At 60.2% G+C, this 114,834-nt stretch carries 107 protein-coding genes (2 of these 107 running past the window's edge); 50 read left to right on the top strand and 57 right to left on the bottom strand.

The genetic code is table 11. The features are described 5' to 3' along the window. From glgC to AC13QE_RS23675, 5 genes are all read left to right on the top strand, one after another. Positions 1–63, top strand: partial view of a glucose-1-phosphate adenylyltransferase gene (gene glgC / locus AC13QE_RS23695; RefSeq protein WP_132717553.1) — the end only. Its footprint begins 1,200 nt before the window's first position; the window shows 63 of its 1,263 coding nt (coding positions 1,201–1,263); its start codon lies beyond the left edge, outside the window; it ends in the stop codon at positions 61–63. 3 nt (positions 64–66) lie between these two features. Further along, positions 67–1,509 (top strand): glycogen synthase GlgA, encoded by a 1,443-nt coding sequence (glgA, locus tag AC13QE_RS23690; protein WP_132717554.1) that lies wholly within the window; start codon positions 67–69, stop codon positions 1,507–1,509. Between the two features lie 4 nt (positions 1,510–1,513). Further along, complete coding sequence (locus tag AC13QE_RS23685) at positions 1,514–3,142, top strand: alpha-D-glucose phosphate-specific phosphoglucomutase (RefSeq protein ID WP_488485502.1); 1,629 nt, start codon at positions 1,514–1,516, stop codon at positions 3,140–3,142. 212 nt (positions 3,143–3,354) lie between these two features. After that, positions 3,355–5,325 carry a glycogen debranching protein GlgX gene (gene glgX / locus AC13QE_RS23680; RefSeq protein WP_488485501.1) on the top strand — a complete coding sequence of 657 codons (1,971 nt, stop codon included), beginning with the start codon at positions 3,355–3,357 and terminating at the stop codon, positions 5,323–5,325. Positions 5,326–5,392: 67 nt separating this feature from the next. Next, positions 5,393–5,881, top strand: coding sequence for a MaoC family dehydratase (locus AC13QE_RS23675; RefSeq protein WP_488485528.1), 489 nt, complete (start codon positions 5,393–5,395; stop codon positions 5,879–5,881). Here AC13QE_RS23675 and AC13QE_RS23670 read toward each other — a convergent pair. From AC13QE_RS23670 to AC13QE_RS23640, 7 genes are all read right to left on the bottom strand, one after another. Next, on the bottom strand, positions 5,878–6,426 hold the full coding sequence (locus AC13QE_RS23670) for a sarcosine oxidase subunit gamma (RefSeq protein ID WP_132717557.1): 549 nt from the start codon (positions 6,424–6,426) through the stop codon (positions 5,878–5,880). The genes AC13QE_RS23675 and AC13QE_RS23670 overlap by 4 nt on opposite strands. After that, the gene (locus AC13QE_RS23665; RefSeq protein WP_488485500.1) at positions 6,419–9,415 is read right to left on the bottom strand and encodes a sarcosine oxidase subunit alpha; all 2,997 of its coding nucleotides are present in this window, start codon (positions 9,413–9,415) and stop codon (positions 6,419–6,421) included. Before AC13QE_RS23665 ends, AC13QE_RS23670 begins: the two co-directional genes overlap by 8 nt. Then, positions 9,412–9,777, bottom strand: coding sequence for a sarcosine oxidase subunit delta (locus tag AC13QE_RS23660; RefSeq protein WP_488485499.1), 366 nt, complete (start codon positions 9,775–9,777; stop codon positions 9,412–9,414). Before AC13QE_RS23660 ends, AC13QE_RS23665 begins: the two co-directional genes overlap by 4 nt. A 15-nt stretch (positions 9,778–9,792) precedes the next feature. Beyond that, on the bottom strand, positions 9,793–10,212 hold the full coding sequence (locus tag AC13QE_RS23655; RefSeq protein ID WP_132717559.1) for a hypothetical protein: 420 nt from the start codon (positions 10,210–10,212) through the stop codon (positions 9,793–9,795). After that, entirely contained in the window at positions 10,212–11,465 is a 1,254-nt protein-coding gene (locus AC13QE_RS23650) for a sarcosine oxidase subunit beta family protein (RefSeq protein WP_113230790.1), read from the bottom strand. Before AC13QE_RS23650 ends, AC13QE_RS23655 begins: the two co-directional genes overlap by 1 nt. Before the next feature lie 177 nt (positions 11,466–11,642). Continuing rightward, complete coding sequence (locus AC13QE_RS23645; protein WP_488485498.1) at positions 11,643–12,059, bottom strand: hypothetical protein; 417 nt, start codon at positions 12,057–12,059, stop codon at positions 11,643–11,645. A 12-nt stretch (positions 12,060–12,071) separates the two neighbouring features. Then, positions 12,072–12,353: a hypothetical protein gene (locus AC13QE_RS23640; protein WP_132717562.1), complete on the bottom strand. Its 282-nt coding sequence runs from the start codon at positions 12,351–12,353 to the stop codon at positions 12,072–12,074. 332 nt (positions 12,354–12,685) lie between these two features. Here AC13QE_RS23640 and rpsU point away from each other — a divergent pair, with 332 nt between their 5' ends. The 4 genes from rpsU to AC13QE_RS23620 all read left to right on the top strand — a co-directional run bounded on the left by rpsU (position 12,686) and on the right by AC13QE_RS23620 (position 17,056). Further along, the gene (gene rpsU / locus AC13QE_RS23635; RefSeq protein ID WP_004117638.1) at positions 12,686–12,898 is read left to right on the top strand and encodes a 30S ribosomal protein S21; all 213 of its coding nucleotides are present in this window, start codon (positions 12,686–12,688) and stop codon (positions 12,896–12,898) included. Between the two features lie 144 nt (positions 12,899–13,042). Beyond that, on the top strand, positions 13,043–13,912 hold the full coding sequence (locus AC13QE_RS23630) for a tetratricopeptide repeat protein (RefSeq protein WP_488485497.1): 870 nt from the start codon (positions 13,043–13,045) through the stop codon (positions 13,910–13,912). Positions 13,913–14,078: 166 nt separating this feature from the next. After that, the gene (locus tag AC13QE_RS23625; RefSeq protein ID WP_488485496.1) at positions 14,079–15,149 is read left to right on the top strand and encodes an NAD(P)/FAD-dependent oxidoreductase; all 1,071 of its coding nucleotides are present in this window, start codon (positions 14,079–14,081) and stop codon (positions 15,147–15,149) included. Between the two features lie 251 nt (positions 15,150–15,400). Continuing rightward, complete coding sequence (locus AC13QE_RS23620) at positions 15,401–17,056, top strand: sensor histidine kinase (RefSeq protein WP_132717565.1); 1,656 nt, start codon at positions 15,401–15,403, stop codon at positions 17,054–17,056. Positions 17,057–17,193: 137 nt separating this feature from the next. Here the strand turns inward: AC13QE_RS23620 and AC13QE_RS23615 are convergent, their stop codons facing one another. From AC13QE_RS23615 to AC13QE_RS23590, 6 genes are all read right to left on the bottom strand, one after another. Then, positions 17,194–18,588, bottom strand: a complete 1,395-nt coding sequence (locus AC13QE_RS23615; RefSeq protein WP_488485527.1) for an NAD(P)(+) transhydrogenase (Re/Si-specific) subunit beta — start codon at positions 18,586–18,588, stop codon at positions 17,194–17,196. Between the two features lie 10 nt (positions 18,589–18,598). Then, positions 18,599–18,997, bottom strand: coding sequence for a proton-translocating transhydrogenase family protein (locus tag AC13QE_RS23610; RefSeq protein ID WP_112400689.1), 399 nt, complete (start codon positions 18,995–18,997; stop codon positions 18,599–18,601). A 1-nt stretch (position 18,998) separates the two neighbouring features. Beyond that, positions 18,999–20,162, bottom strand: a complete 1,164-nt coding sequence (locus tag AC13QE_RS23605) for a Re/Si-specific NAD(P)(+) transhydrogenase subunit alpha (protein ID WP_488485495.1) — start codon at positions 20,160–20,162, stop codon at positions 18,999–19,001. A gap of 110 nt (positions 20,163–20,272) precedes the next feature. Next, entirely contained in the window at positions 20,273–20,497 is a 225-nt protein-coding gene (locus AC13QE_RS23600) for an aa3-type cytochrome c oxidase subunit IV (protein WP_041677669.1), read from the bottom strand. 231 nt (positions 20,498–20,728) lie between these two features. Then, positions 20,729–23,044, bottom strand: a complete 2,316-nt coding sequence (locus AC13QE_RS23595; RefSeq protein WP_488485494.1) for a putative bifunctional diguanylate cyclase/phosphodiesterase — start codon at positions 23,042–23,044, stop codon at positions 20,729–20,731. Positions 23,045–23,273: 229 nt separating this feature from the next. Next, positions 23,274–24,377 carry a TRAP transporter substrate-binding protein gene (locus AC13QE_RS23590; RefSeq protein ID WP_488485493.1) on the bottom strand — a complete coding sequence of 368 codons (1,104 nt, stop codon included), beginning with the start codon at positions 24,375–24,377 and terminating at the stop codon, positions 23,274–23,276. Between the two features lie 295 nt (positions 24,378–24,672). Between AC13QE_RS23590 and AC13QE_RS23585 the strand changes: the two genes are divergently transcribed. Beyond that, positions 24,673–25,461 (top strand): gamma-glutamyl-gamma-aminobutyrate hydrolase family protein, encoded by a 789-nt coding sequence (locus AC13QE_RS23585; protein WP_488485492.1) that lies wholly within the window; start codon positions 24,673–24,675, stop codon positions 25,459–25,461. Here AC13QE_RS23585 and AC13QE_RS23580 read toward each other — a convergent pair whose 3' ends face one another. From AC13QE_RS23580 to AC13QE_RS23570, 3 genes are all read right to left on the bottom strand, one after another. Beyond that, a complete protein-coding gene (locus AC13QE_RS23580) occupies positions 25,462–26,430 on the bottom strand; it encodes a 2-hydroxyacid dehydrogenase (RefSeq protein ID WP_488485491.1) in 969 nt (322 codons plus the stop codon). Positions 26,431–26,471: 41 nt separating this feature from the next. Beyond that, positions 26,472–27,491 carry a LacI family DNA-binding transcriptional regulator gene (locus tag AC13QE_RS23575; RefSeq protein ID WP_112335169.1) on the bottom strand — a complete coding sequence of 340 codons (1,020 nt, stop codon included), beginning with the start codon at positions 27,489–27,491 and terminating at the stop codon, positions 26,472–26,474. A 118-nt stretch (positions 27,492–27,609) separates the two neighbouring features. Further along, positions 27,610–28,122, bottom strand: a complete 513-nt coding sequence (locus AC13QE_RS23570) for a MarR family winged helix-turn-helix transcriptional regulator (protein WP_132717572.1) — start codon at positions 28,120–28,122, stop codon at positions 27,610–27,612. Between the two features lie 86 nt (positions 28,123–28,208). On the opposite strand from AC13QE_RS23570, the gene AC13QE_RS23565 reads away from it, so the two are divergent. The 6 genes from AC13QE_RS23565 (at position 28,209) to AC13QE_RS23540 (ending at position 35,564) form a co-directional block, all read left to right on the top strand. Continuing rightward, the gene (locus AC13QE_RS23565) at positions 28,209–29,000 is read left to right on the top strand and encodes a creatininase family protein (protein WP_488485490.1); all 792 of its coding nucleotides are present in this window, start codon (positions 28,209–28,211) and stop codon (positions 28,998–29,000) included. Between the two features lie 140 nt (positions 29,001–29,140). Beyond that, the gene (locus AC13QE_RS23560; RefSeq protein WP_112335171.1) at positions 29,141–30,235 is read left to right on the top strand and encodes a CobW family GTP-binding protein; all 1,095 of its coding nucleotides are present in this window, start codon (positions 29,141–29,143) and stop codon (positions 30,233–30,235) included. Then, on the top strand, positions 30,235–31,224 hold the full coding sequence (locus AC13QE_RS23555; RefSeq protein ID WP_488485489.1) for a WD40 repeat domain-containing protein: 990 nt from the start codon (positions 30,235–30,237) through the stop codon (positions 31,222–31,224). The genes AC13QE_RS23560 and AC13QE_RS23555 overlap by 1 nt, the downstream gene beginning before the upstream one ends. Before the next feature lie 77 nt (positions 31,225–31,301). Then, the gene (cysE, locus tag AC13QE_RS23550) at positions 31,302–32,117 is read left to right on the top strand and encodes a serine O-acetyltransferase (protein ID WP_488485488.1); all 816 of its coding nucleotides are present in this window, start codon (positions 31,302–31,304) and stop codon (positions 32,115–32,117) included. Between the two features lie 425 nt (positions 32,118–32,542). After that, positions 32,543–34,168, top strand: a complete 1,626-nt coding sequence (locus AC13QE_RS23545) for a phospholipase C (protein ID WP_488485487.1) — start codon at positions 32,543–32,545, stop codon at positions 34,166–34,168. 19 nt (positions 34,169–34,187) lie between these two features. Further along, positions 34,188–35,564: a cytochrome-c peroxidase gene (locus tag AC13QE_RS23540; RefSeq protein ID WP_488485486.1), complete on the top strand. Its 1,377-nt coding sequence runs from the start codon at positions 34,188–34,190 to the stop codon at positions 35,562–35,564. Positions 35,565–35,621: 57 nt separating this feature from the next. Here the strand turns inward: AC13QE_RS23540 and AC13QE_RS23535 are convergent, their stop codons facing one another. Then, entirely contained in the window at positions 35,622–36,212 is a 591-nt protein-coding gene (locus AC13QE_RS23535; protein ID WP_488485485.1) for a GNAT family N-acetyltransferase, read from the bottom strand. A 112-nt stretch (positions 36,213–36,324) separates the two neighbouring features. Continuing rightward, entirely contained in the window at positions 36,325–37,458 is a 1,134-nt protein-coding gene (gene odc2, locus AC13QE_RS23530) for an ornithine/lysine decarboxylase (RefSeq protein ID WP_112335175.1), read from the bottom strand. Positions 37,459–37,986: 528 nt separating this feature from the next. Here odc2 and AC13QE_RS23525 point away from each other — a divergent pair. From AC13QE_RS23525 to AC13QE_RS23515, 3 genes are all read left to right on the top strand, one after another. Next, a complete protein-coding gene (locus tag AC13QE_RS23525) occupies positions 37,987–38,880 on the top strand; it encodes a LysR family transcriptional regulator (protein ID WP_132717580.1) in 894 nt (297 codons plus the stop codon). Between the two features lie 91 nt (positions 38,881–38,971). After that, positions 38,972–39,631 carry a DUF1007 family protein gene (locus AC13QE_RS23520; RefSeq protein WP_488485484.1) on the top strand — a complete coding sequence of 220 codons (660 nt, stop codon included), beginning with the start codon at positions 38,972–38,974 and terminating at the stop codon, positions 39,629–39,631. After that, a complete protein-coding gene (locus AC13QE_RS23515) occupies positions 39,625–40,737 on the top strand; it encodes a nickel/cobalt transporter (RefSeq protein ID WP_488485483.1) in 1,113 nt (370 codons plus the stop codon). Before AC13QE_RS23520 ends, AC13QE_RS23515 begins: the two co-directional genes overlap by 7 nt. Before the next feature lie 39 nt (positions 40,738–40,776). Here the strand turns inward: AC13QE_RS23515 and AC13QE_RS23510 are convergent, their stop codons facing one another. The 3 genes from AC13QE_RS23510 to AC13QE_RS23500 all read right to left on the bottom strand — a co-directional run bounded on the left by AC13QE_RS23510 (position 40,777) and on the right by AC13QE_RS23500 (position 42,558). After that, positions 40,777–40,992, bottom strand: coding sequence for a hypothetical protein (locus AC13QE_RS23510; RefSeq protein ID WP_488485482.1), 216 nt, complete (start codon positions 40,990–40,992; stop codon positions 40,777–40,779). An 80-nt stretch (positions 40,993–41,072) separates the two neighbouring features. Then, positions 41,073–41,786 carry a tellurite resistance TerB family protein gene (locus tag AC13QE_RS23505; RefSeq protein WP_488485481.1) on the bottom strand — a complete coding sequence of 238 codons (714 nt, stop codon included), beginning with the start codon at positions 41,784–41,786 and terminating at the stop codon, positions 41,073–41,075. Between the two features lie 133 nt (positions 41,787–41,919). Then, positions 41,920–42,558: a 2-dehydro-3-deoxy-phosphogluconate aldolase gene (locus AC13QE_RS23500; protein WP_015341154.1), complete on the bottom strand. Its 639-nt coding sequence runs from the start codon at positions 42,556–42,558 to the stop codon at positions 41,920–41,922. A 160-nt stretch (positions 42,559–42,718) separates the two neighbouring features. Between AC13QE_RS23500 and AC13QE_RS23495 the strand changes: the two genes are divergently transcribed. Together AC13QE_RS23495 and AC13QE_RS23490 are read left to right on the top strand one after the other, a co-directional pair. Beyond that, positions 42,719–43,204: a CYTH domain-containing protein gene (locus AC13QE_RS23495; RefSeq protein WP_015341155.1), complete on the top strand. Its 486-nt coding sequence runs from the start codon at positions 42,719–42,721 to the stop codon at positions 43,202–43,204. After that, on the top strand, positions 43,182–44,093 hold the full coding sequence (locus AC13QE_RS23490; protein ID WP_488485480.1) for a CHAD domain-containing protein: 912 nt from the start codon (positions 43,182–43,184) through the stop codon (positions 44,091–44,093). The genes AC13QE_RS23495 and AC13QE_RS23490 overlap by 23 nt, the downstream gene beginning before the upstream one ends. Positions 44,094–44,145: 52 nt before the next feature. On the opposite strand, the gene AC13QE_RS23485 is transcribed toward AC13QE_RS23490, so the two are convergent. Further along, positions 44,146–45,660 carry an FAD-dependent oxidoreductase gene (locus tag AC13QE_RS23485; RefSeq protein ID WP_488485479.1) on the bottom strand — a complete coding sequence of 505 codons (1,515 nt, stop codon included), beginning with the start codon at positions 45,658–45,660 and terminating at the stop codon, positions 44,146–44,148. Positions 45,661–45,709: 49 nt separating this feature from the next. On the opposite strand from AC13QE_RS23485, the gene AC13QE_RS23480 reads away from it, so the two are divergent. Further along, a complete protein-coding gene (locus tag AC13QE_RS23480) occupies positions 45,710–46,195 on the top strand; it encodes a MarR family winged helix-turn-helix transcriptional regulator (RefSeq protein WP_488485478.1) in 486 nt (161 codons plus the stop codon). Between the two features lie 122 nt (positions 46,196–46,317). Beyond that, a complete protein-coding gene (gene trhO / locus AC13QE_RS23475) occupies positions 46,318–47,259 on the top strand; it encodes an oxygen-dependent tRNA uridine(34) hydroxylase TrhO (RefSeq protein WP_488485477.1) in 942 nt (313 codons plus the stop codon). 54 nt (positions 47,260–47,313) lie between these two features. Here trhO and AC13QE_RS23470 read toward each other — a convergent pair whose 3' ends face one another. The 3 genes from AC13QE_RS23470 to AC13QE_RS23460 form a co-directional block, all read right to left on the bottom strand. Further along, positions 47,314–49,524 carry a putative bifunctional diguanylate cyclase/phosphodiesterase gene (locus tag AC13QE_RS23470; protein ID WP_488485476.1) on the bottom strand — a complete coding sequence of 737 codons (2,211 nt, stop codon included), beginning with the start codon at positions 49,522–49,524 and terminating at the stop codon, positions 47,314–47,316. A 110-nt stretch (positions 49,525–49,634) separates the two neighbouring features. Next, positions 49,635–50,183, bottom strand: a complete 549-nt coding sequence (locus tag AC13QE_RS23465) for an NADPH-dependent FMN reductase (RefSeq protein WP_488485475.1) — start codon at positions 50,181–50,183, stop codon at positions 49,635–49,637. 65 nt (positions 50,184–50,248) lie between these two features. Beyond that, on the bottom strand, positions 50,249–51,622 hold the full coding sequence (locus tag AC13QE_RS23460; protein ID WP_488485474.1) for a GH1 family beta-glucosidase: 1,374 nt from the start codon (positions 51,620–51,622) through the stop codon (positions 50,249–50,251). A gap of 257 nt (positions 51,623–51,879) precedes the next feature. On the opposite strand from AC13QE_RS23460, the gene AC13QE_RS23455 reads away from it, so the two are divergent. Next, positions 51,880–52,284, top strand: a complete 405-nt coding sequence (locus tag AC13QE_RS23455; RefSeq protein ID WP_132717592.1) for a DoxX family protein — start codon at positions 51,880–51,882, stop codon at positions 52,282–52,284. A 47-nt stretch (positions 52,285–52,331) separates the two neighbouring features. On the opposite strand, the gene AC13QE_RS23450 is transcribed toward AC13QE_RS23455, so the two are convergent. The 5 genes from AC13QE_RS23450 to AC13QE_RS23430 all read right to left on the bottom strand — a co-directional run bounded on the left by AC13QE_RS23450 (position 52,332) and on the right by AC13QE_RS23430 (position 58,673). Next, positions 52,332–53,519 (bottom strand): Gfo/Idh/MocA family protein, encoded by a 1,188-nt coding sequence (locus AC13QE_RS23450; protein ID WP_488485473.1) that lies wholly within the window; start codon positions 53,517–53,519, stop codon positions 52,332–52,334. A gap of 222 nt (positions 53,520–53,741) precedes the next feature. Continuing rightward, complete coding sequence (locus tag AC13QE_RS23445) at positions 53,742–54,794, bottom strand: sugar phosphate isomerase/epimerase family protein (protein WP_015341165.1); 1,053 nt, start codon at positions 54,792–54,794, stop codon at positions 53,742–53,744. Positions 54,795–55,061: 267 nt separating this feature from the next. Continuing rightward, positions 55,062–56,009 carry a substrate-binding domain-containing protein gene (locus AC13QE_RS23440; protein ID WP_488485472.1) on the bottom strand — a complete coding sequence of 316 codons (948 nt, stop codon included), beginning with the start codon at positions 56,007–56,009 and terminating at the stop codon, positions 55,062–55,064. 68 nt (positions 56,010–56,077) lie between these two features. Further along, the gene (locus tag AC13QE_RS23435; RefSeq protein ID WP_488485471.1) at positions 56,078–57,088 is read right to left on the bottom strand and encodes an ABC transporter permease; all 1,011 of its coding nucleotides are present in this window, start codon (positions 57,086–57,088) and stop codon (positions 56,078–56,080) included. Between the two features lie 61 nt (positions 57,089–57,149). Continuing rightward, entirely contained in the window at positions 57,150–58,673 is a 1,524-nt protein-coding gene (locus AC13QE_RS23430) for a sugar ABC transporter ATP-binding protein (RefSeq protein WP_488485470.1), read from the bottom strand. A 166-nt stretch (positions 58,674–58,839) separates the two neighbouring features. Here AC13QE_RS23430 and AC13QE_RS23425 point away from each other — a divergent pair, with 166 nt between their 5' ends. Next, complete coding sequence (locus tag AC13QE_RS23425; RefSeq protein WP_488485469.1) at positions 58,840–59,865, top strand: LacI family DNA-binding transcriptional regulator; 1,026 nt, start codon at positions 58,840–58,842, stop codon at positions 59,863–59,865. A gap of 15 nt (positions 59,866–59,880) precedes the next feature. Beyond that, on the top strand, positions 59,881–60,285 hold the full coding sequence (locus tag AC13QE_RS23420; RefSeq protein ID WP_488485468.1) for a VOC family protein: 405 nt from the start codon (positions 59,881–59,883) through the stop codon (positions 60,283–60,285). On the opposite strand, the gene xylA is transcribed toward AC13QE_RS23420, so the two are convergent. From xylA to AC13QE_RS23395, 5 genes are all read right to left on the bottom strand, one after another. After that, entirely contained in the window at positions 60,276–61,586 is a 1,311-nt protein-coding gene (xylA, locus tag AC13QE_RS23415; RefSeq protein WP_015341171.1) for a xylose isomerase, read from the bottom strand. The two genes, AC13QE_RS23420 and xylA, sit on opposite strands and share 10 nt — an antisense overlap. 235 nt (positions 61,587–61,821) lie before the next feature. Continuing rightward, positions 61,822–63,279 carry a xylulokinase gene (xylB, locus tag AC13QE_RS23410; protein WP_488485467.1) on the bottom strand — a complete coding sequence of 486 codons (1,458 nt, stop codon included), beginning with the start codon at positions 63,277–63,279 and terminating at the stop codon, positions 61,822–61,824. A gap of 37 nt (positions 63,280–63,316) precedes the next feature. Further along, a complete protein-coding gene (locus tag AC13QE_RS23405; RefSeq protein ID WP_488485466.1) occupies positions 63,317–64,342 on the bottom strand; it encodes a LacI family DNA-binding transcriptional regulator in 1,026 nt (341 codons plus the stop codon). A 148-nt stretch (positions 64,343–64,490) separates the two neighbouring features. Further along, a complete protein-coding gene (locus tag AC13QE_RS23400) occupies positions 64,491–66,095 on the bottom strand; it encodes a DHA2 family efflux MFS transporter permease subunit (protein ID WP_488485465.1) in 1,605 nt (534 codons plus the stop codon). Between the two features lie 26 nt (positions 66,096–66,121). Next, positions 66,122–67,342, bottom strand: a complete 1,221-nt coding sequence (locus tag AC13QE_RS23395) for an HlyD family secretion protein (protein ID WP_488485464.1) — start codon at positions 67,340–67,342, stop codon at positions 66,122–66,124. A gap of 180 nt (positions 67,343–67,522) precedes the next feature. On the opposite strand from AC13QE_RS23395, the gene AC13QE_RS23390 reads away from it, so the two are divergent. The 3 genes from AC13QE_RS23390 to AC13QE_RS23380 all read left to right on the top strand — a co-directional run bounded on the left by AC13QE_RS23390 (position 67,523) and on the right by AC13QE_RS23380 (position 70,033). Next, on the top strand, positions 67,523–68,203 hold the full coding sequence (locus tag AC13QE_RS23390; protein ID WP_459462366.1) for a TetR/AcrR family transcriptional regulator: 681 nt from the start codon (positions 67,523–67,525) through the stop codon (positions 68,201–68,203). A 116-nt stretch (positions 68,204–68,319) separates the two neighbouring features. After that, positions 68,320–69,159 (top strand): GyrI-like domain-containing protein, encoded by an 840-nt coding sequence (locus AC13QE_RS23385; RefSeq protein ID WP_488485463.1) that lies wholly within the window; start codon positions 68,320–68,322, stop codon positions 69,157–69,159. Between the two features lie 130 nt (positions 69,160–69,289). Then, positions 69,290–70,033 carry a TerC family protein gene (locus AC13QE_RS23380; RefSeq protein WP_488485462.1) on the top strand — a complete coding sequence of 248 codons (744 nt, stop codon included), beginning with the start codon at positions 69,290–69,292 and terminating at the stop codon, positions 70,031–70,033. 46 nt (positions 70,034–70,079) lie between these two features. On the opposite strand, the gene AC13QE_RS23375 is transcribed toward AC13QE_RS23380, so the two are convergent. Further along, positions 70,080–70,490 (bottom strand): hypothetical protein, encoded by a 411-nt coding sequence (locus tag AC13QE_RS23375; protein WP_488485461.1) that lies wholly within the window; start codon positions 70,488–70,490, stop codon positions 70,080–70,082. 360 nt (positions 70,491–70,850) lie between these two features. Between AC13QE_RS23375 and gltX the strand changes: the two genes are divergently transcribed. The 3 genes from gltX to AC13QE_RS23360 are packed head-to-tail and all read left to right on the top strand — an operon-like array spanning position 70,851 to position 74,140. Beyond that, positions 70,851–72,308 (top strand): glutamate--tRNA ligase, encoded by a 1,458-nt coding sequence (gene gltX, locus AC13QE_RS23370; protein ID WP_488485460.1) that lies wholly within the window; start codon positions 70,851–70,853, stop codon positions 72,306–72,308. A gap of 16 nt (positions 72,309–72,324) precedes the next feature. Beyond that, positions 72,325–73,821 (top strand): lysine--tRNA ligase, encoded by a 1,497-nt coding sequence (gene lysS, locus AC13QE_RS23365; RefSeq protein WP_112335205.1) that lies wholly within the window; start codon positions 72,325–72,327, stop codon positions 73,819–73,821. Positions 73,822–73,873: 52 nt separating this feature from the next. Further along, the gene (locus tag AC13QE_RS23360; protein WP_015341182.1) at positions 73,874–74,140 is read left to right on the top strand and encodes a hypothetical protein; all 267 of its coding nucleotides are present in this window, start codon (positions 73,874–73,876) and stop codon (positions 74,138–74,140) included. A 41-nt stretch (positions 74,141–74,181) separates the two neighbouring features. Here the strand turns inward: AC13QE_RS23360 and AC13QE_RS23355 are convergent, their stop codons facing one another. Beyond that, the gene (locus tag AC13QE_RS23355) at positions 74,182–75,018 is read right to left on the bottom strand and encodes a hypothetical protein (protein ID WP_488485459.1); all 837 of its coding nucleotides are present in this window, start codon (positions 75,016–75,018) and stop codon (positions 74,182–74,184) included. Between the two features lie 195 nt (positions 75,019–75,213). On the opposite strand from AC13QE_RS23355, the gene AC13QE_RS23350 reads away from it, so the two are divergent. Next, a complete protein-coding gene (locus AC13QE_RS23350) occupies positions 75,214–76,122 on the top strand; it encodes a LysR family transcriptional regulator (protein ID WP_488485458.1) in 909 nt (302 codons plus the stop codon). Between the two features lie 24 nt (positions 76,123–76,146). Here AC13QE_RS23350 and AC13QE_RS23345 read toward each other — a convergent pair whose 3' ends face one another. Together AC13QE_RS23345 and AC13QE_RS23340 are read right to left on the bottom strand one after the other, a co-directional pair. After that, a complete protein-coding gene (locus AC13QE_RS23345) occupies positions 76,147–76,788 on the bottom strand; it encodes a dihydrofolate reductase family protein (RefSeq protein ID WP_488485457.1) in 642 nt (213 codons plus the stop codon). Further along, entirely contained in the window at positions 76,785–77,174 is a 390-nt protein-coding gene (locus AC13QE_RS23340) for a hypothetical protein (protein ID WP_488485456.1), read from the bottom strand. Before AC13QE_RS23340 ends, AC13QE_RS23345 begins: the two co-directional genes overlap by 4 nt. Between AC13QE_RS23340 and AC13QE_RS23335 the strand changes: the two genes are divergently transcribed. From AC13QE_RS23335 to AC13QE_RS23310, 6 genes are all read left to right on the top strand, one after another. Beyond that, positions 77,149–78,309 carry an ABC transporter substrate-binding protein gene (locus tag AC13QE_RS23335; RefSeq protein WP_488485455.1) on the top strand — a complete coding sequence of 387 codons (1,161 nt, stop codon included), beginning with the start codon at positions 77,149–77,151 and terminating at the stop codon, positions 78,307–78,309. The two genes, AC13QE_RS23340 and AC13QE_RS23335, sit on opposite strands and share 26 nt — an antisense overlap. 140 nt (positions 78,310–78,449) lie before the next feature. Beyond that, positions 78,450–79,436: an ABC transporter ATP-binding protein gene (locus AC13QE_RS23330; RefSeq protein WP_488485454.1), complete on the top strand. Its 987-nt coding sequence runs from the start codon at positions 78,450–78,452 to the stop codon at positions 79,434–79,436. Then, a complete protein-coding gene (locus tag AC13QE_RS23325) occupies positions 79,433–80,407 on the top strand; it encodes an ABC transporter permease (RefSeq protein WP_488485453.1) in 975 nt (324 codons plus the stop codon). The genes AC13QE_RS23330 and AC13QE_RS23325 overlap by 4 nt, the downstream gene beginning before the upstream one ends. Further along, positions 80,397–81,212, top strand: coding sequence for an ABC transporter permease (locus AC13QE_RS23320; RefSeq protein WP_488485452.1), 816 nt, complete (start codon positions 80,397–80,399; stop codon positions 81,210–81,212). Before AC13QE_RS23325 ends, AC13QE_RS23320 begins: the two co-directional genes overlap by 11 nt. Before the next feature lie 13 nt (positions 81,213–81,225). Then, positions 81,226–82,653, top strand: coding sequence for a gamma-aminobutyraldehyde dehydrogenase (locus AC13QE_RS23315; protein WP_488485451.1), 1,428 nt, complete (start codon positions 81,226–81,228; stop codon positions 82,651–82,653). Between the two features lie 361 nt (positions 82,654–83,014). Further along, on the top strand, positions 83,015–83,188 hold the full coding sequence (locus tag AC13QE_RS23310) for a DUF1328 domain-containing protein (RefSeq protein ID WP_015341190.1): 174 nt from the start codon (positions 83,015–83,017) through the stop codon (positions 83,186–83,188). 31 nt (positions 83,189–83,219) lie between these two features. On the opposite strand, the gene AC13QE_RS23305 is transcribed toward AC13QE_RS23310, so the two are convergent. Next, on the bottom strand, positions 83,220–83,894 hold the full coding sequence (locus tag AC13QE_RS23305) for a DUF1345 domain-containing protein (protein WP_488485450.1): 675 nt from the start codon (positions 83,892–83,894) through the stop codon (positions 83,220–83,222). Between the two features lie 106 nt (positions 83,895–84,000). Beyond that, positions 84,001–84,732, bottom strand: coding sequence for an SDR family oxidoreductase (locus AC13QE_RS23300; protein ID WP_488485526.1), 732 nt, complete (start codon positions 84,730–84,732; stop codon positions 84,001–84,003). A 366-nt stretch (positions 84,733–85,098) separates the two neighbouring features. On the opposite strand from AC13QE_RS23300, the gene AC13QE_RS23295 reads away from it, so the two are divergent. Together AC13QE_RS23295 and AC13QE_RS23290 are read left to right on the top strand one after the other, a co-directional pair. Further along, a complete protein-coding gene (locus AC13QE_RS23295; protein WP_132717617.1) occupies positions 85,099–85,890 on the top strand; it encodes an IclR family transcriptional regulator in 792 nt (263 codons plus the stop codon). Between the two features lie 65 nt (positions 85,891–85,955). Next, entirely contained in the window at positions 85,956–86,792 is an 837-nt protein-coding gene (locus AC13QE_RS23290) for an amidohydrolase family protein (RefSeq protein ID WP_488485449.1), read from the top strand. A gap of 123 nt (positions 86,793–86,915) precedes the next feature. Here AC13QE_RS23290 and tal read toward each other — a convergent pair whose 3' ends face one another. Further along, positions 86,916–87,881 (bottom strand): transaldolase, encoded by a 966-nt coding sequence (gene tal / locus AC13QE_RS23285; protein ID WP_488485448.1) that lies wholly within the window; start codon positions 87,879–87,881, stop codon positions 86,916–86,918. Between the two features lie 499 nt (positions 87,882–88,380). Between tal and AC13QE_RS23280 the strand changes: the two genes are divergently transcribed. Next, positions 88,381–89,370, top strand: coding sequence for a sugar-binding transcriptional regulator (locus AC13QE_RS23280; protein WP_015341197.1), 990 nt, complete (start codon positions 88,381–88,383; stop codon positions 89,368–89,370). A gap of 118 nt (positions 89,371–89,488) precedes the next feature. Here AC13QE_RS23280 and AC13QE_RS23275 read toward each other — a convergent pair whose 3' ends face one another. After that, positions 89,489–90,361 (bottom strand): methylated-DNA--[protein]-cysteine S-methyltransferase, encoded by an 873-nt coding sequence (locus AC13QE_RS23275; RefSeq protein WP_112400729.1) that lies wholly within the window; start codon positions 90,359–90,361, stop codon positions 89,489–89,491. A gap of 111 nt (positions 90,362–90,472) precedes the next feature. Next, positions 90,473–90,976, bottom strand: a complete 504-nt coding sequence (locus AC13QE_RS23270; protein WP_488485447.1) for a DUF2244 domain-containing protein — start codon at positions 90,974–90,976, stop codon at positions 90,473–90,475. A gap of 22 nt (positions 90,977–90,998) precedes the next feature. Between AC13QE_RS23270 and nth the strand changes: the two genes are divergently transcribed. Next, positions 90,999–91,778, top strand: a complete 780-nt coding sequence (gene nth, locus AC13QE_RS23265) for an endonuclease III (protein WP_488485446.1) — start codon at positions 90,999–91,001, stop codon at positions 91,776–91,778. A gap of 2 nt (positions 91,779–91,780) precedes the next feature. Here nth and AC13QE_RS23260 read toward each other — a convergent pair whose 3' ends face one another. After that, positions 91,781–92,497, bottom strand: a complete 717-nt coding sequence (locus AC13QE_RS23260) for a sulfate transporter family protein (protein ID WP_488485445.1) — start codon at positions 92,495–92,497, stop codon at positions 91,781–91,783. A 253-nt stretch (positions 92,498–92,750) separates the two neighbouring features. On the opposite strand from AC13QE_RS23260, the gene AC13QE_RS23255 reads away from it, so the two are divergent. Continuing rightward, a complete protein-coding gene (locus AC13QE_RS23255; protein WP_488485444.1) occupies positions 92,751–93,602 on the top strand; it encodes a MurR/RpiR family transcriptional regulator in 852 nt (283 codons plus the stop codon). Between the two features lie 4 nt (positions 93,603–93,606). Here the strand turns inward: AC13QE_RS23255 and AC13QE_RS23250 are convergent, their stop codons facing one another. From AC13QE_RS23250 to AC13QE_RS23210, 9 genes are all read right to left on the bottom strand, one after another. Then, complete coding sequence (locus AC13QE_RS23250; RefSeq protein ID WP_488485443.1) at positions 93,607–95,190, bottom strand: FGGY-family carbohydrate kinase; 1,584 nt, start codon at positions 95,188–95,190, stop codon at positions 93,607–93,609. A 20-nt stretch (positions 95,191–95,210) separates the two neighbouring features. Further along, positions 95,211–95,885, bottom strand: coding sequence for an HAD family hydrolase (locus AC13QE_RS23245; protein ID WP_015341204.1), 675 nt, complete (start codon positions 95,883–95,885; stop codon positions 95,211–95,213). A 101-nt stretch (positions 95,886–95,986) separates the two neighbouring features. Further along, complete coding sequence (locus AC13QE_RS23240) at positions 95,987–97,468, bottom strand: mannitol dehydrogenase family protein (protein ID WP_132717623.1); 1,482 nt, start codon at positions 97,466–97,468, stop codon at positions 95,987–95,989. Between the two features lie 147 nt (positions 97,469–97,615). Continuing rightward, positions 97,616–98,620, bottom strand: coding sequence for an ABC transporter ATP-binding protein (locus tag AC13QE_RS23235; RefSeq protein WP_015341206.1), 1,005 nt, complete (start codon positions 98,618–98,620; stop codon positions 97,616–97,618). An 11-nt stretch (positions 98,621–98,631) separates the two neighbouring features. After that, a complete protein-coding gene (locus AC13QE_RS23230; RefSeq protein WP_075851745.1) occupies positions 98,632–99,474 on the bottom strand; it encodes a carbohydrate ABC transporter permease in 843 nt (280 codons plus the stop codon). Between the two features lies 1 nt (position 99,475). Next, positions 99,476–100,348, bottom strand: coding sequence for a carbohydrate ABC transporter permease (locus AC13QE_RS23225; protein WP_488485442.1), 873 nt, complete (start codon positions 100,346–100,348; stop codon positions 99,476–99,478). Between the two features lie 144 nt (positions 100,349–100,492). Further along, a complete protein-coding gene (locus tag AC13QE_RS23220) occupies positions 100,493–101,809 on the bottom strand; it encodes an ABC transporter substrate-binding protein (RefSeq protein WP_112335307.1) in 1,317 nt (438 codons plus the stop codon). Positions 101,810–101,955: 146 nt separating this feature from the next. Continuing rightward, on the bottom strand, positions 101,956–102,909 hold the full coding sequence (locus tag AC13QE_RS23215) for a sugar-binding transcriptional regulator (RefSeq protein ID WP_015341210.1): 954 nt from the start codon (positions 102,907–102,909) through the stop codon (positions 101,956–101,958). Between the two features lie 55 nt (positions 102,910–102,964). Further along, positions 102,965–103,420, bottom strand: a complete 456-nt coding sequence (locus tag AC13QE_RS23210) for an RbsD/FucU family protein (protein ID WP_113230873.1) — start codon at positions 103,418–103,420, stop codon at positions 102,965–102,967. A 216-nt stretch (positions 103,421–103,636) separates the two neighbouring features. Between AC13QE_RS23210 and AC13QE_RS23205 the strand changes: the two genes are divergently transcribed. The 6 genes from AC13QE_RS23205 (at position 103,637) to AC13QE_RS23180 (ending at position 110,146) form a co-directional block, all read left to right on the top strand. Further along, positions 103,637–104,296 carry a response regulator gene (locus AC13QE_RS23205; RefSeq protein ID WP_488485441.1) on the top strand — a complete coding sequence of 220 codons (660 nt, stop codon included), beginning with the start codon at positions 103,637–103,639 and terminating at the stop codon, positions 104,294–104,296. Then, positions 104,293–105,654 (top strand): ATP-binding protein, encoded by a 1,362-nt coding sequence (locus AC13QE_RS23200; protein WP_488485440.1) that lies wholly within the window; start codon positions 104,293–104,295, stop codon positions 105,652–105,654. The genes AC13QE_RS23205 and AC13QE_RS23200 overlap by 4 nt, the downstream gene beginning before the upstream one ends. Before the next feature lie 100 nt (positions 105,655–105,754). Then, positions 105,755–106,681 (top strand): ROK family protein, encoded by a 927-nt coding sequence (locus AC13QE_RS23195; RefSeq protein ID WP_488485439.1) that lies wholly within the window; start codon positions 105,755–105,757, stop codon positions 106,679–106,681. After that, a complete protein-coding gene (locus tag AC13QE_RS23190; RefSeq protein WP_488485438.1) occupies positions 106,671–107,381 on the top strand; it encodes a copper homeostasis protein CutC in 711 nt (236 codons plus the stop codon). Before AC13QE_RS23195 ends, AC13QE_RS23190 begins: the two co-directional genes overlap by 11 nt. A 229-nt stretch (positions 107,382–107,610) precedes the next feature. Next, positions 107,611–108,492: a DUF6030 family protein gene (locus AC13QE_RS23185; protein WP_488485437.1), complete on the top strand. Its 882-nt coding sequence runs from the start codon at positions 107,611–107,613 to the stop codon at positions 108,490–108,492. A gap of 208 nt (positions 108,493–108,700) precedes the next feature. Then, positions 108,701–110,146, top strand: coding sequence for a DHA2 family efflux MFS transporter permease subunit (locus AC13QE_RS23180; protein ID WP_488485525.1), 1,446 nt, complete (start codon positions 108,701–108,703; stop codon positions 110,144–110,146). Positions 110,147–110,163: 17 nt separating this feature from the next. Here the strand turns inward: AC13QE_RS23180 and AC13QE_RS23175 are convergent, their stop codons facing one another. The 3 genes in view from AC13QE_RS23175 to AC13QE_RS23165 are tightly spaced (at most 18 nt apart) and all read right to left on the bottom strand, a layout consistent with a single transcriptional unit that may run on beyond the window. Then, complete coding sequence (locus AC13QE_RS23175; RefSeq protein ID WP_488485436.1) at positions 110,164–111,714, bottom strand: SpoVR family protein; 1,551 nt, start codon at positions 111,712–111,714, stop codon at positions 110,164–110,166. Then, positions 111,714–112,985, bottom strand: a complete 1,272-nt coding sequence (locus tag AC13QE_RS23170; protein WP_015341219.1) for a YeaH/YhbH family protein — start codon at positions 112,983–112,985, stop codon at positions 111,714–111,716. Before AC13QE_RS23170 ends, AC13QE_RS23175 begins: the two co-directional genes overlap by 1 nt. 18 nt (positions 112,986–113,003) lie before the next feature. Further along, positions 113,004–114,834 carry the 3' portion of a PrkA family serine protein kinase gene (locus tag AC13QE_RS23165; RefSeq protein ID WP_015341220.1) on the bottom strand. The gene runs 116 nt beyond the window's last position, so only the last 1,831 of its 1,947 coding nucleotides appear in the window; the start codon falls outside the window, past its right edge; it ends in the stop codon at positions 113,004–113,006.

The raw sequence follows: 114,834 nt of genomic DNA, 5'->3' as shown, positions 1-114,834 counted from the left end.
CGCCGCACGGAAAGCGGCATCTGCCTCATTACCCAATCGATGATCGACAAGCTGGATCTGTAACCTATGAAGGTTCTCTCGGTTTCGTCCGAAGTCTTCCCCTTGATCAAGACAGGGGGTCTGGCCGATGTGGTCGGCGCCCTGCCTATTGCACTGAAGCCCTATGGCGTCGAAACCAAGACCCTCATCCCAGGCTATCCTGCGGTCATGAAAGCCATTCGCGATCCGGTTACCCGTCTGGAGCTTCCGGATCTTCTTGGCGAGGCAGCCACCATTCTAGAAGTCGAGCACGCGGGCATTTCCTTCCTCGTGCTCGACGCACCGGCCTATTATAGCCGCACCGGCGGCCCCTATGTCGATGCGACGGGCAAGGACTACCCAGATAATTGGCGGCGCTTCGCGGCGCTATCTCTCGCCGGTGCCGAGATTGCCGCCGGCCTCTTGCCCGGCTGGCGGCCGGATCTCGTTCATGCGCATGATTGGCAGTCGGCGCTGGTGCCGGTCTATATGCGCTATTATCCGACGCCGGAATTGCCGAGCGTTCTCACCATCCATAACATCGCATTCCAGGGCCAGTTCGGCGCCGATATCTTCCCCGGCCTTCGTCTGCCGGCACATGCTTTCTCGGTGGAAGGCATCGAATATTACGGCGATGTCGGCTTCCTGAAAGGCGGGCTGCAGACGGCACATGCCCTGACCACCGTCAGCCCTTCCTATGCCGAGGAAATCCTGACCCCGGAATTCGGCATGGGCCTCGAAGGTGTCATCGCCAGCAAGGCCTACAATCTCTACGGCATCGTCAACGGCATCGACGACGACATCTGGAATCCGGCGACCGATCCGATGATCGCGCAGACCTATAGCGCGGCGACGCTGAAGGATCGCGCCATCAACCGCCATCGGGTCGTCGAGCATTTCGGCCTCGACGAGGATGATGGTCCGATCTTCTGCGTCGTCAGCCGCCTCACCTGGCAGAAGGGCATGGATATTCTGGCAGAGGTTGCGAGCGAGATCGTCCACATGGGCGGCAAGCTCGCAATTCTCGGCGCAGGCGACGCGGCGCTGGAGGGGGCGCTCTTTGCCGCAGCCGGTCGTCATCGCGGCCGTGTCGGCGTTTCGGCCGGCTACAACGAGCCCATGTCGCATCTGATGCAGGCCGGCTGTGACGCGATTATCATCCCCTCGCGTTTCGAACCCTGTGGTCTCACGCAGCTTTATGGCTTACGCTATGGCTGCCTGCCGATCGTTGCGCGAACGGGCGGGCTGAACGATACGATTATCGACGCCAACCACGCCGCGCTGCAGGCAAAAGTCGCGACCGGCATTCAATTTTCACCCGTCACCGCGGAGGGGCTGTTGCAGGCCATGCGCCGCGCGATGCACCTCTTCCAGGATCGAAAGGTCTGGACGCAGATGCAAAAGCAGGGCATGAAATCCGACGTATCCTGGGGCAGGAGCGCAGAACGCTATGTCGCTCTCTACTCCAGTCTAGTCTCGAGAGGCGCTTAACCCGATGATTAAAACCGTACCGACCACCCCCTACACGGATCAGAAACCCGGCACTTCGGGCTTGCGAAAGAAGGTTCCCGTATTCCAGCAGCCGAACTACGCGGAAAACTTCATCCAGTCGATTTTCGATTCGCTCGAAGGCTATCAGGGCAAGTGCCTGGTCATCGGCGGCGACGGCCGCTACTACAATCGCGAAGTCATCCAGAAGGCCATCAAAATGGCCGCTGCGAACGGTTTCGGCAAGGTGATGGTCGGTAAAGGCGGCATCCTCTCGACGCCCGCAGCCTCCAATATCATCCGCAAATACAAAGCGTTCGGCGGCATTATCCTGTCGGCCAGCCACAATCCCGGTGGTCCGACCGAAGACTTCGGCATCAAATACAACATCAGCAATGGCGGCCCAGCGCCCGAAAAGATCACCGACGCCATCTATGAGCGCTCCAAGGTGATCGACAGCTACAAGATCGCCGACTTCCCGGACATCAACCTCGACCGCATTGCCCGCGAGGATGTCGGCGGCATGATCGTCTCGGTCATCGACCCCGTCGAAGACTATGCGACTCTCATGGAGGAGCTGTTTGATTTCGGCGCCATCCGCAACCTGATCAGCCTCGGCTTCCGCCTGAGCTTCGACGCGATGAGTGCCGTCACCGGCCCCTATGCCAAGGAAATCTTCGAGATCCGCCTCGGCGCCCCGGACGGATCGGTGCGCAACTTCCTGCCGCTGCCGGATTTCGGCGGTCATCACCCGGACCCGAACCTTGTCTACTGCAAGGAGCTCTACGACGACATGATGAGCGACGATGCGCCCGATTTCGGCGCAGCATCGGACGGCGACGGCGACCGCAATCTCATCATCGGCAAGGGCATCTACGTCACCCCGTCCGACAGCCTGGCGATCCTGGCGGCCAACGCCAACCTCGCTCCCGGCTATTCGCATGGCATTGCCGGCATCGCCCGTTCGATGCCAACAAGCGGCGCGGCCGATCGCGTTGCCGAAAAACGCGGCGTCGGCATCTACGAAACGCCGACCGGCTGGAAGTTCTTCGGCAATCTGCTCGACGCGGGCATGGCAACGATCTGTGGCGAGGAAAGCTCCGGCACCGGCTCGAACCACGTTCGCGAAAAGGATGGCCTCTGGGCCGTGCTGCTCTGGCTGAACATCCTGGCCGTACGCGGCGAGAGCGTCATCGATATCGTGACGCAGCATTGGGCCACCTATGGCCGCAACTATTATTCCCGCCACGACTATGAAGGCGTCGACACAGACGCTGCCAACGGCCTGATTGCAGCGCTGCGCGAAAAGCTGCCGACCCTACCGGGCACGAAAATCGGCGATCTCACCGTTTCCGCCGCCGACGACTTCGCGTACCACGACCCGGTCGACAAGTCGGTCAGCCAGCATCAGGGCATCCGCATCCTCTTCGAAGGCGGCTCCCGCGTGGTCTTCCGCCTCTCCGGCACCGGCACCACCGGCGCCACGCTGCGCGTCTATATCGAGCGCTACGAGCCCGATCCGACCCGTCACAATATCGAGACCCAGGAAGCGCTGGCCGATCTCATCACGGCTGCCCAGGAAATCGCCGACATCAAGGGCCGCACCGGCCGTGACGCGCCGACTGTGATCACTTGAGTTTTAGGTTTTAAGCTCCTTCTCCCCGCAATGCGGGGAGAAGGTGGCCAGGAGCAGCTGAACGAAGTGAAGCAGCGACTGGTCGGATGAGGGGCCTTCTCGAAATTCACCGCGACTGCATAATATGCCGAACGCTCTGCCCCTCACCCTAGCCTTCTCCCGGCAGGCGGGGAGAGGGAACAATCTCCAGCGATCCGGAAAGCCCGCGAGACATGTCAGAACCGACAACCCGCAGCCTTGGCGCGACCCTCACCGACTCGGGTGTTGAATTTGCCGTCTATTCCAGGCATGCCGAGCAAATAGACCTCTGTCTGTTCGACGGTGAGGGCCACAAGGAAATCGCGCGGCTTCCGCTCGCACGCGACGGCGACGAGCATCGACTCTTTGTTAGAGATGCCGGGGAAGGCACGCGCTACGGCCTGCGAGCCCATGGTTCATACGATCCCGACCAAGGCCTGTGGTTCGACCCCTCCAAACTGCTGGTTGACCCCTACGCCAAGGAAATAGACGGGCCGTTTCGTTATGATCCGCGCCTCGGTATCTTCGGTGCGAACACGCAGGATCTGATGCCCAAGGCGATCGTCTCGCGCGATATCGCGGTAAAGCGAGCCAAGCCTTTGTTTCAGCCGGGCGGCCTGATCTATGAAATCGCCGTGAAGCCCTTCACCATGCTGCATCCCGACGTGCCGGCGATGCAGCGCGGCACGCTCGGCGCCCTCGCCCATCCCTCCATCATCGCGCATCTCAAGCGCCTGCAGGTGAACGCCGTCGAGTTGATGCCGATCACCGCATGGATCGACGAACGACATCTGCCGCCGCTCGGCCTCACCAATGGCTGGGGTTACAATCCCGTCGCCTTCATGGCGCTCGACCCGCGTCTTGTGCCCGGCGGCATGAAGGAATTGCGTGAGACGGTCGCTGCCCTTCACGCCGAAGGCATCGCGGTCATCCTCGATCTCGTCTTCAATCATACCGGCGAGAGCGACCGCCAGGGCCCGACGCTATCCCTGCGCGGCATCGACAATCCCACTTATTTCCGCCATTTGCCGGACCAGCCCGGAACGCTGGTCAACGATACCGGCACGGGAAACACCGTCGCCTGCGATCAGCCGGCAACGCGCAACCTCATCATCGACAGCCTCAGCCATTTTGTGCGGAATGCCGGCATCGACGGCTTCCGCTTCGATCTCGCCACCGTGCTAGGACGCAACGGCAAGGGCTTCGATCCGGAAAGCATGACGCTCCGCACCATGCTGGCGGACGAAGTGCTGCAGGATCGCATCATGATCGCCGAACCCTGGGACATCGGCCCCGGGGGCTATCAGCTCGGGAATTTCCCAGCACCTTTCCTCGAATGGAACGACCGCGCCCGCGACGACCTGCGCCGCTTCTGGCGCGGCAATGCCGGCATCGGCGATCTGGCAACGATCCTTGCCGGCTCCTCCTCCATCTTCGGTCGCGACGGGCGCACGCAGACGCGCAGCGTCAACTTCCTCGCCGCCCATGACGGCTTCACGCTGATGGATCTCGTTTCCTACGAGAACAAGCACAATGAGGCCAATGGCGAAAACAATCGCGACGGCCACAACGAAAACTTCTCCTGGAACAACGGCGTCGAAGGAAAAACGGACGATCAGGCGATCCAATCCAAGCGCCGCGCCGATATCGAAGCCATGCTGTCGACACTCTTTGCCGCGCGTGGCACGATCATGCTGACCGCGGGCGATGAAGGCGGACGCAGCCAGCAGGGCAACAACAATGCCTATTGCCAGGACAATGCCATCACCTGGGTGGACTGGAAGCTGCTGGACGAGGAACTGATCGGCCATACCGCCTGGCTTGCCGGCCTCCGCCGCCGCTTCACGGCCTTTGGGGACATGAATTTCTTCCGCGGCGATGGCGACGTGCTTTGGTTCTCAAGCGCAGGGACGCCGATGACGGTACCGGATTGGGAGGCGCCGGGAGCGGCCGTGCTCGGCATGGCGCTACAGACAGCGGATCGTGCGACGGACCGCTCGACGCGGCTCGCCCTGGTCTTCAATCGCGCCGCAGACGAACGCGCCGTTACATTGCCGGTTTCCGAAAGCGGCGGCTGGTCCCAGCTGACGACGACAGGCGAAACCCTAGCCGGCGGGCAAATCACCATATCCGCCCGCTCCGTCGCATTCCTTCTGGAAAACTGATCGCGGTTGCACTTTCAGTCTCGATTCGCCAGAAAGAGTTTTGACGACACAGACTGACGAGGATGGCATGCCCGGCGAAATTTCGCTTGTTGAGATCATGAAGCTTGCGGGAACGGAGATCGGCGTCTCCGACTGGATTGCCGTCGACCAGACGATGATCGACACCTTTGCCGATGCGACGCTCGATCACCAATTCATCCACGTCGATCCCGAGCGCGCCAAGGCGGAAACGCCCTATGGCGGCACGATTGCCCACGGCTTCCTGACACTTTCGCTGCTCTCGGCAATGAACTACAGCGCTCTGCCAAAAATCCGCGAACAGATCATGGGCATCAACTACGGCTTCGAAAAGATCCGCTTCATGTCGCCGGTCAAGTGCGGAGCGCGGGTGCGCGGCCGTTTTACGCTCGCCGAAGCCCGGCTGCGCGGCGCCAATATGCTGATGCTGACCTATGACGTGACTGTCGAGATCGAAAACGAACGTAAGCCGGCGTTGACTGCGACATGGACGACCATATCGCAGTTTGACCCGAAGGATCGGCCCGAAGAGGGTTAAAGACCCGCATCCTCCGCACCTTCGGCGAGAAGGCCGAAAGCATAGTCGGAGAAGGAGCGCCAGACCTCGACGCGGAATGTCTCCTCGTCGAGCCGCAAGATCACCACTTCCGCCTTGCCGAGCAGCGTGCGCGAGCAAGCGCCGACGGGGAATGCGCTCAGCGAAACATCCTGCGGGCAGCCGGCGGCAAGCGTTGCTTCCGCGCCGGGACCGGAGATGATGACCGCGGTATTGCGATGTGAGACATCGGTCGCCGAATGCAGCACGCCGGACGATGCAGCCACGCCGACCAGCTCGGCACCGTTTTCATCGATAACGAGCCATTCGTCCGGACCGAGCCACAGGGCATGACGGCCATTGGCACTGGCCGAGGTCTTCGGGCGGATCGGCAGCTGAAGGCCGAGTGCCTGCGAAAGACCATGGACTGAATCCGCAGGCGCGCGCAGCGAAATACGGCTTGCAGGAGCGGCTGGCGTCAGCCGGACGGTCGAGGAACCGCCGTGGCGGCCGGCGAGCGGCAGTTTGCGGGTAGCGAGATCAGCCATTGATCCGGCCTCCTTCCTTGTCAAAGAACACCAGATCCGTCACCTCGACGGCAATCGTCTTGTCGGGCATCGGCACATAGAGCGTCTTGCCCATGCGCTCACGCCCGCCGGCGACCAGCGCGAAGGCGATGGAGCGGCCGAGATTTTCGGACCAATAGGAAGAGGTGACATGGCCGAGCATGGTCATCGGTTTCGGCTCATTCGGATCGGCAACGATCTGTGCGCCCTCCTCCAGCACCACCTTCGGATCGCGGGTGACGAGACCGACGAGCTGCTTGCGGCCTTCCTTGACCAGATCCTGCCGTTTCAGGCCGCGAATACCGACGAAATCGGTCTTCTTCTTGGAAACGGCCCAGGCAAGGCCGGCATCGTCAGGTGTCACCGTACCGTCGGTATCTTGGCCGACGATGATATAGCCCTTCTCGGCGCGCAGCACGTGCATGGTCTCTGTTCCGTAGGCGCAGGCGCCCAGCGGCTCAGCACGAGCCCAGACGGCTTCCCAAACCGACTGGCCGTAATCGGCCGGCACGTTGATTTCGTAGCCGACTTCACCGGTGAAGGAGACGCGGAACAGCCGGGCCGGCACGCCACAGACCTTGCACTCGGCCACGCTCATATGCGGGAAGGCCTCGTTGGAAAGATCCTGGCCCTCGACGAGTGGCTCGATGATCTCGCGTGCCTTCGGACCCTGCACGGCGATAACAGCCCATTGCTCGGTGGTCGAGGTCAGCCACACCTTCAGGTGCGGGAATTCGGTCTGCAGATAGTCTTCCATATGATGCAGCACGCGCGGCGCGCCGCCCGTCGTGGTCGTCACATGGAAGCGATCCTCGGCAAGGCGCCCGACGACGCCATCGTCATAGACGAAGCCGTCCTCGCGGGTCATGATGCCGTAGCGGCAGCGGCCGGGCTTCAGCGTATCCCAGGCGTTGGTGTAGAGGAGGTTTAGGAATTCCGCCGCATCCGGCCCGACCACTTCGATCTTGCCGAGGGTGGAGGCATCGAACACGCCGGCCACTTCGCGCGCCGTACGGCATTCGCGATTGACGGCCTGATGCATGGTCTCGCCGGCACGCGGATAGAACCAGGCGCGCTTCCAATTGCCGACATCCTCGAAGATCGCGCCATGCGCCTCTTCCCAGGCATGCATCGGCGTCTTGCGGGCGGGATCAAAGAGAGCCCCGCGCGAATGGCTGATCAGCGTGCCGTAGGTAACGGGCGTATAGGGCGCGCGGAAGGTGGTGAGACCGACCTGCGGAATATCCTTGCCGAGCATTTCGGCAGCGATCGCCAGGCCATGCATGTTGGATAGTTTGCCCTGGTCGGACGCCATGCCGTTGGTGGTGAAGCGCTTGATGTGCTCGATTGAATGCATGCCTTCGCGCACGGCAAGACGAATATCCTTGGCGCAGACATCGTGCTGGAAATCAACGAAAGCCTTGGCATTCGTATCCGGTCCCGCACCTTCGGCAGCACCGATCATGCCGCCTGTCCATTCGAAGGCCTGCTCGGCCTGGAGCTGAATCTTCTCACCACCATTGGTGCTGCCCGTGGCACGTGCCATCAGCTCACCGGCGGCAAGCGATTCCTCGATCGCGGCTTGCAGCCCATCCGTGCCGTTGCAGGCGCCGACCGAAAGGCAATCCTGAACATAGGTACCCGGCAGGAAGCGCTGCTTCTCGGTATCGAATTTCAGCTTGCCGCGCGATTGCGAAAAGAGATGAACGGAGGGCGTCCAGCCCGCCGAAACCAGCAACGCATCCACCGGGATCTTGCGGGTTGCGGAGCTGCCGTTGCGCGAGACGGTCATGGAGGCGACGCGCAGCTTGCCTGATGTATCGACGACGGCATAGTCGGTCAGCACCTCGATGCCGAGCCGCTTTGCTTCGGCGAGAACCGCCTCGCCGGGACGCGCACGGCTGTCGACGATGACAGCGATGGAAACGCCGGCGCGCTTCAGATCGAAGGCGGCCTCATAGGCCGAATCATGCGCCGTGTAGATGCCGATCTTCGCTCCGACGGCGACGCCATAGTGGTTGAGATAGGCACGCGCAGCCGAAGCGAGCATGATGCCCGGACGATCATTGTTCGGAAACACCATGTGCCGTTCGATCGCGCCTGTCGCCAGGATGGCGCGCTTGGCACGGACCTGCCATAGGCGCTCGCGCGGCAAGTCGCGGCCGGGTTTGGCCAGATGGTCGGTCACGCGTTCGGCAAGGCCGAAGAAATTATGGTTGTAATAGCCGAAGGCGGTCGTGCGGGTCAGCACCTGGACATTCGGCATCGCCTTGAGCTTGGCGACGGTAGCCTGCGCCCACTCGTACCCTTCGGCGCCATCGATCTTGATGCCGGTATCGAAGCGGAGCGCGCCGCCGACATCCGGCTGTTCGTCACAGAGGATGACCTTGGCGCCGGTTTCAGCCGCCGCGAGCGCCGCGGAAAGACCGGCGACACCGGCACCGACGACAAGAACGTCGCAATGGGCGTAACGGCCGGCATAGTGATCCGGATCCTCTTCCGTCGGCGCAACACCGAGACCGGCGGCACGGCGGATGAAGGGCTCGTAAATATGCTTCCAGGCCGACTTCGGCCACATGAAGGTCTTGTAGTAGAAGCCGGCGGCAAAGAAGGGCGACATCAGATTGTTGACGCCACCGATATCGAAGGCGAGCGACGGCCAGCGGTTCTGCGACTGAGCCTTCATGCCGTCGAAAACTTCCTGCACGCTGGCACGTACGTTCGGCTGTCGCCGCGCCGCATCGCGCGCGATATCGAGCAGTGCGTTCGGCTCTTCGGCTCCAGCCGAGAGGATACCGCGCGGGCGGTGATACTTGAAGGACCTGCCGACGAGATGAACGCCGTTGGCAAGCAGCGCCGAGGCGACGGTATCGCCCTCAAGCGCGGTATAGGTCTTGCCGTCAAAAGTGAAGCGAGCGGTTCTGGCCGGCGTCAAACGCCCCTTGCCCGCGATACGATTGGCGCCGCTCATTCAGCAAATCCCTCTGTTGGTGCCATCTTTTCTTGTTCGTTCTGTTGCTGCGTCACCGGTTCGGCCGCGCCGGGCTTGAGTGTCGCCGGATCCGGCTTCGGTTCACCGGCCTTGTAGGTTCGGTAGAAATGATCGCTCACCGTATCGCGCGCCGCATTGAAGAAGCGGCCGCAGCCATGGATGTGCCGCCAGCGCTCGAAGATCAGCCCCTTCGGGTTGTCGCGCAGGAAGAAATATTCCTCGAATTCTTCGTCCGAGATCCCGGCAATATTGGCCGGCCGCACGATATGCGCGTCGCCGGCGTTGCGGAATTCGAGTTCCGAACGCTCTTCCTCGCAATAGGGGCAGTAAATCAGCAGCATTGTTTTCTACCTGTGTTAAAGCTCGGAGCCTGTAAGGCTTGTGCCGGGAGGCTGCGCGCAAAGCTGCCGCCCCATGATGACGAAAGGTGTTATGCGCTTCAGCAGCGCCTCCAGCGATCCATAGGGCTTCAGCACATTGGTCATCCCCAGATTGACGAGGCTCATGCCCAGCAGATCGGTGTCGATCGCAAATGCCCTGGTGGCCTCGGGCGTCTGGTCTGGCACGAAATAAACCGCCGGCGTGTTCAAGACCTTGGCGCAGGCAATCACACCGCTTTCGGCCACGAAGGGCCAGTCGGCCTCATCCTTTGCCTTGTGGATCACCTGCATGCGAAAATCCTTGACCCCCGGAATAAGATCGCTGACTTCGGTCGCGACCGCTCCGACCGGCAGGGAAAGCCCTGCGGCAAGAACGATCCCGACCGCGGCCGACATCAGTGTGCCACGGCGGCTGCCGCCGCCTCATCGATCAGACGGCCAGTGCGGAAGCGATCCAGCGTCAGGCCGGCATTGAACTTATGCGGCTCGTCGCGGGCAATCAGATGGGCAAAAAGATTGGCCGAACCCGGTGTCGCCTTGAAACCACCGGTGCCCCAGCCGCAATTCACATAGAGCCCGGGTACCGGCGTCTTCGACTGGATTGCCGAACGATCCGGCGTATTGTCGACGATGCCGCCCCAGGAGCGCATCATCTTCACGCGACGGAACATCGGGAACAGTTCGCAAATCGCATCCAGCGTATGGGTGATGATCTGCAGGCCGCCGGTCTGGCTGTATGAATTATACTGATCCGTGCCGGCGCCGATGACGAGCTCGCCCTTGTCGGACTGCGAGATATAGGCATGCACCGTGTTCGACATGACGACGCAGGGGAAGATCGGCTTCAGCGGCTCGGAGACCAACGCCTGCAGCGGGCTCGATTGCAGCGGCACGCGCACGCCGGCCATCTGCATGACGACGGTGGTGTGGCCGGCTGCGGAAACGCCGACCTTCTTGGCACCGATGAAGCCCTTGCTCGTGTCGACGCCGGTGACGCGGCCATCAGGCCCGCGGCGAATGCCGGTCACTTCGCAATTCTGGATGATGTGCACGCCGCGATCGGAAGCGGCGCGCGCAAAGCCCCAAGCGACCGCATCGTGACGCGCCGTGCCGCCGCGACGCTGCAGGGCGGCACCGTTGATCGGATAGCGCGCCGTCTTCGAAATATCGAGCGGCGGGCAATATGCCTTGGCTTGCTCGGGCGTCAGCCATTCATTGTCGATGCCATACAGACGATTGGCATGGATATGCCGCTTGAAGGACTGCTGATCATGCACATTGTGCGACAGCATCATCACGCCGCGCGGCGAATACATGACATTGTAATTGAGATCCTGAGACAGCCCTTCCCAGAGCTTCATCGAATGCTCGTAGATGTGCATGCTCTCTTCATAGAGATAGTTCGAGCGGATGATGGTCGTGTTGCGGCCGGTATTGCCGCCGCCGAGCCAGCCCTTTTCGATCACCGCGACATTGGTGATGCCGTGCTCCTTGGCGAGATAGTAGGCCGCACCCAGGCCATGACCGCCGGCGCCGACGATGATGACGTCATACTCCTTGCGCGGCTCCGGCGAGGTCCATTGAGCCTCCCAGCCCTTGTGAGCCCGCATCGCTTCCCGTGCCACGGCAAAAACCGAGTATTTACGCATTCGCCCTCAACTCCTTCAGGCAAGACGCCCATCTTTATGGGGCATACAAATCGCAAATCCAAAACCGACACAACGGCTCTTTTGCGACGCATTCAGCACCGTCTTTCGACACGGTTAAAAAGAATGACCCAATGACAACGTCGAGCTTGTTAAACACCAGCGTATATGTGGCAAACTTCACGCTGGCTTAGACATAAACCACGGTGTTGCGTCACGCGTAAAAAGAAGACACGCGGCCAGTAGATAAAACGATGTCGATAGGATCAGAAAAACGAGTTCCAATGTTGTACCTTCGGGATTGCCTTTGAAGGCGATGAAGCCGAAGGAAAAACCGATTACAAACATCATGGCGAATTGCGCGGCAAGCGTCATCCAGCGTGCCCAGTTGGTGCGCTTGCGAACAACCAGCCAAACCCAAAAAATTTGAATGCAAAGGAACGCGATTTGCAAAAGGGTAAAGGCAAGCGGCGCTTCGGCAAAATGTTTGCTCGTCCTATCCCAATTCACCATCTGATTTATAAAAATGATCGCCATAGCGGCATATGTGAGCCGTTCGGAATATCGAACGCTGCTCGGCATTGTCTTATCACTCATGAACCCCCACCTCTACTTGCGCTGCAGGCGACAAATCTTCACCCGACCACCATGGCCGTCGCGGCGCCAGACGCATCCTTCCCTGCGCGGCTTCTGGTTGTAAAGATAGATTTTCGCACGGTGCTTGCGGTCGAAAGTCTGGTTCGAGAAATCGTTGCCACCGACCCGAACATTCTTGCCGAAGCGCACCTCACTGGCTCCGGCGGGCAAGAACGTTACAGCCAGAACGACAGCGACAAGCATTGCAGTGAGCACGGGCGCTACAAACCCTGCTGTGAGACTACGTGAATTCATAAAGTGCTCCCCTCTGCAATCGGCAACCATGGAATCATGGCTACCGCCTCTTTCGCAATGATCCACATCATGAAGTTCCACGCAGGCGGCGTCGCGTCAAAAATGCGCAGTTTCAAGCCCACATCCTGTAGCCGAAACGCCGTAACCAACTCAATTCAGCCCTCGACAACTAGCTTTTTCCTCTGCAAACTCACGATCTGGCTAGACTTTGACAAACCGATCTGCTATCCCGCCTCCCAATCGCAAGGCTGTGGCCGCGCGAACGTTATATTTTTGCCTCCTGGCGCTGCCGTCGCCGCTGGCATCAACCAAACCAAAGGAACGTGATTCTCGTGCAGGTACTTGTCCGCGATAACAATGTCGACCAGGCTCTCCGCGCTCTCAAGAAGAAGATGCAGCGCGAAGGTATTTTCCGCGAAATGAAGATGCGCGACTACTATGAAAAGCCGTCGCAGAAGCGTGCTCGCGAGAAGGCTGAAGCTGTTCGTCGCGTTCGCAAGCTTGCTCGCAAGCGCGCTCAGCGCGAAGGCCTTGTTGCCAAGTAATCGCCGTTTTTTCGACGTTTTCAGATGCATGTGTGGCGGGGGCGAGTCGTTCGCCGCCGCCTTTTTGATTTATTCTCTACGCAAATCGGATTAAATCAGAACAGCCTGATATGACGCATGGGGAAAGCGAACCCGATAATGGCAATGACGACTTCCGTAAAGTTCCGCACTTCGAACCTCTCTTTACCCGTTTCGAAGTGCGCCGCGGTGCTGCCTGCTTTGGCGATACTTGCCGCGATCAGCCTTTCCGGCTGCCAGACGGCTACGACCGATAATGTGATCCAGATCGACAAGGCGCAGGGTTCGTCCGAAAATATCGCCTCGCTGACATCTGTCATCAATGCCAATCCGCAGGATCCGGAAGGCTACAATGTGCGCGGCACAGCCTATGGCCGTGGCGGCGATTTCAATCGCGCTCTTGCCGACTTCAATCAGGCGATCCAGCTCAATCCGAAGTTCTACCAGGCCTATGCCAACCGCGCGCTCATCTATCGCAACATGGGCAAGCTGCCGGAAGCGGTCGCGGACTATAATGCGGCGCTGCAGATCAACTCGAACTACGACGTCGCCTATATCGGCCGCGGCAACCTCTACCGTCAGTCCGGCCGCGACAACGACGCCTTCAACGATTATTCGAAGGCCATCAGCCTCGGGACGACGGACGGCCGCGCCTATAACGGCCGTGGCGTGATCTACCAGAAGCGCAATCAGCAGGATAAGGCGATCGACGATTTCTCCAAGGCGATCTCGCTGTCGCCGAACTCGCCGGAGCCTTACAACAGCCGCGGCATCTCCTATCTTGCGCAGAACGACGACGACAACGCGTTTGCCGATTTCAACCATGCGATCGAGCTGAACAACAAACTCGCCGAATCCTGGGCAAACCAGGCATTCGTCTATGAGCGAAAAGGCGACAAGGCGAAGGCCCGCCGCTCCTATCAGCATGCGGTCAATCTCGATCCCAACTATCAGCCGGCCAGAGACGGTCTGGCACGTGTCGGCGCCGGCGCCTGACACGGGGCATATCGCAGTAAAGATATCCAGCCGCCGGCAATCCCTGCCCGGCGGCTTTTCTTTGCCCTGGTCTTCGATTTTGCGCATGTCGTTATCGCAAAACCGCTGCACACTTTTGCGCGACATGCTGTAGTCTCGGGCTCATCCGTTCAAGCGAGACAAAGACATGCCCTCCCCGCAGAAAATCATCGTCATCGGCGCCGGCATCATCGGGGCTTCCATCGCCTGGCATCTGAGCCGGAGGGACGCATCGGTAACGGTGGTCGCACAGAAGATCGGCGGCGTTGCCACCCCGAACTCCTTCGCCTGGATCAATGCCAGCTGGGGCAATCCGGAATTCTACTTCCGTGTCCGGCACCGTTCGATGGCCGAGTGGTCGAGACTGAAGGCAGATCTGCCTGACATCCCTCTATCCTGGTGCGGCGGCCTCAGCTGGGATCTTCCCGAGCCGGAGTTGGATGCCTATGCGGCGCAGCACCATGGCTGGGGCTATGGCATACAGCCGGTCAACCGGGCGACGAGTGCGATGCTCGAACCGAATCTGGCCAATCCGCCCGACTATGCTCTGCACGTCGCGGAAGAAGGCGCGGTCGAACCCGTTGCCGCCGCCAACCTGCTGCTGGAAGATGCCCGCCGTCGGGGAGCGATCCTATCATCCAGTGTCGAAGTCAAAGGTCTGCTGAGGCAGGGCGAGCGGATCGTCGGCATCGAAACAAGCGAAGGGCCGATGCACGCCGATCATGTCGTTCTGGCTGCCGGTGCAGGCACGGCAGCACTTGCCGCCTCGGCGGATATTCTCGTACCGCTTGAAACACCTCCGGGGCTCATCGTCCATTCTCGACCCGTAGGGAAAATGTTGAATGGTTTGGTGATGGCGCCGGAACTGCATCTGCGCCAAACGGCAGAAGGACGAATCATAGCCGGCGGCGACTTCGGCGGCACCGATCCCGGCGATAATCCTCAAGCGGCTGCCGACGCGCTCTTCGCCAAGGTCAGAGCAACATTGAAAGGCGGCGAGGCGCTGGAGCTCGATTTCCACACCGTCGGTTATCGCCCGACGCCGAAGGACGGCCTACCGATCCTCGGCAATATCGGTGGGGCACCCGGCCTCTACCTCGCAGTTCTGCATTCCGGCGTTACGCTCGCACCGCTCGTCGGCCTGCTCGCGGCGCAGGAAATCGTCGATGGCAGCGAAGCGCGCGAGCTTGCGCCGTTCCGGCTCTCTCGCTTTTCCTAGCTTGAGAATGAGGCGGTCAGCGCAACTGCAGGGATGCGTTGCCACAGTCGTAAATACCCGAGATCGCTTACGATTTCGCAATAATGACTTTTCAGATGTTGCAAGGAAAATTACCGAGCCCTAACATGGCGCTTCTGGAGCATGTCGCTCGGATCGGGGCACGGGGGCGCTTGGCATGATGACCAATACCATTCTATTTGCGTTTGCCGGCGCGTCGTATCCTCATCGAGGCACGATCGGTTGATCGCTTCATGAGAAAGCCGCATTTTCCGAAAGCGTCGATTGGTGCCTATCTGATCGCAATCGCTCTGGCGATTGCCTTGCCCATTCTCGCCTTCGTCGCGCTGCTTCTGGTTCAGCTCGAAAATAATGAGCGCGATGTGCTGAAGGGGGATACCGTTCAGGATGCGCAGGCGCTTTCGCGCGTCATCGATCGCCAATTGCAGGACATGGCGACGACATTGCGTCTCCTGTCTTCCTCGCCGGAACTCGAACGCAACGACATTGCCACCTTCTTCGCCCGCACGGAAACGGTCCTGCGCACCGATTCGCTCTTCGTGCTGCTCATGGAAAAGGATGGCCAGCTTCGGCTGAATACCCGCTGGCCGTTTGGAAAACCGCTCGGCAAGACCGGTAACATTGCAGCGCTGCAATCGGCGCTGAACTCCGGCCGCATCGAGGCATCCGACGTCTTCATGGGAACCAACGCCCGCCGCTGGGTCTATAACGTCACCCTGCCCCTCGAACATTCGCCAGCCGGCGCCGCTTTAGCTGTCACCCAGGATGCCGACGAGCTCGCCAAGCTCGTGACGACGCAAGCCCTGCCGCCCGGCTGGTCCGCAGCGGTTGTCGATAAATCCGGCCATGTCGTTGCCGCTGGCGGCCCGACGACCCTTGCTCCGGGAGACACGTTCAACAAGGATATTCTGCCGAAACTGATCGCATCCAGCGGTGTCTACCAGGATGAAAAGACCCTCCCGAATGCGGTGCTCGGCTATGCGCAAATCTCCGGCTGGTCCTGGAAGGCCGTCGTCTGGGGACCGATCGCGTCCGCGCAGCAGTCGCTGATGAGCACCTGGCGATTCCTGATCTATGGCGGGGTGACGCTGCTGCTGATCGCGCTGATCGCCGTCTATGCGCTGGCGCGCCAGGTGCGCACGACCATCCAGAGCATAGCCGACATGGCAGACCGCATGGGTCGAGGCGAAATCGTGTCGCCCGTTGACACCAGCGTTATCGAGGCAAACCAGGTGGCCATTGCGCTTTCCAACGCATCCTTCGACCGCAGCGTCACGGAGGATCGGCTGCATTTCGTCATGCACGAGCTTGTCCATCGCACCAAGAATCTGTTGGCACTCGCCCAGGCGATGACACGCCAGCTCGCACGGCAGACGGATAGCGTCGATACCTTCCAGCGAGCGGTCGCCGACCGCCTGGAAGGCCTGGCACGCTCGATCGAGGTCCTGACCAGCGAACAATGGTCCGGCGTGTCGCTGCGCCGCGTGATCGACATTCATCTAGCGACCTTCCTGCAGGGACCTCAGCAGCTCGACGTCCTCGGCAACGACTTCCTCTTGAAGCCGGAGGCGGTGCAGAATCTCGGCCTGATCCTGCACGAGCTTGCCACCAATTCGGTCAAATATGGCGCGCTTTCCGCACCGGACGGCAAGATCACCATCGAATGGACGAACGAAGTCGCTGAAACCGGCACCATGATCCGCTTCGCCTGGAGCGAAACCGGCGGTCCCAAAGTCAAACCGCCCAGCGTGACCGGCTTCGGCACCACCGTCACGAAAACGCATGCCGCGGCATCCTTCAGCGGCCATGTCGAGGTCGATTTCCGTCCGGCCGGACTTGTCTGGATACTGACTGCACCGCGCAACATGATGGAGCGTCAAAGGACCTAAGAGCAGTTCCAGCAAAAGTGCGAAGCGGTTTTGCGTCCGGAACTGCGTAAAAACAAGAAGATAGAGCGTTTTCGCGATTCGAAGAAAAGCAGAGTTGCTCTAAGAGCGGAAACCGCCCTTGCGGGTGCAGCGGCAGCCTACTCGTTCATTGCCTTGACGATGTCCTCGGTCACCTTCTTGGCGTCGCCCAGAAGCATCATCGTGCCATCCTTATAGAACAGCGTGTTGTCGATGCCGGCATAGCCGGAGCCCAGCGAACGCTTGACGAAAAGGCAGGTCTTCGCCTTGTCGACATCGAGGATCGGCATGCCGTAGATCGGCGAGGTCTTATCGTCGCGCGCCGCCGGATTGGTGACGTCGTTGGCGCCGATGACGTAGGCGACATCGGCCTGAGCGAATTCCGAATTGATGTCCTCGAGCTCGAAGACTTCATCATAGGGCACGTTGGCTTCGGCGAGCAGCACATTCATATGGCCCGGCATGCGGCCGGCAACGGGATGAATGGCATATTTGACCTCGACGCCATGTGCCTTCAGCCTGTCAGCCATTTCGCGCAGCGCATGCTGGGCCTGCGCCACCGCCATGCCGTAGCCGGGCACGATGATGACCTTGGAGGCATTCGCCATCAGATAGGCGGCATCCTCGGCCGAGCCGAGCTTCACGGTCTTGTCGGAATTATTAGCTTCGCCCGAGGCCGTCTCACCGCCGAAACCACCGAGAATGACAGAGATGAAGGAGCGGTTCATGCCCTTGCACATGATGTAGGACAGGATCGCACCCGAGGATCCGACAAGCGCGCCGGTGATGATGAGCGCGAGATTACCGAGCGTGAAGCCGATGCCGGCCGCGGCCCAGCCAGAATAGGAGTTCAGCATCGACACGACGACGGGCATATCGGCGCCGCCGATCGGCACGATCAAAAGTACGCCCAGCGCCAGCGACAGCAGCACGACAGCCCAGAAAGCGAAATGGCTCTCGCTCGCCGCCAGGCTGATGATGAAGAACACGATGAGTACGAGCAGAGCAGCATTGATGACATGCCGGTTCGGCAGCAGGATCGGCTTGCCGGACATGCGCCCGTCGAGTTTCAGGAAGGCGATGATCGAACCGGTGAAGGTGAGCGCGCCGATCGCTACACCGATCGCCATCTCGATGCGAGCCTCGGTGTGAATGTACCCGATCTCGCCGATACCGAAGGAGGATGGCGTATAGAGCGCCGAAGCGGCGACGAGGACAGCCGCAAGACCGACCAGCGAATGGAAACCTGCCACGAGCTGCGGCATCGAGGTCATCGGAATGACGCGCGCGATATAGGCACCCGCTCCGCCGCCGATGGCAAGGCCAAGGATGATCAGCACGAAGCCGCCGAAGGATGGCGTCGCCAGCACTAGCGTGGTGGCGATGGCAATGCCCATGCCGATCATGCCGTAGAGATTGCCGCGCCGGCTGGTGGCCGGATGCGACAGGCCGCGCAGCGCCAGGATGAAGAGCACACCGGAGACGAGATAGAGGAAAGCCGCGATATTGCTCAGCATGCCGCTCTCACTTGTCCTTCTTCTTGTACATCGCCAGCATGCGCTGGGTGACAAGGAAGCCGCCGACGATATTGACCGAAACGAGAACCAGCGCCACGAAACCGAAGCCGGTGGCGAGACCGCTCGCGGAGATGCCCACGGCCAGCAGCGCACCGACGACGATGACCGAGGAGATGGCGTTCGTCACCGCCATCAGCGGCGTATGCAGGGCCGGCGTCACCGACCATACGACATAGTAGCCGACGAAGATCGCCAGCACGAAAATCGCGAACTGGAAGACGAAGGGATCGATTGCCCCACCTGTTGCCGCGCTCACAGTCTCCGGGGCCTGCGCTGCAGCGGTCGTGACGGCGTTAACGGCATCATGCAGTTGCTGCAGTGCCTGGTCCATCGCTTGACTGGCCATCTCAGAGATCTCCCTTCTTGATCGTCGGCTGGTCGGGATCGACGAAGTTCGGGTTCACGACCTCGCCGCCATCGGTCAGCATCGTCGCCTTGATCAGTTCATCGGTCCGGTTGACGGCGAGGCTCTTCGTATCCTTGTCGACCATCGTCTCCAGAAAGGCCACGAGGTTCTTCGCATAGAGAGCCGATGCGCTGGCCGCGATCCGGCCGGCCATGTTGGGATAGCCGACCACCCGGACGCCTTCGACCTCGGCGACCTTGCCATACTCGGCGCCCTCGATATTGCCACCGCGCTCGACCGCGAGATCGACGGCAACCGCACCTGGGCGCATCGCCTTCAGCATGTCGCGGCTGATGAGGCGCGGCGCCGGCCGGCCGGGGATCAGCGCCGTGGTGATGATAATGTCCTGTTTGGCGATATGATCGGCAACGAGAGCAGCCTGCTTGGCTTGATACTCCTTCGACATTTCCTTGGCATAGCCGCCGGCGGTCTCCGCCGCCTTGAATTCCTCGTCCTCGACGGCAATGAATTTTGCTCCGAGCGAGGCGACCTGTTCCTTCGCAGCCGGACGAACATCGGTCGCCGAGACCTGTGCGCCGAGACGCCGCGCGGTCGCGATCGCCTGCAGGCCGGCAACCCCTGCCCCCATGACGAACACTTTCGCCGCCGGCACCGTCCCCGCCGCCGTCATCATCATCGGCAGCGCCCGATCATAGACGGCTGCGGCCTCGATGACGGCTTGATAGCCGGCGAGGTTTGCTTGCGACGACAGGACGTCCATCGACTGCGCACGGGTGATGCGCGGCATCAACTCCATGGCGAAACCCGTCAACCCCGCGCGCGCCATCGCGGCAAGCGCTGCCTCATTGCCATAGGGATCCATGATAGCGATAATGATCGCGCCGCTCTTGTAGCCGGCGATTTCTCTGGTCGTCGGCCGCCGGACCTTGAGCACGACATCCGCCGCCTTGGCATCCTTGACGGAGCCGATGCGGGCTCCGGCAGCTTCATATTCGGCATCCGGGACGCGCGACAAAACACCCGCACCAGCCTCGATCACGACATCGAAACCGAGGCTCCTCATCTTCTTTACCGTCTCGACGGACGCCGCAACACGCGTCTCCTCCGCCACGCTTTCCTTGGCCACGAAAACCAGATTGCTCAACGACGACACCTCGCATCAGACGGCGCCGCTCCTGCATGCGGCGGCGCTGTAGCCTGCAGAATCATGGGAAAGCGCGGGAGATCGGCCCGCCATCTGTCAGCGCTGTTATATCAGCGCAACAGGACGACGCTGGCGATGGTCAGAACGATGAATATCAGGACGCCGCCGAGAAAGCCGGCATGACCGAAGAAACCGGCCGCCATGGCGATCAATAGGGCCGCAACGATCGCAGACCCAACTTTGGCGCCCGAGATGAAAAGATTGTAGGTCTTCTCATGCTCCTTGTAGTCCATGGGAGCACCCACTTCAGCAGGTCCAGTGTGATGTTCGGCCATTCAGAAATCTCCCCTCAATCCTCTCCCCAGACAGACGATCTAGACTGCCGGCCGGAGTTCATCCTCAAAAGGTGCAATATCTTATAAGAGAGATACCGCAACCAATTTTCCTCTACCGAGGCGTTACACAAAGCGAGGAAAAATGCAATGCACGAGAAGGTCGCAGGTGGTGCGGGCCGATCGAATTGCCGGAGGATTCCAAATGCCAGGGGACTGCAGCGCCGCCGCCAACTATCGGACGGTCTCGGGCGAGAAGAGCCTGCCGGCTCCCAGCTGCCGTCTATCGAGGCTGGCGACCTTCTCGGCGACTTGCTCTGGGGCTATCGGAGGGGAAAATACATAGCCCTGGATGATATCCGCCAAGTTCCGCTCGACGACCAATGCCAGTTGCTCCAGCGTCTCGACACCTTCGATCACGACATGCAGGCTGAGGGCGCGGGAAAGATCGACGATGCCGCATAGCAGCTTGAAACGGCGGCTGTCCGTCGTGATGTCGCGAACGAAAGACCGGTCGATCTTCACGACATCCACCGGCAGCGTATCGAGGTAACTGAGGCTGGAAAATCCCGTTCCGAAATCGTCGATCGCAATCGTGATACCCCTAGCGCGGAAATCCGCGAGAATGGAGCGGACGGTTGCTACCTCGTCCATCAGGCAGCTTTCGGTAACTTCGAGATGCAGGCGGGAGGGCTCAAGTCCCGACGTCTCGAGCGCCGCGATCACGATTTTGACAATCTCGTCATTGCGCAGATCCTGCGCCGAGAGATTGACTGAAACGGCGAGTGGCGCAGGCCATGAAACGCAATCGCGGCAAGCACGATCGACCATGAAGCGGGTGATGCCGGCAACGATGCCCATCTCCTCGGCAAGCTGCACGAAGAGATCAGGCGGAATTGAGCCCTTTTCCGGGTGAATCCAGCGCGCGAGCGCCTCGCAGCATTCGATGCGCGAGCCATCCGGCGTGTACATCGGTTGGTAGACGGCTTGAAGCCTGCCGGCCTCCACCGCCTCGCGCAGGTCGTCCTTCAGCGTCTGCCGCTCGACATAGCGTGCGTCCATCTCCTGCTCGAAAGCGCTGCAGCCGCCCTTCATCCGTGATTTTGCCTCGAAGAGCGCGAGATCGACCTTGATCTGCCACTCCTCTGGGCGAAATTCCCGGCCTGGCATGGTCATATACCCGCCACTGACGGAAACCCGAAAGCTGCTGTCCTCCGCATCATAGGTGCCGGCCATTGCCGCATGCAGGGCGCGGATGCGGCCATCGATATCCGGAACATCGTCCTCATTCGGAAAGAATAGCACGAATTGATCGCCGACGAGACGAGCGACAAGCGCTGTCGTGCCGGCAAGCGCTTTCAAACGCTCGGCTACGGCAACCAGCAGACGGTCCCCGGCAACATGCCCCTTGATATCGTTGACGTGTTTGAAATCGTCGATATCCAGAACAAGGATGCCGATGCGGCTTTCCCGGTTGCGCGCAGCCAGCCTTTCCTTGATCTGGTCCACGAAATATTCACGGTTCGGTAGCCCGGTCAAAGGGTCGTACCGCACCATATGCAGGATCTTGCGTTCAGCGCGAATACGCACCGTCACGTCTTCAAAGATCAGAATGACGATCCCATCGGCACGCCGGCTCGCCGAAAATTCCAGAAACTGATCCTCATTGAATTGAATGAGAGTTCGGGAAAGCGTGCCGCTGACGAGTTGGGCCAACTGCCGCTGAATGAGCCCGGGAAGCGATCCGTCGATGAAGGCGTGACGGGCGCCATAACGTAGAACGACGTCGAATTCGCAGTCCTTGAGCCGCTGCGGATCAGCGAAATTTAGGAGCTCGCAGGCTTTGCGATTGACGACCAGAATCCGGTTTTGGGCGTCCAGCATGAACAGCCCGTGGGGCATGTTGTTGAGCGCGGTGTCGAACCTGTCGGCCATCAACGATATCTCGCGGGAGGCGACAATGTTCCTGTAGAGGAATTCGCGCATGCCATTTGCCATCGCACGCGTCGTCAGCCCGAACGGGATGAGCATGAGGGAGGCGATTCCCTTGTAGAGTTCCTGCGACAACAGGCAGGCGATGACAATCGGCACGCAGCAGGCCAGAATCTGAAGATCGACCGCACGAGGTGAGCCGTAGTTACGGCCGACGATCGACACCATGGACCCCATGGTGACGGCGACGCAGATGAATTCCGCCAGCGGATCGCGCAGGATGAGGATGGCATAGCCGCTTCCGATGCCAAGAATGGCGGCGGTGGCCGCGGCGCCGACAACATAGCGCGTTTCCCAGCTGGCTATATCGGCGCGCGTAAAGCCATTCTTGTCGGCTGCGTCGAACTGCCGGAAAAAATTGATCCGTAAGCCGAAGACGACGGCAAACGCCACGCAAAAGGCCAGATAGATGCCGGCATCTGTGCTCAGAAAAACGAGGACATATATGAGGATATGAACGAATACGCCTGTAACGAGCGTTTTCCGGTTTCCGAAAAGCGAACTGACAAACGACAGATAAATATCCGTCGGCACGGTGTCCGGGCTTGGAGGCTTCATTCAGACTTCCCCTGATGCGGCGGACACCGTAGTGGAAACCCTTTAAAATTTACTTGCCCGAACTGAGCCCGTCTGGAAAGATTTTTCACTCAAAGCGGCAGTTTAAATGGAAGCTCGACTGTGTCCAGCATCACGCTGGCATAATGATTCTCGGTACACGTTCACGTTGATATGATGTTAGACCACTAATAAAGGAAACGATATATCGCCGAAGACTTATGAAATACAATTACAGCTTGCCTGCCCGCTGTTGGATCATCATGAAGGTATCGAAGGTATACTCGGAAAGCTGCATCCACAGATAGGCATCCTTCTTGTAGGCGACCTGGTCCTCGTAAATGCGCTTGAAATAATCATTGGATTTCGAGAGATCGGCATAGAGCGCGCCGGCTGCCTGGAAACAGGCCTCCATGATCTCCTGGCTGAAGGGCCTGAGCGTCACGCCTTGTGTCACGATTTCCTTCAGCGCCTGCGGATTTTTGACGTCGTATTTCGCCAGCATGTTGGTGTTGGCGAAGGCGCATGCATCGCCGAGAATTGTCTGATAAGGCTTCGGCAGGGCATTCCATTTTTCCAGGTTGAAAAAGGCATGCACCACGGCGCCGCCCTCCCACCAGCCAGGATAATAATAATACTTCGCGATCTTTTGCAGCCCGAGCTTCAGGTCGTCATAGGGTCCGACCCATTCGGCCGCATCCACGGTGCCCTTGCTCAGCGCATCGTAGACGCCGTTGACCGCGATATCCTGCTGCGGCACGACTCCGATCTTCTCGATCACCTTGCCGGCCAGACCGGCAATGCGCATTTTCAGACCCTTGAGATCGTCGAGCGTATTGATTTCCTTGCGAAACCAGCCGCCCATCTGCGCGCCGGTGTTACCTGCGGGAAGCCCCAAGATGCCCTGTGTGGCATAGAATTCGTTCATCAGCTTGTTGCCGTTGCCCTGGTAGAACCAGGCATTGGTCAGCCGGGCATTGAGGCCGAAGGGCAGCGCCGTGCCGATGGCATAGGTCGGATCCTTTTGCCAGAAATAATAGGAGCAGGTGTGCGCGGCATCGACGGCGCCGGCGCTGACCGCATCGGCCGCCTGTGCGCCGGGAATGATCTCACCGGCCTCATAGGTCTGGATGAGGAAATTGCCGTTGGTCGCGTCTGAAACATGCGCGGCAATATCCTCCGCGCCGCCATAGATCGTGTCCAGGCTCTTGGGGAAGGAGGAGGTCATCTTCCAGGTGATCTTCGGATATTCCTGGGCAAGGGCCGGGGTCGCAAGCGCAGAAGCGGCACCTGCGCCAACGGCTCCTGCCCGCCTGATGAAGGAACGGCGATCCATCGAATTCTCCCATACGGACGGCATTGCAGAGGAGCGGCACGCTCCCCGTCACGGCGCAAGCGATGGAACTAACCACGCCGCCGCCAGTCTTTCAAGTTAGCTCTCTTGCACCGCATTATGGCGATTCCTGTACATCCGCATGACGAAGGGAAACAAAGCCTTATGGACGCCGCTGCACGTTGCTGCCTGCGCCGTCTTCGCGTAGATTCGTGACGTGGATAACAGCCTTTGGATTGACATCATGATCGTCCAGAGGTCCTACCATACAACCGTTTCGCCCTTGCCGGAGCCTCGAATGTCCAGACCGATCATCGCCATTCCCGCCGATATCCGCGAGTTCGATGGCACCAGCTGGCATGCGGTGCAGCTGCAATATGTCCGCGCGGCGGTCAAAGCGGCGGGATTGATGGCACTCATCGTTCCCGCACTTGAGGACGACAATGATGCCGACGCCATTCTCGACCGGGTGGACGGGCTGCTCGTTTCCGGTTCGGCGACCAACGTGCATCCATCCCTCTATGGAAAAGAGGCAAAGGATAGCGACGGTCCTTTCGACCCGGCGCGCGACGCGACATCGCTGCCACTCATCCGCCGCGCGATCGACCGCGCCATCCCGATGCTCGCCATCTGCCGCGGCATTCAGGAGCTGAATGTTGCGCTTGGCGGCACGCTTGCCAGCGAAATCCAGGACCAGCCGGGCATCTGGGATCACCGCAAGCCGCCGAATGTCGATCGCGATACGATGTATTCGATCCGCCAGAGCGTTTTCGTCAAGGAAGGCTCCTGCATCGCCCGTGTCGTTGGATCGGGTGAAGTGCGTGTCAATTCGCTGCATCGCCAGGCGATCGCCGATACGGCGCCGAAACTGCAGGTGGAGGCACTCGCGGAAGACGGCACGATCGAGGCCGTCTCCGTTATCGGCGCCAAGGCCTTTGCCGTCGGCGTGCAATGGCACCCGGAATATTGGGCGGAGACGGATTCCCCATCATTGAAGCTCTTCACCGCCTTCGGCGATGCGGTGCGCGATTACGCAGCTGGCAAAGAGCGACCTGCGGCCGCTCCGTATCAGCAAAAAGCCGTCTGATCAGCGTCGCGGTTTGACTGGCGTTTCCGGCACCGGCGTCACAGGCTCACCCTCAGCGAACCATGCGATGATGTTATCGGCAACGAGATCGGCCATGGCATCGCGCGTCGGCACCGAGGCCGAGGCCACATGTGGCAGCAGGGAAACATTCGGCAGCGAGAGATAGCCTGTGGGGACATTCGGTTCGTCGTAGAAGACGTCGAGACCGGCAGCTCCCAGCGTGCCGTTGCCGAGGGCTGTTATCAGCGCGTCGTCATCCACGGACCAGCCGCGGCCGACGTTGATGAACACGCCCTGCGGCCCGAGCGCCGACAGGATCTCGGCGTTGATGACTTTGTGCGTCTCGGGCGTCTTCGGCACGATGGAAATCAGCGTATCCACCGATTGCGCCATCTCCAGCAGCGTCGGATAGTAATCGTAAGGCAGCGAATCGCGCGGCGTGCGGGTGTGATAGCCGATCTTCACCTTGAACGGCTCCAGCCTTCTCGCGATCTCCAGGCCGATACGGCCGAGACCGTTGATGCCGATGCGGCGTCCCTTCATGGAAAAGGGCGAGAGCGGGAAGGCTCCCTCCTTTGCCCAGCGCCCCTCGCGCAGCCAGGTCTCCGCCTTCGGAAACTGCCGCAGCGTGTTCAAGAGCAAGGCGACCGCGGTATCGGCGACCTCGTCGTTCAGGACGTCAGGCGTATTGGTAACCACGATCCCCTTCGAGGCGGCATGCTTGACGTCGATCCCGTCATAGCCGACCCCGAAATTGGCGATGACTTCGAGATTAGGAAAGGCATCGATCCACGCGGCATCGAAGCTGCCTGCAACGGCAACGCCGCGGATGCGGGCTGCGGTTTCCGCATCAACCTTCGGACCACCATCGCGTTCGACGGAAACGATATCGAACTGTTTTCCGAGCCTTTCGAGGACACGCGGGTGTATCTTCCCCGGAACGAGGACGGCGATGCGACTATCGGACATGGATCTTTCCTCTTGAGAGACAGTTCGGCGCCGAACCGCTGCTAGCGAGCTTTATAAGGCGCCGTCGATTGGCGGATGCGCATTTCCGGCTTGATCAGATGAATACCGTCCGGTTCATGGCTTCCCGCCAGCCTATCCAAAAGCGCGCGCGCTGCAAGCCTTCCGACCTCGGCCTGACCGTTCCAGACGGTGGTCAGCGCCGGCGTTGCGATCGCCGCCTCCTCCAGATCGTCATAGCCGGTGACCGAAATGTCTCGCCCGGGAACGAGGCCGGCGCGCGAAATGCCGTTCATCAGCCCGATGGCGACCAGGTCATTCCAGCAGACGGCCGCCGTCGGCTTCTGCGGCAGCGACAGGAAATGCACCGCCGCCTCGAAGCCGCCCTGCTTGGAACGTGCGCCGGGAATGCGCAGATTGGGATCGACCTCGATAGCAGCCTTGCGCAGCGCATTCACATAGCCCTGATAGCGGTCGCGCCCCGTCGAAGTCTGATCGGTGCCGCCGATCATGGCAATGGAGCGGTGGCCAAGGCTGATCAGGTGATTGGTCGCAAGCGAGATCCCGTAGCTGTCGTCGCCGCGAAAGGTCGGCAGATCCAGCGCTTCGATCTGTCGCGCGACGAGAATGGCCGGCATGCCGTTTTCTTCCGCCAGCTCGAAATCTTCCGGCGGCGTCCCGATCGCCGGCGACATGATGACGCCGTCACCGCCGAGCTGCAGCAGCGTCTCGATGAAGGTCCGCTGCTTTTCGACGGAATCATAGTGATTGGAAAGGATGAAGGTGTGACGGCTGCGATCGAGTTCGCTTTCGATCGCCTTCAGGATTTCCCCATAGAAGGGGTTCATGATGTCATGTACGACGACACCGATGATGCCCGATCGGGATGTCCTCAGGCTCGCCGCGCGGCGATTGTAGATATAGCCCAGCGCGCGGGCCTGGTCTTTGATCTTCTCGCGGGTATTGACCGCAACCAATGGGCTGTCGCGTAAGGCCAGAGATACCGTTGCCGTTGAAATGCCCAGCGTTTCCGCAATTGTAGAAAGCTTTATCTTTTGCGCCACGCGCGCCCTCCCCGTGAAACGCAGCCGTAACATATTCCGATCGTTTTACGATTTCGGAATTTAAAATCTTTAATTAAAAGCTTTAATCACGCCGCGCAACACGAATTCTCAAGGATTCTCAGAATTCGTCTTCATCCTCATCGTCATCTCCGGCCTGGAGATTATGCTCGATCGTCTTGAGCAGGCGCACAAGCGAGCGGATGTCTTTTTCCGAGAAGCCGCGGGTCGCAAGCTCATCGCAGCTTGCCGCCGAACTTTCGATTTCGCTGACGCTGTTTCGCCCTGCTTCGGTCAGATAGACCTTGGTCAGGCGGGCATCGTCGGCATCCGGCCGCCGTTCGACAAAGCCTTGCGCCTCCATGCGGCCGATCGTGCGCGTCATCGTCGGCGCCTTGACGCCGAGCTTATGGGCCAGCGTACCGGCCGGAAGACCATCGCTTGCCGCGAGCGCAAGAATGACACCGTCCTGTCCGGCATAGAGGCCGCTCGCCGTCAGGCTGCGCGTCATCACCGTGCGCATGGACCGCGCCGCCTGCGTCAAGGCCGGCGACAGATCGGCAAGCGTGTAGTCCCGGTGATCCTTCTTCTTACCTGACTTACTTTTCTTCCCGACCTTGTTCTTTTTGCCCATCGTGATTCCGTTGACCTTTTCGCCGCTAAGTCATCACGCTATGACATTGCGCAGGTTACTGACATAAACAAGAGGTACACCCTCAGATGGCGCATCCTTTGCCATGTTTCGATGACAATGATGAAACATTGACGCCTGAAGAGCGAAGAAAATGGATCGCCGTACTGCCACTTGGCGCCTATGAGCAACACGGCCCACATTTGCCGTTCGAAACCGATGCGCTCATCGCGGAAGGAATCGTGTCGCGTCTCAAGGTTGCCTTGCCTGCAAACCTGCCGGTCACCTTTCTCGCCGTCGAGCCGGTTGGCTATTCCATCGAGCATATGGATGTCGTCGGTACGCGGACGCTGGCTTTTGACGAAGCTGTTCGGCGGTGGCTCGGCATTGCCGAGCAGATGAACAATCTCGGCATTCGCAAATTCGTCATGCTGAACGCCCATGGCGGCAACTCGCCGCTGATGACCATCGTGGCGACCGAAGCGCGCGTGCGCTTCGACATGCTGGCGGTCGCCACCAGCTGGACGCGTTTCGGCGTGCCGGAGGGGCTGATCTCGCCGGACGACAAAGCCATCGACATTCACGGCGGCGATATCGAGACATCGGTCATGCTCGCCCTGCATCCGGAGAAGGTGGACATGTCGAAGGCGGCGAATTTCCCATCGCGCCAATCCGAGTTTATCAAGGGCTTCAAACATCTGCGCGCCTACGGCCCTCACGCTTTCGGCTGGAAAATGTCCGATCTGAGCGCACAAGGCGTCGCCGGCAATGCCGGCGTCGCAACGGCGGAGAAGGGTGAACGGCTGATCTCGCACGCTGTCAAAGGTCTCGTCGAACTGCTTGAAGATGTCGACCGCTTCGATATGTCGACGCTGTCGTGACTATGCGGCCAAATCGCCTCTCCGCAATCCAATGTGATCTTATAACATACAAAAGCCTTTGAACTGACGTCTCCAACTCCTTATATGGAACCCGACCAATATCTGCTCCCCGGGGCAACCTTCCATATTTCGAGGCTCCCATGACCGAAACAGCCACGCAAAAGCCCGTTCCCGTCACCGTTCTCACCGGCTATCTCGGCGCCGGCAAGACGACGCTGTTGAACCGCATCCTCTCCGAAAACCACGGCAAGAAATACGCCGTGATCGTCAACGAGTTCGGCGAGATCGGCATCGACAACGACCTGATCGTCGAGTCGGACGAAGAAATCTACGAAATGAACAACGGCTGCGTCTGCTGCACCGTTCGCGGCGACCTGATCCGCGTCGTCGAAGGCCTGATGCGCCGTCCCGGCCGCTTTGACGGCATCATCGTCGAAACCACCGGCCTTGCCGATCCGGTTCCGGTCGCACAGACCTTCTTCATGGACGACGATGTTCGCGCCAAGACCGAACTCGACGCCGTCGTCGCGCTCGTCGACGCCAAGCACCTGCCGCTGCGACTGAAGGACAGCCGCGAAGCCGAAGACCAGATCGCCTTTGCCGACGTCGTCGTCATCAACAAGTCGGATCTCGTAACGCCGGAAGAGCTGGCCCAGATCGAGGATATCGTCCACGCGATCAACCCGGCCGCCCGCGTCTACAAGACGACCCGCTCCGGCGTCGATCTTGCCCGCGTGCTGAACCAGGGCGCCTTCAACCTGGAACGCGCGCTCGAGAACGACCCGCATTTCCTCGAGCACGGCCATGAGGATCATGTCTGCGGCCCGGATTGCGATCATGATCACCACCACCATCATGATCATGATCATGACCATCACCACCATGATCACGATCACGACCATCACCACCACCACGCGCCTTCGCCGATCCACGACGTCACCGTGCAGTCGGTTTCGTTGCGCGGCGGCGAGATGAATGCCGAACGCTTCTTCCCCTGGATCCAGAAGGTCACGCAGACGCAAGGCCCGAATATCCTCCGCCTCAAGGGCATCATCGCCTTCAAGGACGATCCGGAACGCTACGTCGTCCAGGGCGTGCACATGATCATCGAAGGCGATCATCAGCGCCCCTGGAAAGACGGCGAGAAGCATGAAAGCCGCCTGGTGTTCATCGGCCGCGAGCTCGACCGCGAAAAGCTGGAAGCCAGCTTCAAGGCGTGCGAGGCGTCTGCCTGATGCCGACTGTTGCTCCGCTTGATATCGACGGCCACGTTCTGGCCGTCGAATTTTTAGGTGATACCCCCTTCTTCGCCAGCGCCGCCGGCGCGATCCACCGCCTCGAAGGCGGGGAGAAGATCACCGAAGCTCATCATGGGATGCTGACCTGCATCCGCGACCCCCATGGCGAGAGCCTGATTTCGGGCGGTGAGGACGGCAAGGTTCTCCGGATTGCTGCGGACGGCAGCACGACGGTGCTGGCCGAAGCGCCGCGCAAATGGATCAGCCAGCTTGCAGCCGGCCCGCAGGGTGCCGTCGCCTATTCCTATGGCAAGAGCACTTTCGTACGGCTCTCCGACGGGACGACGAAAGAGTTCCCGGAAGAACGCACCGTCGAAGGCATCGCCTTCGCGCCCAAGGGCCTGCGGATCGCCGTCGCCCGCTACAACGGCGTGTCGCTGCACTGGGTGGGCATGAGCGCGCCGCCGGTCAATCTCGAATGGAAAGGCGCCCATACCAGCGTCACCTTCTCGCCGGATGGTCAGTTCATCGTCACCACCATGCAGGAAAATGCCCTGCACGGCTGGAAGATGGATGCGAAGCCGGGTGCCGAAGCCCGGCACATGCGCATGACCGGCTATCCCGCCAAGGTGAAGTCGCTCTCCTGGTCAAACAAGGGCAAGTGGCTCGCCTCGTCGGGCGCACCGGCCGCGATCGTCTGGCCCTTCCAGGGCAAGGATGGCCCGATGGGCAAGGCGCCGCTGGAGCTCGGCACGCGCGCCAACATCATGGCGACCTCGGTAAAGTTTCATCCCGTTGAGGATATTCTCGCCATCGGCTTCATCGACGGCATGATCTTGGCGGTCCGCATCGGCGACGCAAAGGAAGCGCTCTTGCGCCGGCCCGGCAAGGGTGCGATCACATCGATGAGTTGGAGCAAGTCCGGCAAGCTGCTCGCCTTCGCCTCCGAAGCCGGCGACTGCGGCGTTGTGGACATCTCCGGTTAAAGCAATTCCAGGAACAGTGTGCAGCGGTTTTCCGTCCGGAGTTGCGTGAAAACATTGAGATGCAGAAAGATAGGATCATGCCCCAGCCAGGAACGGCAATCGCCGAAAATTCTCCTGCCCTAGCCGAAAACGTCTGGGACGTGATCCGCTGCGAAGCCGCCGAGCTTGCTGCGCGCGAGCCGACGCTCGCTCCTCTGCTGCAGGCGCAATTGCTTGGCGGAATCTCTGATGCTGAAAGCCTTGCCAACGTACTGGCGGCACGCCTCTGCGTTGTCAGGATCGAGCATGGCGACATGCTTTCGCTGCTGTCCGACGTACTGAGGCGATATCCCGCCATCCTGCAGGCGACCGAAGCGGATCTCGTTGCCGTGCGGACCCGCGACCCCGCCTGCACCACCTATCTGCATGCGCTTCTGAACCTGAAGGGCTTCCATGCCCTGCAGACACACCGCATCGCCCATGCGCTCTGGACGGAGGGCCGCAAGGAAATCGCAAGCTGGCTCGCCAACCTCGTTTCGCTCGTCTTCGGCCCGGATATCCATCCGGCCGCGAAGATCGGCACCTCGATCATGCTCGACCACGGCTCCGGTATCGTCATCGGTGAGACCGCCGTCATCGAGGATGAGGTGTCGATCCTGCAAAACGTCACGCTTGGCGGCACCGGCAAAGAGAGCGGCGACCGTCACCCGAAAATCCGCCACGGCGTGATGATCGGCGCCGGCGCCAAGATCCTCGGCAACATCGAAGTCGGTGCCTTCAGCAAGGTTGCCGCGGGCAGCGTCGTGGTCAAACCCGTGCCGCCCCATTGCACTGTCGCCGGCGTCCCGGCGGTGGTCGTGCGCATCCATCGCGCCGACGAGATCCCTGCCGAGACGATGGATCAGAATATCTGATTTCACCTGAATGAAGGAGCGTGGCCACCTCGTGGTTCGAGGCATCGCCGTTTTCGCGGCGCTTAACGGCGCTGCACCTCACCATGCGGTGAAGCAGGCTCCATGGCGAGGCACGCAAGATCAGCCCTCATGCCGAGGAGGCCCCGAAGGGCCGTCTCGAAGCACGAGGGCGGGTGAGGAAACACCCCGCTGGCAGTCCGTGACATAAGGTAGCACCGTAAACGCTCCGCACAGGCGTCTGGTAGCGTTCTGCATCCAGTATAGCAGAATCAAGTGCTTACCGGAGATGCCATATCAGCGGCGGAATCGCTTGCCCGCACCCTTCATGGAATTGTCATCCTCCGTTGATAGCTCGGAAGGGTTCTCTATGCCCGGCGTGGCGCAAATTCGCCGGAGCAATGCCCCCACCCGAAGAGGATATGACGATGACCAGTCTTTCACGGCGCGCGCTTACAACCGGCAGCGCGCTTGGCCTTATTTTGCTCTGTTCCACCGCCGGTGCCGCTGACGTAAGCCCGGCACCGAATACCGCGACCCCCATCAAGCATCTTGTCGTGATCTTCCAGGAAAACGTCTCCTTCGACCATTATTTCGCGACCTACCCCAAGGCCGCGAATGTCGATGGCGAACCGGCGTTCAAGGCGGCCGACAACACGCCGACGGATATCAATACGCTCGCCAATGCCGGCCTTCTCGACAACAACCCGAACAAGACCAACACGGCAAACGGTGCCGATGCCGCAGCCCCTTTCCGGCTCGACCGCACGCAGGCGGCAACCCAGTCGCAGAACCATGGCTATACCGCCGAACAGGCCGCCTACAATAACTTCGCCATGGACCTTTTCCCGGCCAATACCGGCCGTGGCACCAAGGGGGCTGCCGGCGCATTCGGCACCAAGGGGCAGGTCATGGGCTATTATGACGGCAACACCGTCACCGCCCTTTGGAACTACGCCCAGCACTATGCGCTGAACGACAATTCCTTCTCCACCAATTTCGGCCCCTCGACCCCCGGCGCGCTGAACCTGATTTCCGGCCAAACCAACGGTGCCATTCTGCCACCCGGCTACACGCTGGAAAGCGATGGTACCTATTCCAAGGGCCGCATCGTGCCTGACGGCAACGGCGGCTGGACCGCGATCAGCGACTTCGATCCCACCGGCGATGTCTGCTCGGTCGGCCAGACGGCACTGATGTATGGCAAGAACATTGGCGACATGCTGAACGAGCACAAGATCACCTGGGGCTTCTTCGAAGGCGGCTTCGACCTTTCGCTAACCAACCCGGACGGCACGACGGGTTGCAAACGCGCGACCACGTCGACCGTCACCAAGGTCAATTACACCGACTACATTCCGCATCACCAGCCGTTCCAATATTATGCCTCGACTGCCAACCCGACGCATGCGCGCCCCTCTTCTGTGGCGGCGATCGGCACGACGGATGCAGCAAACCATCAGTACGACATGAACGACTTCTATGCGGCCCTGAAGAACGGCAATATGCCCACGATCAGCTTCCTGAAGGCGCCCGCCTATCAGGACGGCCATGCCGGATATTCCGACCCACTCGACGAACAGGAATTCGTAACTGAGGTGGTCAACACCGTTCAGAATTCGCCGGATTGGAAGGACACCGCCATCATTATCCTCTACGACGATTCCGATGGCTGGTATGACCATGCCCATGCTGTCGTCAATCCGTCGAAAATCCCCGTCAAGGGCTATGACGTGCTGAGCGGCGACGGCTGCTCCACCGGTACGCCGATGCCAGGCGTCGACGGCCAGCCGGCCCAGGGGCGCTGCGGCTATGGCACCCGCCAGCCGCTGCTCGTCATCTCGCCCTATGCCAAGGTCAACTTCGTGGATCACACGCTGACGGACCAGACCTCCGTCATGCGCTTCATCGAGGATAACTGGATGGCGGGTGCCCGCCTCGGTGGTGGCTCCTTCGATGTGCTCTCGGGCTCGCTGAACACCATGTTCGACTGGTCCAAGGGTGACGCGCAGAAGCTGATCCTCGATCCGAAGACCGGCAACCAGGCATCTTAAGACTATCAGGGAGACGGAAATGCCCTCGATCAACCGCCGTCTCCTGCCGCTCCTCGCACTTGCGGGCCTCTCGCTCGCGGGTGCGGCTGTCGGCATGGCAAGCGAACCGGCGGCCCGTGCTTCGGCAACCGACGACTATGACGATCAGGCACCGCTCAGCGCGGTGGCGCAGCTCGGCAAAAAGCTGTTCTTCGATCCCTCGCTCTCGGGCGGCGGCCAGATGTCTTGCGCCACGTGCCACGATCCGGCCAACCACTATGCGCCGGCCAACGGTCTTGCCGTGCAGCTCGGCGGCTTGCAGCTTGACCAGCCCGGCATCCGCGCCGTGCCCAGCCTCGCCTACAAGATCTCGACCCCATCCTTCTCGATCGGCGAGGAAAGTGCCACCGACGAGGCCGCGGAAGCCTCGCCGATGACCGAAGCATCGGGCGTGGCGCTAGCCAACGCCCCCGCCGTCACCAGTCCGCTGGCGGCACAGGCCGTCGTCAAAGCCGATGCAGCAGCGGCCAATCTCGTGCCGCAGGGTGGCATGTTCTGGGATGGGCGGGTCGATTCGCTGGAGGAACAGGCCCTGCAGCCGATGATCTCGCCCTTCGAAATGGCGAATGCCGATGCGGCCACCGTCTATACCAAGCTGAAGAAGGGATACGGCAAGGATATTTCGGCGCTCTTCGGCGACAATATCCTCAACGATCAGGACATGACGATCTCCGAGATCGGCTTCGCGCTTGCCCGCTACCAGATCGAGGATCGCTCCTTCCACCCCTATACCAGCAAGTATGACTACTATCTGCGCGGCAAGGCGGTGCTGACGGATGCTGAGGCGCGGGGTCTGAAGCTCTTCGACGACGCGAGCAAGGGCAACTGCGCCTCCTGCCATCTCGACAAGATGACCGGCGATGGGCAGATGCCCAACTTGACCGATTTCGAATTCGAGGCGCTCGGCGCACCGCGCAATCCGACGATTCCGGCCAATACCGATGCGCGCTACTACGACACCGGGATTTGCGGTCCGTTGCGCAACGACACCTATTCCGCCCAGCAACAGAATTGCGGGCTGTTCAAAACACCGACGCTGCGCAATGTCGCTGCCCGCCACGTTTTCTTCCACAATGGCGTCTACCGCACACTGGAGGATGTCACCCGCTTCTACGTCAAGCGCGATACCAATCCGGAGGAAATCTATCCGAAGGATGCAAGCGGCAAGGTGCTGAAATATGATGATCTGCCGGCGCGGTATCAGGCCAATATCGATGTCATCGACGCGCCGATGAACCGCAAGCTCGGCGATGCCCCTGCCCTGAACGATGCCGAGATCGCCGATGTCGTTGCCTTTCTGAAGACGCTGACGGATGGCTACGACCCGGCGAAGGATGGCATAAAGGCCGCCAATTAGGAACGCCTCCGCCCGGATGGGCGAAGACGTATGAAAACCTCAAAGCTGTTCGTGCGTTTACGCAGCCTTTGATATCGGCGGCTGTGCGAGTTTGCGGCCGCTGGCGACGATCATGCCCGCGGCACTATCGAGCCAGCCTTGCTTGAGCTCGAGAGCAAGGAAGCGCTCGCGCTGGAATGGGCCAGGCATGACGAGATGGCGGGTCTTTGCGGCAAAGAAGCCGAAACGCTCGTAGTAAGGCGCATCGCCGACGAGCAGGATCGCGCCGTGACCGCGCTTCTTGGCTTCCATGATGGCTGCGCGCATCAGCGCCGAGCCCATGCCCTTGCCTTCATAGGCAGGATCGACCGCCAGCGGGCCGAGCAGCAGCGCATCGACGGGACGGGTTTCGCGATCGACGCCGGCTTCGACGTTCCACAAGCGGACCGTGCCAACGACATGACCGGCACGATCGCGCGCGACCAGTGCCAGGCCCTCAGCCGGCACGCGGCCCTGGCGCAGCTTTTCCGACGACTTCTTGCGGCGGCCGGGACCCATGGCGCGATCCAGCAGGTTTTCGCGCGCAACGACATCGCCTGCATTTTCCAGGTCGAGAGTGAATGTGGACGGCGCAAAGAATGCGCGGACAGAATCAAGAACAGCGGCCATCTTGGCCTCCCGTGCCCAATACCGTTATCAGCGGCGGTGACAGACTATTGTAAGGGTGCCGCCCCGGCTGGCTACGGGGGCGGCTTTATCGAACTTTAGACCCTTAGGGACCTTAGATAATGTAGGCCTTCAGCGGATCGAAACCGTTGAACGCCACAGCCGAGTAGGTCGTGGTGTAGGCGCCGGTGCCTTCGATCAGGACCTCGTCGCCGATGGTGAGCGACACTGGTAGCGGATAGAGGTTCTTCTCATAGAGCACGTCGGCCGAATCGCAGGTCGGACCGGCAATGACGCAAGGCTCCATTTCGTCGCCGTCGCGCGTGGTGCGGATCGGGTAGCGGATCGCCTCGTCCATGGTTTCGGCGAGACCGCCGAACTTACCGATGTCGAGGAAAACCCAGCGAGCGGCATCGTTGTCCGACTTCTTCGAAATCAGGACGACTTCAGCCTTGATCACGCCGGCATTGCCGACCATGCCACGGCCCGGCTCGATGATCGTGTGCGGGATCTGGTTGCCGAAATGGGCGCGCAGAGACGCAAAGATCGCCTTGCCATAGGCTTCGGCCGACGGAACGTCGCGCAGGTACTTGGTCGGGAAACCACCGCCCATGTTGACCATCTGCAGGTGAATGCCCTGCTTGGCGAGCGAGACGAAAACGCGCTTGGCATCGGCCAGAGCATCGTCCCAGGCGTCGACCTTGGTCATCTGCGAGCCGACGTGGAAAGACACGCCATAGGATTCCAGACCCAGCTGATGGGCATAGACGAGAACGTCGACGGCCATCTGCGGAACGCAGCCGAACTTGCGCGACAGCGGCCATTCGGCACCTTCGCCATCGGTCAGGACGCGGCAGAACACGCGGGCGCCGGGCGCGGCACGGGAAATCTTCTCGACTTCCTCATGGCTGTCGACGGCAAAGAGGTTGATACCGAGCGCATGCGCACGGGCGATATCGCGCTCCTTCTTGATGGTGTTACCGAAGGAAATACGAGCCGCGGTCGCGCCGGCATCGAGCGCCATTTCGATTTCAGCGACGGACGCGCAATCGAAGTTGGAGCCGAGGCTTGCGAGCAGACGCAGCACTTCCGGAGCCGGGTTGGCCTTGACGGCATAATAGATGGCGCTGTCCGGCATGGCATGACGGAAGGCGTGAAAATTGTCGCGGACGACGTCGAGATCGACCACCAGGCAAGGACCGTCCGGACGTCGGGTAGCGAGGAAATCGCGAATACGTTGCGTGGTCATGTCAATTCCCTTTCAATTCCAAAGGCTCCGGGGAAAACCCAGAGGACAAAGGGCGACGCTCACTCGCTCAGGAACCAGCCGGTGGAGACCCCGGTACCGTGCAAATGCGCGAAGCGCGGATGATGAACGAGTGCCGCAAGCGGCGCTAATTCGCTTTGTCTGCCATGGATTGGAGGGAATATCCCAACCGCACTTCCGGCAATGAAGGTGTGCCTCTTCAGTATCCCCGGCTGATGGAAAGCCGGGAGAGAACAAAAAGGCCCGCACCGTCGTTGCTTCAGATGTCCTCGCATTTTTCGGTTGGCCGAAATAGCGACTGGAGGGGTTAGTTCCAGGTACCTTACCGATTTTCTCACCACATCGAGGATCGGCGGACACCCACGGGCACGTGCGACTTTGGGCTGATCGGGAAATAGGAACATTCGCGGTAATAATCAAGAATTTTTTTCAGCCATGCCCGAAAAAAATAATTGAACAAATCAAAGCATTTTGTTCAACATCCGGAAACAGTTAGCGGGAGGCTTCACCATGGACACTTTGACCCGGATTCGCGCCTTTATCGACGTGGTCGAAGCCGAAGGATTTTCGGCAGCTGCGCGGAAGACCGGCCGCTCCAAGGCGCTCTTGTCGAAATATGTTCGCGAACTGGAAGACGAGCTGGGCGCGCTGCTCTTGAACCGCACCACGCGTCAGTTCTCCATGACAGAGGCCGGTCATACCTATTATCGCACCGCCTCCGATATCCTGAAGGAGATCGACAATCTTGCCGATCTCGTGCGCGAGAATAACCAGCAGCTTAAAGGTCGGCTGCGTGTTTCCGTGCCGCGCACCTTCGTCGACGCCGATGTCGGGCAGTCGCTGATCGACTTTGCCAAGGAGAATCCCGATCTCTCGCTGGAAATCGCCGCCGACGACCGTTTCGTCGATCTCATCGAGGAAGGCTTCGATGTCGCCGTCCGCATCACCAAGCTCGAAGACTCCGGCATGATTGCCCGCAAGATTTCCGATTTCCGCGTCCATCTCTGCGCAACGCAAGCGTTCCTCGATCGCTATCCGACGCTCGAACATCCGACCGATCTTGCGCGCATTCCCTTCATCATCGATACCAACACCCGCTCGCAGGGCAACATCCGCTTCGTGGATGCCGACAGCACGACCTTCAACGTCGCGATCAACGGCACGCTCGAGGTCAACAGCCCGCATGCGACGCTGCGTGCGGCGCTCGCCGATCTCGGCGTCGCCATCGTCCCGGATTTCATCGGACGCAAGGCGATCGAAAGCGGAGAGTTGCTGACACTGTTCAACGATTACCTTCCGACCGATCGCGGCATTTATGCCGTCTATCCGCATCGCCGCTACCTCCCGGCAAAGGTGCGCATCTTTGTGGACTACCTGCACAATTGGTTCCGCAAGAACGGCTGAACGGGCCAAGGTTGCTTGGCCGGTCCCAATTCCGTCTCATTTCCTGACCAGAAAACGAAGTGAATCAATGCTCGCGAAATCTATCGGACGCATGAGAAAATCCACGACCGCCTACGCTGTTGCCCTCACCGGCGGCCTGTTGCTTGCGCCGGCCGCAGCGTCGGCGCATCCGCATATTTTCGTGGAAGCCCGTCTGGAAGTGCTCGCCGGCGCGGATGGCAATGTGCACGAACTGCGCAACGTCTGGCGGTTCGACGAAGTGTTCTCCTCCTCCGTCCTCATGGATTTCGACAAGAACACCAACCTGAAACTCGATCCCGACGAACTGAAAGAGGTTGGCAAGACGGTGCGCGAGTCTCTGGCGGACTACGATTATTATGCGAACCTGACGCTCAACGGCAAAGTGATCAAGGTGAACAAGCCCGATGTCATCAATGTCGACTTCCGCGACGGCCAGCTCCTGATGTTCTTCGCCGTCAAGCCGGCCGAGCCGATGCCGCTCACCAAGGGCAACACGCTGAGCTTCGGCATCTACGACCCGACGCTCTATACCTCGATCGATTTCCCGAGCGACAATGAATTGGTGACGGAGGGCGACGCCTTCAAAAGCTGCACGCATAAGGTCGTTCGGCCCAATCCGGATGAAGTCATCGCCGAGAACAAGTCCACCTTGACGGATGCCTTCTTCAACGATCCGACGGGAACGACCATGTCGAAGCTCTTCGCAACGCGGATAGATGTGCAATGCTGATTTCGACGTTAGGGAAGCTTGTGCCGGCCGCAGCTGTCGCCCTTCTGGCTGCAGCCAGTTTTGCCCATGCCGCTGGCTCGCCGCTCGGCATTGGCACGGCCGAGCCAAGTTTCCAGCCGATGGGCGGGCCGCTTGCGCCGATCTTCCTCTATGTGAACTACGAGCAGCAGGCTTTCTATCGTGCGCTCACCAAGTCCATCGAAGCCATGCGCCAGGACCCATGGCAGCTCTGGACGCTGATCGGCCTCTCCTTCGCCTATGGCATCTTCCATGCCGCCGGCCCCGGCCACGGCAAGGCGGTGATTTCCTCCTACATGGTCGCCAATGAGATCGAGCTGAAACGCGGCATCGGCATCTCCTTCGTCTCCGCGCTCATTCAGGGGCTCGTTGCCGTCCTCGTCGTCGGCGCCGCCTACTTCGTCCTGCGCGGTTCCGGCATCACTATGACGATGGCGACCAATGCTATGGAGATCACCAGCTTCATCATGGTCATCCTGTTCGGCAGCTGGCTCTTGTTCCGCAAGCTGCGGGCGATGATGCAGAGCCGGGCGCAGCGTCAGGAAATGCAGCTTGCGACATCGGCCGGCCCAATCAGCCTCTCACTGTTCGAGGGAGCCGCAACGGGCACGGATTCGGCAAGAGGTTTTGCGCGCAGCAGCGCCGCTATGCCCGCTGCCGGCGGCTATCAATGCTATGATCCCGCCCATACGACCGGCGACGGCGTTTACTGCGAGACCTGCGGCCACGCCCATCTTCCCGATCCGAAGATGTTGTCGAACGAAAAGTTCAGTGCTCGCGAAGCCTGGTCCGCCATCGCCGCAGTCTGCCTGCGCCCGTGCTCGGGCGCATTGCTGGTCATGACCTTTTCGATGCTGAACGGGCTCTATCTCGGCGGTCTGCTATCGGTCCTCGCCATGTCCATCGGCACGGCGCTCACCGTCTCGCTGCTCGCCATCATCGCCGTCTTCGCGAAAGGCACCGCCGTCCGCTTCACCGGCAAGGGCTCGAGACTTTCGGTTTGGGTGAGCAACGGTATCGAGATTCTCGGCGCACTGCTCGTCATTTGCACGGGCATCATCCTGCTCGGCGCCTCGCTGCAGAACTGAGCGATTTCCGGAAGAACTCAGGATAGCTTGCTTTGGAGTTTATGGTTGATTGCGTCGCTGATGGCGCGCCCGAAGCCAGAACACGAAGAAAAACGCCAGGATGACGAGCACGCCGAAACCAGTGCCGAGCCATGGCGAGATCGAGCCGAGCCAGAGGATGACATTCGGCATCAGGTAAAGCACGGCTGTCGTGACCAACAGAATAACGCCGGCTGCAATTGCCGCCGAGCGGGTTTCGCTTTTCTTGTCCGTCAATGTAGCCATCCTTGACGCCCTGACATGAGTTCCGGCAAGGCTTAGGCCAGCTGCCGAGCAAAGGCAACCGGCCCTATCAGTCAGAGCTGAACTTTGGCGCCCGCAACCGTCGCTTCGATATGATCGACCAGAGCATCGGCTAGGCCGAGCCTTCCAGCCAGCAGATCGAGATAGCCGCGCTCGGCCCGCGAATCCGGCTCGATCGCCAGTCGCGACGCGGTATAGACCTGCACGCGCTGCTCTTCCGTCTTCGCGGAGGCGACGATGGCGTCGAGATCGACGGGATTGGCAAGCTCGCGCTGGAAGAAGGCTTCCGCCTCGGACCCGACTCCGGCCTCCTGCACTTTGCTGAGGATGCGTTGGCGTTCGGAATCGTCGATATGGCCGTCGGCGCGGGCGGCGGCGATCATGGCCCGTACCAGGGAAAGCGCAAAATCATTGCTGGCAATCGCCGGCGACGTGCTGAAACCTGAATCTGTCGGCGGCGGCAGGAACTGCGGCTCGGCCTGCGGGGCCGATTGCGGCGCCGGCTGCGGCTGATTGCCATCCCGATAATTCTTGTAAGCCTGATAGCCGAGGCCTGCGATAGCGGCGAGTCCGCCAAGCGTCAGCGCATTGCCCGCAATCTGACGCCCAGTCTTCGTTCCCAACAGCACCCCGGCAATCGCGCTGGTCGCCATGGGATTGTCTCTGGCGAGATTGATGGCCTGAGTGGCCCTGTCTTTCACAGTTCCTTGCACGCCTGGAACCTGCGATCCCAGAAATTGGTCAAGAAGCTTGCGGGCGTCGATCATATGGATGGTCCTCCGTCCTTGTGATGGTGAAGGGGAGATAGGAAGCGCAACCGCAAATACCAATCCACATCATGCAAAAAGGCGCGCGGAAAGCTCCACGTGCCTTTGAAATCGAATTCGATGGGCTCGGGTCTCAGCCCTTGAGCGCTGCGGCCTCTGCGGCGAGCTTGGTGATCCCGGCCCAGTCGCCTGATGCCACCAGCTCCTTCGGCGCAACCCAGGAGCCGCCGACACAGATCACGTTTGGCAGCGACAGGTAGTCATGGGCGTTCTTCAGCGAGATGCCGCCGGTCGGGCAGAAGACCGTGCCAGCGAGCGGCGACGACAGAGCCTTGAGATAGGAAGCACCGCCGGCCTGCTCGGCCGGGAAGAACTTGAGCACCGTATAGCCCTCTTCGCGCAGCGCCATGACTTCGCTGGCCGTTGCGGCTCCCGGCAGCAGCGGCACATGCGAGCCGCGCGCAGCATCGAGCAATTCCTGCGTCGTGCCGGGGCTGACGATGAACTTGGAACCGGCTTCGACGGCAGCATCCCACTGGCTGACATTGAGGATCGTACCGGCGCCGACTTCGGCACCCTCGACCTCTTCGGCGACAGCGCGGATCGCGTCGAGCGCGCCGGCGGTGCGAAGCGTGATCTCGATGGCCTTCAGGCCTCCGGCGACGAGCGCCCGGGCGAGCGGCACGGCCGATTTCGCATCGTCGACGATCAGCACGGGAACGACGGGCTGCAGTTTCAGGATGGAAAGAAGCTTCTCGGTTTTCTCGCCCATGATCGGTGCACTCCCTTTAAAACGATTGAAATCCGGCTTTCGAATAGCCTTCTCGAAGGTGCTTGTCGAGACAAAAGCTCGCTTTAAATACGACGGGTAGGAAATCCCGGCAACTTGCTATAGGCTATTCCAGTCTGTGCCAGTGGAGCATGTCAAACGCATGGCAAAAGAGATCGAGCGAAAGTTTCTGGTGCGCGGCGATCATTGGCGTGATTCCGTTTCGGAGCGGCTGATCCTGCGACAGGGATATATTGCCTCCATGGCAGACCGGTCTGTGCGCATACGGCTGACGAACGACACCAAGGCAACCTTGACGATCAAGATCGGCAAGGCAATGACCAGGGATGAATTCGAATATGAGATCCCCGTCGACGAGGCGGAGGAACTGCTGGAAACGGCGATCGGCCTCGTCATCGAGAAGACGCGCCACAAGGTGCAGTTCAAGGGCTTTACCTGGGAAGTGGATGTCTTCCGCGGCGCCCATCGCGGCCTCGTCATTGCCGAAGTGGAAATGGACGACGAAAGCGACAATCCGGAACTGCCGGACTGGATCGGACGTGAGGTGACGGGCGAATACCGCTATTCCAACCAGGCTCTCGCGACGCAGTTCGAACAGGAATATGATGAGCTATCGCATACGGCCTGACCGGGCTCTTGATGGCGAGGTACATAAGGCCGCGGCGCATCAACTTGGCAAGGCAATGGCCGTACTGACTGATAGGCCGCAGGGCCTGCACGAAGCAGTTCACGCCGCCCGCAAGAATATCAAGCGCGTGCGGGCGCTCTACCGGTTGATAGCTCCCATCGCGCACCAATTTCAGCAGCGGGAAAATGACCGGCTTCGGAACGTAGCGCTCACACTTTCCGGGGTGCGCGACGCAACCGCCTTGATCGAGATCAGCCATTATCTGCAGGCAACCGCTGCATCGGCGGAGGAACTGCACGCGCTGGCCCGCGTGAGCGATCTGCTGACCGCGAGACGTGACCGTATGGCGGAAGCCGAAACAGATCTCGAAGACAAGGCACGGGCAGCAGTCGCCGCATGTGCGGAGGCACGTGAGGCGTTGAAGGAAATATCCTTCGACTGCGGCCGGCGTGACACGGCGCGTCTTTTTCAGAAAAGCTGGCGCAAGAATGTCCGCAAGGCGATGCAGGCGCTGTCCGAATGCCATGCGGAAGCGGCCCACGTCGAGAGCTTTCACGATCTGCGCAAGCGCGGCCAGGATTACTGGATGCATCACATGCTGCTGCGCGATGTCTGGCCGGCCGCCATGCATGCCAAGCAGCTGGAGGCCAAGGCCTTGGTCGACGTGCTCGGCCGCTATCTCGACATGTCGATATTGGCTGATGTCGCCGACCGCGAGCCGCATCTCTTCGAAAGAAACGATGATCACGCCCGCCTGCTGGAAGCAATCATTTCCCGACAACAGACGGGGCGCAAGGAAGCGTTGGAGCGAGCTCGCTGGGTCTTCGCCGACAAGCCGAAGAGCGAGGCGCGGACTATCAAGCACCTTTGGCTGGAGGCGGCGGACTGACGGGGCCACGCGCCCGGCTCAGACAGCTCAATCGGCATGACCCGGGCGTTGTTTAGGCACGCCACGCATTCGTCAAACCGAGTCCCACTTGCGCGAAATAGCTTTCCAGCATCGCGATGTCGTCGGCCGCAGCGATCGCGCCGATATATCCGTCCGGCCGCACGAGCACCCATTCGCCGGAGGAGAGAGCGTAGATGTCGCGAAGATAGCCCTCGGTGTCGACCATGTCGCCTGACGCGCCGAAAGTATGAATATGCAGGCCCGCGCGCGGCGGCACCGATCCCCGCTGCACCCCATAGCCGAGCAATGTCCAATGCGCGCCTCGGAACAGATCGAACAGCCGTTTCGGCTGGCCGGCAACGCCGCGGATCGGCGCGTCCGGGGCTCGGTCGCCGGCGGACAGGCGACCGCTGCGCCCGAGCGTTTCGAGTGCGAGCGAGGACGAAGGATAACCTATATCGAGCTGACGCACCTCGCGACCGCGCCGCATATTGCCCTGTTTCTGGGCATCGAGAAGCCTTGTCGACAGACCGAGCATCGCTGCCGCGATAGGCTGACGCTCCTCTTCATAGCTGTCGAGCAGCTTATCGTCGGCTCCATTGGCGGCCGCAGCCAGCTTCCATCCGAGATTATAGGCATCCTGCACGCTGGTATTGAGACCCTGGCCGCCGGTCGGTGGATGAATATGGGCGGCATCACCGATGAGAAACACGCGGCCGACACGGTATCGATCGGCCAGACGCGCATTCATGGTGTAGGCCGACGACCACGACACCGATTGGATATGGATATCGTCGCGCTTGGTGCGCTCCGCCACCATGGCTTCGAGCCCTTCGGCAGAGAGGTCGATATCACCGTCAAGAGGGATCGGCCCCTGTATCTGGAACATCTCGGTCCCGGCGAGCGGGCAGAACATGATCTGCCGCGACATGTCGCCGTCATTGAAGCGATGCCAGGCATCGCGCGTGAGACCGGTCAAAATGACATCGGCCACGATGGCGCGAACGCCGAGGGTCTTGCCCGGAAAGTCGATACCAAGGGCATGGCGAACGAAACTGCGGCCGCCATCGGCGCCGACGAGCCAGCGCACCCGGAGAGTTTCCTCTCCAGCCTTGCCCGAGAGACGCGCCGTCACGCCGCTCGGGTCCTGCTCGAAACCAACCAGTTCGCAGCCGAATTGCGGCCTATGGCCAAGCTCAAGCAACCTCTCGCGCATCACCTTTTCGGTCAGGAATTGCGGTATCATCAGCGGCAGATGATACGGTTCTGCCGGTGTCGGGTCCTCATGCTCGGCGATGTCGGACTCGGTAAAACTGCCGTCGTCGCGATATCGCCGCTCGGGCGGATAGAGGCCGCCGGCCGCGACGATCCGGTCGAGAATGCCGAGATCCTCGAAGATTTCCTGGGTTCGCGGCTGGATACCCTTGCCGCGCGAACCACGGAAAGGCTCGTCCATTTTCTCGATCAGGCGGAAGGAAATCCCTCGTCTTGCCAAATCGATCGCCAATGCCAGGCCGGCCGCGCCCGCACCGCAAATCAGCACATCTGCTGCAAATTGCTCTGTCATTTCCATCTCCATATGTGTAATATGCACATATTAAAAGAAGGGCGATGCAGTGTCAACGAAAAGCTTGCAAAATACACATATCAGCGGTCGGTTACGCGAACTCCATAGCGCGCTGGTCGAAATCGTCGGCGTCATGAACCGGCCACAGCGCGATGAGGCGATGATCAAGGAGGCGGGCATCTCCCTCGACCGCGCACTGTTTTCCCTGTTGGTTTTGGTGGAACGGCTCGGCCCCATCGGCGTCGTCGAACTGGCCGATCGCGTTGGGCGCGACTACACCACCGTCAGCCGTCAGGTTGCGAAGATGGAGGGGCTTGGACTGATCAGCCGGCAGGAGAACGCGGTCGACCGCCGCCTTCGCGAGGCCGTCATTACCGAACAAGGAAAGATGATGACCGACCGCATCGATGAGGCGCGCGAGAGGATCGCTCGGTCCATTTTCGCCAAATGGGATGAGCAGGATATCGAGGACCTTGTGCGGCTCATGCGCAGGTTTGCCGACGACATCAAGGATGATGCGCCAATTGCACGATAAGCTCATCTTGGAATGCCTTCCTTTGACGTCGTAGGTGACACCGATCGGGCAGAATGGCGAAGGCGCGGGCTGCGGCGCAAATCCCGATTGCCTGAAAGCTCACAAAATTGTATTTCACCGGCATGACCGACATGCTTCCAGATCCACGGCGCGACGCGACCGGCGCATTCCTCGTTGCCGCGCTCTATCATTTCGTTTCCTTCCCGCGCTTCGAAAGCCTGCGCGAGCCTCTGTTTGCGCTCTGCGAGGAAAAGGGCGTCAAGGGCACGCTGCTGCTGGCGCATGAAGGGATCAACGGCACGATCGCCGGCACGGATGCCGCCATCGGCGCCGTGCTCGCCTTCCTGCACGCCCAGCCGGAATTTGCCGGGCTCGAACACAAGGAAAGCCGGGCGTCGAAAATGCCGTTCGTGCGCATGAAGGTGAAGCTGAAGAAAGAGATCGTCACCATGGGCGTCGAGGATATCGATCCCACCAAGGTCGTCGGCACCTATGTCGCGCCGAAGGACTGGAACGCGTTGATCTCCGACCCCGACACCATCGTCATCGATACGCGCAACGACTACGAGACCGCCATCGGCGTCTTCAAGGGCGCGGTCGACCCGAAGACCAAAACCTTCCGCGAGTTTCCGGAATGGGTGCGCGACAATACCGGCCTGCACAATAAGCCGAAAATCGCCATGTACTGCACCGGCGGCATCCGTTGCGAGAAGGCAACCGCCTTCATGAAGCAGCAGGGCTTCGACGAGGTCTACCATCTCAAGGGCGGCATCCTGAAATATCTTGAGGAAGTGCCGGCGGAAGAAAGCCTGTGGGAAGGTGCATGCTTCGTCTTCGACGAGCGCGTCTCTGTTGAGCATGGCCTGAAAGAGGGCAATCACAAGCTCTGCCACGCCTGCCGCAATCCCATTACATCGGAAGAGGTGACCTCGCCCTTTTACGAGGCCGGCGTCTCCTGCAGCCATTGCTATCATGAGCGCAGCGAAGAGGATCGCGAGCGTTACCGCGAAAGGCAGCGCCAGATCGCGCTCGCCCGCAAGCGTGGACACGAGCATATCGGCTAAAGCATTTTCGGAGGAACTGTGCTGCGACCTTTCCTGGGGAATGCTCCACGCGTATCAGGCGGCGGCGTGCTCTTCGTCCAACGCGGTTGCCATCTGCACCGCAAGCCGCTTGCTGATCTCGGCGTCCGGCATGGGCTTGCCGTAGAAGTAGCCCTGTAGCTCGTCGCAACCAAAGTCTTCCAGTGCCCTTCCCTGCGCCTCGGATTCGATGCCTTCGGCTGTAACGGGAATATCGAGCGAACGCGCCAGCGCCACGGTCGCCTTCACCATTTCGCGGGCGCGGTTGTCTTCCAGCACATTCATGGTCAGCGAGCGATCGATCTTGATGCGGTCGAAACCGAACTGACGCAGATAGCCGATAGAGGAGAAACCAGAGCCGAAATCGTCGAGCGCCACCTTGACGCCGAGCCTCTTCAACCGCTCGATCGACTGACGGGTACGCTCGGGATTTTGAATGATGTAGCCTTCGGTGATTTCCAGCGTCACACGCTCGGCTTCGATTTCGGTACTGTTAAGCACGTTGCGGACATAATCGGCGAAGGCGGGATTTCGGAACTGGCCCGGCGAAACGTTGACGGCGACACGCAGATCCGGCCAGTGTCTTGCCGCCTCGCAGGCCTTGCGCAGGACGAGCAGACCCAATGCCTCGATCAGGCCGCTGGTTTCGGCGATCGGAATGAAGGCCTCCGGCGAAATCGGCCCGTGGCCGGGACGGTTCCACCGCACCAGCGCCTCGACGCCGATCATCTCGCAGCTCGATGCATCGACCAGCGGCTGATAGGCGAGCGTCAGTTCCTCCAACTCGATCGCGCGACGCAGATCGAGCTCCAGCGCATTACGCTCCTCGCGATGCGCATCCATGGCTGTCTCGTAGCAGGTCATGCGAGCACGGCCGGCTTCCTTGGCCTTGTACATGGCAAGATCGGCACGGCGCACCAGTTCCTCACGATCAATGCGGCCCTCGGGCGAGCTTGCGATGCCGATACTGGCGCCGACGACGACCACCCGGCGGCCGATTTCCAGCGGTTCGGCAAGGAAATCCAGGATCTGCTCGGCCAACCGCAAAGCCGGAGCGTCATTGAGCTCCTTCGTCGGGAAGGCGATGGCGAACTCGTCGCCACCAAGGCGCGCCAAGGCCGCCTGCGGCGGCACGAGTACTTTGAGCCCGGCGGCTACCGCGCGGATCAGCTGATCGCCGGTGCCATGCCCATAGGCGTCGTTGATTTCCTTGAAGCCATCGAGGTCGAGGTAGAGAAGCAGGACATTGGTGCCGTCGGAGCGCGCCCGCTCGACCAGGCGATCCACATCGAGCCGCAATCCCTCGCGGTTGAGGAGCCCGCTCAGCCGGTCTCGAAGAGAAACCTGACGTGCCTGGACCTCTTCCGCCCGCAGCCGGCGCCCCGCCATCAATCCCAGGATCAAAAGCACAACGAAGAACAGACCCACCAGACCGAGCGCTCCGAGAACCAGCGGGCGGACCTGCTGATAGCTCATGTCCCCCGGCTGGCGTGAGCTCCACACCAGCCGCCCCAGCGACTTTCCGAGCGGATCGACGATGGAGACGGCATAGCGGGCCACGGTTTCCGGCGGCACCAGCCTCAAGCCGCTGATGACATAGGTATTGGAGAGCATCTTGATCCGGCCGGCATCGAGGTAGCGGACGAGGATCAGATAGCGCCGATGCCCTTCTGGCACCGGAATGCGACCGGATCTTTCGCGGATCGTCGCGGCACCGGCCACCGCGATACCATCCCTGGTCATGATATAGCTCGAGGCTTCCGGCACCCCGGTCACACGTGTCGCGCGCGCCTGATCGACGAGCGCCCAGACCGCGGTTCCAAGGACCTCCTCGATGTTGCCAGTCAATGGTTCACCGTCATGATAAGCAACGATCGGCTTGTTGTTGTCGTCGACGATGACGGCAGTATCGAACAGCGCACCATTGGAGGAAATGTCGCCGTAATTGCCGGCGATCCAGCCTTGAGTGTCCGTTCCGTAAATGCTTCGCACCGCGTCATTGCGGGCGGAGTGGTCGTGCAGCGTCGCTTCCAATTGCCCCTGAAAAGTCTTCAGTGCACCGACGGTCGTCTCCCAGGAGCGCTCGTCATCCAACTTGTTGGAATAATCGGCGACGCGGCCGATCGCAGTAAGAACCATCAAGGTCACGACGGCAACGATCAATGCAAAGCAAACCAAAACGGCCGTCACGATGGAATGACGACCGATCTGTGTATTTTCGCGCAATGAACTGAAAGCTGCTCCCAACGCCTTTTCTCCTTGGCGAAGAAGTCTGCCGTCAGGTCTTCAATAAACGGTTAAGGCGAATTGGAGATTCCTACAGGAAAGAGTTGTAGATCTGCCGAAACCGGAAGAATTCATGCCTTGGTGGCTATCGCTTGCGCGAAGCGGCTGAGACTTGCGGAGAAAAGGCCGCTTTCGCGCGCCTGCAGTAGCATTGCGGCCTGTATCTCATCGCTCTTGCCAGCAACCGGCAGACGCAAGAAAGCGTCTTCAACGATATGCAGCGACATGGTCTGCAAGACATCGGTGAGCTGTGCCAATACGAGATCGCCGCGATGTGACGCGTGAGCAAACATCAGCGGCTTGAACGGCACCTCGTCACGCGACACCAGCCAGTCCAGCGCGTTCTTGAAGCCGCCGGGTATGCCATGGGCATATTCCGGACAAGCGACGATCAAACCGTCTGCCTTGCGGATCTCGGCCGCAAATCTCTCAACGATAACTGGAGTTCGCTCACCCTCATTATCCGGATTGAAGACCGGCAGGTCGCCGATCAGATCGCAAATCGCAATGGTGATGCCTTCGGGGCAGGCGAGCTGCAGCGCCTCCAGCAGCCTGCGGCTGGTCGAAGCGCGCCGCTGGCTGCCGCAAAGCGCATAAAGGGAAATCGGCCGCTGGGTCATGCGAGATGTCTATCAGGCCTCGCCGATTCGGGCGACAGATACCTCCCCTCAAGGGCCGAAGCGCATCAAACCGCTTTGTGATTGCCCCTTGGAAACTGCGAGGCAAGCTCCCTGTACCACTTGCCGCTCTTCTTGATCGTGCGCACCTGTGTCTCGTAATCGACATGGACGAGGCCGAAACGCATGCGGTAGCCCTCCGCCCATTCGAAATTGTCCATCAGACTCCAGGCGAAATAGCCGCGCATCGGATAGCCGTCCTTGATGAGATCGGCGACGACGCCGAGATGCTCGATATAGTAGTCGAGACGCGGCTGGTCATCGATCTCGCCATTGACGACGCCCATGTTGTAGCAGGCGCCGTTCTCGGTGATGTAGCACTCCGGCAGCTCGTAGCGCTTGTTGAGGTCCTCAACGACATGCTTCAGGCCGGGCGAATAAACCTCCCAACCGATATCCGTCCTTACGTCACTGACCGGCGGTGCTTCCTTCGTCCAGGGGAAATCGCCGCTCTTGGAGGCATCATCGGAGACGCGCATCGGCATATAATAGTTCAAACCCCACCAATCGAGCTTCTGGTTAATGGTCTTGAGATCGCCGTCCTCGATGACGGGCATGCGATCGCCGAGCGCCTCGACGAACTCCTTCGGATATTCGCCTTTGAAGATCGGATCGAAGAAGGCGCCGTTGTGGAACTGATGCGCACGCTCGACCGCGGCCAGATCTTCCGGACGATCGGAGCCCGGCAGGATCGAAGCGGCATTGAGTACGATGCCGACAGGCACCTTCGGCGCGACGGAGCGGATCGCCTCGACGCCGAGACCATGCGCAAGGTTCATATAGTGCATGGCGTAAAGGGCAGCCTGCATATTGCGCTCGCCCGGCGCATGAATGCCATAAAGATGGCTCAGCCAGACGATGCACCAGGGCTCGTTGAAGGTGGCGACAGAATCCAGACGGTCGCCGAGACGGGCCATGACGGTCTTGGCATAGCGCTGGAAGGCATGCGCCGTCGAGCGCGCCGTCCAGCCGCCATCGCCGGCAAGCGCCAGCGGCAGATCCCAATGGTAGAGCGTCGCAAAGGTCTTGATCCCCCGCGCCTTGCAGCCATCGACCAGACGATCATAGAAATCGAGGCCGGCTTCGTTTACCGGGCCGGTGCCATCGGGAATGATGCGCGGCCAGGCGATCGAGAAGCGATAGGCCTCGACGCCCATCTCCTTGATCAGATCGAGATCCTGTTCCAGCCGGTTATAGTGATCGCAGGCAACGTCGCCATTATCGCGCTGATAGACGCGGCCGGGCATGTTGGCGAAAGCATCCCATATGGACGGCTTGCGGCCGTCGGCCTTGGTGGCGCCTTCGATCTGGAAGGCGGCGGTGGCAACGCCGAATGTGAAATCGCCGGGGAAGCGATCGGCAAGAAGCTTCGGATCGATCATGATGAAAATCCCGTCTGTTTTGGCTTCGTTGGCTGCGGTTTAGCCAACCCGCCCCTCAAAGTACAGGGGCCACAGTGGAAAACTGCAACGTTGCAGGTACCTGTAAACCGAGCCGGCTAAGGGTTTCTCAGAATTTTCGCCGGCGGCGGCAACACTCTTCGCACGGCTGGATAACAGCAATGTCAACAGTCGTGACTTGTCTTTCGGCTTGGGATCAATTGAGGGTAGTATCCAAACTTGATAACGAAAGGACACAAATGCTCCCTGCGATCCACGCCCTCCACCCTCATCTGCTGAGCCTCCTGCGCATCGTCGCCTCGCTTGTGCTCTTCAGCTACGGAACGCAGAAAGTGCTGCATTTCCCGGCGGCCGAAAATGTGCCCGCCGTTGGATCGCTGTCCTGGATCGCCGGCCTTCTGGAACTGACCCTCGGCTTCCTCGTCCTGATCGGCTTTCAGACGCGTATTGCTTCGTTCATCCTGTCAGGCCTGATGGCCTTCGCTTATTTCCTGGCTCACGCGCCGAAGAGCTTTTATCCCGCGCAGAATGGCGGCGTCTCAGCCATCCTCTTCTGCTTCATCTTCCTGTTTCTCGCCAGCGCCGGCGGCGGCCCGCTGAGCGTCGACGCGCTGACGAAGCGCAAGCAGGAAGCTGCCGCTTAAACAAGCAGGTCCGAGGCGGGTTCACCGCCTCGGACCTCGCGTGAAGCTTAGAGCTTGACCCAGGCGCCTTTGCGCTTGGACGAGGCGACACAAGCCTCGACGAAAGCCACACCCTTCACACCATCATCAACGGTCGGATAGATCACAGCCGGATCGACAGCGACGCCCTTCTTGCGGGCATTGATGGCACGCGCAGCCTCGGTATAGATGGTGGCAAAGGCTTCCAGATAGCCTTCCGGATGCCCCGAAGGGATGCGCGAGACGCGGGCTGCCGCAGCACCCGAACCGGCACCATTGCGGGTAATCAAGCGCTTCTGGTCGCCGAACGGCGTGTACCAGAGATAGTTCGGATCGGCCTGCGTCCACTCGATGCCGCCCTTAGTACCGTAGACGCGGAGCTTCAGGCCATTCTCATGGCCCGGCGCCACCTGGCTGCACCAGAGCATGCCCTTCGCGGGCTTTTCCTTGCCCTTCGCCTTGAAGCGTAGCAGCACATGGCCGTTATCGTCGAGACGACGTCCCTCGACGAAGCTGTCGAGATCGGCGGCAAGACTGTCAAGCTCCAGCCCGGTAACGAAGGAAGCGAGGTTATAGGCATGGGTGCCGATATCGCCCGTCGAGCCGCCGGCGCCGGACTGCGAGGGATCGGTGCGCCACGCGGCCTGCTTCTGACCGGACTGCTCGATATTTTCCGTCAGCCAATCCTGCGGATATTCCGCCTGCACGATACGGATATCGCCGAGCTCGCCATTCTCGATCATCTCGCGCGCCTGGCGTATCATCGGATAGCCGGTGTAGTTATGCGTGAGGATGAAGAGCGCGCCGCTCTCGTCGGCCACCTTCTTCAGCTTCTTGGCGTCGGCAAGGTTCGAGGTCAGCGGCTTGTCGCAGATGACATGGATGCCGCGGCGCAGGAATTCCTTGGCGGCGTCATAATGGACATGGTTCGGCGTAACGATCGAAACGGCTTCGATGCCGTTCTTCAGCTTGGCTTCGCGGATCGCCATGTCACGATAGCTGGAATAGGTGCGCGAGGGATCGAGACCGAGATCGCGGCCGGAAGCTTGAGCCTTTTCCGGCGAAGACGAGAGCGCGCCGGCCACAAGATCGAACTGGTCGTCGATGCGCGCGGCGATGCGATGCACCGCGCCGATGAATGCGCCAGCGCCGCCGCCCACCATGCCGAGCCGGATGCGCGGCTCCCGCGTCTGTTCCGATGATCCTTCGATTGCCATTTTGTCCTCCTGAGAATGGAATTGTTTGAACGCGATTGCCTGCCGCAATCGTCCCCTCTCCCCCGCCTGCGGGGAGAGGGCTAGGGTGTGGGGCCGAGCCTTCTGCAAGCTCCGAATTGGTGAAAATAGCGAGAGGGCCCCTCATCCGTCCTCAAACGATTTCGCTCCGCTCAATCGTTTGAGTCCACCTTCTCCTCGCATCTGCGGGGCGAAGGGGCTTGATCAAAGCCCCAGCATGCGCCGGTTCGCCGCCTGGTCCGTGCCGCTGCCGGCGAAATCGTCGAAGGCCTTTTCCGTGACGCGGATGATGTGCGCTTTGACGAATTCGGAGCCTTCGCGGGCGCCGTCTTCGGGATGCTTCAGCGCGCATTCCCATTCGACCACGGCCCAGCCGTCGAAATTATTGGCGGTCATTTTCGAGAAGACGGCGCCGAAATCGACTTGGCCGTCGCCGAGCGAACGGAAGCGGCCGGCACGCTCGACCCAGCCCTGGTAGCCGCCATAGACACCCTGACGTCCGGTCGGATTGAACTCCGCATCCTTGACGTGGAACATCTTGATGCGGTCCTTGTAGATATCGATGTTCTCGAGATAATCGAGGCACTGCAGGACGTAATGCGAGGGATCGTAGAGCATGTTGGCGCGTGGATGGTTCTTCACGCGCTCCAGGAACATCTCGAAGGTGATGCCGTCATGCAGATCTTCGCCCGGATGGATCTCGTAGCAGACGTCGACGCCGTTTTCGTCGGCATGGTTGAGGATCGGCGTCCAGCGGCGGGCAAGCTCATCGAAGGCGGTTTCGACGAGGCCGGCCGGGCGCTGCGGCCAGGGATAGATGAAGGGCCAGGCGAGCGCGCCCGAGAAAGTCGCGTGCGCCTTGATGCCGAGATGCTTCGACGCCGTCAGCGCCATCTTCACCTGCTCGACGGCCCATTCCTGGCGAGCCTTCGGATTCCCACGCACTTCCGGCGCAGCAAAACCGTCAAAGGCTTCGTCATAGGCCGGATGCACGGCGACGAGCTGGCCCTGAAGATGGGTGGAAAGCTCAGTGACTTCGACGCCGTTGGCGCGGGCGACACCGGCGAATTCATCGCAATAATCCTTCGAGGAAGCTGCCTTCTTCAGGTCGATGAGCTGGCTTGCCCAGGTCGGAACCTGCACGCCGATATAGCCGGCATCGGCGGCCCATTTCGTGATCGAATCCCAAGAGTTGAACGGTGCCGCATCGCCGGCGAACTGACCGAGAAACAGGCCTGGTCCCTTGATCGTCTTCATCTGTAATTCCTCCCTAATCGCGTTCTGTAAACGTTTCCGATGCCTTTCGGACCCATATCCGAGGCGGCTTTGATGCCGTAGCCTCCCAAAACTATAGGGTCGTCGGGCTGAAAGTCGAATGCCCCGTGACCTAATCATGGCATGGTGCAGACGGCAAGAGGTACGTGCCCCAAAATTTCCATCCGCCACAAAGCGAGGGTTGACGGAACACTTAAAAAACGCCCGCCGAAACCGGCGGGCGCCCTTGAAGATGAACCGAAGAACCGATCAGAACGGTGAATCGGGGAAGTAGAAGTCCTTGGCATTATCCTTAGTGACGAGCGTCGCATCCAGGATGTAGTTGCCGCGAACCGGAACCTGGTCGTAGAAGTTGGCGGCCGTCAGCTCCATGGCGGTGCCGACCATTGCCGGCGGATAGAGCACGTCGACCGGGATCAGCTTGTCGCCATCCATAACCTTCTTGATCATGTCCTTCGAACCGGCGCCGGCCACGATATACTTGATATCGGTACGCTTGGCCTGCTCGATCGCCTGCAGAACGCCGACGGCCATGTCGTCATCCTGACACCAGACGACATCGATCTTCGGGAATTTGGTCAAGTAATCCTGCATGACCTTGAAGGCGTCGTCGCGATTCCAGTTGCCATACTGGCGGTCGAGAACCTTGACGTTCGAGCCGGCGATACCCTTGTCGAAACCGTCCTGGCGCTGCTGATCGATCGGGATCGGCAGACCGCGGATGACGACGACCTGTGCATCCGGCGTGTTCTTCTTGATGTATTCGCCCGCAACCTGGCCAAGCGCCGGATTGTTGCCGGCGACATAGAGGTCACGGACGGAATTATCGTTGTTGCTCGGCGCACGGTCGACGAGCGCCACGAACTTGCCCTTGTCCTTGACTTGCTTGATGGCGTTGACGAGCGGATCCGGATCCGACGGCAGGATCACGAGTGCGTCGATACCCTGCGTCTCGAGGTCCTGCACGGCGTTTGCCTGGCTCGCCGCGTCAGGTGAGGTCTTGACGATGACGTTGAGCCCCGGATGTTCCGCCATCAAGAGCTTGGCGACGCGCTCGGCATGGAAGACCACGCCCGAGGTCCAGCCGTGGTCGGCGGCCGGAATGGAGACGCCGATCGTCACCTTCTTGTCGGCGGCATGTACGGTGCCGGCCAGAGCCGCCATCACGACAGCCAAGCCTATTAGTCTTTTTCGCATGTTTCTTCCTCCCAGATAGAGACAGGGCCTTAGCATGACGACCGGGCGCCCCCTGACCCGGTTATTCACTATTTGCGGGCAAGCGAACGCTGAACCAGCATGGCGATGATGATGATCGCACCCTGGATGGCGCTCAGCAGGTACTCGCTGATGAAATTGGAAAGCAGCATGATATTGCCGACGAGTTCGAGGATGAACGCGCCGCAGATCGTGCCCCATACCCTGCCCGCGCCGCCTTTCAGCGCCGTGCCACCGACGACCACGGCGGTGATCGCCTGCAATTCCCACAGGTTGCCCGTCGTCGCCGATGTCGAACCGAGCCGCGGCACATAGAGAAGCACAGCGATGGCAACGCAAAAGCCCTGGATGATGAAGGCGATGGTTCGCACGCGATTGACCGCCACGCCGGAATAGCGGGCAACGTCACGGTTCGAGCCGACCGCAATCACATGCCGCCCATAACGGGTGCGATAGAGAATGAAGGCCGCAATGCCGGTGACGACGAGGATGACCAAAATCGGCACCGGGACGCCCAGCACGGTGCCATAATAGGCAGGCTTGTAGAGTGCCTGAATATCCGCCGGTCGCAAGGTGATGGCACCGCCCTGCGACAGCCACGTCGTCAGGCCGCGATAGACGCCCATGGTGCCGAGCGTCGCGATGAACGGCTCGATCTTGCCCATGGTTGTAATCAACCCGTTGGCAAGGCCGCATAGCAGGCCGGCAACGATCGAAAACAACACCGCCGCCGCCAGCATCATAGAGGGATCGGCAATGACGCCCGAATTCATGAAGAGGATCATCAGGCTGGCGACGAAGGCGACCATCGCGCCGACGGACAGATCGAGATCGCCGGACGAAATGACGAAAGTGGCACCGACCGCGATGATGGCAATGAAGGCGCATCTCGTCGCGACATTGGTGAGATTGGTGATGCCGATGAAGTTCGGGTTGACCAGTGCGCCCACGATCAGAAGCAGCACCAGTGCCGCAAACGGCGCAACCGCCCTAAGATCGACATCCCGCCAGGAACGTCCGCGCCGGCCTGTCTTGCCGCTGCTGTCTTCACCCACGCTCATAACCAAAACCAACCTCCCGTCCCATGATTGCTGGGAATTCGCCCTGCTCTCCGCCGCCCTTTCAGGCAGCCGTCTTTTTCTTCAGGCCCGCCGCATAACGCATGATTTCCTGCTCGGTGATCTCTTCGCCTTCGAGCACGCCGACGATCCGGCCTTCGCGCATCACGGCAACCCGCGTGCAGAGCCCGATGACCTCGGGCATTTCCGAGGAGATCACGATGATCGAATGGCCGTCGCGCGCCAGCGCGGAAATGAAATGATAGATCTGCTGCTTCGTCCCCACATCGATGCCGCGCGTCGGCTCGTCGATAATGATGATCTGCGGCTCGGTCTCCATGATCTTCGCCAAAAGCAGCTTCTGCTGGTTGCCGCCGGACATGCGGCCGGCAACGATGTTTCCGTCACGCACACGTATATCAAAACGGCGGCGCGCCCGCGTCAGCGCATCGGCTTCGCTGGAGGCGCTCAGATAGCCGAACTTGCCGTGCCGGTCGAGCGACTGCAGGGTCAGATTGACGACCATGCCCGAATTCAGAAGCAGGCCCTTCGATTTCCGATCCTTGGTCATATAGGCAAGCCCGGCATCGATGGCTGCATGCACATCATGCGGCGACACCGTTTGGCCGTTGGCGACGACCTCGCCGGCGGCACGCGAGCGGAGGCCGACAATCGCTTCCATCAGCTCCGTGCGTCCCGAGCCGATCATGCCGGAAAAGCCCAGTATTTCGCCCTTGCGCAGCTCAAAGCTCGCATCGTGGACGTAGCCGGTGGAAACCGAGGCAACGTTGAGCACGACCTTCTCGTCGACATCAGGCTCGTTCTTGGCCGGATAGAGGCTGGAAAGCTCGCGCCCGACCATCAGCTGGGCGATCGATTCGCCATCGAGCAGCGAGGTCGGCGAGGTCTTCACCCATTGGCCGTCGCGCAAGACCGTGACCCGATCCGTCAGCTCCATGACCTCATCGAGCTTATGGGACACGAAGACGAAGCTTGTTCCCTGGTCGCGCAGCTTGCGCACCTGCTTGAACAGGAAATTGGTTTCTTCCCGCGACAGGACGGCGGTCGGCTCGTCCATGAAGACGATGCGCGCATCGCGGCTGATCGCCTTGGCGATTTCCACCATCTGCTTGTCGGCAATGGAAAGCGAGCTGATCACGGCATTCTCGTCGACATGCGAGCCGAGGAGATCGAGCACGCGCCGCGTTTCGGCACGCATATGCTTGCGATCGAGCACACCGAGCCGTGTAACTTCACGCCCGAGAAACAGGCTCTCGGTAACGGTCAGATGCTCAGCGAGATTGAATTCCTGATGGATGATGACGATACCGAGCGCTTCCGCTGCACCGTTCGGCGGCAGCTTTACCGGCTTGCCATCGAGCAAAATCTCACCGGAGGTCGGCTGCTCGAAGCCGGACAGGACCTTGACGAGCGTCGACTTTCCGGCGCCGTTTTCGCCCATGAGCGCATGGATTTCGCCCGCCCGAAGATCGAAGTTGACGCTGAACAGCACTTGTACGCCACTGAAGGCCTTGGAAATCCCTCTCGCAGACAGCACGACCGCACCGTCGACGGTTTCCGAACCCATTGCATCCTCCCTGCGGTCCCACCCGCTTTCCACGGTATGTAAACCTTTACATACACCGTGTAAAGGTTTACATCGTTGGATATCGTACAAAATTTCGCGGTTACCTTTGACCTCCAGGTAAGTCTGTGTAGTCTCCAGCCCGAGACGAGACCCAAGGCAGAGCGCAGTGTCGAATTCCACGCCCGCAACTATCGAAGACGTCGCCCGAATTGCCAATGTTTCGATAGCAACGGTTTCGCGGGCCATCCATACACCGGAGAAAGTCGCCAATTCGACGCGGCTGAAAGTCAACCAGGCTATCGCCGTCACCGGTTATACCACCAATGCCATGGCGCGCAGCCTCAGACTCGGCCGCTCGAACATGATTCTGGTCGTGGCGCCCGATATCGGCGATCCCAATTTCTCGAATATCCTGATCGGCCTGGAAAACGAGGCGCGTTCGCACGGTTACGGCATCCTGATCGGACACACGCAGAACGACGCGCAGCGTGGCCTGGAATATCTCAAGTTCCTCAATTCAAACCAGGCGGCGGGTCTGATCCTCTTCACCGGCATCCTGCCTTTCGGCCATCAGACGATGACGGCGCGGCTGCCGCCGAGCGTCGGCGTTTTCGAGCCGGTCTTCAACGGCGGCATTCCCTATGTCGGCGTCGACGATATTGCCGGCGCTCGCAAGGCCATCGACCTGCTGATTGCCGAGGGCCACCGCAAGATCGCCTTCATCGGCGATTCCCGCACCCGCCTCGCCTACAGCAGGCGGCGCATGGGCTACGAGGCCGGGCTGGATGCGGCCGGCATCGGCCACGACCTGCGCATCGTGCTTGAAGGCGATGGCACCATCGAGAGCGGTCGGCTCGCGGTCGAGCAGCTCTTCATGCGCGACACGCTGCCGACAGCCTTCATGTGCGTCAACGACCAGACCGCGATCGGCGTGATGATCGGCCTGAAGACGCGGGGCTACGATATCCCCGAGGATTTTTCGGTGACCGGCTTCGACGACGTCCCGCAAGCCGTCTTCATGACGCCGTCGCTGACGACGATCCGGCAGCCGCGCACTGCCATCGGCAAGCATGCGATGGCGCTTTTGCTCGAACTGCTTTCGGATGGAGAGCCGCCCGAGACGGAGATCCTGTTGCGGCCGGATCTCGTGGTGCGAAATTCGGTCTCCCCACCGCCGCGCCTCCGGCGATAATAGGTGGACACAACGATGCCGCTCGGCAGAATCATCCTCTATGTCCGGGATGTCGGAGCGACGGTCAGCTTTTACGAGAAGCATTTCGGGTTCAAGCCGCTCCATCTGAAGGGCGATCGGATTGTTGAGCTGCTCGCGCAGGATGGCGGCGCCAACCTGCTGATCCATCCCGCGGGCAAGGCGCAGAAAATGGGCCAGGTGCTGGTCAAGCTGGTCTTCGACGTCGAGCATGTCGAAGCTTTCCGCACTAAGTGTGCGGAGGAGGGACTGGAGTTCGGCCCCTTGCATCGGGCCGACGGCTATGTCTTCGCCAATGCCAAAGATCCCTCGGGAAACCCTATAGCCATTTCCAGCCGCGCGTTTCGGCTGAAATCGGGAGGCGATGAACTACCGCCTCCCGAAGCTGTCGATCAAACGTAGCGATTGACGATGTTTTCCAGCAGTTCCTGCTTGCCGGACTTCGGCTGCGGGTTGACGTCCTTGGTTTCGACCCACTGAGCGATCTGATCGAGCGAATATTCACCGCGCAGCAGCTTCTGGCCTTCGGCCGAATCCCAGCCGGCGTAACGGTCGGCGAGCGGCTTGGAGAGCGCCTTGTCCTCGATCATCTTGGCAGCAGCCTTCAGGCCGCGGGCGCAGCAATCCATGCCGCCGATATGGCCGATGAGCAGATCTTCCGGGTCGAGCGACTGACGGCGCAGCTTGGCGTCGAAGTTCGTGCCGCCGGACTTGAAGCCGCCGCCTGCCAGCACCTGATAATAGGCCAGCGTCATTTCCGGAACGTTGTTCGGGAACTGGTCGGTATCCCAGCCGGACTGGTAGTCGTTGCGATTCATGTCGATCGAGCCGAAAATGCCGAGCGCATTGGCAAGCGCGAGCTCATGCTCGAAGGAATGGCCGGCGAGGATCGCATGGCCCTGCTCGATATTGACCTTCACTTCGTTTTCGAGGCCGTACTTCTTGAGGAAGCCGTAAACCGTGGCGACGTCGTAGTCATACTGGTGCTTGGTCGGCTCCTGCGGCTTCGGCTCGATGAGGATCGTGCCCTTGAAGCCGATCTTGTGCTTATATTCGACGACGAGATTGAGGAAGCGGCCCAACTGATCCAGCTCACGCTTCAGGTCAGTGTTGAGCAGTGTCTCGTAGCCTTCGCGGCCGCCCCAGAGAACGTAGTTTTCGCCGCCGAGCTTATGGGTAGCGTCGAGGCAGGTCTTCACGGTCGCAGCCGAGAAGGCGAAGACATCCGGATCAGGATTGGTCGCGGCGCCCGACATGAAACGGCGGTTGGAGAAGAGGTTTGCCGTGCCCCAGAGCAGCTTTACGCCAGTATCGGCCTGCTTCTTGGCGAAGTAGTCGACGATCTCGTTGAGGTTCTTGGTGTTCTCGGCAAAATTCTTGCCTTCCGGACGCACGTCGGCATCGTGGAAGCAGTAATAGGGAGCGCCGAGCAGGGTGAAGAATTCGAAGGCAACGTCAGCCTTCAGCTTGGCGGCTTCCATCGTCTCGTTGAACCAGGGGCGAAGGAAAGTCTGGCCGCCAAAGGGATCGCCGCCCGGCCAGGTGAAGGTGTGCCAGTAGGCGACGGCGAAACGCAGATGGTCTTCCATCCGCTTGCCGGCAACGACTTCGTCCTTGTTGTAATATCGGAAGGCCAGCGGATTGGTGCTGTCCGGGCCTTCGTATTTTACCTTGCTGATATCACCAAAAAATCCGGTGCTCATGTCTCATCTCCTTGGGTTGGTGTTTCGGTATCGTTTGTTCTTTTCATGCGGTGCTGCCCCTCACCCTAGCCCTCTCCCCGCTCGCGGGGAGAGGGGACGACCTCTGTATCCTCGCCGAGCAAAACGTTAGGGATGGGCAACGATTGCTGCCATCCCCTTCTCCCCGTCGGGGAGAAGGTGCCCGCCCTTCGACAAGCTCAGGAGGGCGGATGAGGGGCTAGCCCTTCACGCTGCTTCAGTGCGCGGACAGCAGCTTGATCGCCGGATAAACCGCGCGGTAGCGCTTGTAGGCATCCGCATAAGCATCCGTCAGCGACGCGACCGGATCGATCGTGCCGGCCGTCTGCGGCGGCGTGCAGACCGCGACCGGATCGGCGCCCGTCGCGGCAATCAGGCCAAGACGGGCGGCACCGAAAGCAGCGCCGAAATCGCCATCCGCCGGAAGGTCGACGGGCACGCCGAGCGCGGTCGCGATCGAGGCCAGCCAGTAGCGCGAACGCGAGCCGCCACCGATAGCGGTTACGCGCGCAATATCCGTGCCGGCGGAGCGCAGCGCTTCCAGATTGTCGCGGATGGCGAAGGACACGCCTTCGAGCACGGCCTGGGTCAACACGGCGCGGCCGCTTTCATGGCCGAGACCGATGAAGGCGCCGCGGATCGTCGCGTCGTTGTGCGGCGTGCGCTCGCCCGAGAGATAAGGAAGGAAGGTGACGCTGGTCGGCGCCTTCAGCGTCTCGCCAAGCTCGGTGGTGAGTTCGGCAGCGGATTTACCGGTCACATGCGAATGCCAGTTGAGCGCGTCGGTTGCCGAGAGAATGACGCCCATCTGGTGCCAGGTGTTGGGCAGTGCATGGCAGAAGGCATGAACAGCGCTTTCAGGCTTCGGCAGATAGGAGCCGTTGGCGGCGAAGAGGACCCCAGACGTCCCGAGCGAAACGAAGGCCGCACCATGGCTCACCGTGCCCATGCCGCAGGCCGAAGCTGCGTTATCCCCTGCCCCGCCAGCAACGACGACATCGCCGCCGATACCCCATTTCGAGGCGAGCTTGCCGCGCAGCTTGCCGGCAACTTCGGTGCCCTCGACCAGCGTCGGCATCTGCTTCTCATCAAGATTGGTCGCGGCCAGCAGCTCTGAGGACCATTTGCGCTTGCCGGTATCGAGCCAGGACGTACCGGCCGAGTCGGACATTTCCGACATGTGCTCGCCGGTAAGCCAAAGCCGCAGATAATCTTTCGGCAGCAGCACCCAACGCACTCTGGCGAAAATTTCCGGCTCATGCTTGGCGATCCAAGCAAGCTTCGGTGCCGTAAATCCTGGGAAGACGATATTACCGGTCAACGCCCGGAAGCGCGGATCGGCGTCAAGCGCGGCAGCCTCGTGATAGCTGCGCGTGTCGTTCCAGAGAATGCAGGGACGCAATACCCTGTCGTCGGCATCGAGCAGCGTCGCGCCATGCATCTGGCCGGAAAGGCCGATGCCACGCACAGCCGCGAGCTCCTTCGGATGCGCGGCCTTCAATCCCGCCACAGCCTCTTCGGTCGCGCGGATCCAGTGGGCCGGATCCTGCTCGGACCAGCCGGGATGCGGACGCGATACGTCGAGCCCGCCATTGGCGGAGCCGATGATCTTCTGATTGCCGTCGATCAGCATCGCTTTGACGCCGGACGTTCCGAGATCGAGACCCAAATACATCAGATATTACTCCCTATGCTCTGCCGCGTTCGAATGCTCAGGGCAGATTATCCTTCAAGAAAATGTCGAGGCGTATGCGTTCCTGGTCGGCAATCACGGCCTGGCCGTCGGCGGTCGCCTTCATGACGCGGATGGCGCTACGCACTTCATGGCCGGCATCCTGATTGAGGACGGCGTCGATCGTGCCGTCCAGCAATGCCGCCCGCGTATGCCGCGTCAGCTCGTGCACGACCACGGTCAACTCACGCTCGGGCCGTACGGCCTTCAGCGCTGCTATCAGACCGCGGTTACCGGCGCCGAGGCTGTAGATGCCGATAATGTCCCTGTTTTCGGACAGCGCCTTGGAGACAAGCGATTTGGCCCGCTCGGGATCGTCACGTCCTTCCAGCACGGGCAGCAGCCGGAGCTTGGGAAACTCTTCTGCCATCACGGCGGAAAAGCCCTGCAGGCGCTCGCGATGGTCGCGCACCAGCATCGAGCCGGCGAGAACGGTAAGATCGCCTTCACGACCGCCAAGGAAGCGCCCGAGCAGCCGTGCGGCAGTCCGTCCGGCGGCAATATTGTCGATACCCGCATAGTGATGGCGGGTGGAATCGGTGAGATCCGAGACCAGCGTTATGACGGGAATATGCTCCGACACGAGACGGTCGACGGCGGCCCTGACTTCCGGCCCGTCGGTTGCCACGAGAGCGACACCGGCGATATCCTGCCCCTGCAAGGCGTCCAGCGCCGCGACCAGCGCCGGCACATCGAATGGTGGCACCTCGACGATGCGGATGTCCGTGCGCTCTATGCTAGCCCGCAAGGTTGCCTGATGCACTTCGAATCGCAGCCCGTGCATGAAGGAATTGTCGCCGGTCGGCACAATGAAAACGAGAGGATAGACCCGGCTCTTGGCCAGATTGGCAGCTGCGACATCGCGGATATAGCCGATTTGCCGGATAGCGGCTTCCACCTTCTCCCGCGTTACCAGCCGCACACCCGGACGCTGGTTCAAAACGCGGTCCACCGTGGCGAGGCTGACGCCCGCAGCGGCGGCGATGTCATGCACAGTCGGTCTCATGGGTTCCTCCTGCGGAAAGCCTTACTGCGATTTTTGATGTACGTAAATCAAAAATTTCGGACCGGTGAATTTTTCCAATCGATACCACAAACAAAAAAAGGCCCCTCGCGAGGAGGGGCCATGCCTTGGGAGCATTATAAGAGCCGGATTAGTGGCCTCCGCCGCCACCGCCGCCTGCGGCATTCGGCTTGCTGATCATCAGAACGCCGAGGATCATCGCGAGGAACAGCACGGTCAGCATCAGGAAAATATCCCCGAAGGACATGACGACCGCCTGCCGCGTCGCCATGTTGACCATTTGCTTCAGGGCGGCCTGGTCGCCGTCCAGACCCGCTGCATTGAAGCTGGCCGCCATGTTGTTCAATTGGGTAACGGCGGCATGGCTGCCCCAATGAACATGGTCGCGCAGGTTGAAATAGTGCTGGTCCTGCCTGTTCGTCAAAAGCGTGTTGATGATCGCCAGTCCGACGGCCCCGCCGAGATTGCGCGTCAGATTGAACAGGCCGGACGCACCGCGCATGCGGGCGGGCGGCATGGTTCCGAGCGCGATATTGTTGATCGGCACCATGCACAGCATCAGGCCGAAACCGCGCAGGATCTGTGGGATGAGCAGCTCCCAGAAGTCCCAGTCCACCGTCAGGTGCATCATGATGTAGGTGCCGGCCGAGAAGCTGGTGAAGCCGATGATCATCAGGATGCGCAGATCGACCTTGCTCGACAGGAAGCCAGCCAGCGGCGCCGTGAAGAACATGGTGAGGCCGGAGACGAACATCGTTTCGCCGATCTGCAGCGAATCGTAGCCGCGAATGCGCGCGAGATAGAGCGGATAGATATAGGTCAGGCCGTAGAGGCCGATGCCCATGACGAAGGAGAACACAGACCCGAAGGAGAAGTTCTTGTTCGTGAAGGCCCTGAGATCGACGACGGGGAAATCGACCGTGAACGCGCGGTAGAAGAAGATCACGGCACCGATGGCGGAGGCGATGGCGCCGGCTACGATATAATTGTCGTTGAACCAGTCGTTCGTATTGCCTTCCTCAAGCACATATTCGAGCGCGCCGAGGAAAACACCCATCGAAATCAGGCCCCACCAGTCGAACTTCTTGAAAAGCGCCAGCTCGGGCTTGTCGAAATCGATGAAATTCCAAGTGACGATGGCAACGATGATACCGGGTGGAATGTTGACCAGGAACAGCCAATGCCAGGAAAACGCGTTGGACAGATAACCGCCGACCGTCGGGCCGATGGTCGGCGCCAGCGTGGCGATCAGGCCGATGATCGGCGAAACGACGTTGCGCTTGGACGGCGGGAAGATCGTGAATGCCGCCGCAAACACCGAGGGGATCATGCCGCCGCCGATGAAGCCCTGCAGGGCGCGGTAGATGATCATCTGATCGATGTTGGTGGCGGTCGCGGCAAGCGCGCTCGCTGCTGTAAAGCCGGCAGCCGAAATCGCGAACAGGTAGCGCGTCGAAATAATGCGTGCCAGCGTTCCAGACAGCGGGATCATGATGACTTCGGCGATCAGATAGGCCGTCTGGACCCAGCCGATTTCATCCGAGCCGGCGCTGAGGCCTGCCTGGATTTCGCTGAGCGATGCCGAGACGATCTGAATGTCGAGGATCGACATGAACATGCCGAGCACCATCGCCAGAAAGGCGATAAGCTTTCTCGGCTCGATATGATCAGCCGCGGGCGCGGCGGGGCCGGCCGCGCGTGGGGGCGACCCGGCTGTAGTGCTGGCGGACGACATGGCGCGTCTCTCCCGAGCTCGATCGTTTACTTGTCCGGCGCCGTGCGGGTATCGACGTCGACAACGACGCTGAGGCCTGCGCGCAGACGGCCGGTATTGAGCGCATCCTGCGGCAATGCAATGCGGACAGGCACGCGCTGGATGATCTTGGTGAAATTACCCGTCGCGTTTTCCGGCGGCAGCAGCGAGAAAACGGAGCCGGAAGCCGGCGAGATCGACTCGACGGTGCCGACGATCGGATGATCGCTGAAAGCATCGACGTGAACATTGACCTTGGAGCCGGGAACCAGATGCTGGATCTGCGTTTCCTTGAAATTCGCGTCGATATAAAGCTGCTTGGTCGGTACGATCGCCATCAGCTTCTGGCCGGGAGAGACGAGATCGCCTTCCTGCACCGAGCGATTGCCGACGATGCCGTCATAAGGCGCCTTCAGTACGGTAAAGGACAGGTCGCGAGCGGCTTTGTCACGAGCGGCTTCCAGGCCCTTGATCGTGCTCTCGGCCTGACGGCGCTGAGCCTGCAGCAGGTTGATATTGGCCTGCGCGGATGCGATGGCGGCGTCGCCGCCGACCAGATTGGCCTTGGCCTGATCAAGCGCGATATTGGCGCTGTCCAAAGCGGCCGTGGTGCCGACCGACTTCGATTGCAGTTCGGCAGCGCGCGTCTGGGTGATCTGGGCGCCGCGAACCGTGGCTTCCAGGGCAACCTTCTGTGCCTGCGACTGGGCAAGGGCTGCCTGGCCGGCAGCGATTTGTGCATCGATGGTATGGAGCGAAAGCTGTTCGGTATCGAGCGAGGCCTGAGCCTGGCCAAGCGCCAGCTTGTAGTCGCCGTCATCAAGCGTTGCGAGCACGTCGCCGGCCTTGACCTGCTGGTTGGCCACAACGTTTACCTTGGCGACATAGCCCGTCACCTTCGGCGAGATCGTGGCGATATCGCCGCCGATATAGGCATCGTCGGTGGAGACCATAAAGCGGCCGTTCGTCCACCAGTCATAGCCATACCAGCCGCCGGCTGCGAGTGCCGCGACGATGACGATGGGAAAAACCAGGCTGCGCCGCTTCTTCTCCGAAGGCGGTGGGGCCGCAGGGGCCGGAGCGGCAGGCGCAGCCTGGGCGGGGGCAGGATTGCTGCGCGTTTCGGCCGCTGGAGCTTCGGCAGGCGCACCGGTTTCCCGGGCTTCTACTTCCGCATCAGCGGGCTCGTTCACGATACGCGCTACATTGTTTCCATGACTTGACGACATTTCCTACCACCGAAAATCTGGCAAATTAATCGAACCGAACGGTTCGGTTCAATTGACATAAAGCCTTTTTCACTCCATATCAAGAGACATCGAACTGAGCGGTTCGATTTATTTCGCGAATCTGTTTAAGATTCAGAAAAAATGATCGAGTATCGCGTAAAGGAGACATTGAAAGAGCCGATGAAACACGAATCCCAAAATGCCGCAGTGTTGAACGCGCCCGCACCGGGCTCCGGTGGACGTTGGGCAGCCGGCGAAGACCCTGCCAAGCGCCATCAGATTCTCGAAGGCGCCAAGCGTGTCTTTATGAAAATGGGCTTCGATGCGGCGAGCATGAACGATGTCACCCGCGAGGCGGGCGTTTCCAAGGGCACTCTCTACGTCTATTTCGCCAACAAGGAAGATCTGTTCGCCGCCATGATGGAGAGCGAGCGCACCCATTTCGTCAACCTTGTGCGCAATGCCCTTTCAGACGAAGCGGATGTCACCACCTCGCTGTATGATTTCGGTATCGTCTTCGTCACGCACGTCACGTCGGAAAAGACCATCAGCGCCATGCGCACGGTCATCGGTGTGCGCGAACGCATGCCTTCGCTCTGTCAACGCTTCTTCACCGGTCCGGAAAATCTGCGCACGGTGCTGCGCGGCTTCCTCGAACGGCAGGTTGCCGCCGGCCATCTCAAGATCGACGACTTCGACATGGCTGCCCGCCACTTCCTGGAAATGGCCAGCGGCGGCTATTTCAAGCTGCGGCTCTTCGGCGACATGGAAGAGCCGCCGTCGAAGGAAGAGATCGACTATGTCGTGCGCGGCGCCGTGCGGGTTTTCCTGGCGGGCTACGGTCCGGATCGCAGGGATTAGGACGATCAGGCCTCTCCTACTGTCCGCGGGCGTGTAGTCATTCAACTCCGCAATGGCGATCAAGCATCGCCACCGCCACAGGCCTATGAGTGGCCCGGCAACCAGGGGAGTTGAAAATGAGCGCGATCGGCAGAGCGATATGGTTTATCGAAAGCCATTTTAAATCCGACATCTCGCTCGACGAGATCGCCGAGACGGCCGGGCTGTCGCGCTTTCATCTTTCGCGCGTCTTCGGCATGACGACGGGCCACTCGATCAGCAGCTATATCCGGAGCCGCCGCCTCAGCGAAGCGGCTCTCGCCCTGACCGACGGCTCCTCCTCCATTCTCCAGGTTGCCCTCGATGCCGGCTACGGCTCGCACGAGGCTTTCACCCGTGCCTTCCGCGAGCAGTTCGGCATGACGCCGGAAAATCTGCGCAAGCAGGGGCACGTTCGCAACCTTGCTCTACAGGAGCCGATCAGAATGGACGACACCCGCCTTCCCAAGCTCGAGGCACCGCGCTTCGAGGCTCATCCCGCAATGCTGCTTGCCGGCTTTGCGGAAACCTATGCCTATGAGGCGACACAGGCCATCCCCTCGCTCTGGCAGAAATTCAACCAGTATTTCGGCCATATTCCCGGCCAGATCGGCAATGTCGCCTATGGCGTCTGCACCCAGGCGGAAGAAGGTAGCGAAAGCTTCCGTTACATGTCGGCAGCCGAAGTTTCCGCCGCGGACGGCCTGCCCGAAGGCTTCGTGACGACGAAACTGCCGCAACAGCGCTACGCGATCTTCACGCATCGCGGCCATATCTCCGGCATTTCCGCGACGGTGCATCAGATCTTCGGCGAATGGCTGCCGCAATCGGGTCAACAGCATGCCGGCACCCCCGACATGATGGAACGCTATGACGACCGCTTCGATCGACGCACGGGCATAGGCGTGACGGAAATCTGGATACCACTGAAAGCCTGAACATGTGCCGCCGCCATGAAAATGGCGGCGCCGCTTGTACGAACCATGACACTCCTTACATTACGGCCATTCTGAAGAGGCCGGGCTGGGGGTCAGCATCGGCGAATGCTGATCAAAGGGGGCATCGTCAATGGATATTGTGGGGCTGATACAGGACCCGGGGGCGTGGGTGGCACTCGTCACGCTCGTCGTCATGGAAGTGGTCCTCGGCATCGACAACCTCATCTTCATCTCGATCCTGACCAACAAGCTACCGGCCGAACATCGCGACAGAGCCCGCAAGATCGGTATCGGCCTCGCCCTTATCATGCGTCTTGCGCTGCTCGGAACCGTCGCCTGGATCGTCCAGCTCACCCAGCCGATCTTCGAAATCTTCGGGCAAGGCTTCTCCTGGAAGGATATGATCCTCATTGGCGGCGGCCTCTTCCTTGTCTGGAAGGCGACGAAGGAGATCCATCACAATGTCGATCCGCAGGAACAGGGTGAGGATTTCATCGCCAAATCCACCACCACGACCTTCGCCTCGGCGATCGGCCAGATCCTGCTGCTCGATCTGGTCTTCTCGATCGACAGCATCATCACCGCCGTTGGCATGACGCCGCACCTGCCGATCATGTTCGTCGCGGTCATCGCCGCTGTTACGGTCATGCTGGTCGCAGCCAACCCGCTCGCCAATTTCATCGAGAAAAACCCGAGCATCGTCATGCTGGCGCTCGCCTTCCTGTTGATGATCGGCACGACGCTGATCGCCGAAGGCATGGGCGTGCATGTTCCCAAGGGCTACATCTACGCCGCCATGGCCTTCTCCGCTCTGGTCGAAGTGCTGAACATGATGGCGCGGAACCGTCGGAAAAAGACCTCAGGCAGTCACTAATCGGGAAAGTCGCACCAATGATGAGGTTGCGGCTTCATCACATCGATCAATCCTGGACGTGCACGTCGACCCATTCGCCGATATCGCCGCGGCCATAAATGTCGACCTTGATCCAGACGTTGCCGCGAACGATATAGTTCCCGGCATCGTCGGCGATATTGCCGTTTGCCAGCATGGCTTCCAGCTTCTGGCGATTGGAGGGCAGTGAGAAGAAGCTGTCGCCCTCGTCGCCACGGTCACGGCGGCGATAGGCGTGATAGTTGGCGCGGTCCTGGCGGATGATCTGCCAGGGCGCCGTCAGACGCTCGCCCTTGGAATTATAGAGATCGTCGTTGCCAATATAGGCGCGATAGGATTCGATCAGCTTAGCCGAGCCATCGCGCGTAATAGTCGATTGGGCAGCGGCGGCGTCGGCTATCGAGACCACCAACAGCAAGCTCAAAATTAGTTTCTTCATGGGATCCCCGGAATGAACGATTGAAAACCTATTTCGCCACTGCCGCGAAAATTGCAAATCAAATTGGGCAAGCGTAAGGCTTTTCTCCTGAAACACTTACGAAGTGTAAAGACGCTTCGTGAAATTGGAAGGCAGGCCCTTTTCGATGCATCACGGCGTCCTCGGTGCCTCTGCCTGCCTTCGCGGCGCAGTTTCCCTTGACGTCACCCCTTGAATATGGCCTAAGGCCAGCCATACGGAAAACGCTGATAGAAGCGGCAAGACGCCCTTTTCCGGCCGGTTTCCTGATCCAGATAGACATTTTCGGCTGGACGGCGCTTGTCCCAAGCGCGGCCCGGCCTTTTATGACGGGCAAACAAGATGACCACTTCAGGCGTTCGCGTCCGCATCGCACCCTCCCCCACCGGCGAGCCGCATGTCGGCACCGCTTACATCGCGCTGTTCAACTATCTCTTCGCCAAGAAACACGGCGGCGAGTTCATCCTGCGCATCGAGGATACCGACGCGACCCGTTCCACCCCGGAATTCGAGACGAAGGTGCTCGACGCGCTGAAATGGTGCGGCCTGAAATGGTCGGAAGGTCCGGATATCGGTGGCCCTTACGGCCCCTACCGCCAGAGCGACCGAAAGGACCTCTACAAGCCCTACGTCGAGCAGATCGTCACGGCCGGTCACGGCTTTCGCTGCTTCTGCACGCCGGAGCGCCTGGAAAAAATGCGCGAGGCGCAGCGCGCCGCCGGCCTGCCGCCGAAGTATGACGGCCACTGTCTGAACCTCTCGGCCGAGGAAGTGACCTCGCGCGTTGCTGCCGGCGAGCCGCATGTCGTGCGCATGAAGATCCCGACCGAAGGCTCGTGCAAGTTCCATGACGGTGTCTACGGCGATGTGGAAATCCCGTGGGATGCCGTCGACATGCAGGTCCTGCTCAAGGCCGACGGCATGCCCACCTATCACATGGCCAACGTCGTCGACGACCATCTGATGAAGATCACCCATGTCGCGCGCGGCGAGGAATGGCTCGCCTCGGTGCCGAAGCACATCCTGATCTATCAGTATCTCGGCTGGGAGCCGCCGGTGTTCATGCACCTGTCGCTAATGCGCAATGCAGACAAGTCGAAACTATCGAAGCGCAAGAACCCGACCTCGATCTCCTATTATACGGCCCTCGGCTATATCCCCGAAGCGCTGATGAACTTCCTCGGCCTGTTCTTCATCCAGATCGCCGAAGGTGAAGAGCTCTTGAGCATGGACGAGCTTGCCGCAAAGTTCGATCCGGAAAACCTCTCCAAGGCCGGCGCGATCTTCGACATTCAGAAGCTCGATTGGCTGAACGGCCGTTGGATCCGCGAGAAGCTCTCGGAAGAAGAGTTTCAGCATCGGGTGCTGACCTGGGCGATGGAAAATGATCGCCTGAAGGAAGGCCTGAAGCTGTCGCAGTCGCGCATCACCAAGCTTGGCGAACTGCCCGACTTGACCGGCTTCCTGTTCAAGTCCGACCTCAACCTCGATCCTTCCGCCTTCGCGAAGATCAAGTCGACGCCGGAAGACCTGCTTGAGATCCTGAACACTGTGCAGCCGGATCTGGAAAAGATCCTCGAATGGAATGTTGAGACGATCGAAGCCGAGCTTCGCGCCATTGCGGACCGCATGGGCAAGAAGCTGAAGGTCATCGTCGCGCCGCTTTTCGTCGCCGTATCGGGCTCCTCGCGCTCCCTCCCGCTTTTCGATAGCATGGCGATCCTCGGCCGCTCCGTCGTCCGCCAGCGACTGAAACTGGCCGCGCAGACCGTTGCGACCCTCGTCGGCCCGAAGAACTGAACCGGACTTTAAAACCATGAACGACAAGACCGAAGCCTCCGCCCTCTCCTCCGACGCAACGGAAGTTCGCGCGCAGAAGCTGAAGCTGCTGCGCGAGCAGATCGGCGACGTCTATCCGGCGCATTTCCACCGGACCATGACCAATGCCGAGCTGGCCGCGAAATACGAAGGCCTGGAGCCGGACACCGAAACCGGCGATGTCGTCACCGTTGCCGGCCGCGTCTATTCCTCGCGCAACTCCGGCATGTTCATGGACATCCACGACGCCTCGGCCAAGATCCAGATCTTCAGCCACAAGGACGTGACCTCGGAAGAAGCCCGCGCGTTGCTACCAATGATCGATATCGGCGACATCATCGGCGTCACCGGCGTCGTGCGCCGTACCAAGCGCGGCGAGCTGACCATCAATGCCCAGCAGATCACCATGCTGACAAAGTCGTTGTTGCCGATGCCGGAAAAGTGGCACGGCCTGTCCGATATCGAGCTGCGCTACCGCAAGCGTCATCTCGACATCATGACCAACGAGGAATCGAAGCTCCGCTTCCAGCAGCGCAGCCGCATCGTTTCCGGCATCCGCCGTTTCATGGAAAATGACGGCTTCATGGAAGTCGAGACGCCAATGCTGCATTCGGTCTATGGCGGCGCGACGGCCGAGCCGTTCAAGACGCATCACAATACGCTGAAGCTCGACATGTACTTGCGCATTGCGCCGGAACTGTTCCTGAAGCGCACGCTGGTTTCCGGCCTCACCGACAAGGTCTTCGAGATCAACCGCAACTTCCGCAACGAAGGCGTCTCCACCCGGCACAATCCAGAATTCACCATGATGGAGTGCTATTGGGCCTATGCCGACTACGAGGACATCATGGACCTCGTCGAGCGTCTGTTCTCGACGCTCGCCATGTCGATCCATGGCAGCACCGAATTCGCGTTCGGCGACAAGCAGATCTCCTTCAAGGGTCCATTCCGCCGCGTGCCGATGCCCGATGCCGTCAAGGAAGCGACCGGCATCGACTTCCTGGCGATCAAGACCGACGAAGAAGCCCGCGCCGCCTCCAAGGCTGCCGGCTTTGCCGTTGAGAAGGACGCGACCTGGGGTGAATGCCTTGCCTTCATCTTCGAAGAAAAGGTCGAGGGCACGCTGATCCAGCCGGCGCATGTCACGCATTTCCCGAAGGACATCTCGCCCTTCGCCAAGGAAGTGCCGGGCGAGCCGCGCCTCGTCGAACGTTTCGAGACCTATTGCAACGCCTGGGAACTCGGCAACGCCTTCTCGGAACTCAACGATCCGGAAGAGCAGCGCGCCCGCATGGTCGAGCAGCTCCAGCAGGCGCATGCACGCGGCGAGAAGGAAAAGCAGTTGGACGAGGAATTCCTCGATGCCATCGACCAGGGCATGCCTCCGGCAGGCGGTCTCGGCATTGGTGTGGACCGCCTCATCATGCTGTTGACCAACTCGCCATCGATCCGCGACATCATTCTTTTCCCGGCCCGTCGCAACAAGGCCGATTGAGACCAGTTTGGTCCTTCGAACATCAAAGGTGCGTATTATGACGGATAAAGAGATGCCAGCCGCAGACGATAGCGAGCATCAGCGGCTGGCCGATCTCGCTGAGATCGGCGATATCGATCTCTCGCAATACGCACCGGGAACGTTCGGTTGCCACGAGGCGATGCACACGGTGTCGATCATGCTCGACATGACCGACGACCTGCTGCTTCAGCACCCCGCCATCCTGGCAAATCCGGACTTCTATCGTCTTGCAGGTGAGGTTCACGAGGCGCTTTTCGCGCTCTACCAGGCTATCGGCGAAAAACATCTGGCGGAATAAGACTGTTACTTGTCCGCCGGATGGCGCGAAGCCAGTTTTGATCAATTGGTGACGGGCGAACGGCGGTCGGCTGCACCCGTCATGGTCGGGTCCAATCCCGGTGATGGGCTCTTGGCTTTGGAACCAGCATCAGCCCCGATGAACTCGCCGTTCTCATCATAGCCCGGCTGCACATTGCCGGTCGATTTCGGCTCCGGCAGCGGCGGCTTGGCATCGCGGCTCTCGGCCTGTTTTGCGGCCGTTTTCTCTTCCGCAGCGATCGCTGCCTTCACCTTGTCCTTCTTGGCGTCGCCGCCATTGTCCGCTGCCAGCGCATTGCCACAGTCGGACAGATCCTTCAATCCAGCGATCGCCGCATCGATATCCTGCGGGAGCATGGTAATCTGCTCGCCGTAAAACAGGCCAGCATTGCTGGCGCCACCATCGTAGTAGCGCGCCGTCAGCGGTGCTTCGGAGCTGCCATCGACCAGCCGGTCGGGATGGGCCACATAGACGACATCGGCGCCAAGGGCCCGGCCGCGCAGGTCGGAACGTAACGTCGGTCCGTTCCGGTCGAGAACCACAACCTGTACGAGATCCGGCTTCTGTTCCTGATAGACGGCCTTGGCAACGCGGAGCGCGGTTCTGACCCGCGTCAACCCGTCGGTCGGCTCGGTGCGAATATATTTGCGAACCCAGAAACGGTTGTCCTTGCGGATCGTGATGAGATTGACGTCGGTACACTGGAGCCCATCGGGGGAAGCAGATACAAGACCGAGCAGCCTGTCCTTGCCAACATAAAGCGCAAAAACGCCGGAGGACCCCACGAGAAGGGCCACTCCGCCGATCAGTACGACAAGTTTCCGGGGTACCCGGAAAATGTGCAGTAAGGCGCTCACGCCAACTGCTCCCTCATAGACCACTCCAAGGCGACAAAAATGATCAACCCTCACGTTAGGGAACTGGCGTTTCGGAATACTTAAAACCGAGGTAAAACTTGCATCGTCTTCGACATCGTTACCAAAAAAGGTCCAAACTTTCACAGCTATGACGAGCACTTGCCTTTCTCTGCGCGAACATGCTCTAACCGGAGCATGGCCTTCACGCTGAGACAGCTGCAATACTTCGTCGCCGTGGCGGAACAGGGCTCCGTGACGCGGGCCGCACAGAACCTGTCGATCTCGCAATCCTCCGTGACCGAAGCCCTCAAGGAGCTGGAAAGCGACCTCGGCGTCGAGCTGTTCGAGCGCCATCCGCGCGGTCTGTCGATCACCCACAACGGCCACCAATTCCTGCGTCACGCAACGAAGATCCTCGCAACCGTTTCCGACGCGCGCACGGGCTTTTCCGGCAAGCGGAACGAAGCCGGCGGCACGCTGAATATCGGCGTGACGTCGCTTGTCGCCGGCTATGTTCTGTCAGATCTTCTGGCACGCTATCGCCGTGCCTGCCCCGGCGTCGAGGTCAGCGCCATCGAGGACAATGGCGGCTATCTGGAACATCTTCTGGTGGGTGGCGAACTCGACGTCGCCGTCATGGTCATTTCCAACCTGCGTGACCGCATGGCCCTGCAGGCGGAGATCCTCGAAACTTCCCCCTACCGGCTCTGGCTGCCGATGGGCCATCCCCTCGTCTCGGCCGATATCATCAGTGTCGCCGACATCACTCGCGAGCCGCTGATCATGCTGACCATCGACGAAATCGAGGAAAACACCGGCAAGCTTTTGACCGCGCTCGGCGCCCGCCCGCACGTCGCCTTCCGCACACGCTCGGTCGAGGCGGTGCGCAGCCTGGTCGCGACCGGCGCCGGTGTCGCACTGCTGCCGGATCTCGTCTATCGCCCCTGGTCGCTGGAAGGCGATCGCATCGAAAGCCGCGACGTCTCCGGCTCGCTGCCTGTGGTGCAGGTCGGCATGGTCTGGCGCAAGGGATCGAGCCTGCCGCAAGCCGCCCGCGATTTTGTCGGCGTCGCCGAAAGCATGCGCTCGGGGCGGCAGCGGTAGCGCCACAGCCATTAATCTAAAACGCTATTTCGCCAGAACAATATGCGTGGCTCGCCCCGTCGGAACATGTTCGATTGTGCGGTATCCGAGAGCATGAAGGTCAATGCCGCTAAAGAGTGGTTCTCCCTTGCCGAGCATCGTGGGGGAAAAGGCAAGGTGAATTTCATCGACGTGGCCGGCCTGAACATATTGCCTCACGGTCTCGGCGCCGCCGCCAATCTTGATGTCCTTTGCGCCTGCTGCTTCGCGCGCCTTTTGCAATGCCTCCTCAACACCGCCAGTGATAAAGTGGAATGTCGTTCCACCGAGCATCTCGATTGATGGTCTGGCATAATGTGTCAGTATGAACGCTGGTGCATGATAAGGAGGATTGTCACCCCACCAGCCTTTCCATTGATCGTTCGGCCACTCTCCGCGAATAGGCCCGAACATGTTGCGGCCGAGGATGAAGGCTCCGAAACCCTCCATGGCACGCTGGCCAAACCGGTCATCAAGGCCCGTTTCTCCGTCGTCTTTTCCGAGCATCTGGCGAAACGCCCGCGTTGGGAAAAACCACTGAAACAGTTCCTCGCCCCGCAAACCAAGTGGGCGCTTTAAACTCTGATCAATGCCGGCAGCAAAACCATCAAGCGAGACACTGAATCCGGCAACTTTTACTTTGGTCATTGATGCTTCCATTCGCGCCGGCTCCATAGGGCAGAGATCCGCATCGACGCATTGCGGTTAACTCCAAACCGTAGGACGATTGGCGCTCTGGAGAACCGACAACTGATTTCAACTTTTTTCCGGTCATGCCGAATGGGTGGAAAGCGCTGCCGTTTCTTATGCGCCCATGCTTCCAGATCAGCATTTCCGCACCCTGTCTTTTCCACCGCTCTGTAACGGATGTCGAAATCGGAATTTCCGATATCGCCTTTCTGATAAATGAATTTGCGAATGCGGCGAAATCGCGTCACCTTTTCTTCCGGGAACAAGAAGCCAGCCACTGGCTCCACGCCATCAAGGCTCAAAAACCGGGAGAGTCCGATGAAGCATCTGCTGAAATCATGCACGGCTGCACTCGCATGCCTAAGTTTCGCAACGCAGGTCATTGCCGCCGAGCCATTGAAGACGCTCGGCAAGGGCGAAGGTGCGGTCAGCATCGTCGCATGGGCCGGCTATATCGAACGCGGCGAAAGCGACAAGAATTACGATTGGGTCACCGGCTTCGAGAAGGAAACCGGCTGCAAGGTCAGCGTCAAGACTGCCGCGACCTCGGACGAAATGGTCGCGCTGATGAACGAAGGCGGCTTCGACCTCGTCACAGCTTCCGGCGATGCCTCGCTGCGGCTCGTCGCCGGCAAGCGCGTGCAGCCGATCAATACCGACCTGATCCCGAGCTGGAAGAACCTCGACGAACGCCTGAAGAATGCCCCCTGGCATACCGTCAACGGCGTTCACTACGGCGTGCCCTATCTCTGGGGCCCGAACGTGCTGATGTACAATACGGACGCCTTCAAGGGCCAGGCGCCGAAGAGCTGGAACGTCGTCTTCGAAGAAACGACGCTGCCCGACGGCAAGTCCAACAAGGGCCGTGTGCAGGCCTATGACGGTCCGATCTATATTGCCGATGCCGCTCTCTACCTCATGGCTCATAACCCCGAACTCGGCATCAAGGACCCCTACGAGCTCAACGAAGACCAGTATAAGGCCGCACTCGAATTGCTGCGCGGCCAGCGCAAGATCGTCAGCCGCTATTGGCATGATGCCATGATCCAGACCGACGACTTCAAGAACGAAGGCGTCGTTGCCTCCGGTTCCTGGCCCTTCCAGGTGAACCTTCTGCAGGCTGACAAGCAGAAAATCGCCTCCACCTTCCCGGATGAGGGAACGACCGGCTGGGCCGATACCACCATGCTGCATGCCGACAGCGAGCATCCGAACTGCGCCTATATGTGGATGGAGCACTCACTCCAGGCCAAGGTTCAGGGCGATGCAGCCGCCTGGTTCGGCGCCGTACCTTCCGTTCCGGCCGCCTGCAAGGGCGATGAGCTCCTCACCGACAGCGGTTGCGCCACCAATGGCTACGACCACTTCGACAAGATCAAGTTCTGGAAGACGCCTGTCGCCAAGTGCACGACACAGAGCGAATGCGTGCCCTATCATCGCTGGGTCTCCGACTATATCGGCGTGATCGGCGGCAGATAACGCGCCGACATCGGGCTTTCGCCGCTCCGCAAGCTGGAGCGGCGATCCGGCCGGCATTCTGAAGCACCGGCTCCAGACCAGATCCCGTTCCGGTCCGGCAGACATCGTTTCAAACACTTTGCATATCCCTGGAGAAGCCCATGAACGCCGTTCGTTTCCAGCAGATGTCGCGCCATTTCGGCCAGGTCCGCGCTGTGGACCGCGTCGATCTGGAGATCGCGCCCGGCGAATTCTTCGCCATGCTCGGCCCTTCCGGTTCCGGCAAGACCACCTGCCTTCGGCTGATTGCCGGCTTCGAGCAGCCGACGGGCGGCCATATCGAGATCTTCGGCGAAACTGCCGAAGGCGTGCCGCCCTACCGGCGCAACGTCAACACGGTATTCCAGGATTATGCGCTCTTTCCGCATCTCAATATCCTCGAGAACGTCGCCTACGGGTTGATGGTCAAGGGTGTCGGCAAGGCCGAACGGCTGAAGGCCGCCGAACAGGCGCTGGAGCTGGTCAAACTACCAGGCTATGGCGCCCGCCGCCCTGGTCAGCTCTCCGGCGGCCAGCGACAGCGCGTGGCGCTCGCCCGCGCTCTGGTCAACAAGCCGAAGGTATTGCTGCTTGACGAGCCGCTCGGCGCGCTCGACCTGAAGCTGCGCGAGCAGATGCAGGAGGAGTTGAAGAGCCTGCAGCGGGCGCTCGGCATCACCTTCGTCTTCGTCACCCACGATCAGGGCGAGGCCCTATCCATGGCCGACCGCGTCGCCGTCTTCAACGACGGCCGCATTGTGCAGCAGGGTACGCCGCACGACATCTATCAGCGGCCGAAGACCCGCTTCGTCGCCGATTTCGTCGGCTCCTCCAATGTCATTGCCCCCGAAACCATGTCGTCGCTCGGCGGCGAACGGCGTTGGGCGAGCCTGCGCCCCGAAGCCATCCGGTTGACTGAGGAGAGCGGCGTGGCGGCGACCGTGAAAGCGACGAGCTTTCTCGGTGCCGCTACCCGCCTCTCCGTCGAAGCAAACGGCACCCGGCTGCATGTGACGGTACCCGCCGGACAACTAGCCCCGGATACCGGTGCGTCCGTTCGCCTCGCATGGCTGCCTGCCGATGTCCATTACATGGATGACGCCGCATGAACGCCGCCGCCTTCCCCGCTTCGTCGAGTCAAGCACCGGCCTCGATCCTGCCGCGCCGCGGCGGCGTCTTCGGCCGCCTCTCCGATCTCTTCTGGCGGCGCCCGAAACTGCTGTTGTTCCTGATGCTGACGCCGCCGCTGCTCTGGCTCGGCATCATCTATATCGGCTCGCTGATTGCGCTGCTGCTGCAGAGCTTCTTCTCGATCGACGACTTCTCGGGAATGGTGAATTACGAATTCACCCTCGCGACCTACGCCCAGCTGCTGAATAGCGCGAACTTCGACATCATCGTGCGCACGGTGGTCATGGCCGCGCTCGTTACCATCGCCTCCGCCTTCGTCGCCTTCCCCATCGCCTATTATGCGGCGCGCTATGCGCAAGGGAAATGGAAGGCACTATTCTATCTCGGCGTCATGCTGCCGCTCTGGTCGAGCTACCTCGTCAAGGTCTATGCCTGGAAGCTGATCCTCGCCAAGGAAGGCATCCTCACCTGGATCTTCGCAAAGCTGCATCTCGGCTGGCTGCTCGACGGCGTGCTCGCCCTGCCCATCATCGGCGGCAACTCGCTGTCGGTCAGCTATATCGGCACCTTTCTCGTCTTCGTCTATATCTGGCTGCCCTATATGATCCTGCCGACGCAGGCAGCCCTCGAGCGCGTGCCGGCGAACCTGCTGGAAGCCTCCTCCGATCTCGGCGCGACGCCGAAGCAGACCTTCCGCACGGTGCTGCTGCCGCTCGCCTTGCCTGGCGTCGTCGCCGGCTCCATCTTCACCTTCTCGCTGACCCTGGGTGACTACATCATCCCGCAGATCATCGGCTCCTCGCGCCTCTTCATCGGTCAGGCCGTCTATACACAGCAGGGAACCGCCGGCAACGTGCCCTTGGCTGCCGCCTTCTCGGTCGTGCCGATCGTCATCATGGCCATCTATCTCTGGGTCGCCAAAAAACAGGGAGCCTTCGATGCGCTCTGATCGTGGCCAACGCGCCTCCTTCCCCCTGAAGATCGCAGCAGCAGGTGGCCTGCTCTTCCTGCATCTGCCGATCCTCTTGATCTTCGTCTATGCCTTCACGACCGAAGAAAAGAGCTACCAGTGGCCGCCACCGGGGCTTACCTTGCAATGGTTCGGCATCGCCTGGAACAGGCCGGATGTCTGGTCAGCGCTGGCGCTGTCGGTTCAGGTCGCGACCGTCGCCACCATCATCGCATTGATCCTCGGCACGCTCTGCGCCGCCGCAGTCAGCCAGACGAAGTTCTTCGGCCGCGAGGCGATCTCGCTGCTGGTCATCCTGCCGATCGCGCTGCCCGGCATCATTACCGGCATTGCGCTGCGCTCCGCCTTCAGCCTGTTCGATATCCCCTTCTCGGTCTGGACGATCGTTCTCGGTCATGCCACCTTCTGCGTCGTCGTTGTTTATAACAACGCCGTCGCCCGCTTTCGTCGCACCTCCGGCTCGCTGATCGAGGCGTCGATGGATCTTGGCGCCGATGGCTTCCAGACCTTCCGCCATGTCGTCCTGCCGAATATCGGCACGGCACTGCTTGCCGGCGGCATGCTTGCCTTCGCGCTGTCCTTCGATGAAGTCATCGTCACCACCTTCACCGGCGGCCAGCAGATGACCTTGCCGATCTGGATGCTCGAGGAACTCATCCGCCCGCGCCAGCGACCCGTGACCAACGTCGTCGCCATGGTCGTCGTGCTTGTCACCTTCCTGCCGATCCTGGCAGCCTACTATCTTACGCGCGACGGCGATCAGATCGCTGGCGGCGGCAAATGAAAGGGAGAGAATAATGGATACCCAAATGCTGATCGGCTCCCGCTTCGAAGCCGGCACGGAAACGGAAGAACGCGTTCTCAACCCGAAGACGGGCGAGACCGTTCTCAACTTGCCCGAGGCGTCACTCGGCCAGATCGATGCCGCCGTCGACGCTGCCGAAAAAGCCTTCTCGAACTGGTCGCAGACGACGCCAAGCCAGCGTTCGGCCTATCTCCTCAAGATCGCCGACGCCATCGAACGCGATGCCGAAGGTTTTGCAACGCTGGAAGCGCTGAACTGCGGCAAGCCGATCAATGCCGTGCTCAACGATGAGATTCCGGCGATCGTCGACTGCTACCGCTTCTTTGCCGGCGCGGTTCGCAACCTGCACGGCCCGGTCGCCGGCGAATATCTGCCCGGCCACACCTCGATGATCCGCCGTGATCCCATCGGCATCGTCGGGTCGATCGCGCCCTGGAACTATCCGCTGATGATGATGGCCTGGAAGCTGGCGCCGGCCATTGCCGGCGGCAATACCGTCGTCTTCAAACCCTCGGAACAGACGCCGCTGACGGCGCTGAAGATGGCGAAGCTTTTGGCTGATGTGCTGCCGGAAGGCGTCGTCAATGTCATCCTCGGCCGCGGCGAGAGCGTCGGTAATGCGTTGATCAACCATCCGAAGATCGGCATGGTTTCCATCACCGGCGATGTCGCAACCGGCAAGAAGGTCTTGCAGGCCGCGGCCAAGACGGTTAAGCGCACGCATCTCGAACTCGGCGGCAAGGCCCCCGTCATCATCTTCGACGATGCCGATATCGACGCCGTCGTGTCGGGCATCCGCACCTTCGGTTATTACAATGCCGGCCAGGACTGCACCGCCGCCTGCCGCATCTATGCCGACGCCAAGGTCTACGACAATTTCGTCGCCGACCTGACGTCTGCCGTCTCCAGCATCAAGTTCAACCTCGCTGACGATACCGAGAACGAAATCGGCCCGCTGATCTCCAAGCGCCAGCGCGACCGCGTCGAAAGCTTCGTCACCCGCGCCGCCGAACACAAGCACATGGAGATCACCACCGGCGGCAAGATTTCCGGCGAACGCGGCTTCTTCTATGCGCCGACGGTCGTTGCCGGCGCGACGCAGGATGACGAGATCGTCCGGCGCGAAGTTTTCGGGCCCGTGGTCTCGGTGACGCGCTTCACCAACCCCGACGACGCCGTCGCCTGGGCCAATGACAGCGACTACGGCCTCGCCTCCTCGGTCTGGACCAAGGACATCAGCCGCGGCATGCAGACGGCCGCCCGCCTGCAGTATGGCTGCACCTGGATCAACACCCACTTCATGCTGGTTAACGAAATGCCCCACGGCGGCCTCAAGCAATCCGGCTACGGCAAGGATATGTCGGTCTATGCGATCGAAGATTATACGGCCGTCCGGCATGTGATGATCAATCACGGGTGAGGAATGGGCGGGGGTAAAACAAACGTTCTCGACGTTTGCCGTATCGCCGTACCCCCCTCTGTCACTTCGTGACATCTCCCCCACAAGGGGGGAGATCGTTGGGGCGCATCGCTAACACCACAAAATGAGGCACGATCATTCAACAGATTAGATGCCTGTTATCTTACGATGGTAGCACTGCGGGTTACCAATCTCCCCCCTTGTGGGGGAGATGTCACGATAGTGACAGAGGGGGGTGCTGCACCCTCCGCAAATTTCGCAACCTTCGTCAAAGCCAACAACACTTCCAAAACCAAACCCCTCGGAACAAATCACCCTTCTCCCGCGTCTTTAAGAAGTACAACGCAGAGGAGATTGCTAAATGCTGAAATGGGCTCTCATTTTCTTTGTGATTTCGCTGATCAGCGGCTTTTTCGGCTTTTCCGGCGTGTCCGCCGCAACCGCAACCATTGCGCGCGTTCTCTTCGCCATCTTCCTGATCATCTTCCTGGTATTCCTGATCCTGGCCGTCATGGCCGGCAACGCCGTCGTTTAACGACAGGGATCATCGGTGCATCGGGGCGGGCCTAGATCAGGCTCGCCCCAACGTTTATGGCGAGCGCCAGGATCGTCGTGTTGAACAGGAATGACAGGATCGCATGCAGAAGCGCCAGCTTACGCATCGAGACGGTGGAAATACCGATATCGGCGGTCTGCGCCGCAACGCCGATAGTGAAAGAGAAGTAGAGGAAATCCCAATAGATCGGCTCCTCCACCGGCTCGGCGAATTTCAGCCCCTGCCCCTTGCCCGGAATGCTGTAAAACCGGTGCGCATAGTGGATGGTGAACAGCGTGTGCAGGAAGGTCCATGATATCAGGATCGTCACGATCGCCATCATCACGCGGTAGAAGGCGACTTCGGGCGGGGCATCCTTGACACCAAGCAAATCCAGCACAATGCCGCCGATGCTGGCAAGAGCGGCAGCGATCGACAGGAACAATAGGAAACCATCCGAGAAATCGAGATCGGCGGAGCGCTTGCGGATGCGCTGCGGATCGGCCGTCAGCATGCGATAAAGGCTATAGACGATGAAGACGACCGCTGTCGCATCCCAGGCGATCAGCAGGTTGGCAGCATTGAAGTCTCTGGAGGTCAGGAGCAGGAAAACGGCAAGACCAGCAAGCACCGAGATCACGATCACATGGTGCTTGCGCCACAGCACGAGGCCTCTTGAACGATGCAACAATCCGTTCGCATCCATGCCGCTCTCCCGATCGCAAAACGCCCGTCGCAAACCGATTCGCAAATGAGAGTGGCAAATAAAAGGAGGCCCCGCAACACGAAGCCTCCGATAGCGAAAAACGGCTTCAGCCCGTCCAGCCGCCGTCGATGACGTGGATCTGGCCTGTGGTAAAACCCGCCTCGTCGCCGGCAAGGTAAGTCACCAGCGCAGCGATCTCCTCGGCGGTCGCAATGCGGCCCATCGGCTGGCGGGCGATGAAATCCTTCAGCGCCTTGTCATAGTCACCGGTTGCCTTCAGCCGCTCATGCAGCGAGGGGCTATCGACCGTGCCCGGGCAAATCGCATTGGCGCGAATACCCTTGGCAACGAAATCAGCGGCAATCGATTTAGTGAGCCCGATGACGGCAGCCTTCGAAGCGCAATAGGCGAAACGGTTGGGCACGCCCTTCACGCTGGAAGCAACGGAGGACATGTTGACGATCGAACCCTTGCCTTTTTCCAGCATGCCCGGCAGAAAGGCGCGGCAGGTCGTATATATCGCCTTGGCATTGAGGTTGAAGGAGAAATCCCAATCCTTTTCCTCGCAGTCCAGGATCGTGCCGGCATGGACGAAACCGGCGCAGTTGAAGAGCACGTCGATCGGGCCAAGTTCTTCCGCGTAGGCCCTGACGGCGGCACTGTCGAGCACATTCAAGACATGCTTGGTCGCACCGTCGAGCGTCGAAAGTGTCTGCTCGTTGATATCGGTGGCGTAGACATGCGCACCAAGCGAGATGAAGCGCTCCGCCGACGCCCGGCCGATGCCCTGTCCCGCCGCCGTGATGACGACCTTCTTGCCTTCCAACCCGTGACCCATAATCCTGATCCTTTCCTCCGGGACCATGATCCTATCCAGTTCCGCCAGCTGCATCGCGGCACCAGGGATAAGATCATGCAATAACAATCAGTTGGCGTAGCCTTGCGCTACCTTCTGAGGACCGCACAAAGCGGCCGCTCAGCTTGTCAACGAAGACTGTATGTTGTTCGCCACTTGGCAGTCCATCGCTAATCACTCCCCTCCAGGCTGGGACCAATCGTCCGATTGCCCTCTGGACCCTTTACAGACCAATAATTTATAAGCAAACATCTTATTCACTGATCGTCAAGCCGCGTTCACTCACTTGTAAAATTCCACCATTCATATATGAATGATTGATATATTTTGTTGCATGAGAGCTTGTTCATGAGCATAGAAGACGACAGTGATCGTTATCGCGCACCGGCCTTGGACAAGGGGCTCGACATTCTCGAATTGCTGGCGAGGATCGATGGCGGGCTGACGCAGGCGGAAATCGCCAAGGCGCTCAACAAGAGTCCCAACGAATTCTATCGCATGCTCGATCGTCTCGTGCGGCGCGGCTACGTGCAGCGGCAGGACGGCGATCGCTTCTATCTGACCCTGAAGCTTTTCGGCCTGGCGCATTACCATGCGCCGGTGCGCCGCCTCGTCTCCTTCGCCACGCCCCTGATGCGCGAATTCTCCAACCGAGCCGAGCAAGCCTGTCATCTGGCGATATACGATCGCGGCTCCGTGGTCGTCATCGCCCAGCAGGATTCGCCGACCTATTGGGGCATCTCGATCCGTGTCGGTGCCCAGCTCAATCTCTACAACACCGGCTCAGGTCACATTCTCCTGGCATTCAAGGATGAAAAGCAGCGCCAGATGATGATCAACGAGCAAAGGCGCCAGGAACCGGATCCTGAGGAGCCGCCTGCCGATCTCGAAGAGAAGCTCTCGGCAATCCGCGAAAACGGCTTTGAAACCATGGATAGCCTGCAGACAAGCGGCGTTCACAATATTTCCGCCCCCGTCCTGGCGATGGACGGCAATGCGCTGGCCGCGTTGACCTGCCCCTATATCGAAGCCGTGAACCCGAAGGCGCCCACGCGTCAGCAAGTAGTCGAATATGTGCGGCAAACAGCTAAGGCGATCTCCGAAATCGTCGCGGGAACTGTGGACCAGGCCGAGCTATAATTTTTATTTGAATGAATAATTTTTCTGTGAGTATGTAGCAGGTCAGCAGTTTTGGGAGGAACGCCATGCTTTTCGACAGCCATCTTCACATCGTCGACCGCAAGCAGTTGGGCTATCCTTGGCTGGCGGATGCGGGCGCACTCAATCGTGACAGCCTTTATGAAGATTATGCGCGAGAAGCCAAACGTCTTGGGATCACCGACACGTTGCACATGGAAGTCGATGTTACCGAAGAGGATATTGAGCGCGAAACGGAATATGTCAAAGACCTGAGCCGCGAGCCCGGCAGCTTGTTGCGCGGCGCTATTGCCGCCTGCCGTCCTGAAAGCCCCAACTTTCCCGCATATCTCGAGCGCGCGCTCGCCGACCCCTTCGTCAAAGGCTTCCGCCGCGTGCTGCATGTCGTGCCGGATGACGTCTCAGAGGGTGTTCTCTTCCGCGAAAACCTGAAGCGGCTCAGCAATACCCGCCTTACCTTCGATCTCTGCGTCCTGCCGCATCAGATATCCAAGGCGATCGCACTCATCGACCTCAATCCCAATGTTCGCTTCATCCTCGACCATTGTGGCGTGCCGGCCGTGAAGGATGGGCTGAGCGAAAGCTGGTCGCTGGGCGTCGGTGAGGTAGCGAAACGGCCGAATGTTGTGGTGAAGATTTCCGGCGTCGTTGCCTATGCCGATCCGGACAACTGGTCGCCGGAAACGTTGCGCCCATTCGTCGAACATTGCATCGCAAGCTTCGGCTGGGATCGCGTCATCTGGGGCAGCGATTGGCCCGTCTGCACGCTTGGCGGCAATCTCTCCACCTGGGTTGCCGCAACTCATGCCCTAATGCACGGTGTCAGTGCCGACGAACGCGATCGGCTCTATCATCTCAATGCCAAGCGCCTCTGGTCTCTCTGAAGCTGCGCGCTGCCGTCTAACGGCGGCGAACTCGACGCCCTTACCTCCAAATAGAAAGGGCGCCGCATCCCTGCGACACCCTCTCGAATATAGCTCCCTCGATGGAGGGAAGCCCGGTCACCTTCAGGCAGCAGCGAGCTGCAGTTCCTTGCTGACCATGGCGCGCAGCGTGCCGAGATCCTTGGCGAAGGCGCGGATGCCTTCGGAGAGCTTCTCGGTAGCCATTGCGTCTTCGTTCATCATCCAGCGGAAGGTCTTTTCGTCGACGGCGATCTTCTCGACCGAGCCCTTGGGCTCTGGCGAGAGCTTGCGCTCCAGCTTGCCTTCGTCCTTGGAAAGTTCGTCGAGCAGGTTCGGGCTGATCGTCAGGCGGTCACAGCCGGCCAGCGCTTCGATTTCGCCGGTGTTGCGGAAGGAGGCACCCATGACGATCGTCTTGATGTCGTTAGCCTTATAGTAGTGGTAGATGTCACGCACCGAGACGACGCCCGGATCTTCCTCAGCCGTGTAGTCCTTGCCGGTCGACTTCTTGTACCAGTCGAGGATGCGGCCGACGAAGGGCGAAATGAGGAATGCCTTGGCGTCGGCGCAGGCGATCGCTTGCGCCTTGCTGAAGAGCAGCGTCAGATTGCAGTCGATGCCTTCCTTTTGCAGCACTTCGGCGGCGCGGATGCCTTCCCAGGTGGAAGCGAGCTTGATCAGGATACGGTCACGCTCGATGCCGCGCTCCTTGTAGGCGGCGATGATGGCGCGGGCCTTGGCAAGCGAAGCTTCCGTGTTGAAGGAGAGATCGGCATCGACTTCGGTCGAGACACGACCCGGAACGAGGCCGGAGAGCGCCGCGCCAACGGAGATTGCCAGACGGTCGGCAACCGCGGAAACCACGGCTTCAGAGGCACCGCCCTGCTTCTTGCCCCAGGCAACGGCTTCCTTGATCGCATCGGCGAACATCGGCGTGCCGAGCGCCTTCAACACGATCGTCGGATTGGTGGTGCAATCCACCGGCTTCAGGCGGGCGACTGCCTCGATATCGCCGGTGTCGGCCACGACCGTGGTCATGGCGCGGAGTTGATCAAGCTTGGAAGTCATAGCAGGTATCCTTGTTGAATGAAGCCCATTGTATGGGAGATGTTGGCAGCAGATCCGGTCTTTTCGCCGGACGGGACCGAAGGCGTCAGGATGTAGCCTTCCTTCCCCTATGTGTCGGTAACGGGATAAAACGCGCTGGAGTTCCATTTCCGGTGAACGGCCGAGCGGTGAAGAAACAACCTTCCGAAAGCAGGCTTTTCACCGGCACCGGGCGCCCTATATGGCTCCCTGTCCGGTCTGGCACTTGCTTGCAGCAGCACTCGCACATTGTCCTCCTCGGTTGGACAAGACCGAATTCCTCATCACCGACTATCAGCAATCTCGCATCGAAAAGTCAAGGACATTTGTGCAATTCGATTGACATAAGTTTCATGTCATAGAATATCGGCAGCAGAAGAGCCGATCTCGCCTGCTCCAGTCATCCGCCATCATTCCTTTTCGCATCCTCAGGCGGATCATGACGTTAAACGGCGCATGCGACAATCTCGCCGGAGGACCTGTGGCCAAACTGAGACGCGGAACCCACACCGCCTATTCGGAGACCTCCTCCCTGAGGCTTCGTGCCGCCTGGCTTTATTACAACCAGGGCCTGACACAGAAGGATGTCGCCGAACAGCTAGGTATTAGCCGCACCACCGTCATCCGCCTGCTGGATGAGGCCATGCGCCGCGCCGAGGTGCAGATCTGGATCACTGAAGGCATCGATGACTGCGTTGAACTGGCGATCAAGCTCGAGCGCACCTTTGGCCTCGATGAAGCGATCGTCGTTCCCGAGCCGGCCAATGGAGATGTGAACGCACAGGCAAAGAGCGTCGGCCTGGCGCTCGGCCAGTTCCTGACCGAAGCCATCCCCGACAACTATACGATCGGCGTCGGCTGGGGCCGGACGATGACCGCGTCGCTTGCAAGCTTCCGCCCGACCCGCCGTGACAATTGCAAGGTGGTTTCCCTGCTCGGCGGCATCGTCGCTGTCCATCAGACCAATCCGATCGATTACACCTGGCGCCTGGCGAGCCAGCTCGGCGCGGAATGCTACATGTTCCTGGCGCCGCTTCTCGTCGACTCCGTCGAGACCAAGCGCAATCTCATCGAGAAATGCGGGCTGGAGGCGATCTACCGGCTGGCGGAAAACCTCGATCTCGCCATCGTCAGCTGCGGCGACATCGGACCGCACTCGACATCGCTGTCAGAAGGTTTCATTTCGAAACGCGAGCTGGAAGAGCTGATCGAAATGGGCTGCGTCTGCGACACCATGTTCAACTTCCTCGATGCCGACGGCAATTCAGTCGATCACCCGATCAACAAGCGCGTCATGTCCGTCGATCTCGATACGCTGAAAAAGGCCAAGCACATCGTGATCTCCTCCGGGGGCGCCCACCGCGCCCGGGCGATCAGCGCCACCATCAAGCGCATCGGCTGCAATACTTTGATTACGGATGAAAGTGCTGCAAAGGCGCTGCTGCAGATGGCTATGGCGAAGGCGGCTTGAGGGGCCCTTCGACCGTCAGTTCCGAGCGCGTCGAAAGTGCGATACCCCCCTCTGTCACTGTCGTGACAGAGGGGGGCGCGCAGGCACGGCAAACTCGGGAGCTTCCTAAGGTATGCCCTCAAGCATCCCCCGCTTCCCATCCCAGCATCGCCCGCTTGCGCGTCAGCCCCCAGTGATACCCTGTGAGCTGCCCGTTCTTCCCGAGCGCACGATGGCAGGGCACGACAAAAGAGATCGGGTTGCGGCCGACCGCCGCACCCACGGCCCGCATCGCCGTCGGCTGGCCGATATCCCTTGCGATATCGGAATAGGTCACCGCACGGCCCATCGGGATCTTCAAAAGGCTCTCCCAGACGCGGAGTTGGAAATCCGAACCGATCAGCACGACCCGTAGCGGCTGATCACTCGACCAGTTCCCCCGCTCGAAGATGCGGGCCGCGTAAGGTGCAGTCGCATGCGGATCTTCGATGAACTCGGCATTGGGCCAGCGGCAGGTCATATCCGCGAGACATGCCTTCTCATTGCCGGAATCGCTGAAGGCGAGGCCGGCAAGGCCGCGATCGGTGACCATGATCAAGGCAAGACCAAAGGGCGAGATGTGAAACGCGTAGCGCATCACCAGACCGCTGCCCCTCGCCTTCCATTCGCCCGGAGACATCGCCTCATGTGTCACGAAAAGATCGTGCAGCCGGCTTGGCCCGGAAAGGCCAACCTCGAAAGAGGTCTCCAGCAGCGGCAGGTCCTCCTTGCGCAGGAGCCGCTTGGCATGGTCGAGCGTGACGGCCTGAAGGAAGGCCTTGGGTGATAGCCCGGCCCAGCGTGTAAACGTCTTCTGCAGCTGGGTCGGCGACTGCCCGAGCCTTTCGGCCAGCATCTCCAGTGACGGCTGGTCGCGATATTCCTCAGTGATGAGCTCGATGACCTCCCGCACGGTGTCGTAATCCTGACCTTCCGGGGTGATGTCTTTCTTCAGCTGTGCAATCGCATTCATGATCTTTCTCCTTAGAAAGGAGAAAACCACGGCAATAGGGTTAAAACCACCCGTTTCTTGCGCCAGTGGTCTCTCTGCGAAAATATGACGTCGCCGATTTGGGCAAGCCGCTCATATCCGCTGTGTTACGGTCGCCAAGGCACGTTTGAAGGCCTTGGCAAAGCTCTCGCGATCTTCCGGATTGAGGAAGGAGCCGACATCGGTGTCGTGGTTTCTGTCGCGGACATGCATGGAAACAACGCCGATCTCGCTGTGACGGCGAACCAGGAACCGCGTCCAAAACGGATTGAAATCATGCTCCACCATGCGGCCCGTCGGCGAGAATTTGCGGATGGAAACGTTGGTGCGCGATACCGTCACCTCTTCGCGCATGCGGCCCGAGCGGTAGTTCAGCCAAAAGGCGCCATAGAGCAGGAAGAAATCGGCGCCGAAGAAAATGCCGATCGGCCAGGCGCCGCGCGTGACGAAGAGAATGCTGTAGAAGAGACAAAAGGTGCCCGCCAAGGCCAGCATAACCCTGAACCCCTTTCGCGACAGCGAGCGATGGGGAAACAATTCGGCGGCGAAAACCGGCCTGTTGCCGTCTCCAGCCGTATCGGCGTTGCGTTTCGTCATAGGACTTGAGTATAGGTCGCTTATGGCAAATCCAAAGATCAAATCCAGCGCCCAAACCGCGAAAAAGTCAAATGCGACCGCAGGCCGCAAGCCGGCGGAAAAGAGCCTTTATTCCAAAGCGGACCTGGAAGAGATCTTCCGACGCTTCTCCATCCAGCGGCCGGAACCGAAGGGCGAGCTGGAGCACGTCAACCCTTTCACGTTGGTCGTTGCCGTGGCGCTTTCAGCGCAGGCGACCGACGCCGGCGTCAACAAGGCGACGCGCGCCCTCTTTGCCGTTGCCGATACCCCGCAGAAGATGCTCGATCTCGGCGAGGAGCGCATCCGCGAATATATCAAGACGATCGGCCTTTACCGGAACAAGGCGAAGAACGTTGTGGCTCTGTCGGAAAAGCTGATCACGGATTTCGGTGGCGAGGTGCCGCGCACCCGTGAAGAATTGGTCACCCTGCCCGGCGTCGGCCGCAAGACCGCGAACGTCGTGCTTTCCATGGCCTTCGGCCAGGCGACGATGGCCGTCGATACGCATATTTTCCGCATCGCCAACCGGCTGCTATTGGCCCCCGGCAAGACGCCCGACGAAGTCGAGCAGCGGTTGATGAAGATCATTCCCGACCAGTATCTCTACCACGCGCACCATTGGCTGATCCTGCATGGCCGCTATGTCTGCAAGGCGCGCAAGCCTGAATGCGAACGCTGCGTCATTGCCGACCTCTGTCGCTCGCCGGAAAAGACCTGTGACATACCTGCTCCTCTGGTCGAACTTCCGCCTCAGATCATCGGAGCTGAAGCGGCGAGCTAAGCCTATCTTGACTGCAGCTTCGCCTCCCTGTGCGAGATCAGCTTGTGCAGATGCACCATCATGCCGGCAGCAAAGAGCGGCGTCAGCAGATTGAGCAGCGGGATCGCCAGAAAGGCGGCGATCACCAGGCCGGCCAGGAAGACCGTGAGGGCGTGCTTGACGCGGAATTCCCGCGCCTCGTCCGGCGAGCGGAAACGCATGGCGGCAAATTCGAAGAATTCCCGCCCCAGCAGATAGCCGTTCACCAGAAAGAAGGCGACGAGATTGACGCCCGGAATGAACAGCAGGAACAGCGCCACGATGTTGCCGACGATGACGACGCCGAGAAAGCGTAGGGAACTCTTCATCGCCGCGACGATTGGCATTGCCGTTCCCGGCGCATCACCCGGATAGTCGCGCTTTTCCACCACTTCGGCGACATCGTCGAGAAATAGGCCGGCAATCAGCGCCGTGACCGGTGAAATCAGCAGCGCCATCGCCAATGCCAATGCAATCCCGGCGAAGATGGCAAGAAGGAATGTGAGCCAACCCGTCCAATCCGAGGTGGATGGCATGAAGCCCTGCAGCCAAGGCAATACGAGGAAATTAAAAACGCCCCGCAGGACGAACCACAGCACGAGGAGCGCCAGCAATGTAAGGCCGAGTACCTTCCAGAAAACTTTGCGCGTTTCAGGCGCAAAAAGATTTTCGAAGGAGCGGCGGGCGGCAAGGCCAATCATTCGTACTACCTCTCTTAGTGGCAAATGGACACTTAAGAAATGGTTGTATCGATATCAATATCCCGCAGAGATATATGAATGTGACAATTAAAAATTTGAATTATTGTAATACATTTTGCACTAATATATTCTGTACGCCACATTAAGAACAACAACCGCAACAAGAACGGCGGCCCTATCAAAATTGAATAGCCAATGGGCGTAGAAATTGGCGCAACATAACATCGAAAAGACCATCAAAGAGGCGCAAAACTTGGAAGACCTTAGCCAGAAACTTAGACAATATATAAAGATCGGCACTCCGGCCGAACGAAGAATTGCTAAGTATTTCTCCGAGCATTTGAATGAACTACCGTTCGAGACGGCCTCCTCCGTTGCCGACAGGCTGGAATTGAGCCCGATGACGGTAGGCAGGTTTCTGCGGTCGCTCGGCTACCACGGTCTCGATGGGATAAAGGTGCACCTCAAGGAAAATGCGCCCGGTATCACATCGCAATTGCCCAATATCCTGGAACAGTTGCAGAAAGATGCGAGCGAAGGGCGCCCGCTTGCGACGCAGATTGCCGAACAGATCGAGATGCTGCAGCATATCTACAACCTCGCCGGCCAGCCGCAATGGCGCGACGCGGTTTCGACAATTCTGTCCTCCGGACATGTCTTTGTCACCTCTCACCCGAGTCTCGCAGGGATCGGTCGTTATTTTCGCGATCGCCTCACCTTTGCCCGCGATCAGGTCCTTTTCCTCGATGGCGCCAATGGCAGCTACATCGAGCTGTTCGGCGAGCCCGCCGAAGACGGATTGCTTGTCGTCATCGACTCCCCGAGCTTCGTCACCTCACGGCTTCTGGCTCGCTCGGCTCGTCGGGCAGGCTACAAGGTATTGCTGTTAACTGGACAATTCACGGAATGGGCGCATGAATTCGCAAACATCACGCTGTCCCTACCGCCGCAGCGCGCCAACAGCCGCGAAAATCTCTTAGCCATAATGGCACTGCTGGAATATCTGGCGACTTCAGTTGCTCACGCCGCGGGCGAAGCGGCGGAAACGAGGACGCGCCGCATAGAAGAGCTTCAGGGCATGTTCGCCCAGGCACCGCTCCGGTAGCCGCCTATTCCATGGCGTCCAGCTCCGCGCGATGGCGATACATGGCGAGGAAACGCCGGTAGTCGCGATCGTAGAGTTTCGTCTTTTCGGCATTCGGCAGCCGCTCATGACCGCCCGGATACATGGCGGCGCCGGCAACCCCGAGGCTTTCGTGAATCCCGCAGGAGACGGAAGCTGCGATTGCCGTGCCAAGCAGCACGGTTTCGTTCATCTTCGGGATGACCACCTTGCAGCCGGTCACGTCCGAGTAGAGTTCCATCAGCACCGAATTCTTCACATGGCCGCCGGCGACATGCAGCGTGTCGGGCACATAGCCGTAATCCCGCATTCGCTCCAGGATATGGCGAATACCGAGCGCAATGCCGACGCTGGTACGCCAGTACAGCCGGCAGAGGCCATCGAAGGACGCATCCAGCGTCATGCCGCTAATGACACCCAACGCATGCGGATCGGCAAGGGGCGAGCGATTGCCGTGAAAATCGGGCAGCACATGGATACGCCCCCCAAGGGAATCACCCTCCTCCAGCCGCAGTTCCGCAATCCGCCGGACGATGCGGTCGTGCAACGCCGCTGCCGGCGGCCCACCGGCCGCATGCATGCTGACTATATGGTCGAGCAGTGCACCCGTCGCCGACTGCCCGGCCTCGGCAAGCCACATCCCCGGGAAGACAGCCTCGTAATATGGCCCCCACATGCCTGTGCTGCGCTTGCGCTCGCGCGCAAAGGAAACCACGCAGCTCGAGGTTCCCGCAATCAGCGCCAGTTGATGTTCCAACGTGGTGGCATCGCCGGCATGGGCTGCAAGAGCGCCGAGCGCGCCCGCGTAGGCGTCGATCATGCCCGCACCGACATGGCATTTACGGTCGAGACCCAGCGCTTGCGCCGCCTCGGCCGTCAGTGTGCCGATGGACCGTCCAACGGCAACGCTCTCGTCGGGCAGGCTGCCGCGTTCGCGCAGATCGCCAAGGCCGATCACATTGAGGAAATCGGCCTGCCAGCCCGGCTCGCGATGCGCAAGATAATTCCATTTCGCCACCAGCGTCGAACGCGACCGCGCGAGCGAACCGGTCGCCTTCCATGTCATGAAATCGGCGAGGTCGAAAAAATAGCGGGCCTCAGCCCAGGTTTCCGGCAGGTTTTCCTTCAGCCACATCAGCTTCGGCATTTCCATTTCAGGCGACATGAACGCGCCGGAATATTCAAGAACCGCGTGCTTCGTCGCCGTGCAGTAATCCGCCTCAGCCAACGCCCGATGATCGAGCCAGACGATGGTGTCGAATCTCTTCTCGCCGCCGGTGGAAACGGTGAGCTGCCCGCCGTCGCGGTCACGCACGACCAGCGAGCAGGTCGCATCGAAGCCAATCGCGCCGATGACAGAGGAGTCGACGCCGGCAGCCTTTACCGCTGCGCGAACGACGGTGCAGACGGCAGTCCATATGTCTTCAGAATCATGCTCGGCGTGGTTCTCACGCGGGCGATTCATCAGGATCGGATGTTCGCTTTTACCCAGCAGTGAACCGCTCGCGGTGAAGACACCAGCGCGCGCGCTGCCTGTGCCGATATCGACCGCAACCACGTGATCACGCATGCAAAAGAGGTCCCGCCCACTTATCTCTTGTTGCGGACAAGTTGTATCAATTCCGGCATCGCGTCAAACACGACTTCCGGCGAAAGCTGCTCCAACTCCGCCCGGTAACTCGGCGAATGGGCATGCGAACCACCGGTGAAGGCAAAGACCGTCATGCCGGCGGCGCGCGCTGCCGTGATGCCCGCCGGGCTGTCTTCGACGACGATGCAATCCTTTGGCAGAACGCCCATCTTTTCGGCCGCATAGAGGAAAAGATCCGGCGCCGGCTTGCCGCGTTTCACCATGCTGGCACTGAATATATTCGGCTCCAGTCTGTCCAGCAGTCCGGTCACGCCGAGCGAGAGGCGGATGCGCTCCAGCTGGCTGGACGAAGCGACGCAGCGCGGCAGCGAAAGCGCATCCAGCGTCGCGCCGATACCGTCGATCGGCTTCAGCTCATGCTTGAAGCGTTCATAGAGATCGTTGCGGATGCGGTCGAGAAATGCCTGATCGATAAAGACGTCGAATTCCGTCTGCATCGTATCGACGAGCGTCGCCAGGCTCTTGCCGAGGAAGCGGCTATAGACATCCTCTTCGCTCATCTCGACGCCGACATCATGCATCGCCTGGATGAGCACGCCGACTGACAGCGGCTCGCTGTCGACAAGCACACCATCGCAATCGAAGATTACGAGCCCTGTTCCCGCATCCGCCATCACAGATCCAACCTGAATTGTGTTCGCAGCCCCGCCATGCCCGAAACACAGGCGGGACAATGGAAAACGGCCGGAACAGGAGAGGTCCGGCCGTTCGAAAATTATTCCGCGAGTTTGTTGTCCAAGTATAGCTGCAGGGTGACGCGGGTACCCTTTTCCCACAGCGTTTTCAGTGCATGCGCAAAGCGCTTGCGGAAAAGATCGGATTTGGCGACATCGCCGAAGATGTCGTCGAAGACGAGGAAGGCGTTCGGATCGTCCTTCGCCTTGAGGGCCGCCTCATGCAGCCGATCGGCGCTGGCATCGTTGAAGACGAGATCCTTGCCGCTGTCGCTCTTGCCGGCGAAGTAACGGCACCACAACGCCGAAACGAGCGCGAGGCCGACAATATCCTCGCCGCGGCGGAGACGATCCGCCGTCGATGGCAGGATGAATTTCGGCTGACGGTTCGAGCCGTCCTGCGCCAGACGCGGAATGGTATCGGCGATCTTCGGATTGGCGAAGCGGTGTTCGATCAGCTTGAAGTAGTCGGCAAGCACAGTATTTGGCACCGGCGGGATGACGGGGATGATCTCGTCATTTTCGAGCTTGGCCAGAAAGGCGCGGATCAGCGGCTCTTCCATGGCTTCATGCACGAAATGAATATCCATCAGCGCCGCCGGATAGGCGATCGCCGCATGGCCGCCATTGAGGATGCGGATCTTCATGTGCTCATAGGGGGTGACGTCGGGCACGAAGGTGACACCGACCTTTTCAAGCGGCGGACGACCCGCCGGGAAATTATCCTCCAGCACCCATTGCTTGAACTCTTCGCAATAGACCGGCCAGTTGTCTTCGATATCGAAAACGTCCTTCAGGAGATCGATCTCGCGCGCGCCAGTTGCCGGCGTGATGCGGTCGACCATGCCGTTCGGGAAGGCGACGTTCGCAGCGATCCAGTCGGCAAAGGCCGGATCGGACAGCTTTGCCGTGCCGACGACGGCGGCTTTGGTAACGCCGCCATTATGGGGGATATTGTCGCAGGACATGACGGTGAAGGGCGGCAGGCCGGCGGCGCGGCGCGCCTTCAGACCGGCGACGATCAGGCCGAACACCGTCTTCGGCGCATCCGGGTTCTGCCCATCGGCCACGATTGCCGGATGGGCGGGATTGAACTTGCCCGAGGCATCAATGAAGTAGCCGCCCTCGGTAATCGTCATCGAAACGATGCGGATTGTCGGGTCAGCGAGCTTGGCAATGATCGCCTTGGCGTCGCCGACCGGCAGGATGTCGATCATGGGTGCGGTGACGCGCGCAGCCGTGCGGTTGTTGTCCTGCTCGACAACGGTCGTCAGGAAGTCCTGGGCGGCCAGCTTTTCACGCATGGCTGCATCCGACGGCAATACGCCGGCGCCGATGATCGCCCAGTCATGCGCCTCGCCGGTATTGAAAAGGTCGTCGAGATAGATTGCCTGATGGGCACGATGGAAATTGCCGACACCGAAATGCACGATACCAGCCGAAAGCGACTTCCGGTCATAGGCAGGAATGGCCACCTTTGCAGCCGCCTGCTGGAGAGTTGCGAGCGATAATTTGCACGTCATGTCTCTGGTCCTTCTGAAAGGTCTTTGGCTCCGGGCGGCTGGGAAACCCGCGCCGGCTGGTATGCTTGACCGGTGCACGCAGATCGATGATGCGAACCGGAACAGATACGTCGGCCGTGCCCGCTCCAGCGCACACGGCCTTGGCTTTTAAGCTGAAATCGCAAGCCCTTCGGCATTGAACCGGTGAATATGCGCCTTGTCCGGTGTCAGGTAGACGGTATCGCCGGCCCGGGCCGGGAAATCGCCCGAGCCGCGCGCGGTCACCGTGCCGATCCCGTCAACGTCGATATGCAGGAAAGTGTCGGAACCGAGATGTTCGGCAACAAGTACCTTGCCCTGCCAGTCGCCCGACGTGGTCGACAGCAGCACGTGTTCCGGCCGGACGCCGATCGTGTCGCCGCCGAGGCTCTGGGCATAGGCTCCCTTGACGAAGTTCATCTTCGGCGAGCCGATGAAGCCGGCGACGAAGAGGTTGCGCGGGCTGCGATAGAGCTCCAATGGCGAGCCCACCTGCTCGATATTGCCGCGGTTGAGCACGACGATCTTGTCGGCCATGGTCATGGCCTCGACCTGGTCATGCGTCACATAGACCATCGTCGTCTTCAGCTGCTGATGCAGCTCGCTGATTTCAAGGCGCATGTTGACGCGCAGCGCCGCATCGAGGTTCGACAAGGGCTCGTCGAACAGGAAGGCGGCCGGCTGGCGCACGATGGCGCGGCCGATGGCGACGCGCTGGCGCTGACCGCCGGAAAGCTGGCGCGGCTTGCGCTCCAGATAATCAGTCAGGTTGAGGACCCGTGCGGCATCCGCAACCTTCTTGTCGATTTCCGCCTGCGGCATGTTCGCCATCTTCAGCGGAAAGGCGATGTTCTTGCGCACGCTCATATGCGGATAGAGCGCGTAGGACTGGAACACCATGGCAAGACCGCGGTCGGACGGCTTCAGATTGGTGCCGTCCTTGCCGTCGATCATGATCTGACCACCGGAGACGTCTTCGAGGCCGGCGATCAGGCGCAGCAGCGTGGACTTGCCGCAGCCCGACGGGCCGACGAATACCACGAACTCGCCATTATCGATCTCGAGGTCGATGGAAGGGATGACCTTGGCTTCGCCGAAGACCTTGGAGACTTGTTTGAGAACAATGCTACCCATGTTTCTCTTCCTTACTTAACCGCGCCGAAGGTCAGGCCGCGAACGAGTTGCTTCTGGCTGAACCAGCCGAGGATCAGGATCGGAGCGATCGCCATGGTCGATGCCGCCGAAAGCTTGGCATAGAACAGGCCCTCCGGGCTGGAATAGGAGGCGATGAAGGTGCTCAGCGGCGCCGCGTCGACCGCGGAAAGGTTGAGCGTCCAGAAGGCCTCGTTCCAGGCGAGGATGATGTTGAGCAGCATCGTCGAGGCAAGGCCCGGGATCGCCATCGGCGTCAGGACGTAGATGATCTCCTTGGCAAGCGTCGCACCGTCCATGCGGGCCGCCTCGAGGATTTCGCCGGGAATTTCCTTGAAGTAGGTGTAGAGCATCCAGACGATGATCGGCAGGTTGATGAGCATCAGCACGACGACCATGCCCACCCGGCTGGCGAACTGGTTGTTCAGGAGGCCGAAGCTCTGGAACAGCAGGTAGATCGGAATGAAGGCGCCGACCGGCGGCATCATTTTCGTCGACAGCATCCACATCAGGACGTCCTTGGTCCGCTTGGTCGGCGAGAATGCCATGGCCCAGGCGGCGGGTACTGCGACGAGCAGACCGAGAATGGTCGAACCGAAGGCGATGATGACCGAGTTGCCGAAGTGGAGGAAGTAGTCCGAGCGCGACTGCACCTCGAAATAGTTCTCCAGCGTCCAGTGGAAGAAGAGGAACTGCGGCGGCGAGGCAATCGCATCGCCTTCCGTCTTGAAGCTCGTCAGGATCGTCCACAGGATCGGGAAGAAGATAAGGATTGCCACGATCCAGGCGGCGATCGATACAACGATCTTGCGTTGCGTGGTGACTTTGCGTGCCATCTCAAGCCTCCAGATTCTTGCCGACTGCGCGCATCAGGAAGATCGCGACGATATTGGCGAGGATGACGGCGATGATGCCGCCCGCCGATGCGCCGCCGACGTCCTGCGACAGAACGATCTGCGAATAGACGAGATAAGTCAGGTTCGTCGTCGCCGTGCCCGGACCGCCGTTGGTGGTGACGAGGATCTCGGCGAAGGCGGACAACAGGAAGATCGTCTCGATCAGGATCACGACGGTAATCGCCCGCGCCAGATGCGGCAGGGTGATGTAGATGAACTTCGAAACCGGGCCGGCGCCGTCCATCTCGGCGGCTTCCTTCTGCTCCTCATCCAGCGACTGCAATGCGGTCAACAGGATGAGCGTCGCGAAAGGCAGCCATTGCCAGGCGACGATGATAATGATCGACAGCAGCGGAACCGTCTCCAGCCAGGTCAGCGGATCAAGCCCGAAGAACCGGAAGAGATGTGCCAGGAGCCCGTTCACCGGGTTCATGAACATGTGCTTCCAGATGAGGGCTGCGACCGTCGGCATCACGAAGAAGGGCGCAAGCACCAGCATGCGCACGATGCCCTGGCCGAAGATCGGCTGATCAAGAAGGAGTGCCAGCGCAATGCCGCCGACGACGGTGATCAGCAACGCACCACCGACAAGCAGCAGCGTGACGATCAGCGAGCTCAGGAAGGCCGGATCGGTGATGAAATATTCGTAGTTGAGAAACCCGAGGAAATCATGCGTGCCGGGATTCAGCAGATTGTAGTTCAGCGTCGAGAAATAGATCGTCATCACGAGCGGGACGATCATCCAAGCAAAGAGGAGCAGAACCGAAGGCGCCATCATGACGCGTGCGGTGGAACGGGTGTGCAACGTTGCCATGGCAAGTACCGACCTATCTTTAAAGGAGGGGGTGGCCGCGGACCGGCTGAAACAAAAGGGCCGCCAAGGGCAGTTCGGCGCTCGGCGGCCTAGAGGAAAGCAGTGCTCGAGAGGGGACGCTGCATTCCTTAGCTTCGAAGGCCCTTACTTCGGATAGCCGGCCTTCTTCATTTCGCGTTCCGTCAGCTGCTGGGCAGCCTTCAGAGCCTGATCGACCGAGATCTGGCCGGCGAGAGCGGCCGAGAACTGTTGGCCGACAGCCGTGCCGATGCCCTGGAATTCAGGGATGGCGACGAACTGGACGCCGACATAGGGAACAGGCTTGACGGTCGGATGAGTCGGATCAGCCGAGTTGATCGAGTCGAGCGTCATCTTCGCGAAAGGCGCTGCCTTCTGGTAGTCCGCACTCGCATAGAGCGACGTACGGGTGCCGGGAGGTGCATTCAGCCAGCCTTCCTTCTGTGCAACAAGGTTGGTGTATTCCTTGCTGGTTGCCCAGGAGATGAACTTTTCTGCGATTTCAGCCTTCTTCGACGAAGCCGGGATGGCGAGGTTCCATGCCCAGAGCCAGTTGCCGCGCTTGCCGAGGCCCTTATCCGGAGCCAGAGCGAAGCCGACCTTGTCGGCAACCTTGGATTCCTTCGGATCGGAAACGAAGGAGGCAGCAACGGTGGCGTCGATCCACATGCCGCACTTGCCGGACTGGAACAGGGCCAGGTTCTCATTGAAGCCGTTGGAGGAAGCACCCGGAGGGCCGGCATCCTTCATCAGCTTGACGTAGAAGTCGAGGGTGTCCTTCCATTCCGGCTGGTCGAACTGTGCCTTCCACTTTTCATCGAACCAGCGAGCGCCGAACGAATTCGACATCGCCGTCAGGAACGCCATGTTCTCGCCCCAGCCAGCCTTGCCGCGAAGGCAAATGCCGTAGACTTCATGGTCCTTGTCGGTGATCTTGCGGGCCGCATCGGCAACGAAGTCCCAGGTCGGTGCGTCCGGCATCTTAAGACCGGCCTTCTCGAACAGGTCCTTGCGGTACATCACCATCGAGCTTTCGCCGTAGAACGGTGCTGCATAGAGCTTGCCGTCGGTTGTCAGACCGCTGCGAATGGCCGGGAGAAGGTCATCCACCGCATAGTCCTTGTCGGCAGAAAGCTTGTCGAGCGAGGCAAGCCAGCCGAGCTTGCTCCAGATCGGCACTTCGTAGGTGCCGATGGTCAGAACGTCGTACTGGCCGGCCTTGGTGGCGATGTCGGTCGTAACCTTCTGGCGCAATACGTTTTCTTCGAGCGTGACCCATTGAAGATCAATGCCGGGATTCTTGGCTTTGAAATCGTCCGTAAGCTTCTGCATACGGACCATGTCGCCGTTATTGACCGTCGCAATCGTGAGGGTTTCGGCAGACGCCAGGCCGGCGAACATCAGGGCCGAGCAGGCGCTCAGCAGTAAAGTTTTCAATTTCATATCTTCCTCCCAGAAGATTAAAAATGAGCATTCGCTTTGCTCGTGGGCAATTACTCGCTCCTTGCGACAAAATGTCAATGCAGATTCGTTGCTGCATTGCCGAGCAAGCACCCTATCCTTTTGTTTTTATGAGTTAAATTTTTTGCTCACGCCTTGAGCAAAAATTCGGCAACTGCCTCGTCCGTGATCAAACCGTTGATCTGCTGACCGACGACGGCCGCCTTGATCGCCTCGAATTTGCGCCGGCCCTTGGCGATTCCGATGACGCTGCAGGTATCGCGTGACGGCAAGGGCGCACTGGCGACGCGCTCGTTGACATCGTCAGGCATGAGCTTGCCATTGCCATCGAAAACCCATCCGCAGATCTCGCCGGCAGCGCCCCGGTCCATCAGGGCAAGCATCTCATCTCTTTCAAGGAAACCGTCGAGGCAGAGCGGCGCCTCGACACCCATCTCGCCGATGCCAACGAAGGTCACGTCGGCCTGCGCGCTGATATCAAGCGTCGAGCGCACCAGTGCCTGCGCATGCAACAGTTCGCGCTCCTCTGCGGAAGACACCAGTACCGGCAGCGGCATCGGAAAATGCCGCGCCTTGACGACGTCGGCCATGCTGAAAATGACGTTGTAGTAGGCGGCCGAACCGTCGGGGCCGATATTGCCCGTCAGCGACACCACCCGGTGCTGCAGACATTCGATCGCCGGCAGCTGATCGACCGCAGCTTTCAGCGTGCGCCCCGTGCCGATCGCCAGCACGATCGGGTCGGGCCGCCGCAGCCAGCGCTCGATTTCGGCAGCACCCGCTTCGGCAATGCCAATGGTGGAGGATGTGCTGTCTGAATCGCTCGGCACGATATCGACATGCCGCAGATTGAATTTCTTCTTGAGCTCTGCTGCATATTCCAGACACGCGGCGATCGGATGGTCCAGCCGGACCTTGATCAGCCGCTCGGCGACGGCAAGCGACACCAGCCGCTGGGCCGACTGCCTGGATACTCCCATCGCGACGGCGATTTCGTCCTGCGTCCGGCCGGCAACATAGTAGAGCCAACCGGCTCGCGCCGCATCATCAAGCCGTCCCTGGGAATCCAGCTTTCTCGCCATCGCCTTCCTTTATCGAAACAGCGCCCTTGCCGCCATCCGGATCAAGCGTGCCTGATCACTCAGCTTCCGGCGGGATGACGCCCTTGGTCAAGGTAAAACAACCGTAGAAACGGCGCTCACCGGTCTGAATGACGCAAAAGGCATCCTTGGCACGCTCATAGAAGGCAAAACGCTCGACCGGCGTCAGCGGCCAATGCTTGCCCTCGGCCTTGTCGATCACGGCCTGGACTTCACGCTGCACCTGCGGCACCTCATCCGGCGCACCAACCACTTCCATGCGTGCCGCCGCATCATCGATGAAAGTATCGAGCGGCATCAGCGACAGGATTGCCGCAACCGCATCGGCAGACGACACGTTGTCGATGCGCAGCAGCTCGCCCAGAACGGTCTGGCTTGCCACCGATTCGGCGGGGAAATTCGTGTCGACGACAGCGAGCATATCGCCATGCCCCATGGACTTGAGTGCGTAGAGCACATCCGCATTCAACAGCGGGGAAATTCCCTTCAGCATGACCGAGATCCTCCGATAGCCTCCGGCGGCACCCGTGCCGCCTCGTTCTCCGCACAAGTAACCATCGCGTTTCTGTCTGTCCATAGGTACCGGGAACGTTTTCGCTGTGTTAGCGAGCCATGAACTGTGCATCCAGCCATGGCTTATTTCAGCCGTTATTGACCCGATAGGTTCGTCGGCATTAACTGAAGTACGTTCAACGGTTGAGAGGTGCAGGTGCGCATTCTTGTGGTGGAGGACGACGACACGATCGGCGGTGCGGTTCGCGACCATATCGCGGCAGGGCCTCACGCCGTGGATTGGGTCAAGAACCTGGCCGATGCGGAAGAGGTCACCAACGCCGTGCAATACGGCCTCGTCCTGCTGGATCTGCAACTTCCGGACGGCAGCGGCATCGATTTCTTGAAGCGGCTGCGCCGCAGGCCGGATGAAACCCCCGTCATCATCCTGACGGCACGCGACCAGATTTCCGACCGCATAGAGGGCCTGAACAGCGGTGCCGACGATTATCTCGTCAAGCCGTTCAATCTCGGCGAACTCACGGCCCGCATCCTGGCGGTTGCCCGACGGTATGCGGGCAGCCCGCAGCCGACCCTGCGTTTCGACGACCTGGAAATCGATCAACCGCAGCGCCGCGTCAAGCTGGCAGGCAAGGATGTTATCCTGACCGGCCGGGAATGGGCCGTGCTCGACCTGCTGATCACGCGACCGGGCGCCATTGTCTCCAAGGACAAGATAGAGGAAGCGCTCTATGCCTTCGGTTCCGAGATCGAGAGCAATACGGTGGAAGTTTATGTGAGCCGCCTGCGCAAGAAGATCGGCAAGGACCGGATAAAGACGGCCCGCGGTGTCGGCTATTGCCTGGGCGAACGATGATCGAGGCCAAAACCGCGAGCCGCGCCAGCATCACCCGGCGCCTGATCACGGCGCTGACCGGCACCGTCGTCATCTTCTGGCTGATCGCGGTCGGCATCGGTGTTTATGTCGTCAACAAGGAACTCTCGGAAACCTTCGACGGCGCATTACAGGAAACCGCCGAGCGTCTACTGCCGCTGGTGCTCGACGATCTCGCCAACCGCGACCATTCCGGCGATCCCCAGAGCCTGGAAGCGCTCAACAAGGGGCTGAACCGCGAATATCTGACCTACCAAGTGCTCGATGGGAACGGCAAGGTCATCCTGCATTCCCACGATGCGCCTCCAACCGCCTATGAGGTGCCGCTGACAATCGGCTTCCACAATACATCACGATACCGGATCTACACCGAATCCTCGGCTGATGGGACGATCTTCCTGCATGTCGCCGATGCCTTCAAGAATCGCCGCGAGGCATTGCGCGAGAGCGGCGTCGCGCTGCTCTGGCCGCTGCTGGCGCTCATTCCGGCGAGCATCATCGCCATCGGCATCATCGTTGGCCGATCGCTGCGACCGATCGACCGCCTACGCTCCGAGATCGCCACCAAGGACGGCGGCAACATGGCGCCCCTTGAGAGCGAAACACTGCCGCTCGAACTGCAACCGATCGCCCGCTCCGTCAACCTGCTGCTTGAACGCCTGCGGCTCGCCCTTGAAGCGGAGCGGGAATTCACCGCCAACAGCGCCCATGAGCTGCGCACTCCGATTGCGGGAGCGCTTGCCCAGACGCAGCGGCTGATCGCCGAACTGCCGCAAGGGCAACTGGCGGAACGCGCCGGCCGTATCGAAACGTCTCTCTCCAATCTCGGCCGGCTGGCGGAAAAGCTGCTGCAGCTCTCCCGTGCCCAGGCCGGTATCGGCACCGGCGACAAACCGGCCGATCTTACGGCCGTCATCGAAACCGTCATCGGCGACTACGACCGCGATACCGGCACGGCAGGCCGCGTCCTGTTGGAGAACAAGACTTCGGGAAAATTGCTCCGCAATGTCGATATCGACGCCTTTGCGATCGTGATACGCAATCTGATCGAAAACGCTTTGATCCACGGCCCGGCCGATGAGGAAGTGACGGTCAGCGTTGACGACCGCACCGTCCGGGTCGTCAATGGCGGCGCCGTGCTGTCCGCCCATGAGCTTGCCGGACTGAAGAAGCGTTTCTGGCGCGGCAAGACGAAAGCGGCGGGCTCAGGCTTGGGATTGTCGATCGTCGAGCGCATCGTTGGCCAGATCGGCGGTCATCTCGATCTGCTCTCGCCGGCGACCGGCAGAACCGATGGCTTCGAAGCAAGAATCACCTTGCCGCTTAAGACAACGGATTGACGGCTGCCGGCCCGGGAAGGATTGGCCCCACCCGATTGATCTTGCAAAGACCGGCAAAGGGTGCGAGCAAGTGCGCCATGTTACCAGCGGGTCGATATCCATGATCGTTTCCTTCGACATCGGCGGCAGCGCCATCAAAGGCGGCATCGCCCGCTCCATGACGGATATCGTTCCGCTGGCGCGGCGCCCGACACCCAGGCATGACTTCGCCGAATTCGTTGCCGCCCTGCGCGACGTGATCGCAGAGGCGGAAGGCACGCCGGATTGCCTGTCCTTCTCCATCGCCGGCGTGGTCGATCCCGATACGCAGGCGCTCACCTGCGCCAATATTCCCTGCATTCACGGCCGGCACCTTGCCGCTGACCTCGAAGCGGAACTCGGCTATCCCGTTCTGATTGCCAACGATGCCGATTGTTTTGCCATGGCCGAGGCCAATTCCGGCGCAGGCCGCGGCCATCGCATCGTGTTCGGCGCCATTCTCGGCACCGGCGTCGGTGGTGGCCTTGTCGCTGATGGCCGGCTGGTCAATGCAACCGGCGGCTTTGCCGGGGAATGGGGCCACGGCCCGATCATCGCCTGCTTCGCTGGCAATCCGCCAGTTGCCATTCCCGCCTATGCCTGCGGCTGCGGCCAGAAGGGCTGCGTCGACACGGTCGGTGGCGCCCGCGGCATCGAACGCCTGCACAAGACGCTTCACGACCTGGAGCTTTCCAGCGAAGAGATCATCGGCGACTGGCTGAAGGGCGAAAGCTGCGCGGAACGCACGATCGACGTGATGGTCGATCTGGTCGCCTCACCGCTGGCGCTGACCATCAACATAACCGGCGCGACCATCGTGCCCGTCGGCGGCGGCCTCTCCAACGTCGAACCGCTCCTGGCACGACTGGACGAGGCAGTACGTGCCCGCATTTTGCGCAAGTTCGGCCGGCCGCTCGTCGTGCCGAGCGAGTGCAAACTGGAACCGGGCCTCATCGGTGCCGCCCTGCTGGGCCTGCAATATGCCGGAAAGCCTATCCATGCTGCTTGAGGTCTGCGTCGAAGATATTGCCGGCCTCAAGTCCGCCGTCGAGGGCGGCGGCGATCGCATCGAGCTTTGCAGCGCACTTCCTTTTGGAGGGCTGACGCCGAGTGCCGGGCTGATGGCCGCAGCGGCGAGGATGCCCGTCCCGGCATACGCCATTATCCGTCCGCGCGCTGGCGGCTTCGTCTACTCGGCGGATGAACTTGACATCATGAAGCGCGACATCGATACGGCGCGAGCTGCCGGGCTGCCGGGTGTCGTACTCGGTGCCTCCATGCCGGATGGGCGACTTGATGTTGACACGCTCTCGGCTCTCACCGCCCATGCGGAAGGCCTCGGCAAGACGCTGCACCGCGCCTTCGATCTGGTGCCCAACGTCGAGGAAGCCGTCGATATCGCGATCGCCCTCGGCTTCGAGCGCATCCTGACATCCGGCGGCGCAAAGACCGCGGCGGAAGGGCTCGCCATGCTCGAACAGGCGATTGCAGCCGCCGCCGGTCGTATCTCCATCATGCCCGGCTCCGGCGTGACGCTTGCGACGGTCGGCCAGTTATGGCCGCGCCTCCAGATCAGCGAGATCCATTCTTCCTGCTCGGCACCCGTCTCCGAGACGGATGAGCGAGCCATCACCCTTGGCTTCTCCGCGCCATCGGCCCGCCGCACGGATGCCGCCACCGTCAAGGCACTCAAGGTATATTTCGCGTAGAACAGACTACACAGGAACGTGCTGCGGTTCTGCGACAAGAATACGCAAAAAGCCGGAAAAACCGGCTGCGCAAGATCGCGGTCCGCTTTGAGCAACATCATGAATTGACAAAGAAACATTAGAATGATCAATCGTTCATAAACGCATATGCTGTAGTCATGAACATGGCTGCGCAACATACAGTTATTGCAGCAAGTAAGTTTCCTCGGGAGTAGCTGTGATCTGAACCATGTCGGTGGCGCCACCTCGCAAGAAAAGCAGAGCTGTCTTTTGGATTGCCGCCGTTGTCATCGGTTCGATCGTTCTCGCAACCGCGCTCCTGGCTAACGATATGCGCAATCTGCGGGCGCTGGATGATCGTTATCATCTCAATCTGTTTCCGAAACCGGAACAACACGCAGCAGCGCCGACGGCGCCCGTGCAGGAACAGCAGCCATCTCACGCAGCCACGCCTCCGGCAGCGGCGCCAAAGACATCGGCCCCGGCATCAAGCAGCGTCCGCGTCAAGCCGGCGACCGTCATCGCCAAGCCATTCGTCAAGAAGAGATCCCATCTGCTGGACGAGCCTATCGACGCGCTGCTGAGTGCCTTCGTGCGAAGCTGGCGGATATCGGGCCAGACGCTTTGCGCTGATCTCCAGAAATTCGGCCTATCCGTGGGCGAATGGCGGCAAAGCGAGCTAGGCGCCGGCACTTCGGAGTGCAGCTATGCCGTCCAGAAGGGCGCCTATGGCGATCCCAAGGCGGCTTCCTTCTTCATCATCGCCAGGGGCAAACCATCAGGCGAAATCGATGCCATCCGCATCAAGGTCATCATGCCGGACAATGACGACGGAAAGGCCATTGCCGGCACTTTTGTCGATACTGTCGTGCTATTGCTGAACGAGACCCATTGGTTGGACTTTCAGGCCGCGCTCGAGGCAATCGGCAAACTGCAGGACGTGACGCTGCAAGCCTTCGGCGCCAAGCTTGCCTTTTTCAAGGAATTCCAGAGCAACAACAATTTCAATCTGCAGCTGGAATTGCGCAGAACCTCGCCGGAGCAGCTCCGAACCGCGATCGTCTTCGACAAGGCACGCTGGACATTGCCCTCTCCCCCATCGACCAACTGATCATATGGATTTCCGGGGATTCAAAAGGCCGTGTTCCTGTTGCACCGCGCCCGGGATGATGCTCATATAGGCGACGATTCCGATGGCCGGCGGATCACCGGCCGCCAGCACCATGTTTCCCGAGAGCACGAGGCGGTTTCCGAAGGGATCCATGCAAATCGTCAAACGCGCCGGTCCCCAGCCGGGCGTTGGAAAGCCGTTACATTCCATGGATTCGATAGATCCCAATCCGCAGGGTCAGACTTTTGCGGTCGAACGCAATCCCCGCCTGCGCTACATCATCCCCGCCGTGGTCGCCGTCGCCTTCCTGATGGAGCAGCTGGATTCGACCATCCTCGTCACCGCCGTTCCCGATATCGCCAAGAGCCTCGATACGACGCCGCTTCGCATGAATCTGGCTGTCACGACCTATATTCTGACGCTTGCCATGTTCATTCCGGTGAGCGGATGGTTTGCGGATCGCTTCGGCGCCCGGCGCATCTTCACGCTTTCCCTCTTCATCTTCACGATTGGCTCGATCCTCTGCGGGCTGGCGACCAGCCTGCCGATGCTTATCGCCACGCGCGCGCTGCAGGGCTTTGGCGGCGCCATGATGACGCCGGTCGGGCGCCTCATCCTCATCCGCAGTTTCCCCCGCAGCCAACTCGTGACTGCCATGACCTACATGACCCTACCGGCCGTCATGGGGCCTGTTATCGGCCCGGTGCTCGGCGGCTTCCTGACGACCTATCTGTCCTGGCGCTGGATCTTCTGGGTGAACCTGCCCTTCGGGCTGATCGGCATGGTCATGGCGCTGCGCTATGTCGAGGATACCGAACGCGACGCGACGATCAAATTCGATTTTCCCGGCTTCGTCATGGTCGGCCTCGGCTGCGTGCTGCTGCAATACGGCATCGAAAATATCGGCCGCCCGACAATCCCCGGCTGGGCTATTGTCCTCACGCTTGCTGCAGCGGGCCTGCTGCTCTTCGGTTTCATCCGCTACGCAAAAACGGCGGCATCGCCAGCCGTGGATCTCACCCTCTTCAAGCTGCGCACCTTCCGCATCGGCACCCTTGCCGGCGGCATCTGTCGTGTCGGGCTGAATGGCGTGCCCTTTCTGCTACCGCTGATGCTGCAGGTCGGCTTCGGCTTGAGCCCGATCGTCTCGGGCACGCTGACCTTCGTCAGCGCCCTGAGCGCGCTTGCCGTGCGGCCGGTTTCGGCAAAACTGCTGAAGCTCTATGGCTTCGATCGTATGCTGACCTGGAGCGCCGTGTTCGGCGCTGCCATCGTCGCCGGCTTCGCATTGATCACGCCCGACACGCCGCACTGGTTCATCATCGTCTATGTTTTCATCTTCGGGCTGGCGCGGGCCGGACAGTTCATGACGTCCAATACCCTGTCCTATTCCGATACCCCGGCGGCACAGCTCAGCCGCGCCACCAGCTTGGGCGGCGTGCTGCAGCAATTGAGCGTCAGCTTCGGCGTCTCCATTGCCGCCATGCTGCTGGGGCTGGTGACCTTGGATGGATCGCCGCTGACGCCGGAGAAATTCCACATTGCATTTTTGCTGATGGCGGTCATCCCGCTGCTCGGTATTCCCGGCTTTCTGAAGTTGCAGCCTGAGGATGGTGTGCAGGTGAGCGGCCACCAGCGGCTGCCGAAGACATGAAACAGGGATAGAGGCGTTTACGCCGCAAGCGCCGAAGACCGTGGATGCACAAGATGATCGCGAAGCACCGTGCCGGAGCGGTCGACTTCCTGCATCAGCACATCGTAGCTCCAGAGATCGGCTAGGTGCTGCAACACGCGCTTGGCATCCATATCGTCGAGCATCGCGCCGTTCAGCACCGTATGCTTGACCAGCAACCGCCTGTCGCCGGCAAGATCGACATCGACGATCTCGATATGCGGATCGATCCAGCCGACATCATATTGCCGCGACAGCTCGCGGCGGATACGCCGGTAGCCGCGCTCATCATGAATGGCTGCAACCCTCAGCCCCTCCTCCTCCTCGGGATCATCCGTCAGCTGGAACATGCGCATCTTGCGCATCAGGTGCGGGCTGAGGAACTGCGCAACGAAACTCTCATCGCGATAATTGGCCCAGAGATCGCGCAGCACCGCCATGGCATCGCCGGTGCCGGCGATTTCCGGGAACCATTGGCGATCCTCCTCCTCCGGCTTCGTCACGATGCGCTCGATATCCTGCATCATGGCAAAACCGATCGCGTAAGGATTGAGGCCGGAATAACGGGGATCGTTGAAGGTCGGCTGGAAAACCACGTTGGTATGCGATTTCAGGAATTCCAGAAAATCGCCGTCGCCAATGCCGCCGAGCTCGTGCAGCCGCGTCATGATGCGATAGTGCACATAGGTCGCCGTGCCCTCGTTCATCACCTTGGTCTGGCTCTGCGGATAGAAATATTGCGCGACATGCCGCACGATGCGGATGATCTCGCGCTGCCAGGGTTTCAGCCGCGGCGCCATCTTTTCCAGGAAATAGAGAATGTTCTCCTGCGGCAGACCGGCCAGCGCACGCCGCCGCTCCAGATCGAGATCCTGTGTCTTCTTGCCCGGCCCGGCCGGAACCGTGCGCCAGAGATCGTTGAAGATCTTCTCGTCATATTCGCGCCGCTCACGCTCGCGCTTCTCCTCGTCGCGCAGGTCAGGCGTCTTTTTTCCCGCATAGCGATGCACGCCATGCGACATCAGCGCATGGGCGGCATCCAGCGTGCGCTCGACGGCAGCGTGGCCATAGCGCTCCTCGCAACGAGCCACATAGCTCTTGGCGAAGTTGAGATAATCGAGAATGCCTTCGGCATCGGTCCAAAGCTTGAAGAGATAATTGTTCTTGAAGAAGTGATTATGGCCGAAGGCGGCATGCGCGATGACGAGCGCCTGCATCGTCGCGCTATTCTCCTCCATCAGATAGGAGATACAGGGCGAGCTGTTGATGACGATCTCATATGCAAGACCGCGCAGGCCCTTGCGATAGAAAGCTTCGTGATGGGCGAAATGCTTGCCGAAGGACCAATGCTTGTAGAATAGCGGCATGCCGATCGAGGAATAGACGTCGAGCATCTGCTCGGCAGTGATGATCTCGATCTGGTTGGGATAGACATCGAGACCAAGCTCGCCAACGGCGATCTTCTCGCAGGCATCGTGAATTCGCTGGATGGTGGCGAAATCCCAGTCCGCGCCTTCGAAAAGCCGCTCCATCGATGCCTTCTTTGCCATCATCCGCTCCTTGTTTCCGCCGTCCGGCGCTGGAAGAGATCGTGGAAGACCGGATAGATCTGGCTGCGATCGCTGACACGCCGCATGGAAAGCACCGGCCAGCCTGCCTGCAGCCGTTCGTAGAGCGACCAGATCGCCGAGCCGGACGAGATTGCGACGCTGCGCGATTCCCCCACTTCGAGATAGGCGAAATATTGGCAGACGGGCAGGATTTCGCTCGTCATCAGCGCTGCCGTCGTTGCATTGTCGGAATAGGCATTGTCGCCATCCGACGCCTGCGCGGCGTAGATGTTCCAGTCGGAGGCCGGGAAGCGGTCCCGCACGATCTGCCGCATCTGTTCGAGCGCGCTCGAAACCTGGGTGCCGCCGGTTGCCGGGCTTCGGAAGAAGGTCTCCTCGTCCACTTCCTCGGCAACATCAGTGTGGCGAATGAAGACGATCTCCACGCGGCGATACTGCCGGGTCAGGAAAATATAGAGTAGCATATAGAAACGCTTGGCGAGATCCTTCATATGCTCGGTCATCGAACCGGAGACGTCCATCAGGCAGAACATGACGGCTTGCGCCACCGGTTTCGGCTCGTTCTCGAAACGGCGATAACGGATGTCGATCGGGTCGATATAGGGAATGCGCCGGACCTTCGATTCCAGCCTCTTGATCTCTTCTTCGAGCTGTGCGCGGCGCTTCTCGTCCGTGCACTCCTCGGCCTCCTCGATGAGCTTCTCGACCGTTTCCGGCTTCGGGCGATGCAGCGCGACGCGGCGCATCATCGCAAGCCGCATCGTGCGGTTGATGGCAAGATTGGCGGGAGATCCCGTCACCGAATAGCCTGAGCGCACCGGGTTGATCTGATCCGCCGACATCAGGCGGCGCTTGGCAAGATCGGGCAATTCGAGATCATCGAGGAAGAGATCGAGGAACTCATCCCGTGTCAGGATGAAGCGGAAGGCATCCTCACCGGAGCCGTCACCACCAGCGCGACCCTTGCCGCCGCCACCTTCGGGCCGCGGCAGAACATCGCCTTCGATGAAGTCCTTATTACCGGGAAGGATATGTTCCTTGAGGCCCTCGGGGCCACGATGGAACCGAGGTTCCTCGGTTCCATCCAGGGGAATGCTGACTTCGCCACCCTTCAGAATGTCCTGAATGTCGCGATTTTGAGAGGATTCATAGACCGCTCTCTGCACCAGCGCTTTTGCTCTTCGCAAAAATCGTTGACGATTTTCCAGACTTTTTCCGCCTGGGTTCAGGCGTCTGTCAACAATGTGCATTCCTTCTTCCTTGGTGGCTCATCCCGCCTGTTTCACACGCATGTACCATTCCACAAGGCGCCGGACCTGCCGTTCGGTGTAACCCCGCGCGACCATCCGCTCGACGAATTCGCCATGTTTCTTCTCCGTCTCGCCATCCTTCTTGGAACCGAACGAGATGACGGGCAGAAGGTCCTCGACCTGCGAGAACATCCGCTTTTCGATGACTTCACGGATCTTCTCGTAGCTGGTCCAGGACGGGTTCTTCCCGCCGTGGCTCGCTCGTGCCCGCAGGCAGAACTTGACCACCTCGTTGCGGAAGTCCTTCGGATTGGCGATGCCCGCCGGCTTTTCGATCTTGGTGAGCTCCTGATTCAGAAGCTCGCGGTCGAGAAGTTGGCCGGTATCCGGATCCTTGAAGTCCACATCCTCGATCCAGGCGTCAGCATAGTCGACATAGCGATCGAAGAGGTTCTGGCCGTAATCCGCATAGGATTCCAGATAGGCCTTCTGGATCTCGTTGCCGATGAACTCTGCATAACGTGGTCCGAGTTCGCTCTTGATAAACTCGATATAGAGCTTTTCGGTTTCAAGCGGCAGCTGTTCACGGCGGATTGCCTGCTCCAGCATGTACATCAGATGCACCGGATCGGCACCGACTTCTGTCGTATCGTAGTTGAAGGTCGCCGCCAGCACTTTGAAGGCAAAACGGGTGGAAGCTCCATCCATGCCTTCGTCGACACCGGCCGTATCGCGATATTCCTGCACGCTGCGCGCTCTCGGATCGGTCTCCTTCAGGCTCTCGCCGTCATAGACCCGAAGCTTGGAGAAGGCGGTCGAATTCTCGTGCTTGGAAAGCCGCGTCAGAACCGTGAAGCGGGCGAGCGTCTCCAATGTCGACGGCGCGCAGGGCGCGTCGCTGAGCTCGGATTCCTCGATCAGCTTCTCATAGATCTTCTGCTCCTCGGTGACCCTGAGGCAATAAGGCACTTTCACCACGCAGATGCGGTCGATGAATGCCTCATTGTTCTTGTTGGCCTTGAATGTCTGCCATTCCGACTCGTTTGAGTGCGCCAGGATAATGCCGGAAAAGGGTATCGCACCGATATTTTCCGTACCGATGTAATTGCCTTCCTGCGTCGCCGTCAGCAGCGGGTGCAGCATCTTGATGGGCGCCTTGAACATTTCGACGAATTCGAGAATGCCCTGGTTGGCACGGTTCAATGCCCCGGAATAGCTATAGGCATCCGGATCGTTCTGCGCGAGACTTTCGAGCTTGCGGATATCCACCTTGCCGACCAGCGAGGAGATGTCCTGGTTGTTCTCGTCGCCCGGTTCCGTCTTGGCGACGGCGATTTGCCGCAGCCTCGAGGGCTGTATCCTGACGACGCGAAAGCGGGAAATATCGCCTTCGAACTCTTCCAGCCGCTTGAGGCACCAGGGGCTCATGAGCCCAGTCAGACGCCGGCGCGGAATGCCATAGCGCTCCTCGATCATCGGCCCCATGGTGACGGGATCGAACAGGCTGAGCGGGCTTTCGAAGACCGGGCTCAGCTCGTTTCCGGCCTTCAGCACATAGATGGGATGAACTTCCATCAATGATTTCAGCCGCTCGGCAAGCGATGACTTGCCGCCGCCGACAGGCCCGAGCAGATAGAGGATCTGCTTGCGCTCCTCCAGCCCCTGGGCCGCATGTCGGAAGAAGGCAACGATGCGTTCGATCGTCTCTTCCATGCCGAAAAAGCCCGAAAATGCCGGATAAGTCCGGATGGTCCGGTTCATGAAAATACGCCCAAGCCTTGTATCCTTGGCCGTATCGATCAGCAGTGGTTCGCCCATGGCTGCCAGTAGCCGCTCTGCCGCATTTGCG

The organism is Martinezella sp. CNPSo 3957, from assembly GCF_057784395.1.
This window is presented reverse-complemented; position numbering and strand designations above follow the sequence as displayed.

Bases quoted from the DNA above. Each gene is read 5' to 3' on its own strand.
- glgA (WP_132717554.1), top strand. From the start codon at position 67: ATGAAGGTTCTCTCGGTTTCGTCCGAAGTCTTCCCCTTGATCAAGACA.
- AC13QE_RS23685 (WP_488485502.1), top strand. From the start codon at position 1,514: ATGATTAAAACCGTACCGACCACCCCCTACACGGATCAGAAACCCGGC.
- glgX (WP_488485501.1), top strand. From the start codon at position 3,355: ATGTCAGAACCGACAACCCGCAGCCTTGGCGCGACCCTCACCGACTCG.
- AC13QE_RS23675 (WP_488485528.1), top strand. From the start codon at position 5,393: ATGCCCGGCGAAATTTCGCTTGTTGAGATCATGAAGCTTGCGGGAACG.
- AC13QE_RS23670 (WP_132717557.1), bottom strand. From the start codon at position 6,426: ATGGCTGATCTCGCTACCCGCAAACTGCCGCTCGCCGGCCGCCACGGC.
- AC13QE_RS23665 (WP_488485500.1), bottom strand. From the start codon at position 9,415: ATGAGCGGCGCCAATCGTATCGCGGGCAAGGGGCGTTTGACGCCGGCC.
- AC13QE_RS23660 (WP_488485499.1), bottom strand. From the start codon at position 9,777: ATGCTGCTGATTTACTGCCCCTATTGCGAGGAAGAGCGTTCGGAACTC.
- AC13QE_RS23655 (WP_132717559.1), bottom strand. From the start codon at position 10,212: ATGTCGGCCGCGGTCGGGATCGTTCTTGCCGCAGGGCTTTCCCTGCCG.
- AC13QE_RS23650 (WP_113230790.1), bottom strand. From the start codon at position 11,465: ATGCGTAAATACTCGGTTTTTGCCGTGGCACGGGAAGCGATGCGGGCT.
- AC13QE_RS23645 (WP_488485498.1), bottom strand. From the start codon at position 12,059: ATGAGTGATAAGACAATGCCGAGCAGCGTTCGATATTCCGAACGGCTC.
- AC13QE_RS23640 (WP_132717562.1), bottom strand. From the start codon at position 12,353: ATGAATTCACGTAGTCTCACAGCAGGGTTTGTAGCGCCCGTGCTCACT.
- AC13QE_RS23630 (WP_488485497.1), top strand. From the start codon at position 13,043: ATGACGACTTCCGTAAAGTTCCGCACTTCGAACCTCTCTTTACCCGTT.
- AC13QE_RS23625 (WP_488485496.1), top strand. From the start codon at position 14,079: ATGCCCTCCCCGCAGAAAATCATCGTCATCGGCGCCGGCATCATCGGG.
- AC13QE_RS23620 (WP_132717565.1), top strand. From the start codon at position 15,401: ATGAGAAAGCCGCATTTTCCGAAAGCGTCGATTGGTGCCTATCTGATC.
- AC13QE_RS23610 (WP_112400689.1), bottom strand. From the start codon at position 18,997: ATGGCCAGTCAAGCGATGGACCAGGCACTGCAGCAACTGCATGATGCC.
- AC13QE_RS23600 (WP_041677669.1), bottom strand. From the start codon at position 20,497: ATGGCCGAACATCACACTGGACCTGCTGAAGTGGGTGCTCCCATGGAC.
- AC13QE_RS23595 (WP_488485494.1), bottom strand. From the start codon at position 23,044: ATGAAGCCTCCAAGCCCGGACACCGTGCCGACGGATATTTATCTGTCG.
- AC13QE_RS23590 (WP_488485493.1), bottom strand. From the start codon at position 24,377: ATGGATCGCCGTTCCTTCATCAGGCGGGCAGGAGCCGTTGGCGCAGGT.
- AC13QE_RS23585 (WP_488485492.1), top strand. From the start codon at position 24,673: ATGTCCAGACCGATCATCGCCATTCCCGCCGATATCCGCGAGTTCGAT.
- AC13QE_RS23580 (WP_488485491.1), bottom strand. From the start codon at position 26,430: ATGTCCGATAGTCGCATCGCCGTCCTCGTTCCGGGGAAGATACACCCG.
- AC13QE_RS23570 (WP_132717572.1), bottom strand. From the start codon at position 28,122: ATGGGCAAAAAGAACAAGGTCGGGAAGAAAAGTAAGTCAGGTAAGAAG.
- AC13QE_RS23565 (WP_488485490.1), top strand. From the start codon at position 28,209: ATGGCGCATCCTTTGCCATGTTTCGATGACAATGATGAAACATTGACG.
- AC13QE_RS23560 (WP_112335171.1), top strand. From the start codon at position 29,141: ATGACCGAAACAGCCACGCAAAAGCCCGTTCCCGTCACCGTTCTCACC.
- AC13QE_RS23555 (WP_488485489.1), top strand. From the start codon at position 30,235: ATGCCGACTGTTGCTCCGCTTGATATCGACGGCCACGTTCTGGCCGTC.
- cysE (WP_488485488.1), top strand. From the start codon at position 31,302: ATGCCCCAGCCAGGAACGGCAATCGCCGAAAATTCTCCTGCCCTAGCC.
- AC13QE_RS23545 (WP_488485487.1), top strand. From the start codon at position 32,543: ATGACCAGTCTTTCACGGCGCGCGCTTACAACCGGCAGCGCGCTTGGC.
- AC13QE_RS23540 (WP_488485486.1), top strand. From the start codon at position 34,188: ATGCCCTCGATCAACCGCCGTCTCCTGCCGCTCCTCGCACTTGCGGGC.
- AC13QE_RS23535 (WP_488485485.1), bottom strand. From the start codon at position 36,212: ATGGCCGCTGTTCTTGATTCTGTCCGCGCATTCTTTGCGCCGTCCACA.
- odc2 (WP_112335175.1), bottom strand. From the start codon at position 37,458: ATGACCACGCAACGTATTCGCGATTTCCTCGCTACCCGACGTCCGGAC.
- AC13QE_RS23525 (WP_132717580.1), top strand. From the start codon at position 37,987: ATGGACACTTTGACCCGGATTCGCGCCTTTATCGACGTGGTCGAAGCC.
- AC13QE_RS23520 (WP_488485484.1), top strand. From the start codon at position 38,972: ATGAGAAAATCCACGACCGCCTACGCTGTTGCCCTCACCGGCGGCCTG.
- AC13QE_RS23515 (WP_488485483.1), top strand. From the start codon at position 39,625: ATGCTGATTTCGACGTTAGGGAAGCTTGTGCCGGCCGCAGCTGTCGCC.
- AC13QE_RS23505 (WP_488485481.1), bottom strand. From the start codon at position 41,786: ATGATCGACGCCCGCAAGCTTCTTGACCAATTTCTGGGATCGCAGGTT.
- AC13QE_RS23500 (WP_015341154.1), bottom strand. From the start codon at position 42,558: ATGGGCGAGAAAACCGAGAAGCTTCTTTCCATCCTGAAACTGCAGCCC.
- AC13QE_RS23495 (WP_015341155.1), top strand. From the start codon at position 42,719: ATGGCAAAAGAGATCGAGCGAAAGTTTCTGGTGCGCGGCGATCATTGG.
- AC13QE_RS23490 (WP_488485480.1), top strand. From the start codon at position 43,182: ATGAGCTATCGCATACGGCCTGACCGGGCTCTTGATGGCGAGGTACAT.
- AC13QE_RS23485 (WP_488485479.1), bottom strand. From the start codon at position 45,660: ATGACAGAGCAATTTGCAGCAGATGTGCTGATTTGCGGTGCGGGCGCG.
- trhO (WP_488485477.1), top strand. From the start codon at position 46,318: ATGACCGACATGCTTCCAGATCCACGGCGCGACGCGACCGGCGCATTC.
- AC13QE_RS23465 (WP_488485475.1), bottom strand. From the start codon at position 50,183: ATGACCCAGCGGCCGATTTCCCTTTATGCGCTTTGCGGCAGCCAGCGG.
- AC13QE_RS23460 (WP_488485474.1), bottom strand. From the start codon at position 51,622: ATGATCGATCCGAAGCTTCTTGCCGATCGCTTCCCCGGCGATTTCACA.
- AC13QE_RS23455 (WP_132717592.1), top strand. From the start codon at position 51,880: ATGCTCCCTGCGATCCACGCCCTCCACCCTCATCTGCTGAGCCTCCTG.
- AC13QE_RS23450 (WP_488485473.1), bottom strand. From the start codon at position 53,519: ATGGCAATCGAAGGATCATCGGAACAGACGCGGGAGCCGCGCATCCGG.
- AC13QE_RS23445 (WP_015341165.1), bottom strand. From the start codon at position 54,794: ATGAAGACGATCAAGGGACCAGGCCTGTTTCTCGGTCAGTTCGCCGGC.
- AC13QE_RS23440 (WP_488485472.1), bottom strand. From the start codon at position 56,009: ATGCGAAAAAGACTAATAGGCTTGGCTGTCGTGATGGCGGCTCTGGCC.
- AC13QE_RS23435 (WP_488485471.1), bottom strand. From the start codon at position 57,088: ATGAGCGTGGGTGAAGACAGCAGCGGCAAGACAGGCCGGCGCGGACGT.
- AC13QE_RS23430 (WP_488485470.1), bottom strand. From the start codon at position 58,673: ATGGGTTCGGAAACCGTCGACGGTGCGGTCGTGCTGTCTGCGAGAGGG.
- AC13QE_RS23420 (WP_488485468.1), top strand. From the start codon at position 59,881: ATGCCGCTCGGCAGAATCATCCTCTATGTCCGGGATGTCGGAGCGACG.
- xylA (WP_015341171.1), bottom strand. From the start codon at position 61,586: ATGAGCACCGGATTTTTTGGTGATATCAGCAAGGTAAAATACGAAGGC.
- xylB (WP_488485467.1), bottom strand. From the start codon at position 63,279: ATGTATTTGGGTCTCGATCTCGGAACGTCCGGCGTCAAAGCGATGCTG.
- AC13QE_RS23405 (WP_488485466.1), bottom strand. From the start codon at position 64,342: ATGAGACCGACTGTGCATGACATCGCCGCCGCTGCGGGCGTCAGCCTC.
- AC13QE_RS23400 (WP_488485465.1), bottom strand. From the start codon at position 66,095: ATGTCGTCCGCCAGCACTACAGCCGGGTCGCCCCCACGCGCGGCCGGC.
- AC13QE_RS23395 (WP_488485464.1), bottom strand. From the start codon at position 67,342: ATGTCGTCAAGTCATGGAAACAATGTAGCGCGTATCGTGAACGAGCCC.
- AC13QE_RS23390 (WP_459462366.1), top strand. From the start codon at position 67,523: ATGAAACACGAATCCCAAAATGCCGCAGTGTTGAACGCGCCCGCACCG.
- AC13QE_RS23385 (WP_488485463.1), top strand. From the start codon at position 68,320: ATGAGCGCGATCGGCAGAGCGATATGGTTTATCGAAAGCCATTTTAAA.
- AC13QE_RS23380 (WP_488485462.1), top strand. From the start codon at position 69,290: ATGGATATTGTGGGGCTGATACAGGACCCGGGGGCGTGGGTGGCACTC.
- AC13QE_RS23375 (WP_488485461.1), bottom strand. From the start codon at position 70,490: ATGAAGAAACTAATTTTGAGCTTGCTGTTGGTGGTCTCGATAGCCGAC.
- gltX (WP_488485460.1), top strand. From the start codon at position 70,851: ATGACCACTTCAGGCGTTCGCGTCCGCATCGCACCCTCCCCCACCGGC.
- lysS (WP_112335205.1), top strand. From the start codon at position 72,325: ATGAACGACAAGACCGAAGCCTCCGCCCTCTCCTCCGACGCAACGGAA.
- AC13QE_RS23360 (WP_015341182.1), top strand. From the start codon at position 73,874: ATGCCAGCCGCAGACGATAGCGAGCATCAGCGGCTGGCCGATCTCGCT.
- AC13QE_RS23350 (WP_488485458.1), top strand. From the start codon at position 75,214: ATGGCCTTCACGCTGAGACAGCTGCAATACTTCGTCGCCGTGGCGGAA.
- AC13QE_RS23345 (WP_488485457.1), bottom strand. From the start codon at position 76,788: ATGACCAAAGTAAAAGTTGCCGGATTCAGTGTCTCGCTTGATGGTTTT.
- AC13QE_RS23335 (WP_488485455.1), top strand. From the start codon at position 77,149: ATGAAGCATCTGCTGAAATCATGCACGGCTGCACTCGCATGCCTAAGT.
- AC13QE_RS23330 (WP_488485454.1), top strand. From the start codon at position 78,450: ATGAACGCCGTTCGTTTCCAGCAGATGTCGCGCCATTTCGGCCAGGTC.
- AC13QE_RS23325 (WP_488485453.1), top strand. From the start codon at position 79,433: ATGAACGCCGCCGCCTTCCCCGCTTCGTCGAGTCAAGCACCGGCCTCG.
- AC13QE_RS23320 (WP_488485452.1), top strand. From the start codon at position 80,397: ATGCGCTCTGATCGTGGCCAACGCGCCTCCTTCCCCCTGAAGATCGCA.
- AC13QE_RS23315 (WP_488485451.1), top strand. From the start codon at position 81,226: ATGGATACCCAAATGCTGATCGGCTCCCGCTTCGAAGCCGGCACGGAA.
- AC13QE_RS23310 (WP_015341190.1), top strand. From the start codon at position 83,015: ATGCTGAAATGGGCTCTCATTTTCTTTGTGATTTCGCTGATCAGCGGC.
- AC13QE_RS23305 (WP_488485450.1), bottom strand. From the start codon at position 83,894: ATGGATGCGAACGGATTGTTGCATCGTTCAAGAGGCCTCGTGCTGTGG.
- AC13QE_RS23300 (WP_488485526.1), bottom strand. From the start codon at position 84,732: ATGGGTCACGGGTTGGAAGGCAAGAAGGTCGTCATCACGGCGGCGGGA.
- AC13QE_RS23295 (WP_132717617.1), top strand. From the start codon at position 85,099: ATGAGCATAGAAGACGACAGTGATCGTTATCGCGCACCGGCCTTGGAC.
- AC13QE_RS23290 (WP_488485449.1), top strand. From the start codon at position 85,956: ATGCTTTTCGACAGCCATCTTCACATCGTCGACCGCAAGCAGTTGGGC.
- tal (WP_488485448.1), bottom strand. From the start codon at position 87,881: ATGACTTCCAAGCTTGATCAACTCCGCGCCATGACCACGGTCGTGGCC.
- AC13QE_RS23275 (WP_112400729.1), bottom strand. From the start codon at position 90,361: ATGAATGCGATTGCACAGCTGAAGAAAGACATCACCCCGGAAGGTCAG.
- AC13QE_RS23270 (WP_488485447.1), bottom strand. From the start codon at position 90,976: ATGACGAAACGCAACGCCGATACGGCTGGAGACGGCAACAGGCCGGTT.
- nth (WP_488485446.1), top strand. From the start codon at position 90,999: ATGGCAAATCCAAAGATCAAATCCAGCGCCCAAACCGCGAAAAAGTCA.
- AC13QE_RS23260 (WP_488485445.1), bottom strand. From the start codon at position 92,497: ATGATTGGCCTTGCCGCCCGCCGCTCCTTCGAAAATCTTTTTGCGCCT.
- AC13QE_RS23250 (WP_488485443.1), bottom strand. From the start codon at position 95,190: ATGCGTGATCACGTGGTTGCGGTCGATATCGGCACAGGCAGCGCGCGC.
- AC13QE_RS23245 (WP_015341204.1), bottom strand. From the start codon at position 95,885: ATGGCGGATGCGGGAACAGGGCTCGTAATCTTCGATTGCGATGGTGTG.
- AC13QE_RS23240 (WP_132717623.1), bottom strand. From the start codon at position 97,468: ATGACGTGCAAATTATCGCTCGCAACTCTCCAGCAGGCGGCTGCAAAG.
- AC13QE_RS23235 (WP_015341206.1), bottom strand. From the start codon at position 98,620: ATGGGTAGCATTGTTCTCAAACAAGTCTCCAAGGTCTTCGGCGAAGCC.
- AC13QE_RS23230 (WP_075851745.1), bottom strand. From the start codon at position 99,474: ATGGCACGCAAAGTCACCACGCAACGCAAGATCGTTGTATCGATCGCC.
- AC13QE_RS23225 (WP_488485442.1), bottom strand. From the start codon at position 100,348: ATGGCAACGTTGCACACCCGTTCCACCGCACGCGTCATGATGGCGCCT.
- AC13QE_RS23220 (WP_112335307.1), bottom strand. From the start codon at position 101,809: ATGAAATTGAAAACTTTACTGCTGAGCGCCTGCTCGGCCCTGATGTTC.
- AC13QE_RS23215 (WP_015341210.1), bottom strand. From the start codon at position 102,909: ATGGCGAGAAAGCTGGATTCCCAGGGACGGCTTGATGATGCGGCGCGA.
- AC13QE_RS23210 (WP_113230873.1), bottom strand. From the start codon at position 103,420: ATGCTGAAGGGAATTTCCCCGCTGTTGAATGCGGATGTGCTCTACGCA.
- AC13QE_RS23200 (WP_488485440.1), top strand. From the start codon at position 104,293: ATGATCGAGGCCAAAACCGCGAGCCGCGCCAGCATCACCCGGCGCCTG.
- AC13QE_RS23195 (WP_488485439.1), top strand. From the start codon at position 105,755: ATGATCGTTTCCTTCGACATCGGCGGCAGCGCCATCAAAGGCGGCATC.
- AC13QE_RS23190 (WP_488485438.1), top strand. From the start codon at position 106,671: ATGCTGCTTGAGGTCTGCGTCGAAGATATTGCCGGCCTCAAGTCCGCC.
- AC13QE_RS23185 (WP_488485437.1), top strand. From the start codon at position 107,611: ATGTCGGTGGCGCCACCTCGCAAGAAAAGCAGAGCTGTCTTTTGGATT.
- AC13QE_RS23180 (WP_488485525.1), top strand. From the start codon at position 108,701: ATGGATTCGATAGATCCCAATCCGCAGGGTCAGACTTTTGCGGTCGAA.
- AC13QE_RS23175 (WP_488485436.1), bottom strand. From the start codon at position 111,714: ATGGCAAAGAAGGCATCGATGGAGCGGCTTTTCGAAGGCGCGGACTGG.
- AC13QE_RS23170 (WP_015341219.1), bottom strand. From the start codon at position 112,985: ATGCACATTGTTGACAGACGCCTGAACCCAGGCGGAAAAAGTCTGGAA.